Below are 115,343 nucleotides of genomic sequence, written 5' to 3'. Positions count from 1 at the left end.
GGTGCGCCTCTTTTCACGGCGGCTTCGTAAGATTCAAGGATAACGGTAGCCGCACCGCCACTCGGGATCAGCCCGTCGCGGTCGCGGTCGAATGGGCGGGAAGCCTTTGTCGGCTCGGATTCCCGCACTGAAAAAGTACCAAGACCATCGAAACTCGCCATCGCGGACGCGTTAATCTCTTGTGCGCCCCCGCATATCACGCGCTCCTGCAAGCCCTGGCTAATCATCAGGTAACCCATCCCAATGGAATGCGAACCCGACGCGCAAGCCGCGCTCAATGTGAAATTGATGCCTTTCAACTTGAAAATCGTCGAAAGGTTCATGTTCACGGTGCTGTTCATGTTCTGGAAAATGGCGCCGGAACCGATCAGCGTCGTATCGTGCTTTTCGCGGACTTTATCAATAGCCTCCATCACCGACGCCGCAGTGCTGTCGTTGCCGTAGATAATGCCGGTCTCGGTCTGTTCGAGGAAGTCGACGTCCAGGCCTGATAACGCCAAGGCCTCGTGCGTGGCCATGTAGGCGTACATAGCGGGCTGGTGCATACCCATGCGTTGGCGGCGCGAGAGATAGTTTTTCAGGTCGGGTTCCTGCACCATCCCCGTAAGGGCCGAGCGGAAACCGAAATCTTTCCTAACCTGATCGAACACGATCCCGCTTTTACCGGCATACAACGATTTCGTGACCTCGTCCAGGTTCTGTCCCAGACAGGAATAAATGCCGATACCGGTAATGACAACCCTGTGGCTCATCGACTATGAGTAAATTCCTCCGTTAATATTGATTACCTCTCCTGTAATATACGCAGCCTTGTCGGAAGCCAGGAAGCTTACCAGGTGCGCCACTTCGTCGGCCTTGCCGAAACGGTTCATCGGGATCATTTGCTTCAACTCGTTCTCGTTGAGATCTTTGGTCATATCGCTCGTGATAAAACCCGGCGCCACGGCATTCACCGTTATTTTCCGTTTGGCAACCTCCTGCGCCAGCGACTTGGTGGCAGCAATAATCGCCCCTTTCGCGGCCGAATAGTTGGTTTGGCCCGCCACACCCTTCATCCCTGACACCGACGCTACGTTTACGATCCGGCCGGAGCGCTTGCGCAGCATTTGCTGGATTGCATTCTGGGTTACATTATAAAGGCCTTTCACCGAAATGTTCAACACATCATCCCAATCCTTTTCAGGCATCCACATAAAGAGCCCGTCGCGGGTAATGCCTGCATTATTCACCAAAACACCGATGAACTTGTCTTCGTTCTTCTCGCGCCAGCCGTTCAATGCTTCGTCCACCTCGGCCTTGTTCTGTACATTGAATTGCAGCAGCTCGCCGCTGCCGCCGTTGGCCTGGATTTCTGCCAGCGTTTCTTCCGCTGCTGCCTGGTTGGACGCGTAATTGACTAATATATGTAAACCATGGTCCTTGGCAAGCTGAACCGCAATGGCCCTGCCGAGTCCCCTGGATGCACCGGTTACCAATGCGCAATTCATAAGTGAAATGGGGTTTCTTTGATATATTCAAAAACAGCTGCAATGCTTTCGAACTGCGGCACGTCGTCTGTAACAAATTTCGCGCGCTCCCGGATTTGCACATAAACCGATTTCGCATTCGGCGAAAGCTTCTCCTTCTCTTCCGGATGCAGCAGGTCAATCGCCTGGCAAATCGCCATAATATGGATCGACATCACCTGGAATGCATTTTCAAGTACCTGCTTCGCGATTACAGCCGAGTTGGTACCCATGCTTACAATATCCTGGTTGTCGTTATTGTTTGGAATACTATGAATGTAAACCGAAGTCGATAGCGCCTGGCTTTCAGCTGTGGTGGACGTGGCTGTAAACTGCACCCCCTGGAAACCGAAGTTCAGGCCCCAGGTTCCTGCATTGAGGAATGGCGGGAATTTACCGTTCAGCTTGCTGTTCATCAGGAAGTTGAGCTGGCGTTCCATGAGCATGGTGAGCTTGGTGAGCACCAATTTCACTTTGTCCATTTCCAGCGAAATGTAATCGCCGTGGAAATTACCGCCGTGGAAAACGTTATCATCTTCCGGCCGCACGATCGGGTTGTCGTTGGTGGAATTCAACTCATTTTCAACCACTTCCTGCGCATATTGGATCGTATCCAGCACCGGGCCGAGGATCTGCGGCACGCAGCGGATCGAGTAGTATTCCTGTATTTTTCGTTCAAATTCAGTCTTCTGCATCGCCGTATCGTCGCGGAAAAGCTCCTCACGACTCCGGATCAACCCGCTACCGGCTACGAAATCGCGCATGTGCTGTGCTACTACCTGCTGACCTTTATGGTGCTTCACCGCATTGAGCTGTTTCGAGAACGAGTCATCGAACGATTCGATCGCCTCGTTGATCATCGACGACGCGGTAATGGCCCATTGCACCAGCCTTTTGGCATAAATAATGTTGATAGCCGCCATACCCGTCATGCAGGAAGTGCCGTTGATCAGCCCGAGGCCGTCGCGGAGCTCCATTTTAAGGGGTTTAATGCCTTTTTCCGCCAGTACTTCCGCAGTTTTGCGGCGCAGGCCATTTTCATACACATACCCCTCGCCGATCAGGTTCAGGCCCAGATGCGAGAGCTGCACGAGGTCACCGCTTGCACCTACGCTGCCGTGCTCGAAGATTTCGGGCACCACGCCATTGTTCAGAAACGCTACCAACTGCTTGATCACCGCGGTGCTCACACCGGAGTTGGCCTGCAAAAAGGAATTCAGGCGTGCGAGCATGACGGCCCGTGCATATATTTCGTTCAGCGGCTTTCCCACCCCGCTCGAATGGCTGCGGATGAGATTGTATTGCAGATTATTAAGCTGGTCGGTTTCAATACGGTATTGCGCCATCGGGCCAAAACCGGTATTGATACCATATATGATTTTGTCTTTGGAGAAATTCGTTAAAAAGGCAAATGATTGGGATACTTGATGGAGGGCGTCTTCGGCTAAGATAAATTCCTTCTTTTCAAAAGCATATTGCTCGATCTGAGCTAATGAAATACGATTCATTTAATGATGGCGTAATTGAATATGGTGTAAAATAAATCTTTTTTTGCGGCTTTGGCAAACACGACCCGGTAAGCGGCAACAGGCACAGAAGTTGCCTGAGTGATACAATTCATTAATTTTGTCGGACATTCACGTTCCCCTGTCAATGCTAGGAGATTTACTATTAAGGCTAAACAAATTCCTTTCCAGTCACAAAGCCGCGTTTTTCCTTAGCCTGCTCGTCATTGTCAGTATCCTTGTGGCCGGTATTGCGCGGCTAAAAGTAACCGAAAGTATTTTCGCAACGCTACCGAAGGGTAAAAGCTTCGAAGAGTTCAACCGTTTGGTCGAAAGTAAAAACATCATCAACCAGATCGTGTTTTCACTCGAAATCCCTGCTGACACGGACACCGACGCCGCGCGGGAAATCGCCGAGAACTTCACCGATTCGCTCGGCCGCTATACCAACGGCTACGTGCGGAATATCCAGGCAGAGCGGCCGAATGTACAGGAGGATGTATATCAATATGTATACAGCCACTTTCCGCTGCTGATCGAGCCGTCCTATTACACGCATATCCAGGCCCGGATTGTCCCCGACTCGATCCGCGCCTCCGTTGCCTCGGCCTACAACCAGTTACTTACTCCCGGCGGCTCGTTTCTGAAACAATTTGTGCTCAGCGACCCGCTCGGCATTACCGGTAAGTATTTCAAAGAACTCAATGCCGCCAACAACTCCAATGCAATGGTCATGGACGACGGCATTATGTTCACCGCCGACCGCAAGAGCATCCTCATTTTCGCTTCCACCAGCTTCGATTCCGGCAGCTCCGACAAGAATGTGGCGCTTTTCGAATTGATGGAGGCATTCAAAACCAAGTGGAACCGGCAGCACCGCTATAACAAGTTTTCCTGTTTCGGCACATTCGAAATCGCCGCACGTAACGCGATTCAGGTCAAGCAGGACTCCTACTTCACGTCGTTTCTGGCACTGGCAGGCATTCTGGCGCTGCTGATCGCCTATTACCGCAAGCTGCTGATACCTATCTATATTACGATGCCCGGAATTTTCGGGGCGTTGTTCGCTTTGGGGATCGTCGGATACGTCCGCCCGGAGATTTCGGGCATATCCCTGGCAACCGGTGCGGTAATCTTCGGCATTCTGCTCGATTACGCATTCCACTTTTTCACACACCTCAGGCACACGCATTCCATTCCTGTCGCGATTAAAGAAGTAAGCGGGCCGCTGCTGACCGGCAGCTTCACCACCGTCATGGCGTTCAGTGCATTGCATTTCGCCAATTCGACGGTCTTGCAGGACTTCGGTCTGTTTTCGTCACTCGCCCTCTTCGGTGCGGCTGTTTTCACACTCACTGCATTGCCGGTCGTGCTTTCTTCGACGGCTTTCGACATTCAGAAAATTCCTGGCGAGAACCGATCTTTCCGCATTCCCACTATCCCGGATAAATGGCGCGGTATCACACTCGCGGGCATTGGCGCGCTGACGATCGTGTTCCTCTTTTTTGCCGGCGGTACCGAATTCGATGCGGGTTTTGAAAACCTCAGCATTCAGGACCCCGAACTGAGCGGTCGGGAGGAAGCGCTCACGGGCATCAATCCCCGGAAGCAGAAACGGATTTACGTCTTTGCGTCGAACCCGCGCCGCGATGTGGCCGAAAAGGTCAATCATAATGCCTGGCAAAAACTTGCGGCATTACGCAGCGAGGGCCGCATTGTCAGTTTCGTCTCCTCTGGTTCGCTGCTCATCCCGCAGGACGTTAAACGTGAGCGGATGCGCCGCTGGCAGGATTTCTGGACGCCCGCCCGTACCGATTCCACGTTTCGTGTATTCAACCGGGCTGCGGCCGAAAACGGGTTCAATGCCTATGCATTCAATGATTTCAAAGGCTGGATTGCCGGGCGGAGCACTTCCAATATCTCGCTCGACACGCTTTTCACCGAGCTGGGCGTCGATAACCTGATCGACATCAAAGCTTCGGGCACCACATTCATTTCCACCGTGGTCGTAGATCAGGTCAAACTGACCGACGTCAAAAAAGAGTTGAGGGCCATTCCGGGCGTCGAGCTTTTCGACCGCGGCGAGCTGGCGGGTGAACTGCTTACGATGGTTAAGGACGATTTCAATTACCTGCTTCTGATTTCCGCTTCCATCGTATTCTTTACATTATTAATCGTGTACGGCCGTATCGAGCTCACATTGCTTTCGTTCCTCCCGATGGCGGTCAGCTGGATCTGGATTCTGGGCATTGCAGCCATTCTCGGCATCAAGTTCAACTTCGTGAACGTGATCGTGACCACATTCATATTCGGGTTGGGCGACGATTTCAGTATTTTCGTGACAGACGGGCTTCTGAGCAAGTACAAATCCGGCAAGGACACGCTGCGCTCCTACCAGGCCGCGATCGCGCTGTCTGCAACAACCACATTAATAGGTACCGGTGTATTGATTTTTGCCAAACACCCCGCTATCCATTCGATTTCGCTGATCAGCGTCCTGGGAATTGTGTGCATTCTGTTCATATCCTTCGTTTTCCAGCCGGTTTTCTTCGATTTATTTGTTCAAAAACGCATTGCCAAAAAGAAAGCACCGGTCACAATGCTGCCGTTTTTGATCAGTGTTTCGAGCTTCACCTATTTCCTTTCGGGCTGCCTGTTTTTGCATTCCAAATTGGTGACGATTCTTTTCCTGCCCATGTCGAAAAAGAAAAAGAAGGCAGCGATCAACAATTCGCTTTCTTTTTATGCCAAAACGGTGATCTACTCCGGCCCGCACGTGAAGAAGAATATCTCCGGCCGCGAAAACCTGGATATGAACAAGCCGGTGATCTTTATCGCCAACCATACCTCGTTCCTGGACATCCTGCTGGCCATTATGCTGCACCCTAAAATCGTGCTGATGGTGAAAGGCTGGGTATACAAATCGCCGTTTTTCGGGCCTATTATCCGGTATGCGGGTTATGTGTACAGCGAGGATGGTCCGGAGGAGAACATTGAAAAAGTGCGCGCATTGGTCGCAGACGGCTATTCCATCCTCATTTTCCCCGAAGGCACACGTTCTGAGGACGGTAACATCGCCCGCTTCCACAAGGGTGCATTCTATCTCGCCGAGCAATTGAACCTCGACATTCAACCCCTATTACTCCACGGCGCACACGATGTACTGCCCAAAAACGACTTCCTCATACGCCCGGGCGCGCTCAATGTACGCGTGCTTCCCCGCATCACGTACGCGGACGCACGCTGGGGCGCGACGCTGCGCGACAAAACGAAGGCTATCGCTGCATTCTACAAGCGGGAATTCGCCGCATTTAAATATGAAATGGAGGATACCAGCTATTTGAAACACAAAATTTTCACCAATTATGTTTTCAAAGGGCCGGTACTCGAATGGTATTTCAAAGTAAAATGGCGACTGGAAAGCGCGAATTTTACCTACTATAATGAGCTGATCGGCGACCGGAAGCGCATTCTGGACGTGGGTTGCGGGTATGGGTACCTGTCGTTTTTCCTGCATTATAAAAATGAAGAGCGGGTGATCACAGGCATTGACTACGACGAGGATAAAATCGAAATCGCGGAAAACAGCTACAACAAAACCGGCAATCTGCAGTTTGTGTACCAGGATATCATGGCCGCCGACCTCGGTACGCAGGATGTCATATTCCTGAATGACGTACTGCATTATTTATTGGAAGAAAAACAGCGTATTTTGCTCGATCGATGTGCCGCGGCCCTGGCGCCCGGCGGATTGCTCTTTATCCGCGACGGCATCACCGACCTCGCCGCGAAACACCAGAATACGCAAAAAACAGAAGCATTGTCGACAGGCCTGTTCGCTTTCAACCGAAAAACCGATGATTTCCATTTCTTTTCGTCCCGGGACATTCGAGACTTCGCCGCGCGGTATGGTTTTAGTTATCAGATGCAGGAGCATTCGGCGAACACTTCCAATGTGCTTTTCGTGCTGCGCAAACTTTCAGCCCCTGTAACTACGCCGATTACTAACTAGGATTTTCCCAATAGCTATTTAAATGCAAACTTCCGCCGTGCAAAAAGAATACGATTTTGTGATTGTTGGAAGCGGACTCGGCGGTCTGGCTTGTGCTACTATTCTCGCAATGGAGGGTTATAGCGTGGTGGTATTGGAAAAAAACCATCAGATCGGCGGGCATTTGCAAGTTTACAGCCGTGATAAAAGCATTTTTGATACAGGCGTGCATTATGTGGGCGGGCTCGACGAAGGCGAAAACCTGCACCAGTTTTTCAAATACTTCGGCATTCTGGACAAACTGAAACTGAAACGGCTCGACGACGACCAGTTCGATCTCATCCGCTTTGAAGACGGCTGCGAATATGGATATGCGCAGGGAATGGCGCATTTTGAACAAAAACTGATCTCCTACTTCCCCGAAGAAGAGACGGCCATTCGCACCTATTGTCAGAAACTGACCGAAATCTGTGAGAAATTCCCGCTTTACAACCTTGAAACAGCCGGCGATAGCTACCTCACCGACGAAGGCGTGCTCTCCCTGAACGCATACGACTTCATCGCTTCGCTCACCGACAACATCCGGCTGCGGAATGTACTCGCGGGCAGCAACCTGCTGTATGCCGGAGTGAAGCACAAAACGCCGTTTTACGTGCACGCGCTCATCATGAAAAGCTACCTGACGGGTGCCTACAAGTTCGTGGACGGCGGCTCGCAAATTGCTATTCAGCTTAGCCGCGCAGTACGGAAGCATGGCGGGGAGATTTACAAGCATAAAAAAGTAGTGTCGGCACATTATGATGAAAGAGGCCACATTACAGGGGTCGTTTGTGACAACGGAGAGAATTTCCGGGGAAAAGAATTTATTTCCAATGTGCACCCGGCCGTTACCATTGACATTTTCGGTCAGGAGCGGTTCCTGAGTGTTTATAAAAACCGGGTTCAGACGCTCGAAAACACTATTTCCACGTTCCTGGTACACATTTCGTTCCGGGAAAACAGTTTTAAATACCTGAATTACAACATTTATCAGCATCATATCGACGACGTTTGGAACGGGGTTGAATATGACCAGGCTACCTGGCCGCAGACGTATTTCATTTGCACACCCTGCATTTCGAAAAAGGGGGAATATGCCGATTCTATGTCGGTGATGTGCTACATGGACGCTTCTGAAACCGCGCAATGGGCCGGGACTTTCAGTACCGTGGCTGAACCGGGCAAGCGGGATGCGGACTATGCGCAATTCAAAAGGAAGAAGGAGGCACAGGTGATTGCGCGGCTGGAAACCGTTTTCCCGGGTATTTCGGCGAATATCAAAGCCATTCACAGCGCGTCGCCGCTTACCTTCCGGGATTACATCGGTAATGGCAATGGTACGATGTACGGCATTCTCAAAGATTCTACTTCTCCGATGAAGACGCGGATTAATACCCGCACCAAAATTCCGAACTTGCACCTGACGGGACAGAATGTTTCCTTGCACGGGATTTTAGGGGTGACCGTCAGCGCATTTGTAACGTGCTTCTCATTTGTAGATAAAGAAAAACTCATCCAAAAAGTAAAAAACGCCTGAATATGCAAACTGTCGATGTGCTGGTTATTGGGGCCGGCCCTGCCGGAACTGTCGCGGCTTCTTACCTGAAAAAGCAAGGATACGACGTCACGATCCTGGAAAAAGAGAAATTCCCCCGTTTCCAGATCGGGGAAAGCCTGCTCCCGTGCTGTATGGAGCATTTAACGGAAGCCGGGCTGCGGGAAGCCATCGAGCCATTGAATTTCCAGAAAAAGACGGGCGCCGCATTCATGCGCGGGGAAAAACGCTGCGAGTTCCTGTTTGAAGACCAGTTCACTAAGGGCTGGACGTGGACCTGGCAGGTCAAACGGGCCGATTTCGACAGCAAACTGGCGGAAGCTACCCGTGAAAAAGGCGTGGATGTGAACTTCGAATGCGAGGTTACCGCCGTACAATGCGGTCCCGAAAAGCAGGTCGTTGATTACAAAGACGCCGAAGGCAAAGCGCACCGGATCGAAGCCCGGTTTATCATCGATTCGAGCGGTTATGGCCGGGTTTTACCAAGACTTTTCAATTTGAGCAAGCCTTCTGCATTCACGCCGCGGGGCGCTGTTTTCTCGCATTTAGAAGATAAAAACCGCTCAGAGGAAGCCAGTAACAACATTTTCGTGCATTCTTTCGACAATAATAGGTCGTGGATCTGGGCCATCCCGTTCTCCGACGGTTCGACATCCGTTGGTATTGTGGGCGACCGCGAAAGGATCGAGGCACTGGCCGAAAACAATGGGGAGAAATACAAGGAGTTCATCCGCAATTTCGAAGATCTTAACGGCCGCTTCAGGGAGTCGGATTTCAAATTTGAACCTCGGGCGATTTTGGGCTATTCGATCGGCGTAACGAAAATGTCCGGTGAAGGTTTTGTGCTTTCAGGCAACAGTACCGAATTCCTCGACCCTATTTTCTCATCGGGCGTGACATTCGCAACCGCTTCCGGTTTGCTTTCCGCCAAAATGACTCACAAGCATTTACAAGGCGAGGTTGTCGATTGGAAAAAAGACTACGAAGAAGTGATTCAGAAAGGTATCGACGTGTTCCGCAGTTACGTGAGCGGCTGGTATACCGGTGATTTCCAAACCATTGTATTTGCAAAGCATATCGACGAGGATATTAAGCGGCAGATCTGCTCCGTGCTCGCCGGCTATGTTTGGGACAATACCAACCCGTTCGTGAAAAAGCACGATACCATCCTGCCTACGCTCGCGAAAGTGATTAAAATGAAGGAAAAAGCGGAAGAGGCGGGTCAGAGCTGATTTACGCCCCCAATAATATAAACCCGTGCTGCGAAGCTTTGTAATGATTGTAAATCAGGATATGCTTCGGAGTGCGGGTATTTTTTTGTGCCCACACGCACGCGTCAGGTACGCGCTTCCCCGTAAGCACATGCGCGCCCATCCAGGTCGCGAACGCGGAACCCGTGGGATAATCGCCCACCATATTTTTGTAGGTATGGATGTTGGTTCCTTCAAACAATTCCTTTTGCAGATTGAAATACCAGTGATCGGTGCGGTTGTCACCACTGATGCCCATGATCACGGTATCGACGTCGCCCGCTTGTAGGCCATTTCTGCGCAAAAAGGCATTGACAACCGGAGCCAGCTCATTTTCGGCCAGGTTATTGCTTTGAAAAACATCCCTGATCTGCGCAAGGGCATTGTCCGAAGGTTCTGCATTCACGATAAACATGGCGGCCCCTTCTCCATTTGCCGAACCCGGGGAGTCGAGCGTAAACAGGCTTTCCGACGTAAAATACCCGGTTTTAAAAGAGCCCGCGAGCAGGTCGATGTTATGGTTATAGTCTGAGATTTCCTCGATACTGCCCACCAGAAACGCTTTACCACGTTTTTCTTCCAGCAACAGCATCGTGTCCAGCAGTGCGGCCTCAAATGCCAGTCCCCTGTGCACATGGGTAGTGTTATAGCCGGTCGTTTTACTCATCAATGCAAGGTTGCCCGCCACGGCGTTGGGCGTACTTTGCACAAAATTGGTTGGGGTTAACGTCCCCTCGTTGTAATCGACGATCTGGTTCAGAAATTTAAGACAATCTTCGAGACCGCCGTTTGCGGTACCAAGCACAATGCCTTCGATCTGGGCACGCTGGATGAGCGGAAGCCCCGCTCCTACCCCCATTCGTACTGCCTTGCCCATTCTCCGGAGCAGACCGGCAGGAATAAGCTGACCGTAGGCAGGTTCAATCGCAATATACCTGTCGCCTTCATGCACCTTGATTTCGCCTTCAAAAAAAGCATCGTCAAAAGTGCGCTGGGGCGATATACAGGCAGAATCGGTAATATACATTCTTGAAAATTAACTCTGGTGGTTGCGGCAAACGATTTGCGGCAAGCGATTTGCGGCTAAGGCCGTGCGTTTATCTCGCGTCGGCGATGAACTTCCCGATTTCACTGGCATATGCGTCAGCATACCGCGTCTTTTCCGCTTCGGTCCAACCCAGTTCGCTCGCCATCAGATCAACAACAACCGGCAGGGAGTTTAAGGTTTCATCCCAATCGGTAATTTCGAGGCGGATACGGCGCGCCAGGAAATCGCGGGGTGTTACCACCATCTCGTTCCGAACAGCGTGTACCACTTCGGCGCGGATATACGGATAGGATTGACTAAGCCTTTCTCTCAGCTGTGCATCCTCGCGTGCAAGCGATGCTACCAGGTGTGCGCGCGAGCCGTATTTGCGAACCAGATGCTTTGCAACATCTTCGGGCAGTGCATATTGCGCCCCAATGTCCTGCCAGCTTTTGGCATTGTAGTTTTCACCCCCTGCCAAAACGTAATCGGCTGTTTTACATGGCCGTGAGTCACCCAGCACCCGGTCGACCTCATCGATCGTGTCTTTGGCCATGAGGCGGTAGGTCGTCCATTTACCGCCTAACAGGCTGATCAGTCCGGAGGTTTCATCGAGTTCCACTTCATGATCCCGTACCAGACTCTTGGTTGATTTGGACGGGTCGGCAGCCAGCAATGGCCTTAATCCTCCGAAACCGGCCCGTAGTTCGCTCGGGTCGATGGGCTTTGCCAGATAGGGATTCAATGTAGCAGCGAGGTATTCCCTTTCCGTGCGGTTCAGCGTCGGTTCCACGTCAATCTCGTCGCATTCCGTATCGGTCGTGCCGATCATCGTCGAGCCTTCAAACGGAATGGCAAATACCACCCGTCCGTCGGAGGTCTTCGGGATCAGCATCGCATACTCGCTGTTCAGCGTATTGTGGGGCAATGCCAGGTGTACGCCTTTGCTCGGGCGGATGCGTTCGTTGAGCGTCGCATTCGCCATGAGCCGGACATGGTCTGAAAACGGGCCGGTACAATTGATAACCAGCTTCGCACGGATCGTCAACTTCCCGCCGCTCAAAGAGTCAGTAGCTTGCACGGCGTTCAATTTGCCGTTAGTATCTTTTTCAAATCCATTTACTTCCACATAATTGGCCACCGCCGCACCATTTTCCGAGGCCGATTGCGCCAATGCGAGGCAGTAGCGCGCATCATCGAGCTGGCCATCATAATAGAGTACGCCGCTATGCAGCTTTTTCCTGTCGAGCGTCGGGATCTTGTCCAGTACCTCCTGCTTGTTAAGCCATTTGCTTTTCGGCAGCGTGTCATTCGTAGCGAACGTGTCGTACAGCGATAAGCCGATTTTGAAATACAACCCTTCGAACCAGGAATTGACCGGCGTCATCAATGCTAGCGGCCGGGCAAGATGCGGTGCATTTTTCAACACAATGTGTCGTTCTTCCAGGCCGTGCCTGACCTGTTTGAGCTGAGCGAAATCGAGCTTTTTAAATGCCTGTTCCAGATAGCGGACACCGCCATGGATCAGCTTGGTGGAACGCGAAGATGTTTCGGAAGCGAAGTCCTTTTTATCGACCAGGGCGACCTTATATCCCCTTAAAACCGCATCCAGGGCACACCCTGCCCCGCTGGCACCTGCGCCTATGATACAGATATCGAACAATTCATTTTGTAACCTGGCAAGCGATGTGGTGCGGTTCATTGAGACGTAATGCAGATTCAGCGTAGTTGTGACCAGTTGCAAAAGTACAAAGTTGCGCCCGGAAAAACCCATATTATCAAATCAATATGCATTGGCAATTTTGGTATAATAATTGCATCTTACCGGCAAGAAAGTTAACATTACCGCTACCTTTCATTCACAAACTCAAATCTATTATCTAACCAAAACCAACAAAACATGGGCTTAATCTCTTTTATCAAAGGCGTTGGAGAAAAAGTATTCGGTGGTAAAGATGCTCCCGCAGCAGCTCCCACCCCCGAAGCCGAACCGTTGCGTGCCAGCGCATTGCTCGCGCATGTGAAGTCGCTAGGACTTGCCTACAACAGCCTGACAGTGAAAACATCGGGTGACACCGTCACCCTCGAAGGCGAGGTTGCGAAGCAGCAGGACGCCGAAAAAATTGCTTTGGCGGTAGGAAATGTGGAAGGTGTAGGCGTAGTCGACAACCGCCTCACAGTCGCCACTCCTGAACCGGAGGCGACCTATCACACCGTCGAAAAAGGAGACACGCTCTCCAAAATCGCCCAGACCGTATACGGCGACATGATGAAATACCCGATCATCTTCGAAGCCAACAAGCCTATGTTGAAGGATCCCGATCTGATTTATCCGGGACAGGTATTGCGGATTCCGGCGTTGAAATAGCAGTAGGTTTTAGGCTATAAGCAGTAGGCTTTAAGCTGTGAACAGTACATACAGCAGCATATAGCTTAAAGCTTATAGCCCATAGCGTTTCGAGACTTCATAAAAAAAGGCAACCTTTCGGGTTGCCTTTTTTTATGAAGTCTCGAAACGACTAGTCTTCCGCTGCAACAACGTTCAACGTCACTTTGTGTTTCACTTCTTTGTGAAGGTCGATCAAAGCGGCGTATGTACCGATTGATTTCACGTCATCCACAGTGATTTTCTTACGGTCGATATCGAAGCCTTTTGCTTTCAGGCTGTCAGCAACTTGTGTATTGGTAACACGTCCGAAGATACGGCCGCTTTCACCTACCACAGTTTTGATATCGATAGTCAGATCGCCGATCGCTGCTGCGATATCTTCCGCGTCCTTTTTCAGCTTTTCAGCTTTGTGCGCTGCCTGACGCACGTTTTCAGCAACGATTTTGCGGTTCGACTCATTCGCGAGCAACGCAAAACCTTGCGGGATGAGGTAGTTACGACCGTAACCTGCTTTCACAGTCACGATATCGTTCTTGTAACCTACCCCAGCAATATCCGTTAAAAGTATGATTTCCATTATGATAGCTCTTTACTGTATTATTTCAATTGGTCAGCAACAAACGGCAACAGGGCCAGGTGACGTGCTCTTTTGATTGCCTGTGATACTTTGCGCTGATATTTCAGGCTGGTACCGGTAAGGCGGCGCGGAAGGATTTTACCTTGCTCGTTTACAAGTTTCAGGAGGAAATCCGGGTTCTTGTAATCGATGTATTTGATGCCTGCTTTTTTGAAACGGCAGTATTTTTTGCGGTTAATGTTTTTTTCAACCGGCTCGTTTACGAGTGACATAGCTTATGCGTTTTCGGTTTTTGACTCAGTTGCTTCTTCTTTCTTCTTACCTACCAGACCCTTACGTTTCTTTTCGTTGTAAGCAATGGAATGCTTATCCAGGGCGATGGTCATAAAACGCAAAACGCGCTCGTCACGACGGAATTCGGTTTCCAAAACATCCACCACGTTTCCTTCGTTCGCAGTATATTCTACTACGTGATAGAAACCAGAGTTTTTCTTTTGGATGGGGTAGGCCAGCTTACGCAATCCCCAGTTTTCTTCATGTACAATCTTAGCACCGTTTGAAGTGATGATTGTCGTGAATTTTTCAACGGCGTCCTTTGCCTGGGCCTCAGACAAAATGGGAGTTAGAATGAACACCGTTTCATATTGCTTAGACATACGGTAATTGGTTATTGTATGATAAATTAAAAACCTCATTCTGACGGAATCATCAAAATGAGGGTGCAAAAATAGGGCTTGAAATTTAAATTTCCAAGCCCTGCAATGACTTAACGAAAACTACGGTCCTATTATCTCACCGTAAAATCGCCCTGGCCGATTTTGAAACCTTCGCTATACAGTTCGATCACATATTTCCCGTCTTTCATGGGAATGCCGCCGCGGCCATAGAAAATGTCCACCGACTGGCCTGTATTAGTGAAGCTTACAGTCTGTTTAGAACTATAAATCAACTCCTTACCATTGTACATGAACGAACCTGAACCCGTAGCCATGTCTGAAAGCACTGCCCCGTCCGGATCAAGTATGCGCAGATAAATGTCTTTCTCGTTCTGCTTCGCAACCGCATTTTCCGCCAGCTTGAAGTTGACTCTCAGCTTGTCGATGCGTTTCGCCTTGTATTTGCCGCCTTCGCGCTCCTTTCCTTTGGAAGAAACCGCATTGACAGTCACGTTTTCAGCGTGCAGCGCGGAAGCCAGCGTTACTTTCTCGGCAAGCTCCTTATTTTGAGCCGAATACGTCGATACCGAATCCGCAAGCAACTGCTTCTCCGATTCCAGGCCGGTCACCTTTTGATTCAGCTCTTCGTTTTTCGTGGTAGCGATCCCCAGTTCCTGTTTCAAACGGGCAATCTCGCCATCTTTTTCGGACAATACCGACTCGTAGTTCTTGATCTTCTGGTTATAGCTGGCAGCCGAATACGTGTTGGCATTTTTGAGCTCCTTTTTATCCTTCTCAAGTTGAGCCTTCAATGCTACCAGCGAATCCACACTTCCACCCAGTTTCTGAATTTCCGCGATTTTAATGTCAAGCTCTGTGGAAATGGAATCCAGTTTGGTTTTAATGGAAAGTACCTCTTCGGTTTTGGCGGTGATAATCTCGTCCTTCGCGAGGTTTTCCTGTTTCTCGTGGTATATAAAGTACACAAGCACCAAATTAAGCAACAGCAAAACGGCCAACGCGGCCCATAGGAGAGTTTTTCTGTCTTGCTTTTGTTCCTGGTTGTAGTCCATACAGAAGGTTAAATTTTGAATTTAGTTGGTAAAAGAAGTATGTTTTTTTCAATTTTGAAACACGCCGACCGCGATTTGTAGTGTCCGGTCAATAAATTCCTGATTTAACCGGTTAATTATCAATTTTTTAGTATCTCCACATGCCTTCCATAGCCGACAATCTGGCCCAGATACAACAAGGATTACGCCCGGAAACGCGCCTGGTAGCGGTTACAAAAACCAAACCAACCAGCTTATTAACCGAAGCTTATGTGGCCGGCGCAAGGCTTTTCGGGGAAAACAAGGTACAGGAAATGGTCGCCAAATACGAGGAACTCCCCAAAGACATCGAATGGCACATGATCGGGCATTTACAGACCAACAAGGTGAAATACATGGCGCCGTTTGTAAGCCTGGTGCATTCGGTCGACAGTTTCAAATTGTTGAAAGAAATCAATAAGGAAGCTAAAAAGAACGACCGGGTAATTGATTGCCTCTTGCAGATCTATATTGCAAAGGAAGAAACCAAATTCGGCCTCTCGGAAGAAGAGGCATTGGCCATCATCACCTCCAGTGAACTCTCCTCATTAACCCATGTAAGGATTGTCGGATTAATGGGCATGGCCTCCAATACCGACGACCTCGATGTGGTAAGAGCAGAATTCCGCGGATTGAAAAACACCTTTGAATCCTTCAAAAGCCACGAAAATGGCCAGGTTACGATGCGCGAACTGTCCATGGGCATGAGCGGCGACTACCTCATCGCCCAGGAAGAGGGCAGCACGCTCGTGCGCGTAGGAAGCGCGATTTTCGGCTCACGATAATACCTTAGGCGCACTATCCGCGCTCTTTTCGAGCACCGATCGTACCCGCTCCCGCACAAACTCAAACGGAAGCTGTGCACAAGGCAAGCCTGCCTGCCTTACCAGCAACGCATTCTCCTCCCGGCCGTATCGACCCGAATATGGATTGTAATTCAGGAAGTTATTAAGCGCGCCCATCAGGATAATGCCGAAAGTACCCGTTGCATTGCCCAAGTGCGAAGGCCCGCTGTCGAGTCCGATGAAGAACGACGCCCGACGGATCACTTCCGCGGTTTCCAGAATGCTCAGCTGCCCGCAGAGGTTCCGATATGCAGGTGTTTTCACATTCAAATTACTTTCCAAACCGATTTCCACCAGCTGGTAGTCATATCGTTCCGCCAGCCAATGCACCAACTGGTTCCAACGTTCGGCCGGCCAGTCTTTGGGCTCGTAGTTGGAGCGGCAATGCATGACAATATATTTTCCGGGTAACCCGAGGCTGTCCACTTTCGCTTTGTGCGACGGTTGCAGGTATAAACGCGGCTGGTCGTCGGCCGGAAATGCTGTTTTAGGAGGAATGAGATCACCCGTCTGCGCGAAAACTTCAAGCAAATTGCCGTAATCGAAGTAATTGTGCACATTAATGTCGCGCTTCAATGCCACTGGATTTTCGGTAAATACCTGACATTTAGGGCAATGATTATTATTCCGGAATTGTAGTTCAAAAACCTTATCGAATACATTTCCTTCCAGCAATACCCGCCGCTCGGTTACACAAAACTCTTTAAAAACCTCATCGATATCCGGATTATGGTTCACCAGCTCTGCAAAACCGGGCTTTACAAACCAGACGATGTGCGCATCCGGATATTGTTCGCGCACGTAACGCGAGATCGGCTCCGCCGCGACAATATCCCCGAAATGCTCTGTACGAATGATCCCGATCAATTCCCGCCCATTTTTCAGCCCTCTTTTCACGCTCCGGAAGTATGTGCGGGCCTGCCGGCCTTTCAAATGCGCCTTGGCAATGTGTGTATATTTATGATAGCGGTGTGTCCACAGCTGTATGAAGCGTTCTATGGTCATTGGTCAAATCGTTTCCCCTGTGATCGGCATATGGGAATGCCTTTCCGAAGCGCGCAAGTTAATAAAATTGGGATAAAGAGTTGGTCGCGCCTCCGCCCGGACCTAACTTTACCGGACCGATTTGCCCGGAATACAGAAAGCGGCAAATGGCTTTTGTACAATTTAACCAATACCTTGATACCAGTTTACGATATGAAATTCATGATACAGGCAGGCGGCATCCTCGGTGCACTGGCCGTTTCCCTCGGCGCGTTCGGCGCGCATGCATTAAAAGGAATGCTGGAAGCTTCCGGCCGCACCGAAACGTTTGAAACAGCCGTAAAATACCAGTTTTACCACGCCCTCGCGATGGTGCTCGTAGGCATACTCATGCAACGCGCGGGCGAAGATGCCGTGAAGTTGCTGGGCTGGTCGGGCAATGCATTCGCGGTAGGCGTGATCATTTTCTCCGGCTCATTGTATGCGATCTGCTTCACCGGCATTACCAAATTCGGCGCCACGGCACCAATCGGCGGACTCGCACTGATCGCAGGCTGGGTGCTGCTGATTGTGGCTGCTGGCAAATTATGAATGACTGAATTTCGAATGACCGAATGATTGAATGACTGAATGCGTCAGGTATTGTCATGATGGTCATTTATTGTTTCAATATTCACAATGAATGACCTCCTGACTATTAATTTCCTTCATTCAGTCATTCAATCATTCGAAATTCAGTCATTCAATCATTGAGTCATTCGGTCATTCAATCATTAACCTCTGGATAGCGTAAACGGCCGCTGCGCGTCGATTTTCAGGAAGATAAAGAGGAGTACCGAAAAGGACCACAACGACGAACCTCCGTAGCTGAAAAACGGTAACGGGATACCAATAACGGGCATCAGCCCGATGGTCATCCCAACGTTGACCAGAAAGTGGAAGAAAATAATCCCGGCCACACAATAGCCATATACCCTGGCGAAGCGACTTCGCTGTCGCTCGGCGAGCACTACCAGCCTGGAAATCAGTGCTACAAAAAGCAATACTACGACAGTCGTTCCCAGGAAACCGTGCTCCTCTCCCACTGTACAGAAAATAAAGTCTGTGCTCTGCTCAGGCACGAAGTCGAATTTGGTTTGGGTACCCTGCAAAAAGCCCTTACCCCAAAGCCCGCCGGAACCGATGGCGATTTTGGACTGGATCACGTTCCAGCCGATACCGCGCGGGTCGGAATCGGGGTCGAGCAAGACCATAATGCGGCCTCTCTGGTGTTTTTGAAGCACATTATTCATAAAGAAATCCACCCCGAACACGATCCCGATCATCACCAAAGCAACGATGATCGTAGCCCAGAGTCCGCCGCGCCGCCGCGTCATGACCGGCATCAGCCAGATCACCAATCCGGCGATCACGATAATGGCTCCGGCAATATACCATTTCACAAATAGCAAGGTAATGATCAACAAAGCCGCACCGATCATCCCGATCGCGGGAATGAAACCGGGCATTCCTTCGCGGTAAAGTACGATCGCGAACGAGGCAAAAACCAGCATGGAGCCCGTTTCATTCGATAAAAGGATCAGAAATGCAGGTAATGCGATAATCCCCATGATCGGGTAATAGTCCTTTAACTTCCGATTGAGACTGATCGCGGGATCGCTCAGGTATTTGGAAATGGCCAGGCTCACCGCCAGCTTCGAAAACTCGGCCGGCTGTAACGAAAAACTACCCAGTTTGATCCACGAGCGCGATCCATTGATGTTAGAACCCGCGAATAGCACGACCACGAGCAGGAATATCACCACCGCATATATCACGAAAGAAAACGTCTCGTAAAACTTGTAATCTATCACAAGAATGCAAATAATCAGCAACGCAGCCGTCCCGATCCACATCAGCTGTTTTCCGGCATTGTTCGACAAATCGAACATATTCGTGTGCGCTTCCGGATTGTAAACGGCGGCATAGATATTCAACCAGCCAATCATCAGGCAAGCGATGTAAATCAGCACCACCATCCAGTCTACGTTCTTGGTAATCGGCTTGCTTTCAGCCATTTCAGTATCGGTTTGTAAGTTCTTAAAGTGCTTTTTGCTGGCTCTGCTTTGGCAGGGTTACCGGTCCCCTCATCGCAGCCGGGTTGGCCGGATGCGGTGCGCCCGGCAGGCGGTTGGCCGGATCGTTCGGGTCGCCGGTCGGCTTTTTCACCTCCTCCTTCTTCTTCGTCTCCGTTTCACCCGGCTTTTTCGTCGTCGGCAGCACCACTTTGCTCATCAGGTCGAGCTTCATCATACGCTCTTCCAGCGCCTTGTTGGTCACTTTCCGCGACAGGTATTTTTCGATGATCAGGTTGGCAATAGGCGCCGCCGCCAAACCACCCGCTCCCGCATTCTCCACGAACACGGCTATGGCGATTTTGGGGTCATCTACGGGCGCAAATGCAATAAAAATCGAATGGTCGTCCCCCCGCTTATTCTGTGAAGTACCTGTTTTACCTGCGATCGTAATACCTTCGACCTTGGAGCGACGTGCCGTACCTGCCTCCACCGCTCCGATCATCCCTTCGATCACCGGCTCGAAATTATGCGCATCTACGCCGGTTTCGTGCCTTTCGAGAAACTCCGGCTTCACGGTTTTCTTGTCGCCAATACCATGGATAACGTGCGGCGTGTAGTAATAACCGCGGTTGGCGATAATAGCCGCCACATTCGCCATTTTCAAGGGCGTGATCAGCAACTCGCCCTCGCCGATACTCAGCGAGTAGATGTTCGAGAACTTCCACCGATACTCGCCGTAAAAGCGGTCGTAGTATTTCTTGTCAGGCAAATTACCCTTGTACTCACTCGGCAAATCGATCCCGAGCCGCTGCCCGATCCCGAACTTTGCAATGTCGTCGTGCCAGGCATCCAGCCCCACGGCCGAGGCCTTGAAGGTGTTTTTGATATTATTTTTATAAATCAGCCTCCTGAATACATTGTAGAAATAAGGGTTGCAGGAATGCGTCACCCCGAGCGCCACTGTACTCGTAGCGGGGTGGTTGTGGCATCCTACCGGGCAGTTGGCGTGCGTAAAACCGCTGCTGGGCGTGATCACGCCTTCCTGCAAACCGATCAGCGCCTGGATCAGCTTGAATGTGGAGCCCGGCCGGTAGCTGGCCATGACCGGCCTGTTGAACAACGGCTTGTACGGGTTGCGGGCCAGTGCAGCGAAGTTCTTGGAAAAGTAGCGGCTCGCAAGAATGTTCGGATCGTAAGTCGGAGCCGAAACCATGGAAATGATTTGCCCGGTTTTCGGCTCTATCGCCACCACACTCCCTACCTTGTTCACCATCAGGCTATCGGCATACTGCTGCACTTCGAGGTCCAGGCCGGTATAAAGGTTTTCACCGGCCACCGCCATCGTATCGAGCTCCCCGTTTTTCCAGGAGCCCTTGTATACCCCGGCTACGTTTTGCATTACAAACTTCGTTCCCCTTTTCCCCCTCAGCTCGTTTTCATAAATGCGCTCGATGCCGCTCTGACCAATGTAATCGCCTTGCCGGTAGTAGGGTTCCTCCTGTTTTTCGAGCTGACCTTTGGTGATCTCGCTCACATACCCGAGCGTATTCGCGAGCGTGGGCGCGGTGTAGGTACGCAGGGAGCTTTTGGCAAACTCAAAACCTGAGTAATCGACCATAATGTCCTGGATCGATGCAAAATCCTCTTTTGAAAGCTGTCGTAAGAACAACGACGGCTTCACGCGGCTGTAAGCGCTTGCTGCGGCCATGAGGCTATCGAAATCGTGCCTTTCAATACCCAAAACCTGGCAAAAACGCAACGTATCGTCCATTTTTACCTTGTAGGGCGTCACGAGCAGGTCATAAACGGGTGTATTATATACGATTAACTTCCCATAACGGTCGTAGATCTGACCGCGGAACGGGATTTCGGTAACACGTTTGATGGAGTTGCTGGAAGACTCTATAGAATAGCTCTCATCCAGCACCTGGAGGTAGAAAAGTCGTAATAAGTATATAACACCTACTAAAGCAAAGAATCCTATGATAACAAATCGACGACTTTCGAGCATTCTGCACTAAAAATTCCGGTTCTCAATTTTCACACGAAGTTCGCAATAGCAAAAGATTATTCAAAGGGAGATTTCGGTTAATAAATAATAAAAACTTCATTTTTAGGACATTTGCTCCCTTCTATTCTCCCTTAGCCACTACCATCACGATATCCTCCTTGTCTATCAGCACGAGACCATCGGGAAGGCCTTTCGGTTTGCGGATAAATTTCTTCGGTGTGACGATCACAGGACATAACGAATCGTTCTTACGTTTCGAATAAAATGCCGCCAACTCCGCAGCCCGCTCGATTACCGGCGCGGGAAATTTGCGTCCGGGCTGGTTTTTCACTACTACATGCGAACCTGTTACATCCTTCGCGTGGAGCCACAAATCCTCCTTATGCGCCTGCTTCGTCAGCAAATCGCTGTTCTTGGCATTCCGCCCGATCAGAATGGTGTAGCCCATAAAATCGACGCGTTTGAAAAGGTCATCCATGGCCGGGGCTGCGTTCCCTTGTTCCAACTTGTTGGCCTTGATATAAGCCCGCAGATCGCGCAGTAGTTCAATACCTTCAATATGCTCCAAGTGCCCCTGCAATCTCCTCCGGTCTGCCTCGCGCGCGGCGATACTATCATTCAGCCTGTCTATTTCGATCTTTTCGTTCTTGGCCTTCCGGTAATAACCTTCCGCATTCTTCTGCGCGGACAGATCTTTTTTCAATTTAATGGTAATGGGCTGATCCCGATAAAAGTCGTAGAGTTCCACTTTTTCGGCCCGCTCGGGAATAATGTGCAGGTTGGCCATGATAATATTAGCGAGCTCATCGTTTTTCGTCGCATTTTCCAGGTCTACGAGTTTCTGAAAAGTATTTTCAAGATAATTATCCGTCTGCTGAATGCGCTTTTTCAACAATCTTACGATGTCGGCCTTCTCCTTGTCCAGCCCGCTTAGCCGGATATAAGCCAGGTAAAACGCATTCAATGCCTCAATAGGATCATGCAGCACCTGCACAACCTCACCCGTTTCGAAAAGTGTGAGCGCGGGGATATTTTCAATTTTGGTAACGTAAAAAACCGACGATTCCAGCTCCTTCAACACTCCCTGCACAATGGCCCAGCGTTCAGTCAGATCCTCCTTCCCGGCGAGCTTATCGGAAAGGTATTTGTTAGCAACCTTTCCAAATGTCGGAAACAATGGCTCGAAGCGCCCACCATTCGCCACAAACGCCTCCCACGACTGATCGATCTCCCTATTCAGCGACGCTACGGTGAGGCCGCGGTCTGTTGACAGTTTGTTATTAAAAAGCTGCGTAACCTCGCCTTCCGCATTCAACGAAATGAAATTGGATCGGTTCCCGAAGAGTTTGAATATCAAATCCCTGCCGCTTTCAAAATGCACCTGAATCGCTCGCTCATTGCTGCAGACCTTCACAAACTCGACCGTATCTCCTCCGAAATCATTAAACAGATTGACACTATTCCGCCGCGCACGATCAAACCGCTCGGGAAAACTGAGGCAGGAAAAACTGTTTGTTAGCGTCGCTTTGATGAAGAATGGCTTTACAAGCTCCTCCCCGCTCTCCTGCTCCGCGAATACAATAATGAGTTCATCCCTTTGCTGGCTGAATGCTTCCACGAAATGTTTTCCGGCCAATTCAGAATGCAGGCGCGGCGCGAGTTGTTTGAGGAAATGGTAGTTCTGATGCACTTATTAATCGGGATTGTATTCGGGCAAATGTAGGGAGGAATGGAGGAAGGAGAAAGGGAGGAGTGAATAATTGAAAAAACGGCACATCTGTAGCGGTATCAAAGCAACAGAGGGCGGGGCTTCGTGCATACCCGACCGGCCGGAGGCCTGCGAATAGTTTTCGAAGCGGGAGCTTCGAATGATCCATCCCCCTCCCTTTTCTCCTTTTAAACAAGAGAAGCCTCCCAGTGTTGGAAGGCTTCTTCTGCAATACTACTACACTTAAAAAACACTAGTGCACGGACGAAGGATCGACTTTTGTTTTGCCGCTCCGCGTCCATAACACAAAGGGAACACAAATCAAAAACATCACGCCCAGGTACAGGAACACATCCATGTACGACATTACCTGTGCTTGCTTGGACACCGTATAGTCCAACATTTTATATCCGCTGTTCAGCGCGACGTCGGGCGTCATCCCTTTGGCCATGAAGCTATGTTGCAAGCCTTCGACACGCTGCTGTACAACAGGGTTGTTCACATCCAGCTTACTCACCAGGTCGTTGCGGTGGGCCATGTTCTGTCGTGCAATAAACGTGGTGATTACCGCCACACCGAACGAGCCGCCCAGTTGCCGCATCATACCGGTGAATGCAGCCCCCTCCCCGATTTCGCGGCCTTTCAGCGTCGATAATGCCAGGGTAGTAATGGGTACAAAAAGGAGTCCCAAGCCAATACCGCGAACGATGAGCATGCTGAAAAACGCATCTTTACCGGTGTCGGGCGTCAATATGAGGTAGCCCCAGTAGCTATACACAAAAAAGAATATCATTCCGATGGCGACGAGATACTGTTGTTTCACGCCGCGTTGCAGCAACTGGCCTACAACAGGCATCATCATCGCTGTCACGATTGCCGCGGGTACCATGAGCATACCCGATTGCGTGGCCGTCCAGCCCAGCGTCGCCTGGGTGTAAAGCGGGATAATGAATGTCGAGCCATACAAGCCGAAGCCCAGGATGAAGGATAGAACCGTTCCCACCCTCAGGTTACCGTTGGCGAGCACGCGCAGGTTCACAATGGGGTTTTTGTAGGTCCATTCTCTCCAAATGAAGAAGAAGAATGCAAAAACGGATACGACGGTGAGAATCAGAATAATCTCGTCATTAAACCAGTCTTCTTCCTGCCCTTTTTCGAGGACATATTGCAACGAACCTACGGCGACGGCCAGGAGGATAATACCCCACCAGTCGATTTCATTAGCCGCTTTTTTAGCAGCGAATTTCGGGCTCCTTACAAATTCCATAGTCAGCATCGCTGCGATGATACCCAGTGGAATGTTGATATAGAAAATGTACGGCCAGCTGTAATTATCTACTATATAGCCACCCAGCGGCGGGCCCAAAGTAGGGCCTACAATCACACCCAGACCATAAATGGCCTGCGCAATCCCACGTTTTTCGGGCGGGTAACTTTCGGTGATCAGCGTTTGCGCGGTTACGAGCAATGCACCGCCACCGAACCCCTGTATCAATCTGAAAAATACCAGCTCCCATATATTATCGGCATTACCGCACAGAAAAGAGGCCACTGTAAATATGATGATCGAAGCGGCAAAGTAGTTGCGACGGCCAAACTGCTGCGAGAGCCAACTGGTCATTGGCACGATGATCACATTACCGATTGCGTAAGCGGTAATCACCCAGCTCACCTCCGACAATGTACCGCCGAGGTTTCCGCGCATGTCGTTGAGCGCCACGTTCACGATCGTGGTATCCACGATTTCCAACAGCGCACACAATACAGCCGTGATGGTAATGATTACCCTGCGGTAGCCGTATTCGACGAGTGATTCCTGTAATTCCATTCGTTATTGGTTTTTAGAATCAAAAATTCGGTTCGGACACCTTAGTTCAGTTCCACGTCCACGAACACGTTCATGCCCGGGCGCAGCTGCGCGATTTTTTCGTCGTCGGCTTTGGTAAACTCGATGCGTACCGGCAGGCGTTGTACCACTTTCACGAAGTTACCACTCGCGTTGTCAGGAGGCAGCAGCGCGAAACGGGCGCCGGTTGCAGGCGAGAAAGATGCCACCCGGGCGTCGAACTCGTGTTCAGGATAAGCGTCCACATGGATTTTCACATGCTGGCCGATCTTCATTTTGGTCAATTGCGTCTCCTTGAAGTTCGCAGTTACCCATGGCTTATGGGTTGAAATAATGCTGAACAGCGATTGTCCTGCCTGCAGGTATTGGCCAAGCTGCGCATTCACTTTGGACACGCGGCCATCAGTAGGCGCCGTAATGACGGTATACGACAGGTTCAGTTCCGCATTCGCAATCTCCGCCTGACGAGCCTTGATGTTCGCATTCGCTACGGCCGATTGTACCGACGTAGCTTTGGTTTGACGACCGGCAGCCTTTGCCTGACGTTCGGCGGCTGCTTTCTGAGCCTCCAACACTGCCAGTGCACGTTCTGCTTTTTGTTTGGTCGCCTGTGCCTGCTCAAATTCCTGTTGGGTGATCGAGTGGTCCTTGATCAGGTTTTCGTAACGTGCGTAATCCTGATTAGCTCTCCAGAGATTTACCTTCGCTTCCTCGATCTGCGCGGCCACTACGGCGATATTCGCTTCGTAAGTAATGCCGCTGGCAGCCGACGCGTTGGTCGTTTCATGCGCCACGGTCAGGCTGCCTTCGGAACCCAGGAGGCCGGCTTTGGCTTGTTCAAGTTTGATGATCTGGTCGCGGTTATCGAGCACGATCAGTGTATCGCCTTTTTTTACAGTCTGGTTATCCTTCACGCGGATTTCGGTCACATATCCTGATATTCTGGGAATTACCGGGCTGATATCCGAGTCGATCTGTGCGTCGTCGGTTTCTTCATGGTGCAGGCCGTGGTTGTATTTGGTAAAACCCCAGGTACCGCCGCCGATAATCAGCGCAGCCAGGATAATGAGGAAGCGGGTATTTTTCTTTTTAGGTGCTTCTTCGGTGATGTTTTTGGTTTCCATATCAATTTTGAATGATTGAATGACTGAATGAGTGAATGTTTGAATGCGGGAGGAAAGGGAGGATGGGGTTTGCTTATTTTTTCAAAATTTTAACACTTCCTCCCTCCTCCCTTTCCTCCTTAATTAATGACTCCCGCTGTCTGTTCGAGTTTTTTGTATGCGACAACGGCATCGGCCTTCGCTGCTTCGTAATCGATGCGCGATTGTACCTGCGCCACATCTGCATCCAGCAGTTCGGTCGTAGTCACGAGGCTGTTGTCGTATTTGTTTTTGGTGATGCGATAGTTCTCATTGGCTTGTTCCACCGCTTTGGCATAAACATCGATCTTCTTTTTACTCAGCACGTAGTTGTAATAGGCCGTGTTCACTTCCAGGTGAATTTTGTCAAGAATGATCTGTTCATTGGTTTTCAATTGATAAGCCTTCGTACGGGCCTGCGCGATCTTGGCACCTGATTTCCAGAGCGATGCGACATCATATTTAAAACCAATGCCCGCATTTACCGCGTTGGGAACGGTCACAACACCCGGGATACTCAATGCCACATAACCGGCCGAGAGGGCTACGCTTGGATACAAATCCGCTTTCGCTACCTTGATATCGCTATCTGCCGCTTTCTGACGGATACCGTTCGCTGCGAAATCTTTACGGTGTTCGAGCGCCGTCTGCTCCCATGCTGCTGCATTGCCTTCTTCTTTTAGGACGGCAAAACTGTTGGAATCAGCTTCAAGCACCGTTTCTTCGGGCAAACCCAGCAACAGGTTCATATTAATGGTAGTGATTTTTAAATCGTTTTGCGCATTCAGCAATGCCAGCTCAACATTAGATTCCTGTAATTTGGCTTTCATCAGGTCGTTGCGGGCCAGCATTCCGTTCTTTTCCCGGTTGGTAAACTCCTGCACCCGCTCACGCTCGCTTGCGAGGTTTTCGGTTACGAGGTCTACCGCTTTCTGGGCTTTGTAAAGGTTACCATAGGCAGCGACGGTGTTCTGGATTACAGCCTCGCGATCATTGTCCGCATCCAGTTTTGCGGCTTGCTCTACATACCGGGCCGATTCGAGGCCATATTTGAAACGAAAACCCGAAAACAGTGGCATCGACGCGCTCGCCATTCCGTACATCGCCTGGTGCACATTCGGCATACCTCCTGAGTTACCGGTGCTGTCGTTGCCTTCCTGCTTGATTTTCAGGTTCACATTCGGCGAGTTCACCCGCAAATAGGAACCCGATACACTGAAACTCGGCAACTGATTTTCTTTCACCTGACGGATTCCCAGCCCGGCGAGATCGATGTTGCTTTGGCTCAGTTTCAACTGCTTGCTGTTTTGCAGGCTCATGGTTATCGCCTCTTCCAGCTTGATCGTGCGTGCGCTTTGTCCGTACGAATGGCCGACCGCGACAATCCAGATGATCCCGATTGCCAGATAAACCATTCTTTTAATTCTGGATGTGGTGTTCATTGGTTATTGTTGATTTAAATAGGTTCTTAAGATGCTGGCTCAGTTCATTCCGCAAATGCTTCTTGAATTCTTCATCTGACAGATGTTCGAGACCATTGAGAATTTTATAAAAATCCTGCGTGGCAATGGCATAATTGATTGTGCCGTAAAGTGTAGTAGTTACCAGGCTCACATTGATATCCTTCCGGAAATCGCCGGTCTCCTGCCCCTCGCGGATCATGCGTTTGATCAGCGCTACGTTACGCATTTTCAGCCCGCGGATATATTCGGAAATCACGGGCGTCCGCTCCGAGGATAGTTGCTCACGCAGCATGATGTTATGAAAGCATTGGTTGCCGATCAACCGATCGATCACGCTGTCGATGAAAACATTGAACTTTTGGAGTGCCGAAAGCTCGCTGAGCATCATCAGGGTTTCCAACCGGGAGCTCGACTCTGTCATACGTAGCTGGAAAAGTGCCTCGATCAACTTTTCCTTCGAACCGAAATAGTAGGATATCATCGAGACGTTCACATCCGCTTCCTGGGCAATATCCCTGACCGAAGTCCCGGCAAAACCTTTCTGTGAAAACAGCCGCTCCGCCACTTCTATTATCTGCAATTGTTTCGCGTTGTATTCCATTTAAGTAGCTCATTAGCAGGGATTTTTTTTTGCTTTTTGCTAAGGGCGCTACAAAGGTAACCGGCTGTTAAACAAAAATCAAACGATCGTTTGATTTAATTAAACAAACGTTTGATTAGTAAAAGCAAATGTTGGATTAGTACCATTAAAATTTTTTAATCTGAGAATTAAAAACACATTAATAGCTGATTATCAGAAAGATAATTACATAGCAATACCACCCGCCTCATAATGCGACCGGTATTATTATATTAAAAGCTCGCGATTTTACTTTACACGTCCGGGATTTTCGCTCACAAAGGCGTCCCAACCGCCCTTTTTGGCCTTCCTCGAACCGCCGGAAGCCGCCGAGGCGGGCGAATTGGCATGGTACTGATGGCAAATCGCGATGGCAATACCGTCGGTAGCATCCATAAATTCACGGCTAAGCTCCATTTTCAGAATCTTTTCGAGCATGTAGGCTACCTGCTCTTTAGATGCATTTCCGCTGCCGGTCACGGATTGCTTCACTTTTTTGGGGGAATACTCGACGATCGGGATATTGCGGGCGAGCGCCGCAGCCATAGCCACGCCCTGCGCGCGGCCAAGTTTGAGCATGGATTGTGCATTTTTACCGTAAAACGGGTCTTCAATTGCCATTTCATCGGGCAGGTAATCTTCGATTAGCTGGGTTAGGCGTTCAAAGATTTTCTTCAACTTCAACTCGTGCGTACTATATTTGCTCAAATGAATCACACCATATTGAACCAGCGAAATCTGCTGTCCTTTGACCGAGATCACCCCGTAACCCATCACCTGCGTGCCGGGATCAACCCCAATAATGACCTTTTCCGAAACCTCCGTTTTTAACATGGTGCAAGATAAGGAACTCTCCCCTCCAAAGCCAAAAAGCAACCAGGCAAACCTGCTCTGGATGATCAAGCTCGTGGTGACGGCGTTGATACTGAGTTACATTTACCGCACTTTCCGAAATGAGCAAAATGGCATCGGCGATATTGGAAACGTGTTCGGGGAGATATGGACCGTGCCGAACGCCCCGGTATTCGTGCTGATGGCGCTACTTGTGCCCGTGAACTGGGCACTGGAAAGCCTCAAATGGCGGAAACTCACTTCCCGCATCATACCGCTTTCGTTCCGTGAAGCCATGCGGGGAACGCTCACGGGCCTGGCTGTGGGTGTGGCCGTGCCTGCGCAGCTGGGCGATACGCTCGGGCGCGTGGCAGCCCTGAAATCCGACCGGCGACTCGAAGCGATCGGCGCTGCCCTGGTTTCCAACGGGATCCAGTTTTATGTGTCGGTATTCGCCGGTGCCTGTGGCTGGGTTTACCTGAACAACCAGCTTCCTATTCCCCAAACGGTGCGACTAATTGTGAATGGCGTTTTATTCCTGATCATTTGCCTGGGGCCAGCGCTGGTACCATTCAGAAAACAGATCGGTGCCTGGGCACCTTCGAGAAAGATTTTTGTCAAAATAAAGACGTATTTAAATGTAATAGGCCGTTACACACCTGCCGAACTGGCAACCGGTACCGGCTATGGCCTGCTGCGTTACCTAGTGTTCCTCACCCAGTTCGTACTTGCATTGTCGCTGTTTCATTTTCAAGTAAGTGCCGGACAGCTGGCAGCGTGCGTTACGTTGATTTTTTTAGCTAAAACACTGATCCCGGCAATTAATGTGCTGGGCGACCTGGGCTTACGCGAATTTACAGCCCTGGTAGTGTTCGCACCATTCAAGCTGCCTGCCGAGCAGGTCGTCGCCGCCACGTTCCTGATCTGGATATTGAACGTCCTCGGCCCGATACTCGTAGGCATATTCCTGATCTGGAAATACAAATGGAAGAAATCCCGATGAACAGCATCGCATTCATTTCCTGGACAGCAACGGCCATCTGGATATTACTGGGCAGCTATGCGGTCTTCACTCTGGCATTAACTTTTCTATGGTCCGGGATCCCCAAGCCTGCGGCGCCCGCCAGCATTCCCGCTGACCTTTTTATTACGGTCATCATACCGGTACGGAATGAGGCCGGCAACATTCTCTTCCTGCTCGAAGACCTGGAACGACAAACCCTGTCGGTTAATCATTTCGAGGTCTTAATCATGGACGACAGCTCCACGGACAACACAGCTGCAATAGTCCATGCATTCGCCCAAAATTCAAAGGCACAGATAAAACTGATCCCCCTACCCGATGTGCGCACTTCGGCACCTAAAAAACGGGCAATTGAAACGGCAATCGGGCACGCGCGAGGCAAACTGGTCGTAACCACCGACGGTGACTGCCGCGCTCAGGCGGGCTGGCTGCACGCGATCGCATCGTGCTACCTGCGCACTGGCGCAAAGCTGATTAGCTCGCCCGTCACTTTTACGGACGAAACCAGCCTCACCGACCATTTGCAGACCGTTGAATTTGCCAGCCTGATCGGCAGTGGTGCGGCTTCGATGGCGGCCGGCTATCCGTCGATGTGTAATGGGGCGAACCTTTCCTATGAGAAAGCTACCTTCCTGGAAGTAAGCGGTTATGACGGCGTCCGGCACATTGCCTCGGGCGACGACGAATTCCTGATGCACAAAATCGCCGCACGGTTCCCCGGTTCGGTACATTTCCTCCGCCACCGCGACGCCATCATCCGCACCGCACCGCACCGCAACTGGGCCAGCTTTTACAGGCAGCGAAAACGCTGGGCCAGCAAATGGAAGCATTACCAAAGCAAAACCCCACTGGTACTTGCCGTTTACATCTTCGCGAGTAATTTTTCGATCCTGCTCGCAGGAGGACTTGCGTGCTTCGGAGGCATTACCACGGCTACCTTTGGGGGAATGCTCGCGTTAAAATGCATTCCCGAATGGTTCTTCCTGGGCTCCGTACTCAGTTTTCTACAAAAAAGAAGGTCTCTTGCATTCATCCCTGTAACTCAACTCTTCTATCCTCTATACGTTTGCTTTTTCGGATTGGCCGCTCAGAAAGGCGAGTACGAGTGGAAAGGAAGGAAACTTTCTTAGATCAGACAGGCACGGCCGGTCAGGCATATAAAAAAGCTGCCAGCAAAATGCCGGCAGCTTTAAGTTTCACATAACGCTATATAAGATCAATTCATTCTACTTTTTGAGCACTTTCGAGGAATACTTCCCTTCCGCATTTACAACGTCCACAATATACATTCCCTGTGCAAAAGCCTGAACATTAACTTTGATTTCTGTTTGACCGGTCACCGGCATTGCCTGATAAACCTGTTTTCCTGCTAGTGTGTAGATTTCGATTTTTTTCACCGGTGAGAAACTTCTGACATTCATTTCGTCCTGGGTAGGGTTCGGGAAGAAATCCACCGCCAACCGGGCGTCGCAGGTTCCGGCTTGTACGCTGCGAACTGCGCTGTATTCGAATGTCTCGTCGTTATCTACCTGCTTCAGACGATAATAGTAGCTCTTTACAGGTACAGACTCTGATGAAAATGGTGTGTCGTTGAAACTATATGTGGCCTTGGTGGCGTCGTAACCGATCCGCGCAACAGCACTGTAAGTCTTTGCATCTGACGAGCGCTCGACTTCAAAATGTGAGAAATTTTTGGCCTCGGTTACCTTCCATTTCAGTTCCGCATTGCAATTTACATTTTGTACATTAAAAAATGCTAATGTTACCGGTAAAGCTGTTGAAGGCGGCGGTGAAGTATAACATGCTGTGGTCGACCTCGGGAAGGTAATGTTCAGCACTGTCGATGGATCGACGGTCACCCGGATGCTCGCTCCATCCGCACGCAGCGAGCCGTAGCGGTCTTCCGGGGCCTCCACCCACTTGCTGTTTTCCTGCTTGTATCCTGGCCATGCAATGCCATTTCCATTGATATCCACAGCAGCACCCGGAAACAGAAGACTACCTGTCAGGGGCAAATCATTATCTTCCTGAATCACTTTTCCGTCAGAATTGATCCACTCAATTTTCGCTGTCTTTCCGGTCGCGTCGTAATTCGGTATTACGCTATAATCCAGCCAGGGAGCATTTTTTATGCATTTCGAAGAAGCCGTAACGTCGATTTTCTTTTCAACCGGCTCGGGGATCGTGGGCAGGAATGGCCAGAAATGCACTTCGTCGTTCTTGTGTACAAAACTTTTGGCGATGATCTGTCCGTTGATATTTCCATTGTTCTCTTTCACCAAATCAGCCTGCGGGGCGAAAATGGTGCCGCTGATCTGTGCATTACCGCCCAGCGTAATGCCTTTGGTCGCATCCGGGAAATTGTAGATCACATAGCCGCCTTGTGAGTCGGACATACCACCGAAGCTGGGAAAATTAATGCGGTTGCTACCGGTCACCCCGCAGAATGTAGGGAAATCTACGATGTTGATGATCAGCCCAAAGTTATTGCTGGGGGATGTTTGTCCCAGCTGAGGGCCTTGCGGGATACCTTCGATGTTTGAATTTCCAATCTTGTTCCAAACAGCCGCAGAGACTGTCAATACGTTAATTTTGTTCGGATCAACGACAATTTTAGGGTTGTCGCCAATCGCGTTGGGATCAAGGTATGGCCCGATGGGGGCCGATGCCATGATGTTACCGTTCTGATCGCGGATAGGCAGGTTGTCCGCCATATCTCTCAGCTGGTTTGACCGCTTAATAAATGTGATGAATGCGCCATCGATATCGATCTGATTCGCGCCGGTTCCGAAGACATTTTCGCAAACCGGGTTCTCCGATTCGCTCACGCTTGGGGACCAGGTATTGATATTCGCATTGATCGTGATATTCGGTGTATCCCAGTATTGTTTGTTATTTTCGGTGATGCGGATCGCGGACGCTGCATTGTTGTTGTCTTTGTACCAGACTTTCAGATTGGTACCTGAAGCATCGGAAGGAGTACAGTTCCCTATTTTTACGTAGTTGTCGCCGTTGACGATGAGCGAGCCGTTATTCAATTTCACCGCCCCCCGTACCGCCAGGCCGACCGATGCATTATTAACAAAAAGTACACCGTGCTGCTTGTTGAAACTGATCTGATATTGATCGGTGGTCACGTTTCCACCTACGGCGATAGGGCCTTCCGTTTCGCTGGATTGCAAAGTAGCGTTGCCCTTAATGAATATATTAAACCGCTGCGCGGCAGATGTAGGGCTTTGCGCTAAGGCTTGGTTTACATCTAACGAGAAGAGCGCTAATAGACTTATGAGGAGAGGTTTGGCAGACATTCAGTTGAGTCGTTTTATTTTCTTGCTCAACGAAAGTAGACCGCCCGTTTCGAACCATTATTCTTTTTGTGACCAGTCAGGAGTAGCTTGGGGTGACACCAACTTTTTAAGGGGTGACAAGTTTTCAAAAAATTGCACTAATCGAATATAATATACATCATTACATCAAAAAATGTTAGCTTAACACAGACGTTCTAATACTTAAACAATCATATTTATTCTACACAAACACTTAAAAATCACGCAATATTTCTAGAATTTCGTATTTTATTAAATATAAAACGTTCGATCCACACATTCTAACTCCATTTCTTACATTATAACATTTCCAATACGCTTTAACATACAAAAACAATAAAAGCCGGGTATTACCCCGGCTTGTCTAATTATTTGTAAAGTATTCGACTTACTTATTTAAAACTCGACCGCTTCTTCAATTCCCGCAGTTCATTTTGCATTTCCTGTAACATCCGCATGAGCTGCTGCATGTCGGTTTGCGGCTCAGGCAATGCCTTGCTATGGAAACTATAATATTCCCAAAGCTCAATCACTTCGCCAATCGGCACCGTATAAGCAAAATACTGTTTGTTGAACGATTGCAGCAGCATGGTACCAGCCTCCTGGTTAATCGTCACTTGCTTGAAGACAAAGTCCTGGTCACCCTTCAAAATAACAATACAAGGAGTTTCGGGTTTCACGGTCGTCCAGTCCTGAACATACCTCGTGATAATATCCGCCCCTTCGGGCACCGGCAACATGGAGTCTCCGACGGTCGGGAACATCCTGAATGTCCCGTTTTTGGGCACCGTAGGCAAGTTAAAACGAGGTAATGAAGCCAGGAACTCCGGATCGGCGTAACCGGAACGGTAACCCGCCCGCGCCTGTACCGGCACATATTCGATATTCTCCTTGTCTTCTTTATCAACCGTAATAGCCAACACGCGGATCTGGCTACCTTTCATAAACAGCTCGCTCCCCTCTTCCAGGTCTTTCAGTTTCTGATCGGAAAGCTTACCCAGGTCCATTTTCAGGAGGCTATCAATGCTCATCCGGAAATACTCAGAGAAATTGATCAGGTCATCGACAGTCGGGTTGGCCGTCCTGCCACTTTCGATTGCATTGAGCTTCACCCTGCTGATCCCGAGCTTTTCCGCCAGCGCTTCCTGGCTCAATTTCTGACGCAAACGTAGGAATTTGATATTGACCGACCAGAATGTATCCTGCGCACCCATGAGTTGATATTTTTAAAATCAGACATAAGATATTATCAATATCAAAAGTAGCAGCAATTTTTATTTTTCCTACAAAAAAGTAAACAATTTATTTTGTTTAACTATTTTTGAAAAACATTAAACAATATATGTCTACCTATTCGATACGGGATCTCGAACGCATTACCAGCACCAGGGCACACACAATCCGCATCTGGGAGCAGCGCTACGGCCTGCTCGAACCGGAACGAACAGACACCAACATCCGATTCTACCACGATGAACACGTGAAGAAACTACTCAATGTCTGCACGTTGTTGAACCGGGGCATGAAAATTTCTCGCATCAGCCAGCTGAGTAATGCCGAAATATGCGAGGAGATCGACCGCATTATCGCGGAGTCGTTGCAAACGGATCAGCAAATCGAGGCGTGGATCAACCAGGCAGTGATCGCTATTGCGGCCTATGATGCGCCCTCATTCCATCGATTGTTCACCGACGCCTTGCAACGGCTTGGGATGGTCGCTACCTATGAAAAGGTCCTCTATCCGCTGCTTGTACGAACCGGGCTGATGTGGACCAAAGATGCGTTACTACCGGCCCAGGAGCATTTTTTATCAAACCTGATCCGGCAAAAACTATTTGCCGCCATCGACGCGCTGCCGGAGCCCGAATCGGGCCACCAGAAATGGCTGCTTTTCCTGCACGAGGGAGAAGAGCATGAAATCGGGTTGCTTTTTGCCTACTACCTGCTCTTGCGTGCGGGCCAGCACGCGGTGTACCTGGGCGCACGCGTGCCGTATCCCGACCTTCAAGCCGTAGCGAACGACATTGCTCCTACTCATATCTATACTTTTTTCGTAGGCAACCAGACCGAAAATCTGACGCCGCAGCTACTCGGCCAACTTGTTCACGACTTTCCGGATTGCCGGATCTGCTTTTCAGGCGACGTCGAAGGCCTTCAAAACGAACCAGCCGTGCGTCATATCAAATCCATTGAAGAACTACATGAAACAATCGGAAAGGATGCAAAACCTGCCAAGCCATAATGGAGCCCGCAAAAGCATCGGCGTGATCGGCGCCGGGTTTGCCGGGATGGCCGCCAGTGCCATTCTCGCAAACGCCGGCCATGAAGTGACGGTTTTTGAGAAAAACGATGCCATCGGCGGCCGGGCTCGGACGTTCTCCGAAATGGGTTTCACCTTCGATATGGGGCCAAGCTGGTACTGGATGCCGGACGTGTACGAACGCTTTTTCGGGCGATTCGACCGGAACGTCGCCGATTTATACCAACTCCGACAGCTCGACCCGGGCTTTGCAGTTGCCTTTCCCGACAATACCATAATTGACATTCCGGCCGATTTCGACGAGCTGTGCCGGTTATTCGAGCAAATAGAAACTGGCGCAGGCGACAAACTGCGTCGTTTCATCGCCGATGGGGAGTATAAATACCGCGTAGGAATGGATGAGATGGTATACAAGCCGAGCCATTCCATTACCGAATTCATCAGCTTACGCCTTTTCGGCCAGACGGTGCGTTTGCAGCTTTTCAGCTCATTCAGCAAACATGCGCGCCGGTTTTTCAAAGATCCGAGACTGCTCGCACTGATCGAGTTCCCGGTACTCTTCCTGGGCGCGATGCCCAAAGACACGCCCGCCTTGTACAGCCTGATGAACTACTCCGGCCTCAAACAGGGCACCTTTTACCCGATGGGCGGATTTGGAAAGGTGGCCGACGTGTTTCACGACATTGCCCGGCAAGCTGGCGTGCAGTTCCGCACCTCCGAGGCCGTTGAAAAACTGGAAACCTCCAATGGGTGCGTCCGGCATATTCATACCATCAGCCGGTCGATAGCAGCAGACGCGGTGATTGGCAGCGCCGATTACCGGCATATCGAGCACGCTTTACTATCCGCACCGGACCGACATTACAAGGAAAGGTATTGGGCTGATCGCACCTTTGCGCCTTCCTGCCTGCTGTTTTACCTCGGTGTCAGCAAGCGCATTACCCGGCTGCGACACCATAATCTGTTCTTCGACCAGGATTTCGGGCTGCATGCCGAGGAAATTTACCAACGCAAAATGTGGCCTACCGCACCGCTATTCTATGTGTGCTGCCCGTCGGTCACTGATCCGTCGGTAGCGCCCGAAGGCCATGAAAACCTGTTCATACTCATGCCTATTGCCAACGGTCTGCCTGACCCCGAACCGATCCGCGAGCATTATTACCAGTTGTTAATGGACCGGCTCGAAAAGTTCGCCGGCGAGACGATCCGCGACCACGTGGTATTAAAGAAAAGCTATTGCGTTTCCGATTTCAAAAACGATTACAACGCATATCAGGGCAATGCGTACGGACTCGCCAATACGCTACGGCAGACTGCGGTTTTCAAACCCAAACTGAAAAGCCCGAAAGTGCAAAATCTGTTTTTCGCCGGCCAGCTTACCGTCCCGGGGCCCGGCGTACCTCCCGCGATCATTTCCGGCACCATTGCCGCTCACGAAGTTCTCAAATACCTAAACAGCTAGCTTATGAAAAGCATTTTTGACGAATTGTCGGCGTCGTGCAGCAAGAAAACCACACAGCTCTACAGCACCTCGTTTTCACTGGGCATTTATTTCCTGAAACCTGCATTGCACAGAGCCATTTACGGGATTTACGGATTTGTGCGGCTCGCCGACGAGATCGTGGACAGCTTTCTGGGCTACGACCAGACCGTGATGATGGCGCGAATCCGCAAGGAGACCCAGGAGGCTATCCGCGAACGGATCAGCATTAACCCGATATTGAACAGTTTCCAGCACGTAGTGCACAGCTACCAGATCGAATGGGAACTTATCGACACGTTTTTGAAAAGCATGGAAACGGATTTGCTTCAAAAGGAACATACGCAGGACACCTACCAGGAATATGTACTGGGCTCTGCGGAGGTGGTGGGGCTGATGTGCCTGCGTGTTTTTTCAGAAAATGATACCACATTGTATGATGCTTTGAAGCCGTATGCGATGAAACTCGGCGCAGCCTTTCAGAAAGTCAACTTTCTGCGCGACCTGAAAGCCGATTACCAGACGTTAGGCCGCACCTATTTTCCCGGCGTAAATTTCAACCTGTTCTCCGATGCCGACAAGGCACGAATCCAGCAGGAGATCGAGGCAGATTTCGAAGAGGCCCTCACGGGTATTCGTCGCCTGCCAGCCAGTTCGCGCAGAGGGGTTTACCTGGCCTATTATTATTACAAAAAACTGTTTCTTAGGATCAAGGAAACGCCGCCGGAAAAAGTAATGAATGCGCGGATCCGGATTCCCGATATTGATAAGTTCGGATTGATGTTTCGGTCACTACTGAGGCACCAGTTTGATCTTTTATGACGTTTTTGTGTTGTACAGGGAGAATATGCCCACGACACAAAACCTGAAACCCACCATCCTATGAACGACCAAGTTGTGCTTGTAACGGAAGACGATGAAGCCATTGGCCTGATGCCCAAGCTGGAAGCGCACGAAAAAGGCGTACTGCACCGCGCATTTTCGGTGTTTATTTTTAATACAAAAAATGAAATGCTGCTGCAACGACGGGCATTCGGGAAGTACCATTCCGAGGGTCTGTGGTCCAATACCTGTTGCAGCCACCCGCTCCCGGGCGAGGCTGTGCACGATGGGGCCATGCGGCGCCTGCGCGAGGAAATGGGTATCGAAGCGGATCTGGAATTCCTTTACACTTTTCAATACCGGGCCGATCTGGAAAACGGCCTTACCGAGAATGAACTGGACCACGTATTTTATGGAGTAACCGATGCCATTCCGGCTATCGACCCAGCGGAAGCCAGCGATTATAAGTACCTGACCGTACCTGAAATACAAGCCGATATTGCACAAAACCCGCATGCTTACACCGAATGGTTCAAAATATGCATGCCGGTAATAGCGCGCAGGATCGGCCATTGATCCACCCAAGAATCCCGAAACCAGCCTGATGCCACACTGGATACTAAACGCGTTGATTACCCTGGCCGCATTCGTGGCGATGGAATGTGTGGCCTGGCTGGCTCATAAATATCTAATGCACGGACTATTGTGGTCATTGCATCACGATCACCACCAGCGCGATGACGGCGATTTTTTCGAAAAGAATGATTACTTCTTCGTCATTTTCGCGACGCCCGGCATTGTCTGCCTCTGGCTGGGGCTCGATGCAGGTTTCAACTCTTTCTTCTGGATCGGACTAGGCATCACCATTTACGGGTTCACCTATTTCCTGGTGCACGACGTATTTATCCATCAGCGGTTCCGGGCTTTCAGGAGCACCGATTCCGTTTACCTGAAAGCCATCCGGCGCGCCCATAAAATGCACCATAAACACCTTGGCAAGCATGGCGGCGAATGCTTCGGAATGCTGTGGGTACCGCTGAAATATTTCCGTGAGGCCCAAAAAGCTGCCGCGAAATGAAACTGCTTTATCTGCTGGTCGACCTGGGTGCGATCTCCGTGCCGCTGCTAGCCTCGTTTCACCCGAAAATACGGCTCCACAAGCATTGGAAGGCTTTGTGGCCGGCGATATTGATTGCCGCGGTGCCGTTTATTATCTGGGACAGCTACTTTACCAAAATCGGCGTTTGGGGTTTTACGCCGGAATATCTCACTGGTTTCGGGCTATTCGGCTTGCCTATCGAGGAGATTCTGTTTTTTCTCTGCATCCCGTATGCCTGCATGTTTACCTATTTCTGTTTTCGGCAATGGAAAGGACAGCTGAGTTTAAAGTCGGAGCAAAGGGTTACCTGGGTATGTATCGGCCTTTGTCTGGTACTCGGGCTGACAGGCGCGGGTCGGTATTACACTTCCTCTGCGATGAGCTCGCTGGCTATTTTTCTTATCTATCTAAAATGGCAGGCGAAACCGCAATGGCTCGGCTTGTTCTATTACTCACACCAGTTCCTGCTTATTCCTTTCTTCATTGTCAACGGCATTCTCACGGGCTCCGGCCTGAAAAAACCGGTTGTATGGTATAACAATGCTGAAAACCTGGGCGTACGCATTTTCACAATCCCGATCGAGGATATTTTTTACGGGATGTTACTGCTGTCGCTCAACGCGTTTTTGTTTGAATATTTTCTTCAAAAAGCCGAAAAAAGAGCCACCTCTAAAACACGTCCCCATGCGTAAGGGCCACCAGCTTTGAAGTAAGCCAAGGAAATTTGTCCAGCGTTCTCAATGCAAAATCAGTCGTGCGGCTTTTCCCGAAAAGCTTTTGCAAATGATACCCCGCCCTGATTCGCGTCCCGAATGCGGCATCCCATTCCCGACGATAATTCTGCGACGCCTGGCCATACGTTTGTTTTCCGCTAAAAAGAAACAGTAGTTGTTCCGCGAGCAGCTTGGAAGCCCTGATCCCCATGCTCATGCCATTGCCGCAAAGCGGTGTAATGGAACCGGCCGCGTCGCCGAGCAGAAAGATACCATTCGAATCAGTTTGTTTCTTATTGAACTGAACGTTGCTGATGATCAACGGCTGGGGATTTATAAACTTTGAATTTTGAAAATAGTTTTTCAAGAAAGGATTTTGAAACAGAACTGCTTCTTCCATCTGCTTTACATCCTTTCCATTTTCGATGAGATTCCGCGCGGTAGTGAGGTAGCAGAGGCAATACCAGTCGCGGTCCACTTTGGAAACACCGCAATAGCCGTCGCTGAAATTGTGTAGTTCAATTCGGTTAGCCGGAAAATCAGTTTGAATATGGTACTTGATGCCGATATAATTCTGGTTATCGGTATTTGAGATATTGTTTTCGTGCAGGTGAACAAATTGCGGCGTGTATTTGCCATAGCTTCCGCAAACCACTTTGGAAGTGAAATCCCCGGCAGAAGTACGAACTTGAAAACCATCCGCAGGGTTCCCCTGCACATCCATAACGCGGCACTCCTGTATCACGTGGGCGCCCTTGCGCGAGGCGATTTCGAAAAGGTAATGATCCAGGCTGTACCGGCTGATACCGAAGCCACCCATTCCAAGACTGTGGTTTAATATAAATCCGCGATCAGAAGTAATGCCCAGCCTATCGATTTTAGGCAACGAGAGTTCAGCAAGTGGTAATCCCAGGCTTTCCAGAAACGGCCAGCTTTCCATGGAAATGTATTCCCCGCAAACCTTATGAAAAGGATAGTTACCCTTCTCGAACACGACCACCGAAACGTCCCGATCAGCCAGCTGAATGGCCAGACAAAGTCCGGCCAGACCGCCGCCAACGATCGCGCATTCGAAATGTTCAATCCGCGTTCCCATAGACAATCACTTCATGCCGGAACGCCCATTGGTTGTGCACAGAAAAACGGGTGGCGCCCGACTGTTTCAATATTTCCAGCCATTCTTTCCTTTTGAAACCCCTTAAAACCGACAATGGCGCATCATTCTTTACAAGATATGATTTCGAAAAAAGACGCGTCAGAAGCTTAATCGAATAATGGGCCACGGGGTTTCGTTCGAGGTCATTGATAACGAGTATGGCCCCGTTGCTCAATGCAAACTGCACGAGTTCGATAAGGTCAATTTCCGTCAGATGGTGACAGAACAGGCACGCGTGGATAATATCGACCTTTTGCAAATGCCGGTAAGTGTTCCTATAATCATCGCAAATAAGCCTTACACCACTGCCTTGAAGGTTTTCTTCGGCATAGGCAATGCAATCGGGTTTGAGATCAATGCCGTAGAGGTCGAGCGCGAAACCTGCTATCTGGTTCCAATGGGCAATGCGTTTGAGCGTATCACCGCCCCCGCAGCCTATATCCACGAGCGTGTAGTGCCTGCCTTTTTGCAAAACACGTTTCAATGCAGCAAATGAGATGTCATAGCCACCAAGCCAGTGGTTAATAAAATCCAGCTCACGGAGGTTCTGAAAAAGATCGGCCGGGGGAATATCGTCCCCGTCGAGCAGCTCTTTCTGCGAACTCCTATGCCTGAACATAGCGCAATTGCATGGTTTCAATGCTCAGCCCCGGGCCGAATGCAGCGGCGAAAATGCGGTTACCCAAATCTTCGGGCCTGGCTTTTTGGAGCACCTCTTTCAGGACAAAAAGCACCGTCGGCGACGACATATTTCCATATTTTCTAAGCACATCGTAGGTAGGTTCGAGCAGGCATTTATCCAGATCCAATGCCGTCGCGAAATCATCCACAATGCGTTTTCCACCTGGATGCACCGCCCAATGCCGGTAATCTTCCGGTTTGAGCTTCACAGATTTGAGCATAGGGCCGATATTTTGGCGGATCAGATCGGGGACGTACGATGAAAGGTTCATGATAAAACCGGTTTCCGAAAGTTGCCAGGCCATATCCGAATAACCATTGTGCAATACCATCGAATTGAAAGCGTCGATTTTCACCGGATGCATATAACGATCGTCCGGCTGCGATGATACCAGCAATGCGGCTGCACCGTCACCGAAAATCATATTCGAAAGCAGGTAATCGTCATTATACCGCTTCTGAAAATGGATCGTGCAAAGTTCGGTGCATACCACCAGCACCTTTGCATTTGCATTGCTTTTGCAAATGGCATCCGCATTCTTCAATGCCAGAATGGCCGCATTGCAACCCATAAAATTGATACTGCTGCGTTCAATAGATGGACTTAACTTCAATTCACGCATCAACTCCACATCCAGCCCGGGCGCAAACAGCCCCGTGCAGGTAACGGTAATCAAATGGGTAATGCCCTTTTTAATATTTTGAAAATCCGGAATCTGTTCGATCGCCCTTTTGGATAGCGTCGTCGCATGTCGCTGGTAAAGCTGCATACGCTCGGAAAGCGTCGGCTCGGGCATTAATGCGGTATTGCGGTTGAAAAACGTGAATTCCTCAGGCGTTTTGTCGAAATCGGGGATTACTGAATACCGCTTTTCAATGCCGGTTTTGCTTGCCACGATCTTGATTTTCCGGCGCGTATTCAAGTCGTCGGTCGACCGCAGGTAGAAATCGGTGAGCGTTTCCTGTGCATAACCATAATCGGGAACGGCTGTTTCAATAGAGGATAGATAACTCAATGGAATTCTGTTGATAATAATTAAAACGATGAAACAACTATTCATGCAAATCGCTGCCACCCAGTTCATCCGCATCGTATTCCGGAAATTGGCCTGCCTGCGGTCTCTCCAAACCAGCGAGAACCAGATCCCGAACCAGATTACAATAGGGATGAAAAACACCTGGACAATGTAAAAAATCATTCCAAGTTCCCTGGTCGTAAAGTACAAATAATAAAACACATTGCAGAGCACAAACATAGCTGCTGTGAAGGCAAAAGTGCCGATATAGCCCAGTTTATAGCTCAATGTTACCACGCCGTCGCGCAGGTCCTGCTCGTGCTGGTACACCTGCGTGAGCGGATACGCGCCCGCGATCTGGAAAGAGCAGCCCAGTAATACAAAGATATTCGCCGTATCCAGCCGCAGTGCGCCGCCCGAAATGCCGGCCATCGACATATAATAGGTAAATGCCCCCTGAAAAATCACAACGGTCAGGAAACCGGCGAACGGGTACCTTTTCAGCCTGACCTGCCGGGAACTATACGCCCGCGACGCTCCGATGTAAAGCACCAGACAAAACGCGAACAACGTATTTACGAAAGCAAGCGCCAGTACGGTTGCGGCGACATCCAAAAAAATAGTGAGGTAGAAGAGGTCTCTGGTAGGAGGCGGCGGCTTTTCGAGCCCGCCAATGCTGCCCTCGTCGCGGTCAACGTAGCTGTTATACCCATTACTGGCCGGGTAAACGAGGAAATGAATAATCAAAAAGCTCCACAACGCCTGCCTGTGCACCACCTGCTCCGCCTGGCTGTATGCAAACAGGAACAGCGGTGCGAGGAAAAAGGAGAACGGTATCCTCAGTAGTTTAATAGTGTTGCGGGTGATCGGCATGAGGCCAATTTATGCAAAAAAGCGATATCTCGGCGTAAGGCGGCCATCTGCGGTCAGGTATAGTCAGGTGTTGTCATTTATAGTCAGAAATGGTCAAGTATTGTTAGGGTGGTCAGGAATAGGCAACAATCCTAAAACAACAACACTTGACTACTCTTGATGATATGCGATATTGGAAAATCTATGCTCTGCGCCCTCTGCCGCTTGCTGCGAGCCGGTGCAGTGTTGCCACTAGCACGTCTATCTCCTCACAGGTATTATAAAATGCCAAAGAAGGGCGTACGGTGGTTTCGAGACCGAATTTTCTCAGAATGGGTTGCGCGCAGTGGTGGCCCGAGCGCACGGCAATGCCTTCTTTATTGAGCGCCGCGCCTACTTCCTCGGTTTTATAACCGTCCAGAACAAACGATAGCACCGATGCTTTTTCTTTCGCCGTTCCGATCAGGCGCAGACCCGGCACATTTTTCATAAAACCTGTCGCATATTCGAGCAGAAGATGTTCGTATTGATGAATATTTTCGATGCCGAGCTGATTCACATAATCCAATGCCGCACCGAGGCCCACCGCATCGGCGATGTTACCGGTGCCCGCTTCGAAACGCGAGGGCGCACTATGGTATCGAATATGCTCGAATGTCACGTCCACAATCATATTGCCTCCACCCTGCCAGGGCTGCGTCGCATTCAGGATTTCCTCTTTTCCGTACAGAGCACCAATGCCTGTCGGACCGAAAACCTTGTGCCCGGAGAATACAAACCAGTCGCAGTTGAGCGCGGTGACATCCGTACGCAGGTGCGAAACGGATTGTGCGCCGTCGAGCAGCACTTTTGCTCCGACCGAATGCGCCATCTCGATAATCTGTTTGGCGGGTGTTACAGTCCCCAACGCATTTGAAACCTGAGTAAAGGACACGAGTTTCGTTTTCGGATTCAATAGTCCGGCATAGGCATCCAATAAAATCTGTCCGTCGTCGTCGACCGGGATTACGCGCAGTACCAATCCCTTCTTATCAGCCAACTGCTTCCAGGGAACAATGTTCGCATGGTGTTCGAGATGGCTTACGATGATTTCGTCGCCTGCATTCAGGTTCTGATCGCCCCAGGTTTTGGCTACGAGGTTAATCGCCTCCGTGGTACCACGCACAAACACGATCTCATTCACCGACCTCGCATTCACAAACGCCCTTACCTTCTCGCGCGCGGATTCGTAAGCGTCCGTCGCACGGGCGGCGAGCTCGTGCGCAGCGCGGTGAATATTGGAATTTTCATGTTCATAAAAATAACTGATCCGGTCGATCACCTGTTTCGGCTTCTGGGTAGTTGCCGCATTGTCGAACCAAATGAGCGGCTTGCCATTTACACGCTCCTTAAAAACCGGGAAATCATTACGAATGCGGTTTACATCGAAAGGGATCTTGCCAATCGGACTCTGCACGGCACGCCCCAGTTGATCGCGGTCATTACCTACATGGATATTGCCGAACGAAAAAGGCGAAAAACTATGCGGTAAAAAGTTGGCGGCGCCCGGGATATGCGCCTTTTCGGTAAAATTCTCGTTCAAAAAATAATAGGACGGCAGCGACGGCGATGTACCGGAATAGGGCAAATGAGCCGAACTGCCGAAATTCGGAATGCGGCTAAAAACGTCCGTCAGGTCATGTTGCGTATCGAACTGATGCGGTAATGCCGGATTCGTCTTGCCGACAGGCGTCTGGCCGACGGGCGTCTGGCCGACGGGCGTCTGGCCGGCCGGTGAAATGCCTACTCCGGCGGCCGACGGCGGAACATGGCCGTCGGTAAAATGGGGATCGGGCAGGCTCGTTTGCGGCTCGCTCAGATCAAAATCCTGATGCGATTGCGAATATGAGTTCGAGGGCGATTGTGCTCCTCCAAATTCCTGCTGAATGATCCCCAGCATCTTTTGCGCTTTGGGATGGTCTTCGAGATGCGGCGAGAATACAGGGGACGGCATTTCGCCCGGCAATGCCTTGAAAAGCTCATTAGCGAGCCGTTCCAGTACTCCGGCGTCGGGCAAGTTGCCCGAAGAACCGCCCGGAAACCCCGTTGGAATGCCATCAGGCAGGCCGTCAATATTTGTATTCATGGTAGTTTCCGATTTCTACATCCTCCAAAACCGCAATCGCGTCGTCAACCAGCACGGCCAGCGAGCAGTAAAGCGACACCAGGTACGAGGCAATGGCCTTATCGTTGATGCCCATAAAGCGGACAGAAAGCCCCGGCGACTGCTCACCCGGCAACCCCGGTTGATACAACCCTACTACTCCCTGGCGGCTCTCTCCGGTGCGGAGCAAAAGGATCTTAGTTTTGCCGTTTTCGATGGGCACTTTATCGGACGGAATCAGTGGAATACCCCGCCAGGTAATGAATTGGGAGCCAAAAAGCGAGATCGTCGGAGGCGGAACGCCCTTACGTGTACACTCGCGCCCAAATGCAGCGATGGCTTTAGGGTGCAGTAGGAAAAAGCCGGGCTCTTTCCATACTTTGGTCAGCAACTCGTCCAGATCATCCGGCGTTGGCGGGCCGAGGCGCGTAGAAATCTTCTGTTTATCGGCAATGCTCGAAAGCAGCCCGTACTCGCCATTATTGATCAGCTCGCTTTCCTGGCGTTCCTTAATGCTCTCGATGGTCAGGCGCAGCTGCTCGCTGATCTGATTGTAAGGTTTGCTGTACAAATCCGACACGCGGGTATGCACGTCGAGCACCGTGTTCACGGCTGTGAGGTTATACTCGCGCGGATTCTCAACGTAATCGATAAAAGTATGCGGCAACTCGCGCTCGTCGCGGCGGGAACAATCCACTTCCGCGGTGCTGCCTTCTTTTACCTTGTTCAGGCGGTACACGCCGGACTCTACGGGGATCCAGTTTAGCAAATGCGTCAGCCAACGCGGCGTGATCGCCTCGAATTGAGGCACCGTACGGGTTGCGATCGCCAACTGCCGTGCTGCCACGTCACCTAGCGCGGTTTGATTTGGGTTTAACTTGGCCATTCTGTATTTGATTATTAATGAGAAACGAACTGCATTGCGCCACCAGGTATCGCCAGAGCGCGGCCGGATTAACGATCACAAACATACGTGAACTATAAATCAGGCTTTTAATGAACCCCATAACCTGCCACCAGCCGTTTGCCACCTCATTTCTCAAATCGGCCAGCTTCCATAGATTATACCAAGATACTGTTTTCATTGATCAAACACTAGAAATAATATGCTCAAAAACCAGCTGACTACCGACTAAAATTTGGCTCATTCTCCTATCGTTTTTATAGAATTCATGGATTGATCGATTCGAAAGCTTACCACTAAAAATATTCTATATTAATTCCATAGACTATATATTATATTTACTTTTTTGTAGCTTTGGACTTCTCATTCTATCATTTTATTATGCAAGCGGGTAATCTGATCGATATTTATAAGAACGAAACCGTCGCGACCGAGGCATTTAAGGATTTCAGGTTGCGGCGTGGCATCGTGTGCAAGAAATGTGGCGGCACCCATCATTACTGGCTCGCGCCGAAGCAGCAGTTTCAATGCAAGCAATGCCGGTTCCGTACGACGTTACAGAGCGGCACCGTGCTCGAAGGCAGCAAGCTGCCGATCTCCTACTTTTTTATTGCAGTATATATGATCCTGAAAAAAGGCAACACCTTTACGATCCAGGATTTCCAGGAAGAAACCGGTCATAAATACTACGAACCACTTTACGACTTCGTCCGGAAAGTGCGGACGTATCTAAACGCCAACGATCCAAACACCGTGCTGATCGATTTGGTGGAGCTGTTCAATTACCATTTGGTCAACCGGAAATTTCAGGAGCGGGCGATGCATGATTAGTAGGTTTTAGTAAAGTCATTGTCGGCATACCGTACTTCGCCGCCTTTCACTTTTACATAGGCGCGATACGACAACGCATGCATATTGGTAGGGAAACCGATTTTAAAAGTCTCCGTATTGAGTCCTAATTTCGCTGTTCCTTTGAACTTTGCAACGGGATACGGACCATCCACTACGAGCTCTACCGACGTTATTTCGGGCAAAAACGCGTACACGACCCCATACTCCTCCACGGGAATATTCCCGAACTTTTCAAAATTCACGGTGAAAGTCTCGATCACGCCGCCCAGCACATGGAAGGTAGCCGGGCCGGTATGTATTTCCGGGTAAGTCTGCTCCTGCGGTTTGGGATCATTCTTATGCGTGTGATTCGTGCACGCGAGCATGACGATCGCAACTAGCATAGCAGTCAGCCATGAAAGTGGTGTTGTAGCACTGATGTGTTTTCGAGTGATAACCATAACTGTGTCTTTTTTCACAATTATAGCGTCCCCGGCCACCGTTTTCTTAGCTCATCCACCAAGCGGCAACCGTTCGATTAGCAAACGGCTTATTGATAAATTCAGTAAGTCGTATTCATCCGATTGGTCGCATAGCGCACTTCGCCGCCGACCACTTTTGCGTAAGCGCGGTAGGATAATGCGTGCATGCCGGAAGGAAGGGCGATGTTGAAAGTTTCTGTATTGGCACCTATTCTCGGGGCGTTTTTGAACTTTGCCGTGGGATAGGCTCCGCCGATGACAAGGTTCACAGCAGTAGTATCGGGCAAAAATGTGTATACAACGCCGTATTCCTCGATCGGTACATTGCCAAGGCTAACAAAATTGAGGTAAAAATTTTCCACCACCCCGCGCGAGGCATTAAAAGTGGCCGTACCAGTCTGTATTTCCGGGAGTAACCTGTCCGGCATGGGAGGAGGGCTGTACTTCGGAGCACAGGCCGCAACGAATATCGTAAGCAAGCCAGTCAGGAAAAAAAGGTTTTTACGGTCGGTAAGTTTGTGAATGAAGGTCATCATCTTTTTTTCAGCAATTTTATACAAATTCTCATTCCTAAGACACTTTTATTTATACACTTCCTTCAAATCCTTTTCAAACAATGTGTAAGGATCATGGTAAAACTTCACAAAATCAGCTTCGCTGACCTGGCCGTGGAAAGGGGCGTAAAAATGGGTAGGGCTTTTGGTGTCGTTGCGCCAAACGAGCACGTACGCGAGCTGCAACCGCTCCGCTTTCAAGGTTTTGAGTAGCGTTTCGGTCCACCAGGTCGGGTTTGGAATGCTTTCCAGGCCCGTTTCCGTGAACGCCGCTAGCTTACCGGCTTTCTGTGCGTAGTCGGACACGATTTCAAGCTTCTTTAAACCGGCTTCGAGGTTGTATTTTCCGTCGCGGCCGAAATCGCCGTAGTTGTCCATTCCTACCATATCCACCCATTCGTTACCGGGGTAGCGTTCGAGGAATTCATATACGGAGCTGAATTTATTGTCCGGGGAGAATGCGTAAAGAAAGTTGTGTACACCGAGCTGATCGCGCAGATAAGAAACGGTAAACCGCCAGACGGCGATAAAATCTTCTTTCGAGGTATGCCGCTTACCCCACCAGAACCAGTCGCCGTCGAACTCGTGGAATGGCCTGAAAATCATCGGCGCCAGTGTACCGTCTTTACCTTTGACGGAGTGTGCGAAGTCGGCGATTGTTTTGAGAATCAATTTGTATTGCTCATGATGCGAGCCGCCCGGCTTGATGAGCGCCATGGCCGGTTTGGAAACGCCATCTTTCCAGTAAAAACCGTCCTCCGAAGCCGGATTGGAGAAATGCCAGGCCACGGTGGTAATGCCGCCGCGGTTATAAGTTGCTACCACATTCTTCCGCAATGCCTCGGCCGTTTTGGCGATCTCCTCAGCAGGCCGACCCGAAAGTCCCATGAAATCCACGCCGATGACCGCCGGATGCGAGCCCGTCACCGATTTGACGTCGGAGCGCTCCTCGTCACCCGACCAGCCGTGGCCATATTCCGTTGCGTGCTGGTGCCCGAAGAGAATGTACTGTTCAGAGAGTTTTTTGAGGTTGCGGTAAAGCGCGGCAGTCTCCGGCGTCGCTTTAGTATCGATTTGTGCATTTGCGGCTGCAATACCGAGCGATGCACTTAACAGGCTCATTACAAGTCTTTTCATGCGTGTATGGTTCAGGATTTGAGATCGTGTAAAGATGGCGAATAATCGCTTTCCACATGATCGTCATTTATTTTACGATTATTTCGAATAAAATTCGAAAATTTATCAACTCTGACGAACTTTTACAATTCACTCTTTGTAATAGGTGAACTATATTCAAAATACAACGCATTTTTTTGAATATTATTCTATCCGAATCCCACCCGACAGACTCATGAACGGAACTGACATTGTTCTCGATAAAACCGACCTCAGCATTCTGCGTCTTATGCAGGAGAATGCGCGCATGACCAATGCCGACCTGGCGCGCGAGCTGGAAATGGCGCCGTCGGCGGTGCTCGAAAGAGTTAAGAAGCTGGAACAGAAGCAGGTGATCGTCAAATACACGACACGGATCAGTCCGGTGGCGTTGGGACAGACGCTGCTCGCATTCATCACCATGAAATCGTCGGAAGGTATGGGCAGCAACCATACCGCCAGGGAGCTCGCCAAAATACCGGAAGTACAGGAAGTTCACCACATTGCAGGCGAAGATTGTTACATGGTGAAAGTCCGCACAGCCGATTCGGCATCGCTCATGGACCTGATGCGCAACAAATTCAGCAAAATACAGAGTATCACATCCACACGCACTACGATCGTGCTCGAAACGGTCAAGGAAGAGCAACAATTAGTTATACCAGAAAAATGAAATCGCCATGCAAACATCAACAAAAACTCCGTCAACATTAATGGTGGTACTGGCATTCGCCACCGTTTACATCGTTTGGGGATCTACCTATTTTTTCATCCAGCGGGCGCTGGAAGGTTTTCCACCGTTTTTCCTTGGATCATTTCGTTTCCTTATCGCCGGCTTGCTGATGCTCGGCTGGAGCCTGATGCAAGGAGAAAAGGTTTTTTCCTGGAAAGTAATGAAACCCGCCATTGTGACTGGTTTATTGTTGCTGTTTGTGGGCAATGGGGTAGTGATTTGGGTGGAACAATTCCTGCCCAGCGCAATGGTGGCTATTATGGTATCATCGTCGCCGCTGTGGTTCGTGTTGCTCGATAAACCAAAATGGTCGGAGAATTTGAGCAACAAGTCAACTATTCTGGGCCTCGTGGTAGGTTTCGCTGGTGTGATATTGCTGTTTTATGAAAAAATCATGGCAACTATGTCTTCACTGAACAGCGGCCGTGACCTTTTTGCGATGGTGCTCGTCGTCCTAGGCTCCATGGCCTGGGCGGGTGGTTCTTTATATTCCAAATACAACTCGGTATCGAACTCGGCAACAGTCAATTCCACCTGGCAAATGCTCGCCGCCGGCATCGCATTCATTCCCGGCGCATTCTTTTCCGGTGAATTCGCATCCGTTGGACTGTCAACGATCCCCGTCAATGCCTGGCTTGCTACCGGTTACCTGATCATATTCGGCTCGATTGCGGCTTTCAGTGCTTATGTATGGCTTTTGAAGGTGCAGCCCGCCACCAAGGTAAGTACTTATGCATATGTTAATCCCGTCGTAGCAGTACTGTTAGGTGTTTTCTTCGCCCACGAATCCATCACGCCCTTGCAGATTTCCGGTTTGATCGTGATTTTGGGAAGTGTTCTTTTAATTAATTTGCACAAATACAGAAAACCTAAACAGGTAGCCGCAACTTACTAATATGAAATGGATCACCCGTGAGCGCCCGAAAATTGACCGATTGGCCTGTCCGTGGCTCATACGACGCTTCATCGATCCGCAAGCGGAAATTATATATGTACCCGAAAATGAGGTGTTGGGCCGGGCAAAAGTGCTGGGCGCAACACCTTTCGATATTCCCGGCGTGGAGTTTACGCATTACGATGACCAGTGCACATTCGACTATTTCATCAAAAAATACGAATTGAAAGACCCTGCGCTGAGCGTCATGGCACCCATCGTGCGCGGGGCCGACACCGATGATCATACGCTGGCATTGCAGTCGTCCGGTCTCTGGGCGATTTCGGCCGGATTGGCTTACAATACAAAGGACGACCAGGCGCTGCTCGAAAAAGGCATGGTCATTTACGATGCATTGTACAGTTGGGCCTGTCATTTACAGAACGAAAAACACACACAAAGCCCTACGGAGCATTTGCTTTTGCAGATTTATAAAACCTACCTTGACCGAAAGAGCGAGAAGAAACAAAAGGTGCCCGCCTGGACCAAGGATCTGAAAAATATGATCCAGGACCATATCGATACCAACCTCAACCTGAATCTTAAAATTGCTTCGGAAGAGCTGGACGTCAACCCCGCGTACCTTTCGCGGGAGTTTTCACGGTACTTCGATAACCTTTCCTTCGGCGAGTACATCCGCAAACAGCGGATCGAAAAGGCGATCCAATTGCTTGAAGCTACGGACGACACGCTTGCCGAGATCGCCTACCTCACCGGTTTCTCCGACCAGAGCCATTTCAACCGCGTTTTCAAGGCGCACACCGGGCAAACGCCTTCGGGATACAGAAAATTTGTCCGAAAAAGTAAAGGAAATACAAAACGTTAAAACCGTTCTATCCTGCCGGCGCATTGGTTTTTAGAATTGCATGGCGGTTTGCCCGCTTTCATCTAAAATCTCATATTATGCTCCGTCGTTTTACCGGAAAACTCCTTATTACGTTTTGTATCCTCATTACGCTTGCCAACGTCTCGCACGCGCAGCAGCAGACACAGCCCGCGTCGGCATCCGCAAGCACAGTTGCGCCCCTATCCCCCACATACCCGCGCGTAGCCGGTTATGTAGGCATTCTGCACCCCATCGTGACATTCAGCGACGAGGGAACTACCACCAATTTCGATAGTTATTATGTAGTTGGATTACCTACCGGCATTAATATCTGGAAGAGCCCAAAAATCGGCTTCTCTGCGGAGTTTGTACCGCTGGTAAGGGCTGAGAAAGGTACAAGCAAGATGGCCAATTTTCTATTCCACCCAGGCATCCTCGTGACATTAGCACCCGGGCTTACCTTCGCCGGCCGCGCCGCTTTTGAAACGGCCGGAAGGTACGGCTTTACGCCGGTTTTGAATAAGATCGTGAAGAAAAACAAGAACAGCGGCTATTTTGTGGCGGTACCGGTGCCATTCCGCTTCGGGAACGGGCACCCGGCATCGGTCACGATAGGATTTCAGTTCGGGATCACATTCTGATCACAATCAACAACAAAGTGAGCTGTCCATAATCCGTTCAACTTCTGAAATGTCGCGGTTACGGCGGATCAGCGTCATGATTTTTTCGAAGTCGATCAGTTGGGAAGCTTCGAAAGCGATCACGCCCACGAAATTCTTGCCCCTGCTGATAAAATTCAAATGCTTGATCTTCGCCCCGTTTACAGATTCCACACTGGAAGTGATTTTGTGCAGATTCCCGGCATTCCGGTAAATGATCCGGAGAAAAAAGGTTTTGCTCATTGGTCTTGATGTTTATGTGGTTTGTTGAGAATATCGGGACGGCCGCAATCGACCGTCCCTATTACCTTTACGCCTCCGGCCTCCATTTGGTGCCAAAAGGGCACATTAAATTTTGTTAAAATTAGAATGCATCGAACCAAAGCCTGGTCGTCAGACGGTCCTCGCCCTGGGCCGCCACGGCTGCTTTGTAGTTGGCCGCGTTGAGTGCCTGCTCGCCGGTCGGGTATGTGAGGCGAAGCGGTAATTTTCCATTCAAAACGCCGGCATAGGCCGGTTTTAACTGCGGGTAATCCAGCCGGCGCCATTCTGCGAATGCTTCCAGTCCCTGGCTGAACAAGGCCAGCCATTTCTGTTCTCCGATCGACTTTTTATAGTTCGCGGCATCGTATGCAACCGAAGGTTGGGCCAGGTAGGCGGCAATATCCGCATTACCCACCTTGAATTGCTGCAACGAAGCCGTCACTGCCTGCTTGTAAAGATCGGCTGCGCTTTCAGTAATAAATCCGCGTTGCGCCGCTTCCGCAAGGTTGAACAAAACTTCGGCATAGCTCACAAAAACCGCCGGTGAAGCCGGTGCGGTGAAGTAATCGCCCAGTTTGGAAGTTTTGGTAAAACCCAACTTCGCTGCTGAATCCGCAGGAAGGCCATTGGTTACGCCGATGTAGCCGGTAGGCGTCGCGTCGACGGTTTTATTGGCGAAAACGGCCAGGCGCGGATCTTTCAGCTCCTGCAACTTATCGATGATCGATTTGCTGACGCGGTAGTCGTCACGCGTTTCGCGGTCGCGCGAAACGGGGTTCTGGTTCGGGGATGCGAGGTAAACCAGCTGGGCGATTTCGTCGTTGGAAGCGATGAGAGCACTTTTGTCCCTGGCGAGCTCCGTCACCACAGCTTTGGCGGCCTCAGGTTCCTTGTCGGCAATGCGCAATGCAATGCGGAGGCGCAGGGAATTCGCGAACTTCTTCCATTTGGTGAGGTTACCATTGTAAACAAGGTCCCCGCTGATCGGTGAACCGCTGGTATTGATCAGTTCGGCCGCCTTTTTGAGATCGTTCAAAAGGCCCAGATAAACGTCCTTTTGCGCATCGTATTTCGGCGTGAGTGTCTCTTCCAGTTTCAGCGCGTCGCTGTACGGAATGTTACCGTACAAATCGGTCAACAGCTGAAAAGACCACGATTTCAGGATCAGCCCTACCGCCTGGTAATTGGTATTGCCACTCTCCTCCCCGAGTTTGATAATAGTAGCAAAATCGGTGAGTCCCTGCGAGTAAAGGTTCGTCCAGACGTTCTGCACGTTGGCAATGCTTACGGTATACTTGTCCGGGTCTGTATATTGAATTTTAGCCCAATGCTGAATGAACAATGTGGTCGTTTCCATCGAAGCATCCGAGCCTAGCGTTACGTCTGCATTCGACTTGATGGCATTGGCCAGCAAATATTCCGGCTGGGCTTTGATCGCCTCGTTCGGGTTGATATTCGTTTCTTCGAGCTGATCCTGGCAAGCCGTCAAGAGCAGGCCGGCGGCAGCGATCACAAATCCTTTGGTAATGTTATCGGTACGCATGAATATGGGTCAATTTAAAAGCCTAATGAAATGTTAAAACCGTAAGAAGCTGTCGTCGGCAGCTGCAACGATTCGAGCCCCTGGCCGGTATTGCCGGTGTTGAAAGCCGTTTCAGGATCGATGTTGTCCGCTTTCTTTTGCAGAAATGCCAGGTTGCGTCCATACAGAGAGAGGATCAGGCTTTGCAGTTTGAATTTGGAAATAAATGCCTGCGGAACGGTGTAGCCGAGTTTTACCTCACGCAGCTTGATGAACGACGCATCGAACACGCTCGCCTCGTTGATACCCGCGCTGTTGCTGTAAACACCTTTGTAATAGCGCTCCGCCGGAACGATCACGGTATTCGGCTTGCCATCGGTGGTTACGCCTTTCGCAATGATACCATCGTCGTACACGATCGCGCCCGAAGGTGCCGCTGCCGCATTAGCCACTTGCACAGCCACACCGGCTTTGTTGTTGCCAGGATAATAGTAGGTCAGCCCGCCATGTTCCGCGTCGCGGCCGGGCAAAGTCGATTTCAGCACGCCGGTATAGCGGCCGGTCGCATTCGTAGCCGAGTAAATGGAGCCGCCTTGTTTGGTATCAATGAGCACGCTCAGGTTAAAACCTTTGAAAGAGAACGAATTGCTGATCCCGCCCATCCATTTCGGGGTGTAATGCCCCAACACTTGCAGACTCGGATTCTTGGTAGGCAAGCCGTTGGCACCGATGATCTGCTCGCCGTTTCCATCCCGTGCAAATGCCGAGCCGAATATCGCGCCGTAGCCCAGTCCTTTGCTGGCATAAACCGTTACTCCATTGGTACCCAGTTTATAATCGTTCAGAAAACCCTCGTCGTCGAGTTCCACTACCTTGCTGCGGTTTCTTGAAAAGTTGATGCCGATGTCCCATTTAAAACCGGATTCGGTTTCGATCGGCTTCACATTCAGCATCGCCTCAATACCACGGTTATTAATACGCCCTGCATTCAGGAGTTTCTGTTTGTAGCCTGTCGAAGGGCTCACGTCCGCACGTAAAATCTGGTTATAACTATCGGTATTATAATAACTCACATCCAATCGCACACGGTTGCGGAACAATGCGATATCGGCACCGATTTCAGTCGACTGTGTGATTTCCGGCTTCAGGTCCTCGCTCAAAAACACATCCGAAACCGTCAGCAAAGGGGCTGCTCCGAATGGCTGATTGAATGGATAGGTATTTACCAATTGATATGGATCGGTGTCTTTACCGACTTCGGCCCAGCCGCCGCGGAGTTTGGCATAGGTAAGTACATTGGATTTGATATCGAATGCGTCGGTCAGTACCAGACTCGCATTCACCGAAGGGTAAAAGTACGAATTGTTACCGGCAGGCAAGGTCGACGACCAGTCGTTACGCGCCGTGAGGTTCAAAAACGCGTAGTTGCGGAAGCCCACCTGCGCGGAGCTGAATGCGCTGTAAACCTTCTGTTTGCGCAACACATTATAGGATACCAGCGGGTCGCGCGAGTTATTCAGCGTGTACAGGTCAGCTACGGCCAGGCGGGGTGCCTGCTGGTAGTTCTGCTCGTTGAAATTGCTTCGAATGTTTCCACCCACCAGCCAGTCAAGTTCAAAATCAGCACTTACATTCTTGTGAAAATTGAAATTGAAGTCTGTATTGTTCTCATTCACGACATAACTGTCCTCGGTATAAGAGCCATAAGGCGTACCATTGGTGCCGTAAGCGACTTTGAACTTGCGCTTGTCGTTATAATAGTCGTTACCCGTGCGCACATTGGCTGTGAGCCAGTCGGTAATTTTATAGTTCAAATTCACATTACCGAAAAAGCGGTCGCGGCGTTGCTGGGCGGTATTTTCGTATTGCAGCAGGTAAGGATTGCTGTAATAGCTGTGGTTCCAGTTGTAATCGAAACCGCCTTTATTGTAGTCTTTCAGCAACTCGGTATCCACCTGACGCCCAAACCACAGGAATTGAAGCATTACGCTGCTGCCGCGCCCAGACGTACCGGGCAGGTTATCGGAGCTGTTTCTGGCAAAATTCGCGCTCGTCGACAAAGTCAGCTTGTCGTTCAAACGGTAAGTCGTATTTACCCCGAATGAATTTTTGGAAATATCCGTATTCGGGATCACACCGGTTTGCTTGCTGTTGTTGAAGGAGAAGCGGTAATCCACCTTGTCGTTCGAGCCTGCCACCGACACGCCCGTGGTTCGCGTATGCCCTGTTACGAAGAAGTTCTTTACGTTATCCGGGTGCGCCACAAACGGTACTGCCTCTCCATTCGAAAAGAACTGGGGTATCAGCCGTCCGTCCATTCTTGGGCCCCAGCTTTCGTCGGTAGCGTCATTGACACCGCCACCCTTACCATTCACATAAGAGAATGCGCCACCCGTTCCCTGACCGAAAACATTCTGATATTCAGGCAGCACCAATAGCTTCTCCGAAGAATAGCCAAAATTCACATTCACGCCCAGGCCGCGCTGCGTGCCTTTGCCGCTTTTGGTTTTAATTAAAATCACCCCGTTGGAAGCGCGGGAGCCGTACAATGCAGCCGCATTCGGCCCTTTCAGCACGCTGATCGACTCGATGTCGTTCGGGTTAATGTCCGCAATCGCATTCGCAAAATCGCGCGAACCATTGGCGCCGGCACCTAGCTGCGAGTTGTCGACAGGGATACCATCCACCACGAAAAGCGGCTGGTTATTGCCCGCGATCGACGTTTCGCCCCGTATCACGATCCGCGATGAGCCCATCCCGCCCTGGCTGTTGGTAATGTTCACACCAGCAATTTTACCCGATAATGCATTCACCAGGTTGCCTTCGCGCGCCTCTGCAACGTCCTTCGTTTGCAACTCCTGCACCGCATATCCGAGCGACTTCTTCTCTTTCGCAATGCCGAGCGCCGTCACCACCACTTCCTGCAAGATTGTCTCATCGCTTTCAAGCCGAACGTCGAGCTTGCCGTCCCGTGGAACGGGTAATTCAATGGATTTTAAACCGATAAACGAAAATTTCAATATCGAACCGGCGTCGGCCTCGATGGCGTAGCTGCCGTCGCCGTTGGTGGAGGTGCCTTTGGAAGTACCTTTGATAAGAACGGTTACGCCGGGCAGCGTTTCGCCGCTGGTGGAAGTGACCTTACCGGTCACCGGGATCGTTTGCGCCTTTGCCGGTTGCAGCCAGGCGACACTGAACAGGAGGAAAATCAGTACTAAATTTCTTCTCATGATGTGGATTGGAAGTTAGGGACAGCTTAAATGTTTGGGATTCAGTTTATACTCTATTTATTTTATAGATTTAATATACAAAAGTAATACAGCGGCATTATTTCCAATACTCAGGCTCCTATTTTTCGGTTAAATTAGCTACTACGCCCAGCTGGCGATCTTTTTCCAACCCGCTTGTGTCGAAACCACCGGGTCGGATTCGTAGATCCGCGTAATGGCGTCCACTACGAGATCCAGCTCTTCGAATGTGTTGAACTTGCTGAACGAGAACCTTACATTCTCCTTGTCGGCCTCGCACGCCAGCGCCTGTATCACATGCGACGCGCCGCCGCCCTGGCACGCGCTACCGCCCGAAACCTGAATGCCGACCTGGTCCAGCTTGGCCACCAGGCTCCCCGTGCTTAAACAGGGAAACGAAACGCTCAGCACATTGGCGACGCTATTTTCCGTCGATTTGCTCTCGCCGTTATAACAAATTCCTTCTATTCCGCTGATCGCCAGCTTCGATACCAGGTATTGTTTCAGCTTGGAAACCTTATTCCGGTTCGCTTCCAGGTTGCGATAAGCTACATCCAGCGCTTTCGCCAGCCCCACGATGCCCACGACATTCTCCGTCCCGCCGCGCTGGCCACGCTCCTGCCCTCCACCGTAAATCAGCGGCTTCAAGTGGTGCTTTTGATTAATGTAAACAAAACCCGCTCCCTTCGGACCGTGAAACTTGTGTGCCGAGCCCACAAGGAAATCGATATCGGCCTCTTGCAAATCGAAATGTGCCTTACCCATCGTTTGGGTCGTATCAGTAAAAAACACCGCATTGTACCGCCGTGCCAACACGCCGATCGCGTGGATGTCGGTCAGATTCCCGATCTCATTGTTCCCATGCATGAGCGCGATGAGTGTGCGCGGGTTCGCCCGCAGTAGGTTTTCGAGGTGGTAGAGATCTACATTACCGCGTTCGTCGAGCTTCACGAAGCTTGTTTCAATGTCGCCCTCTTTCTCGTGGCGCTTCAATGTCTGCAACACCGCCTTATGCTCGATGCGGCTGGTGATAACGTGGCTAAGGTCATAGGCCTGAATTGCCCCCGACAATGCAAGGTTGATTCCCTCCGTCGCCCCGGCCGTAAAGTATATCTCCTCCGGCGCAGCGCCCAGTAAATGCGCTACCGTACGCCGTGCCCGATCAACGGCCTCTTTTACCCTTCTGCCCGCGCCGTGCGCCGACGAGGGATTCGCATAATGGTTGGTCAAAAACGGCAGGATTGCCTCAATCACTTCAGGGTCCAGCGCGGTAGTAGCCGCATTATCCAGATAAATTTCCATGTGTTTCTGGTTTGTCGTTGATCAAAGTTTGTTAGCGGCAAGGCACAGGTTTTTCAAGGCCTAACCAGCCTGATTTACTGCACGGTACCAGTTTATTACTGTGGTTGGATTTTCAGATTTATCAATAGAATTAGGTTGGGGCACCTTGACGTGTCACAGGTTGCCAGAAGATCACAGAGCCTAACCTCTCCCTTCGTTCTTAATAAATCTATAAATTCGATAGACAAAGATTGATAAAAGATTTTAAGAATGCAAAAAAACGAGGGCGTTTTTTACCATCGAAATTTGAACGAGGGCGTTTTTTTGATATTTTTACCCTCGTTCTAAAAACGCAGGTAATTTTCACCGTCGTTCTTTTTATGAAATACAGCCCGTTAATACCTTATAATAATCTACCTGATTTGCCTCCAAAGGGCAAAATAGAAAATATAACCGTTCTCAAAAAGGTGATTTCGGCCAGTAGGGCACTCTCGGAACTAAAAGGTGCCATTACGAATCTCCCTAATCCGCTGCTGTTTATCGACACGATCAACTTACAGGAAGCGCAGGCCAGTTCCGCCATTGAGAATATCATCACTACGCAGGATGCTCTTTTTCAGGCATCCATTGTCGAAAAGAATATCGATGACGCTCCCACGAAGGAAGTAATCCACTATAAAGATGCATTATGGTATGGGTTAGAGGAAATAAGGAAAAAGCCAGTCCTGACGACCAACCTTTTTATCGCGATCATGCAGATCATTAAGGAAAATCAATCAGGCATCAGAAACATTCCGGGGACTCAACTAAAAAACCCGGCGACAGGACAAGTTATTTACACGCCGCCTGACAGCGAAGAAATTATCCGGAAAAAGCTGGCTGCACTTGAAAACTTTATCAATATCGACGACGATCTGGATCCGCTGATCAAACTTGCACTGATACACTATCAGTTCGAAGCCATTCACCCGTTTTTTGATGGTAACGGCCGTACAGGACGGATTATACTGCTTCTTTATCTGAAACAATGCGGCCTGCTCGATTTACCCGCGCTCTATCTGAGTAGCTATATTCTGAAAAACAAGAATGCATACTACCTCAATCTTCGCCATGTGACAGAACAAGGCAAATGGGAAAACTGGATCCTGTACATGTTGGATATGATCGAAGTTACTTCGCGTGAGAGCCAAATCCGGATCGAGCGTATTGCAGCTTTGATGAAAGAAATGGGCGAAGAAATCCAAAGGACGCTTCCGAAAATTTATTCCAAAGATCTGCTGGAAGTCATTTTCAAGCTGCCTTACACTAAAAGAAGTTCATTGGAACACGCCGGACTGGGAAATATCAAAACGGTTGGCAACTATCTGAAAACCCTTGAAGAGAACAATTTCCTTCAAAGCGTGACGGTGGGAAAGGAAAAGCTCTATCTGAACTTCCGGCTTATGAATGTGTTGAAAAGTTAACCCAGGTTCCTCAATACAGCCGGTTGCACACCCATCAAGTGACTTTGCACATCTGATTGACTTTCGAACCGTAACAGGGGTTAGTTTGCCAAAATCATTCATCTGCAAACTAAAATCAATCAAACCTTGGCAAATGCTGCAACATTGAAATCACTAGCGCTCGAACGGCTGCGCGACGCGGAATGCCTCATTGCAAACGGTCATGCTGGCGCGGCGTATTACATCGGTGGGTATGCGATTGAATTAGCCCTCAAAGCCGTGGTTTGCAAAAGACTGAACATCGAAATATTTGAAAAAGAGGTGGTGCCGCGGCATATTGCCAAGTCATTTATGATTCATGACCTCCTCGACCTTTTAATTCTATCTGGCCTGACGAACGATTTGGAAAACGCCTGTATAGATGACTATGTCTTTCAGGTAAGCTGGACCCGGATAGCGATATGGTCGGAACAACGCAGATATGAAGCAGGCTGTTCGGCTACAAAAGCCGAAATATTTGTTATTTCTCTAAAAATTGTCATGCAATGGTTGCAACAGCATTGGTAGAAACACTGCAAAAAGTGTTTCGGGAAGCAAAAAAAGATGGTCTGATCATAGATGCAATCGGCCTGGCACCCGCCTTTCACGGAATGGTAAAAGACAGCTACGTGCTCGGCGTCAGTGCGCCATCACTCTCGGAAGTACATGAGTATGAAAGTATGGAGATCATCCTAAAATTACTGTGGCAACGTGTAACACCAGAACAACGAAGGATGATTAACCGGGTCAGAGTATTTAATAATAAAGAAGACCTCGATGACCATAAATACAACGACTTTGCAGATTACCCATACGAAGGTTACGCCGGCATTCAACGAAAATTGCCCCTATTATATCCAGTCGATTAAATGCCCTCCAAACGAGGCGTTTTTTGACGTTTTTCACCCTCGTCCGAGTACCGAGGTAACTTTTCCCTTTGTCATTTCACCTCCTTCTTCAACTCTTTATACCGCTTCCGTAGCTTTTCCAGCGTGGATTTTTCCGAAGAACGCTTCGCCAGGTTCACCGTCTCGTGCGGATCTTTAACAGTATCATAGAGCTCCTCATACCCGTGCTCGGTGTAAAGCATATATTTCCAATCACCGCTCACAACGCCCTCCACTTTTGGCAAACGCGGGCTTCCCAGATAGGTGTGTTCATAGAAGAAGTCCTTGCGGGCAGTTCGCTTCTTTTGCTCGACTGCGAGAAGATCGTAACCCTGGACTGCAGATGGCACAAGTATTCCCGCGAAAGAAAGAATGGTAGGCGCAATGTCGATATTCAATGCGAGCTGGGATGATGACTTGCCTTGGAGACTCTTGGGCAGTGCTCCGCCGGAAATAATCAGCGGAACGCGGATGGATTCTTCAAAACCAAACCATTTCCCTTCCAAACCATGCTCGCCGAGTGAAAAACCGTTGTCACCCATAAAAATAATGAGCGTATTCTGATCGATTTTCAGGTTTTTAAGCTGCGCCACCATATTACCCACCACTTCGTCGACGCCGGTAATGAGGCGGTAATAGTCGCGGGTGGTTTGCTGGCGAAGCTCCGGGGTTGAAAGGAGCGGCTTCCACCTGTCACGGCCGATATTCTGATCGGTGCGGAAGAATGCGGGAAGGCTCTCCCAGTATCGCGGGGCAGCAGTCACCGGGTCGGGGATTTTCACATTTTCGTATAAAGGCTTAAAACGCTCCTGAACAGGGTATTTTGGTGGATTACCATCGAGTTCGTGCGGTGCTTTGAAGCTTACCGAGAGGCAAAAAGGTGCCTCGTTACCTGCAAAACGGTCGAGAAATTGCGCAATATCCTTACCCACACTGTCGGTGTGGTGAATGGTGTGACCGCTCTCATTGGCTAACTCATATTGAGGCTGGCCTTCCTTTTTGGCTGCCCAGTAGTCAAACAGCGTATCGGGCTGGTTCTTCACCCCGATGCCGAATTTCCCTATGAATCCGATCTTGTACCCCGCCTTTTTCAGCAATGCGGGGTAGGTTTGAGCAAGGGCTTCCGGTTTGAAATCAGTACCAAAATCATTGATCCCGTGTCTGGACATATATTGCCCGCTTAGCAAGCTTGCCCGACTCACCATGCATATCGCCGTGGTGACATGCGCATTCCGGAACAGAATGCCCCGTTTCGTCAGCGCATCAAGGCGCGGGGTTTGGATGATCCTGTTACCCATTGCGCCGAGCGCATCCCAGCGATGGTCGTCGGTGAGGAGGAAGATGATATTCGGTCTTCTTACCTGCTGCGCGAGCGCGGCACCGGTACACACCAGCGCCAGCATGATAATGATCAATGTCTTTTGCATATTACAAACCACTCGCGCGGAGACTATCCTTGCCGTCATACCGGTAATGCCATTGCCGCATATGTTCGTCGGCGGTCAGGAACTGATCCTTTGCATCAGCCAGTTTCGCCCTAAGTGTTCTTTCAAGTTTTGCCTGCACATCAGCGTACGCCGGTGAGCCGATGAGGTTTTTCAGTTGAAAAGGATCCTTTGCATTATCATACAAAAGCCACGGACCTTTCAAATCTCTTACATAGGTGTATCTTTTCGTGCGGATACCCCGATACTCCCTACCGCCATTCAGGAAATTGTTTTCATGGAACGGCACAGGTACCTGGATCAACGCAGCTTCATTACCTGTCGGTTTTTGCCTGCCAGTCAGAATAGCGGCATAGTTGTTCCCCTCTACGGTTTCCGGAATTTTCATATTACTGATTCCCAACAAAGTAGGCAATATATCAACATTAGAAAAAGGCAATGCGAGCTCCCGCTTCGCAACTCCTAACCCCGCCGGATAATGCACCAGCAACGGCACCAATACCGATTCGTCCCAGGGTTTCTGCTTCCTGACTTTGCCTTGCGAGTAAAGCATATCACCGTGGTCAGAAGTAAAAAGCAGGATCGTATTCTCTTCAATACCTTCTCTTTTCAATGCATTTAAAAGATCGCCTGCCGATTTATCCAGTGCCGTGCAATGGGCATAGTAGCCAGCCAGGTCCTTCCGGGCTTTGGCTTGCAGCGAATCGGGCACGTTCGGGCGGAGTTTCAGCCTTGCGGGATCGTACATTTTACGGTACGCCTCGGGTGCGGTCTGGTAAGGATCGTGCGGCGGTCCCCAGGATAATACCAGCAGGAACGGGTTGTTCTTATTTTTGTCAATGAAGCTGATCGCACTGTCGGTCTGGGGAAATACATCATAGCCCGGCCATTCGTGGCGCACATCGTTTTCGTCGAAATAGAAGGAGCTATTGTAATCGTGCGTCACTTCGCGGGCTTTCCAGTAATCGAACCCCTGACGACGGTCGCGCGGAACGGCGCGGTTACGGGCGGCGAACTGCTTTTCATAGTTGGCTTGTCCGTTGATGTGCCATTTCCCAATGTACCCGGTCGCATAACCTGCCTCCTTGTAAATTTCTGCCAATGTGAGCGCCTCGTTCCGCAGGGGACGGTCGTTGTAAAAAACCCCGTGCGTGAGCGGGTACTGGCCCGTGAGCAGGCTCGCCCGTGCCGGGCTGCACACCGGCATGACCGACACGGCGGTTGTAAAAATCACGCTCCGCTGCGCCAGCTTGTCCAGATTTGGCGTTTTCACATCCACATTACCTGCATACCCGAGCGACTGCGCATTCCATTGATCGGCGAGCACGATCACGATATTAGGCTTGCGCGACGTCTGCGGCCTGTTGGCTTTCCACGCAAAACCGGTTGCCACCGCCAGCACAATGCCGACGACCGACAACCGGATCACATACTGATGTTTTGAACTCATCTTCCTGCTTCCTGCGCTCGTTCCGGGTAACCTTTTTTCAGCAAAACAGCCAGTTCATTCACCGTAATCACGAAATTCTTATCCTTCACCAGATTTGTAAATTCTCCCGGATCTTTCTGGTGGTCATATAATTCCGCCCCTGCTTTCCCGCCGTCCCATTCGGTGTAACGGAACCGCTCTGTGCGTACGCTGCGGCCGAAAATCTGACCTCGCCGCACCTGGGTGTAAGCCGGCTTGTTCCAGGGAGCAGCCGGATTTTTCAGCAATGGCGTCAGGCTTTTACCCTGCAAATTCTGCTTCGGATCGAGTCCGCACAGCTCGGCCAGCGTCGGATAAATGTCGACCAGCTCCACGGTGCGGCCGGATGCCTTCCCTTTGGTACCACCCGGAACCGAGATAATGAGCGGCACGCGTGCCGAGTTTTCAAAAAGGCTCTGCTTCATCCACTGCCCGTGCTGACCCACGTTGTAACCGTGATCGCTCCAAAGCACGATGATGGTCTTATCGGTCAATTTAAGTTTGTCGACGGCGTCGATCAGCTTGCCCACCTGCGCGTCCATGAATGTGATCGTAGCATAATAGGCCCGTAATGCCTCCCGGCGCTTAGCCTCATCCAGGCCCCAGTGCGGCGGTTTGGTAAATAATGCGGCTTCGGGTACGTCGTCGAGGTCGTTCGGGATCTCTTTGGGAAGCGGCACCTGGTCTACCGGGTACATATCAAAGTACTTTTGAGGTGCCACATAAGGCGTATGCGGCCTGAAAAAGCCCACGGCAAGGAAAAACGGCTCGTTCTTTTTCTCAGTCATGATCTTGATTGCCTCGCTGGCGATCATCCCGTCGGTCTGCTCCTCGTCAGTGCCCTCGGTAGCGCGCCACGCTAATGCGCTCCCCAGCCCGCGGTCTGGTGTGAGGTTTTTGATCAATGGCTCCTCGGTTTTGTCACGCCCTTTGGGATTTACGCGGTAATGCCACGAATCCGGGTCGTCCAGGCCGTCGGTACCAATCTGGCCCGGTACGCCGTAATGGTATATTTTGCCAACCCGAGCACTATAATAGTCATTGTTCTTAAAAAGCTGCGGCAGCGTAACGACATCCGGCAGGTTTTTGCGAAAATGCGTCTGCAACTCATAGATCTTCGTCACGTCCGGCCGCTGGCCGGTGAGCAGTGACGAACGGCTCGGACTGCAAAGCGGGAACTGCGTATAAGCCTTATCGAACCGAACACCCCGCTTCGCCAGGCGGTCGATGTTCGGTGATTTCACAAATGTATTTCCGTACGTGCCCAGGTCATTATTCAGGTCGTCGACGGCAATGAACAGGACGTTGTATTTCGGTTTAGCCTTATCGTCGCCATCCGCGGCTGCCGACGCAGCAAAAGGAACAAGTGAAAGCGCCGCCAGCGCCAGCAATGCGTATTTTCTCATCATAGATTTTGGTTTGAATTATTCCTTGCCCTCTTTCACGGTCGGGGCATCCTTTGCATCGGTTTTGGGCAAAGACTTTGCCAACGCTGCCTTCACCGACGCATATTTCGCATCAGCAGCCAGGTTTTTCCATTCCTGTGGGTCGGTATCATGATCGTAAAGTTCCTCCGAACCGTCGTTGTAACGGATATAGCGGTATTTTTCAGACCGCACCGCGTGATTACCCAATCCGTGCGTGGTAACGGAAGGGTGGTTCCATACCGCCGCGGGATTTTTCAGCAGCGGCACGATACTGTTGCCTTCCACCCCTTTCTTAGCAGGTAATTTACACAACTCGGTGAGCGTCGGATAAATATCCATCAGGTTCACCGTGCGTTCCGAAATGCCATTAGCTTTCGACAAACCCGGCGCATAAACAATGAACGGCACGCGCGAAGCCTCTTCCCACAATGCAAACTTCCGCCAATGTTCCTTTTCGCCCAGGTGCCAGCCGTGGTCACCAAAGAAAACAATGACCGTATTTTGGGCATATGCGCTTTTCGCCAACGCGTCCAGCAAGCGGCCAATCTGCCCGTCGGCAAACGTAATGCTCGCCAGATAACCCTGTACCGCCTTCTCCCACTGCCTATGCTCGACGATAAACTTGTGATCACCCTTCGGCTTGGCGATTTTCACGCCGGCATCCGGCACATCCTGCAAATCGTTGGCAATGGTTTTCGGTAACCGAATGGAAGACAATGGATATTGGTCGAAATACTTTTGCGGAACATACCACGGCAAATGCGGCCGCGTAAAACCAACGGCCAGGAAAAACGGCTTGTCATGCCGGTCATTCAGGAAGCCGATGCCCTCATTCACCACCTTGTAATCACCCATATCCTCATCCTGCACATTCACAGGGCTCCAATCGAAATGCGCGAAGCCATTAACCGGGGCCTTGGGCGGCCCGGGCGATTTGGGAACATCAAAATAGGAAGGCCACGAAGCCTTATCGTTGAATGCATTATGAAAAATCTTACCGGCCCCCTTCACTTCGTACCCGTTGGCAGTGAAGTATTGCGGAATGGTCACGGCATCCTTCAAGACCGGTCGCCAGGGCTGGTTGTTATGGTACACCCCCGAACTCGACGGCCTCACACCCGTAAGCAGGCTCGCACGCGACGGGTTACACGCGGCGCGGAGCAATAGGCCCTCTTGAAAACAACGCCTTTCTTCGCCAGCCTTTCGATATTCGGCGTTTTGATACCCGGGTACCCGCCAAATGGCCCGACCCAGTCGTTCATATCGTCGACGGCGATGAAGAGAACGTTGTATTTCGCGTTTTGGGCGATTGCGTCCAGGCCTGGTAACACCACCACGGCCAGTAACCAAATAATTCTTTTCAAATTCCCGATCATATTAGTCGTCATAAATATATTATTCCCCTTTGTCTGCAAATGCCGGATCGGGTTCCAGGCCGGGTAATATCACTTTCGCTACGCCCGGATCGCCGAATTTCCAGGCCGGCAGCTTATCCATTTCAGCCTGAAACACCTTTCTGATTTTTTCTCCTTTCGTTCCCGCCTTACCCAACGCAATCGGATTTTTCTCCTCAATATCCTTCTGCAAATCGTAAAAACGACCGTCGGAATAGAGCTTGTAATGGCGGTCCCTGAAAAAACGGGCCGATTGCCTGTTAGCCGCTTCCGAATGGATGGGCTGGTAATGCGAGAAAATCCACTTCCGCGGAACACCTTTTTCGCCTTTGATCTGCGGAAGAATGCTGACACCATCGGTATTCCAGGCGGCAGGCACTTTTACATTTGCGGCCTGTGCGATGGTCGGAAGGATATCGGTAAAATCGACGAGATCATTCGTTTCGTGGGTTTTGTAGCGACCGGTTCCCCAATTGACAATCAGCGGCACGTGATGGCCGCGATCGATCGTCAGCCCTTTGCCGCCTTGCAGCCTACTGCCGTCTTTCAATTGTGTCACGATAGGCCGGCCGGTGCCGTTATCGCCGGTAAAAATGATGATGGTATTCTCATACAGTCCGAGGTCTTTCAGTTTCTGCACAATCTTCCCGACATTTTTATCCAGATAAGAAACCATATCCCTGAAATTGGCCGTGTCCTTTTTAAAACGCCCTTCCACGTCCGGTTTCCAGCTTTTACTATCGGGAGTAGGCAGAAAAGGATCGTGCACAAGCGCCATCGGGAAATACGCCAGGAACTTGCGGTCCTTGTTCTTTTCGATGAAGTCGAGCATGTAGTCCGTGAAAATATCCGGGCCGTAATCGTCGGCGTCCGTTTTCAATAGCTCCCCGTCGCGGTCGATGAGCGGTTTGGCGTAACGCTCGCCCTCACGGCGCGGCTTGCTGAGCTGCCACAAACAATACTGGTCAAAACCAAAGTGTTTCGGCAACTTCTGGTTCGCGCCGAGCTGCCATTTGCCGGCAATGGCCGTGGTATAACCGGCTTCCTTCGCCAGATGCGCGAAAGTCTTCTGGTCCTGGTTCAGAAAGCCGAACTCGGAGTAATTCTTGTAGTTGTACTTCCCGGTCATGATTTGCACACGCGACGGCGTACAAAGCGGCTGCGAAAAGCCATAGTTGAATTTCAAACCCTCTTTGGCGAGCCGGTCGATATTCGGGGTCTGATAGGTACTTCCGTAGGTCCCAATGCATTCTTTGCCCATGTCATCCGCCAGGATCAGGACGATGTTGGGCGTTTGCTTCTGCGCCAGCGCCGGTATGAAAGCGAGGAGCGTCAGCAGCACGGTCAGGTGTTTTTTTGTGGTCATTTGTGGTCAGGTGTTGTCGTGAAATAGTCAGGTGTGGTCATTTGTGGTCAGATATTGTCATGAATAGTGAAATACTACTTCCCGCCTCCTGCGCCGGTTTCTTGTTTGGCTTTGTCGTAGTCATAAAACCATTTGAAGGTCTTGTCATAATCTTCCGCGCCGACGCGTTTGTACCATTCTTCATATTTGGCCACCAGTTTTTGGGAAATTTCAGGCTGTTTGTCGAACTGGTCGTGCAATTCCGTGCGGTCTTTTTCCACGTCGTACAATTGCCATTTCTCGGTTTTTTCTGCTACCAGTTTCCATTTACCGTCACGGATAGCGCGGTTGCCTTCGTGTTCCCAGAAAATCGGGTTCCTGCGATTGACAGGCTTGCCGGTGAAAGCAGGTTTCAGACTGGCGCCTTCCAGCGGTTGGATCGTATTGCCTGCATAAGTAGAAGGGTATTTCGCATTACCAAGATCCACCAGGGTCGCCATAATGTCGATGATGTGCGCCGGCTGACGTTCCAACTTGCCATTGCGTGCGGCAGGGATACCCGCGGGCCACGAGATAATACCCGGCGAAGAAATACCACCCTCGTGCGTGTGGTGCTTGTAGGCCCAGAACGGTGTGCAAGCGGCTTCCGCCCAGCCCTGGCCCAGGAATACCGTGGATTTAGCGGTACCCGGCTGATCGCCCTCGTAACGGCCTTCGATCCCCGGCTCGGCATTACCGCCATTGTCGGACACGAAAAGAATGACGATATCGTCAAAAACACCGCGCTTTTTGAGCCCTGCCACGAGGTCGCCGATGCTTTTGTCGAGCCGGTAAATCACCGCGGCGTAGATCGCCATCATGTCGTCGTAACGTTTCTTCTCCGCATCGCTCAGGCTATCCCATTTCTTCACATTCGGGTTAATAGGCGGCAGCTTCCACGATGGGTCCACCAGCCCCAGCTTGATCTGCTTTTCATACCGTTCCTGGCGCAGCTTTTCCCAGCCTTTCAGGTATTTGCCGCGAAATCGGGCGATGTCCGCTTCGGGTGCCTGCAAGGGAAAATGCGGCGCATTGTGGGCGAGGTAGAGCATAAACGGCTTTTTATCAGCCACAGCCTCGTCGATGAAGCGCAGGCCATAATCCGTCCAAAGGTCGGTCGAGTACCAGTCTTTCGGCAGCTTGTCCGAGTCGTTGGGAATTTCCTGTCCGTTCAGAAAAAGCTTGGCATTATTGCCATTTCCATAATAAAATCCTCCCGCAGGCGCGTGCAGCGAGCGGTCGAAGCCGCGGTTCGACGGATACACACCATGTTGGTGCCCGACGTGCCATTTACCGGTCATGGCTGTAAAATAGCCGGCGCTTTTCATGACCTCGGCGATGGTCACGCTGTTATGGTTGAGTTGCCCGCGGTAGGCGGGATGGTCTGCCCCCTTGTCGTCCATCATGTGGCCGATACCCGCCTGATGGCTGTACACCCCCGTCAGCAGGGCTGCCCGCGTGGGGCAGCAGCGGGCGGTGTTGTAAAAATTGGTGAGCCTTACGCCATTCCGGGCTAACTCGTCGAGGTTAGGCGTCGGGATTTCGCTGCCGTAACATCCCAGATCCGCATAGCCCAGGTCGTCGGCCAGGATTACGATCACATTGGGTTTCTTTTGGGCAAAAACAGTTTGCGCGGCAGCGGTCGTCGCAGTGAGCGCAGCCGCCAGCAAGAGCCGGCCGATTCGTTTTTTAAACATGTTATAAATGATTATTTCAAAAATCTATTGATACCGGATTGTGACCTTCTTCAACTTTCCTGTAAATGCAAATGGCGATTGGTACTGGTCCGAAACCGGAAACTTCTGGTCGCGCCCAACGTCCGTGCCATCGATCTGGCGTGGTCCCTGCACCTGTGCCTGCGTAGCCGCGAAGCTGCGCTCGCCTATCTTTTCGTCGTTGATATAAACCGTCTCTTTACCCACCGACTTGCTGCCTTCCGAGGGACCGGTAAATTCATAAATCAGTTTGAAATGCACGCGGCCTGTCGGGATGGCACCGATTGAAGCCAAACGGTACGAATCCCGGGCAGTTTTGTGCGCATAATGCAACTTCCCGTCCTTCACGAACAAGCTGATACCGCTCTTCTCCCCTCCTACCGCAAAAAGTACGCCCTCCTCTTTACCCGTAGCAATATCCGCTTCTGCATCCACCGTGAACGACCGTCCGTCATACAGCGGGCTGCTTACGCCTACAAGGTTATCGACCCCGGGGAAAAGGGTGATTTCAGGCATTTTCCCATAGACTGTCCGCCCCGCAGGCATATCATGCGCGGTGAAATCTTTCAGCGGGTACACGTTGTACTTCTTCGCCTCCTGATCGAAAACAGCTTGCAATTCTTTCAGCTTCTCCGGGTTTTCAGCGGCCAGATTGACGCGCTCATTGAAATCCTCATTCAGGTTATACAATTCCCACACATCTTTACTGAAATCCACCGACTTGCCCGACGGATCTGCCTTGCTGCCCGCGTCGAAACCTTCCCAAACCGAATGCCCTTTCGAAGCCTTCCAGCCGTCTTTGTAAATGGACAATGCGCCGGCGATCTCATAATACTGTACCGTATGCTGCGAAGGAGCGTTCTTCTGATCCACGGCATAGGCAAGGCTCGTACCCTCGAAAGGCTCCTGCTTATAGCCGTTGATCACCTTCGGCGCCTCGGCTTTTGCCAGTTCGAGTGTCGTAGGCAAAATATCGTTCACATGCCCGTACTGATTACGGATGCCTCCTTTCTCCTTAATGCCTTTGGGATAATACAGCACCATAGGGTTACGCGTGCCCCCCTCGGTGTTGGCATCGCCTTTCCAGTAACGGAATGGCGTGTTGGCTGCCGCCGCCCATCCGATAGGGTAATCCGTGCTCGACTCGTCGGTACCGATAAGATCGCGGGCATTCAGAATGGCATCGATCCGGGCCTCGCCTTGCAAACGGTTAATCTGCGGACTGATCGTACCGTGCTGGGTACCGCCCTTGCTCGCCCCGTTGTCACCCAAAATCACCGCAATGACCGTGTTATCGAGCTGGTCGATCTGTTCCAGGTAGTTCACAATACGGCCGATCTCGTAGTCGGTGTATGTGTAAAATGCCGCATACACTTCCATGAAATGCGCATAGGCTTTCTTTTCCTTCTCCGTCAATGCAGCCCATTCCTTGACGCCCGGGTTACGTTCGGGCAGCACCGCATTTTGCGGGATAATACCGAGTTTCTTCTGTTTTTCAATCACGATCTCGCGGTACTTGTCCCAGCCCATATCGAACTTGCCTTTGTACTGGTCAATCCACTCTTTCGCTACCTGGTGCGGTGAATGCGTGGCGCCCGTCGCGAGGTACAGGAAAAACGGCCGGTCCGCATCTACGGATTTCTGGTTGGCAATGTATTTGATCGCCTTATCGGCCAGGAGTTCGTTCAGATGTTTGGTGTTCGGCTCGATATCGAGCTTCGTCACATCCTCCCAAAGCTCGGGGTGCCATTGATCGGTGGCACCGGGCAGGAACCCATAGTAATGGTCGAAACCGCGACCGGTGGGCCAGCGGTTAAACGGCCCGGCCTGTGAGTTTTCGGTTACTGGAACAAGGTGCCATTTACCCAACGCGAATGTGGCATAACCATTCTCCCGCAACACCTCCGCGGCAGTACCTTTCTCGAAAGGAATGTAGGTATCATACCCAGGAAAATCAACCGCAGCCGGCGTCAGCAAGCCGACGTGTACCGAATGATGGTTCCTGCCAGTGAGCAGGGCCGCGCGTGTAGGCGAGCAAATGGCCGTGGTATGGAAGTTGGTAAACCGCAGCCCATTATTCGCCAACTTTTCGATGTTCGGGGTTTCTACCAGCCCGCCGAATGCCGTCGTGGCGCCGAAACCCGCGTCGTCAATGAGAATCCACACCACATTGGGCGCACCTTTCGCGGCCTTTTTATTGTATTGAATATGAAATGGCGTCGATTCCTGCAATGTCTTGCCGACCTTTCCATGCCAGGGTTGCTGAGGGCTATGCTGCGCCGTCACCGAGTGAACGGTCAGGCCCACCGCCAGTATTACTGTACTGATTTTAAACAGGTTCTTCATCTTATTGCGATATTAAAAACTGATTACTCCTCGCCTCGGACGCCGGGTGTATCCACGTTACTTGAAGCGTTTCCAGGCTTTCCGGGTGCGTATTCCGGATTCAATTGAGTGGGGATCGGCGCGTTGGTCTTTTGCTTCCAGGCTTCGAGCTTGTCTTTCAACTCTTTGGTTTTGGCCGGATTGGTTTTGGCCAAATCTTTCGTTTCACCGATGTCCGCGCGGATATTATACAGTTCCACATGCCCGTCTTCATAAAACTGGTGCAGCTTAAAATCGCCGGAACGAATGGTACTTGCCGGCCTCGTGCGGAATGCGTCCTTATTGCGCTTGTCGCCCTTATAAGCTTCGAGATAGGCCGGGAAATGCCAGAAAATGTCACGCTGTGCGGCCGTTTTGCCTGCCAAAAGCGGGGCGAAACTTTGTCCGTCCACATCCGCATTCAACGGTTTTTGAATATGAGCCACTTCCAGCAACGTCGGGTAAAAATCAATGCCGATCACGGGCGAGTCAGTCTGTGAGCCTGCCTTGGTTTTGCCCGGCCATTTCACGATCAGCGGCACGCGTACGCCCCCCTCATAAAGCATTCCTTTGGAGCCGCGCAACGGATGCTGGGCGGTCACGGCACCCATCCCGCCATTGTCCGAGAAAAACACGACGAGTGTATTCTTTGCCAGGTTTAAAGCGTCGAGCTGTTTCAAAACACGGCCTATTCCCTCATCGGCACTCTGGATCATCGCCGCATAGACGGGGTTATGATGGTACGCGTTTCCTTTTTTGGATTTGTATTTGGAAATGATATCCGCCTTGGCCTCAATGGGCGTATGCACGGCGAAGTACGACAGGTATAGAAAAAACGGCTTCTGCTTGTTGGCATCCAGGAATTTCACCGCCTCATCGGTCAGCCGGTCGGTGAGGTATTCGCCTTCCTGGCCGCTGGTAATGCCTTCGTGCGGCGACGCTTTACCATCTCTATTATAAGGATAAAAATAGGCACTCGTACCGCCGGTTCCGCCTATCACGTGCTCAAATCCCTGTGCATGTGCATCGGCGCCTTTGGCTTTCCCACCCAGCTGCCATTTGCCGATCAGCCCGGTACTGTACCCGGCATTTTTAAGCTCCTCGGCGATGGTCACGAATGCGGGGTTTAACACAGTATTGTTTTCGACAGGGATCAGCTTGCGGTCCGCCGAATTGCCGCGATCGGCATTACCCACGGTGTAAATACCGTGGCGCGGCGTGTACTTGCCCGTCATCAGCGACGCACGGCTCGGCGCACAGTTCGGACCGACGGAATAGGCCTGTGAAAACCACATTCCCTCTTTCCGGAGCCGGTCGATGTTCGGGGTTTCGTAGTATTTGCTCCCTGCCGAGCTCAGGTCGGTCCAGCCCCAGTCGTCGACCAGGATGAAGAGGATGTTGGGCTGGTCTTTCGCCTGCGCGAAGGCACAGGCGGGTAACAGGCTCAGCAAAACCACGATTTTCAGAATGATCTTTTGCATATTTCAAATGTTTAAGACCGTTATTCCCAGCCCGGGTTCTGCACGAGTTTCGGGTTCAAATCCATTTCACGCTGCGGGATCGGGTGCAGGTAATGCTTCTCGGCGGCATTGGTTTTGCCGGCCGCGTGCAATGCGGTGATCATCCGTTTCGTGCGGATCAGGTCGAACCACCGCTGGAATTCGAACATCAGTTCCAGGCGGCGCTCCAGATAGATCGCTTCGCGAAACGCGTCTTTGCTCAAACCGGACAATGCATCGAGTCCCGCGCGCTTGCGGACGCGGTTCACGGCGGCATAGGCATCGGAAGTGGGGCCGTTACCCTCGTTCAATGCTTCTGCGTAAATCAGCAGTATCTCGGCAAATCGGATTACCGGTATGTTCCTGGCCGATTCCGTCGGATTAGCGATCTGCGCCGGGTCGAAATACTTGAAAAAGCGCGGCGGGAATGTGATCTCCTTTCCGGTGGTAGGGCTTACAAGCGAGGTAAAAAACGTCACATCCCGGCGCTTGTCCTTCTCGCTGAACAGCTTGTATACATCGGCATGAGGCTCGTCCGTCCCCGCCGAAGCCACCCCGGGTATCCCTACCGGCGTGGCCGACGAAGCGAGACGGTTACCCTGCCCGTTGACATTGGATTTACATTGTACCGAGAAGATATGCTCTTTCCCGTTCTTGGTGGCCACATTGAAAACATCCGCAAAGTTCTCGAACAAATCGTAGCCATAAGGCCCATCGATCACTTCGAGGCTTTTTGCAGCAGCCTTGTCCCATTCCTGGCGCGTCAGGTAAACCTTCGCCAGGATCGATTTGGCAGCGCCACAGGTAGCCCGTCCGGCATTGGCACCAGTGAAGGAGTTAGGCAATGCCTCCGCATCGGTCAGATCCTGGATAATCTGCTTGTACACATCCTCTTTCGGTGTGCGCGCCACCTGAATCGCCTCATTACCCAATGAGCCATTTTCTTCAAGGATGAGCGGGACGTCGCCCCAAAGCCGTACCATATTGAAATACAGTAGCCCGCGCAAAAATTTCGCTTCGTTCACGAGCCTGGTGCGCAATGCGGCGTCCATTTCAATGTGTGGAATGCGCGCTATGGCGATATTGGCCCTATTAATAGCCACATAACTTTCTCTCCACAATTCATCCACGCGGTCGTTGGTCGTGGAATGCGCCAGTACAGAAATCGTGCGCACGTCGGCATTCGTCACACGCAGGCCCGCGATGGCATCGTCGGACATAATTTCGAATGCGAGGTGAAACAGCCGGTTGTACATCGTAAGCCCGCCGTTATTTAGCGCCGCATTGTACACGGCAGTCACGGCGGCGAGCGCGTCGCTTTCGGTCTTGTAAAATTGTTCGGTGGTAATGAGGGAGGCTGGATCCTCGTTCAGGTCCGTGCAGGCCGTGAAGCTGGAAATGCCCATTATCAGTAATAGTATCTTTTTCATATATGGTCAGATGTGGTCATGGAATGTCAGATGTGGTCAGGGATAGTCAGATGTAGTCAGGGATGGTCAGATGTGGTCAGGGATGGTCAGGACTGTCATTTGTTGTCAAGTATTGTACTTCAATGACAATACATGACTATGAATGACTACAAATGACAGGGTCCGACACTTCACAAAAATGTTTAGAACGAAATACTGAGACCGCCGAGAAACGACTTGCTGCCGGGATACACGCTGTAATCGATTCCCTGCGTGAGCGTACTCTGCTCGTTGCGGCTCACTTCGGGGTCGAAACCGGTGTATTTAGTCCAGGTAAGCAGGTTGGCCGCCGATACGTACACCTTGATCTGGCTCGCATGGATTTTGGAGGCAATAGCCTTGGGCAAATTGTAACCCAGCGTCACGTTTTTCAGGCGCAGGAACGACGCGTCCTCCACGTACCGGCTGGTATTCACAGCCGCAGGGTCTTCGAATGCCCGCTGGATTACATTGGTCGGATTGGTCGGTGTCCAGCGTTCTAATGCGGTTATAGAAGCATTCTGCTGGCCGGTCAGGAGTTCGAGCTGCTGCCTGTTCTGGTTGAAAAGTTTGTTACCATAGGTCCCTTGGAAGAAAAAGCTGAAATCGAAGTTGAGATAGGACAAGGTGTTGGTAATCCCTCCCTGAAATTTCGGCTGTGCATTACCAATGAGCGTCCGGTCGTCGGCCTGTGTGATTTTACCGTCGCCATTGATATCGACGTAGCGGCGGTCGCCCGGTTTGGTAGTCGCCGGGTTAATGGTCGGCAGGTTGGCGATATCGTCGCCAATCTGGAACAGGCCGTTGGTTTGGTACCCGTAAAATGACCCGAGTGGCTGGCCCACCTTGGCGATATTGGCACCGGAAATGATGTAATTGGCCCCGTCACCGAGGGCTAGCACTTTATTACGGTTAATGGAAAATACAAAGTTGGTATTCCAGGTAAATGCACCGGTGAAGTTCTCGGTATTAATCCCCAGTTCAATCCCCTTGTTCTCTACCGAACCGTAGTTCTGCAATGCGGTCGATTGCCCGGTCGTGTAAGGGATCGGTACATTCAGAAGCAAATTTGTCGTCTTTTTGTAATAGGCATCAAACACAAAATTGACGCGGTTTTTGAACAATGAAAGGTCAATACCGGCATCGTATTGTGCGGTGGTTTCCCATCCGAGATCGGGATTGGCAATGCGGTTCGGCGCGAAACCAGTGTAGGTCTGCCCACCGAAGAAATAGGTATTGGAATTCAAAGTCGCCAGCGAAAGGTACTGCCCTATCTCCTGGTTACCCGTCACCCCGGCGCTCAGGCGGAGTTTCAGATTGCTGATGGTTTTATAGTTTGAAAGGAAATCCTCTCTCGAAATATTCCACGCAAATGCCGCGGAAGGGAAATAGCCCCATTTCTTGTCCTTCCCAAAGCGGGAAGATCCATCGGCGCGACCGCTCACAGTGAAAATGTATTTCTGGTCGATGGAATAGTTGATACGCCCGAGCCAGGAGTTCAATGCCCACGCCGACGAGCCTGATGACGGCTGGCTATACACGGAGCCACTTCCGAGGTCGTTGTATTCCAACTGGTCGGTCACAAACGCCTCGGACGCAGCTATGGCGCTTTCGGTTTCAAATGCCTGCTGTGTGTACCCGACTACAATGTTCAGTGAATGCTTCCGGTTAAAAGTTTTGGAATAACTTAATGTATTCTCGTTCAGCCAGGTCGACGAAAACTTGGTTCCCACCGAAGCCTTGCCCGTCGGGTTGGAGTTTGCTCCCTGGTAAATATCCGACGGGACATAGCGGTTCTGCTTGTTGTTGATCACATCGGCGCCAAACGACACCTTTCCCACCAGACCTTCCAGAAAGGTATACTCCCCATACACATTGCCAAGCACACGATAGGTTTTGGTCCGGTTCACTTCTCTTTCCAAAGTGGCGACCGGGTTACCCAGCGGCGTCTCGAACTCGCTTTGATAGGTGTATTTGCCGTTGGCATCATACACATTCACCGTCGGCGGCATGGCGAGTAAGGCATTTACCACACCGTTGTTGGCCACCTGCGCGGTGATTTTACTCACCGTGAGGTTTACACCTACTTTCAATTTGGAAGAAAAATCACGGTCGAGGTTAATCCTGCCCGAATACCGCTCAAAATCGGTATTGCGCAGCACGCCGTTCTGTTTGAAGTAATTCCCCGAAATCGAGTAGCGCGTGCGATCATCGCCGCCGGTTAACGACAGCTGGTGGTTCTGGATCGGTGCCGGGCGGAATGCTTCGCTTTGCCAGTCGGTCCCCTCGCCTAATGCATCGATCTGGGCCTGGGTATAATACGGTGCCTTTCCCGAATTGGCACGCGCATCGTTTTTGAGCAATGCCCAGTCCCTGGCGCTGGTAAGCACATCCACTTTTTTCAATACCTTTTGGGTACCATAGTACGCATCGTACGTCAGGGTATTTTGCCCTGCTTTTCCCTTTTTGGTGGTAATAATCACCACGCCATTAGCACCGCGCGAACCATAAATCGCTGTGGCGGACGCGTCTTTCAGCACTTCAATAGATTCAATATCGCTGGGGTTCAGGCTGGAAAGCGCATTGATACTCGGCCCGGCGGTCACACCTGCGCTGGCATCGGCATTGCTATTGTACACCGGGAAGCCGTCGATCACGTACAATGGTTCGTTCCCACCGGTAATGGAGTTGCCTCCACGTATGCGTATGCTCACGGCCGCGCCCGGCTGTCCCGATGTTTGCGTTACCTGCACGCCCGCCGCGGCGCCCTGCAATGCACGATCGAAAGAGCTGATCGGCTGTTTCAAAGCCAGCTGCGGCACCGACGCTACCGAACCGGTAATATCGCCCTTTTTCTGTGTCCCGTAGCCAATCACGACTACTTCGTCGAGTACATTGGCTGTTTTCAGAACAACTTCCGCGGGCTCGCCGGTCAATTCATAAATGTCGATTTCCTGCTGCTGGTAACCGGTCAGGTTTACTTGCAGCGTGAAGGGAAAATCGTCGGGTGCAGGAATGGAAAACTTGCCGTCGAGATCGGTAGCGGTATAGCGGGCTGTGCCCTTGAGGACGACCGTTGCCCCGGGTATCGTCTGCCCGGAGGCGTCCTTCACCACACCGGTAACCGTTTCCTGGGCGTAGGAATAATGCAAAAAGCCTGTCAGGAACAGAACCACGTAAAGGTACTTTCTCATTGATTAGTGTTAAGCGGGTTTAGTAAATACTCAAAGGCATGGCACGGAGCTACCCCAATTGCGGGTGCCGGCGCAGAAACATAACGCTAATTCATATACGCAATTCAACGTACATGCGAAACCCTGCCCCTGTGTTTAAAGCATTACAGGCATTTGTAGATGTACCGTCTGGAAATGGTGGTTATTTCCGGTCGACTGGATTTCAAAAAAATAGTTACTCTATAAATTTGATCGGCAAAGTAAACTTACATATCTCAATAATGCAAGCATAATCCCGCATTATTGAGATATTTTGAACGGTTACTTTCAATAGGAACCAATTAATCCAGTTTGGTTACTTTCAAATCGGTAAAGTGCCCGAGTGTACCCGGCCCGATCCATAAACCCACGCCTCCGCGCAAGTCTTTGCCCTGTTTGAGGTCGTTGACGATCAATGCCGGTTGAGGGGCACCATTGATGTAGAATTTAGCAGTCTCGTCCTTCACCTCAATTTTCACCCTGGTCCACTCAGCGGGTACCATGTCGGCATAGGCTTCGTATTTTTCCGGGGTTTCCTTGCGCAGCTTCTCCCAGGGGAACCCGGGCATGGAAACGTATTGCGTGGAATGGTTGCGGCGCACCTGGTCGTTGGCACGGCCGTTGGTAGGGCGGATGTAGAAAAGCTCCATTTTGGAAGTGTCCGCAGCTACCCTGAACGCGATCCCCACAAACCCGCGCGCGCCTTCGCCCGCATTCGCCTGCGGCTGGCCCGAAATTGTTGCTTCGATAGTACCGTTATGAAAATCTATGTCTTTCAACACGGCCAGCGTCTTTTCGTTCGTAGCCATTTTGGGCATTTCCAATGCGACGGCGGATTTCCCTTTGTAATCGGTGACAGTGACGGTCACCTGAAAGGGTGTAAGCAATGAAGGTTTGAGCGCAATGTCCTGCGCCTGGGCAGAGGTGAGCAGAGAAAACAGGGCAAATGAAAGCCCCAGGGCGGTGGTTGTGATTTTTTTCATGGCTGTTTAAATTAAAATTGGAATGGCTATCAAAATGCATAACCATTCCAAAACTACTTATTTGCCAGTATTTTTTCCAGCGGCCCGCTCAGCTCTTTTTTTGATGTGGCTATCGTCCGATGGCATCCGCTGCACGAGCGGCGGCGGGGTATCGCCTATCTTCTTTTTGTAGGCTTCCAGCGAGGCCAGCAGTTCCTTTGCTTTCGCCGGATTGGATTTCAAAAGATTATGCTGCTCCCCGATGTCGTTTTTGAGGTTAAACAGCAATGTATCCGCAGCGGCAACGATCACCGTATTGCCGGCTTTCACATCCTTCTGCGGCAGCCGGATCTTCCAGTCGCCCTTGCGATATGCTTCGATAATGCCGTTGGAATAGTAGGCAAATTCATCGCCCTTCCGCTTCCCTATATCAAACAGCACCGGGCTGATGTCCTCTCCGTCAAGCGGCTTTTTGGTTTGCGTTTTCTGACTGCCTGTGAGGCTGATAATCGTCGGATAAAGATCGAGTTGCGATGCCAGATCGTCATAAACCGTTCCCGGCTTGATTTTACCCGGCCAGTAAGCTACGGCCGGTACCCGTTGCCCGCCTTCGAAAGTGGTTCCTTTCCCCTGCCGCAACGGCCCGGCCGAGCCGCCTTCCACATCGAATATCAGCCAGGGACCGTTGTCACTTGTGAATACAACCAGCGTATTTTCTTCCAGCCCGTTCTTTTTCAATGCGTTCACCACCTCTCCCACGCTCCAATCCAGCTCCTCGATCACGTCACCATACAAGCCTCTTTTCGATTTTCCCTCAAATTTAGGCGAAGCGTAAATCGGCACGTGGGGCATGTTATGGGTAATATAGAGAAAGAACGGCTTATCCTTATTCTGGTCGATGAAGCGTACCGCCTCTTTGGTGTAGGTCTGGGTGATGTATTTCTGATTAACCTTAATGCTGTCCACATCGTTTCCACGCAGGTACACTACGCCCATCATGTCGTTGCTGTACGGAATACCGTAATATTCATCGAACCCATTCTGTAAAGGCAGAAACTGCCTGTGATGGCCCAGGTGCCATTTCCCGAAGATCGCCGTGCGGTAGCCGTTGCCTTTCAATGCCTCGGCAATGGTGACCTCGTCGGAAGGAATGCCGGTAAAGCTTTCGGGGAAAAACACATGATCGATCCCCATCCTGCGCGGGTACCGGCCCGTGATGAGCGCAGCACGCGTAGGGCTGCACACGGGCGAAGTGGAGTAAAACGATGTCAATTTGATACCGTTCGCGGCCAGCCCGTCGATATTCGGCGTGCGGATATCCGTCGCACCGAATGTGCCGATATCACTATACCCGAGGTCATCGGCGAGGATTACGACGATGTTGGGCTTACGCTGCGCCTGGGTCGTCAGGGCGGCCACCAGCAGCGCGGCAGCTATCAGTAATTTTCTCATGGAAGGATCATCAAAATGTTACTTTTCCTTTTGTAATAAACCCACTTTCTCCTGATTCTCCTTGTGTTGTTCGATGACCAGCTCCTTCACCCGACCATTGAAGGCAAAAGTTCCGGGATAATCTTTGGTAACCGGGGAATTGAGGTCCTTCCCAACGCTAAACCCGTCGGAGGAAGCCGAAGCGAGGTATTTGATACCGATACCCGCCTGCTCTGCCGCCTTTTCGCCGTTTACAAGCAAGGTCAGTTTTTGATCGGCCGCAAATTCAATGCGAACAGTGTTCGGGCCTTCTTTCAAGGGTTTGGTGGATGTCAGTACTATCTCTTTCAGACCGTTGTTGAGCAGGTAATGTAGTTTGTTCTCTTTTATATAAAGGCTGCTTCCGCCCAGTAAGCCGCCATTAGCGAAAATCACACCCTCCGCATTACTGCCCGTCTCTATTTCCGCGGTGATATCCACCGGCCCTTTTCCAATATAAACCCGTGTCTTAATGGTCGTACCTTCATAGATCACGGCTTTGGGCCGAACGGGAGGCGACGTAAGCCCTGCGCGGAAATTTTTAAGCGGGTACACATTATATTTTTCTGCCTCCTCGTCGAACAACTTTTTCAATGCTTCCAGTTTTTCGGGATATCGGGCGGCGAGGTCGTTGATCTCGTTCCAGTCTTCATTGATATTATAAAGCTCCCATTTGTCACGCTTGAAATCCGCGATGAAATTGATATCCGTCGTTTCCTCCCCAAATGTATTCCGCGGGTGATAAACGCTTGCTTTCCAGCCATCCTTGTAGATAGCCCGACCGCCGTGCAGCTCGTAATACTGCTGTGTATGCCGCGCCGCGGCCTTTGCGTCATTCAGCGAATAGGCCAGCGACGTGCCGTGGAATGGCCATTGTTTGTATCCGTTGATTTCGGTCGGAACCTTCACACCGGTGAGTTCGATGGTCGTGGGCAAAATGTCGGTTACATGCGTGTATTGCGCACGAAGCCCCCCTTTATCGGTAATACCCTTCGGATAATGCACAATGAGAGTAGTATGCGACGCGCCTTCGGCATTCACATCACTTTTCCAGTACCGGAATGGCGTGTTGGTAGCCTGCGACCAGCCCAGGGGATAATTGGGATAGCTGTATTCGGTGCCCAGTTTGTCGTATTGAGCTAACAGAAACTTGATATCGTCTCCGGCCGACTTCTCGGCCGTGCCCGTGGTACCTGTGTAGGTTCCTTCCTTGCTACCGCCATTATCTCCCACGACGAGGAAAATCAGCGTGTTATCCAACTGGCCAATTTGTTGCAGGTAATTCACTACCCGGCCCACTTCGTAGTCGGTATAGGAAAGAAAGCCTGCGTACACTTCCATAAAACGGGCGTAAATCTTCTTCTCATCGGCAGAAAGTGAGTCCCATGGTTTGATACCCGTCTGCCGCGGAGGTAATTGCGTACCTTTGGGCGCCAAGCCGCCGGCAAGTTGCCGCTGGAAGACTTTTTCGCGATACTCATCCCAGCCTCCGTCGAACTTGCCTTTGTACTTGTCGCTCCACTCACGTGCAACGTGATGCGGTGCATGGGCGGCGCCGGTAGCCAGGTATAGAAAGAAAGGTTTTTCCGGGTCGGCCGACTTCTGGTTCGCGATATAGGAAATGGCCTTGTCAGAAAGAAGCTGGTTCAAATGCTTCGTATTAGGCTCGATATCGATCGGTGAAGTTTCTTCCACCAACTGCGGGTGCCATTGATCGGTAGCGCCGCCGAGGAACCCGTAGAAATGCTCAAAGCCCCGACCGGTCGGATAGCGATTGTACGGTCCGGCGATCGTGAGGTCGCGCGGCTGGTTACCATGCCATTTACCTAATGCAAAGGTGTTGTAGCCATTTTCCTTGAAAATCTCGGCCACAGTCCCCGCTTCGAACGGAATATTGCCATTATACCCGGGTGCGCCAATTCCCAATTCGGCGTGATGCCCCATCGCTACCGCGTGCGGATTCCTGCCCGTGAGCAAGGATGCGCGCGTAGGGCTGCAAATGCCGGTGGTGTGGAAGTTGGTGTAACGCAAGCCTCCCCGGGCCAGCTTTTCAAAATTAGGGGTATCGATCAACCCGCCGAATGCGGAGGTGGCACCGAAACCGACGTCATCGAGCAGTATCCATACTACATTTGGGGCACCTTTGGGCGCCTTAGGCTGCTCCTGCCACCATTGTTCGGTCTCTTCGATCGTCTTTCCGATTTTCCCCCTGAATGGTTGAACGGGGTCGTGTTGGGCCGATGCATGGCCAAAAACGGCAGTGCCGAGCACAAAGAGGCTCAGCCGCTGCCTGGTCAGGGCGGATAATAGTCGTTTTGTCATAAAGGTTTTGGAATGAATGGGGTAGAAGAAGCGGGCACGACGTACGTCGTGCCCGCGGGCTTGCAAACCTTATTTTACAGCCTGAAATCTTTCCAGTTTTTCTTTTTCGTCGGCCAGGCGTCTGGCATCGGCTTTCAGATAACCGAATTGGTGGAGGTCCTTGTCGGCATTCGCCGCTACCCAAAGCAGGAATTTCTTGGCCTCCGGATTGGAGTTATTTTTTGCGATCGAAAAATGGATATTTTCAACCGGTACATTCTTCACTTTTTCTGCTTCCAGCGTCGCAATCACCTGGTCCAGGTTTTCCAATGCTTTTTCCTCTTTGGAGACCCGGCCGTTGCCATCCAGGTCGACAGGGATGATCGTCAGCCCGTCTAGCGGCTTGCGGCTTTGCAGATCATAAGCGAGGCCCGGCGTAGTGTACGTAATGCCCGTCTCATCTTTCAGGAGCGCCTTGATCAAATGCTCATCGGCGCCGGCAATGGCTTTGCCTTTGATATTCTGCTGCTCGTAACCGAAATATTTCGCGAAAGTGAGCGGTGCCCCGGCCTTCTGCAAGCGTGTGTAAATAGTGTATTGCGTCGTCAGCGACTTGTCTTTTTCTGCGTAAATATCGTGGAAGAAGATTTGCTTGTATGTTTTCTCATTCAGTCCTTTATCTGCATATTCTTTCGCGAAAGCGGATTTCGCATTCGCTACCGGCAACAATGCATAGCGACCGATCGAAATATATTCGCGGGTGTCCTTCACTTCCTTGTCCTGATCATAAGCCTCGATCAGCAAGTCATATTTCGCCGGATCCGTGATCGTGCGCGTTTCGATCACGATCTGTGCCTTGGGATTGGCAGCGGTATATTCTTTGATCCATTTGTCGACCAGCGGGTAAGCAAACCGCACGCCGGTGATGATCACCTTGTTATCGTTCGCTTCCTGTGCAATTGCATTTGGGAAAGCAGCCAGCGCCAGGCCTGCCGCCAGAAAGATTGTTTTAAAATTCTTCATACTATAAAAAGTGGTTGGGAGTATGGACCAGCCGGCCCACAGCTTAATGGATGATGCATAACAGAGTAAAAATCAACTACGGCACAAACAATCGTCAGAAGCAGCTCAACAACAGCAACAGGTTGCGAGAGCGAAGGAATAACCGAAAGAGCCCACCATAGGCATACCAATACTGCGCGAAGAATAACGATCCATCGATTTCATGTTTGAAAAAGATTGTGGTATTGATCTCGTCTGCTGGTGGTTAACAGATAAAATCTACTAATTTGATAGACAAAGTAAATTTAAAGAATTTGAAAACGCAAGGGATTGGGTTGAAATTCGTGAAAAAATGGGTTTGCGGGGAGATTACCAGACGACTTGTAGGCCTTCGCTTTGGTCTTTAGTGTTTTCCCCAATTTACGACACTTACAACACACTTGCCAGCGAGATCACCGCTTAATGTCCAACCGGCAAAGCCGTATTATCAAGCGTCGGCGATTTTGATTTTCGCTTATTCCACTTCTTGAAATCCTGCCAGATCGCCTCAGGATAAAGGTTAATTCCGTAACTGTAATAAAACCCGCTGAAACGTTCGCGGAATTCGCCGGAAGAGAGGGCGTTGCGGTAGCCGATCTGGGAATTGATGCCCGCCCAGCGCAATGCGCGGTATTCGGCGTATACGCCTACTTGCAAGGGAATAAAATAGTCTTTTCGCGAGCCGGATATAACGCTGTCGAACAGGTCGCGGAAACGGGTGCTTTCGTTACCGATGCCAATTTCCAGCGGAGTAGATAACACCCAGCGTTTGTTGCGGATCGCGGTGTGCCAGTAGGCAAAGTTGGCAAAGCGAACATCGGTAGCCGTGTAGTAAGAGAGGTTCAAAGGGTTGGGAAACATTTTCCGCCAGTTAACCAGCCGCCGCGCTGCATTATAGCCCAGCCAATAGTAGCCCGCCGTCAGGCGGTTGCGTTTCTCGCCGAAAGTAATCCCTGCATTGACTCCGAAAACGTTGATATGCTTATGCTGGATAAATGTCCCCCGCGCATCAAAATTGAAAAAGAGCTTGACCTTGTTTTGTGCGGAAACCCGGCTTAAAGTGCCCGTTGTGTCCGGTATAGCCTCAATTTTTGGTAAAGTAATTGTGGATTGCGCAGGAATACGAGACGGTACCGCGACTGTGGAATCGGTTTGGGCGTAAACAGGCCACTGTCCTGCAAACAGCAGGGTAAGCAGTAAAAAAGTGATCTTGTTAGGGCGCTTACGCGGTTCTTGGAAACCGTATTTCATCTTGACTTCAACACAAACAGCAATGGGCCTGCTTCGTTTCCGTCGCGTGAGGACCACCGGGTTATTACAGCAAGTAACGCAAAACCCGTGAAAGAAATTTACGGATTAAAAAAATTTAATCCTGACTGCTCAATTCACTCGCTTCGTGAGCGCATTCAACTCATTATCAGTGGGAGTTGCAGAAGGGATGCCATCAGCCGGAACGTCGATTTTTGCCGCCCATGCGATGGCATTCAGTACGAGTTTTCGGAAGTTGTCGTTTTGCCAGTTCTTATGCATATGCCCGCCGGTAAAACCAAATCCCCGGCCGCCATCGGGCCGCTCGAAGGCCCAGGCGAGGGTTTGTGGTTCTTTTCTGGTGATGACCGCCTCGCGTACTGCGGGGTTGTTGGAATGGGTGCCATCGGGCTTGTCCAGTGTGGATTCCGGCGGTAATGCCTGCAAAATGGGCGTCACACCTTTCATACCGGGCGCGAAACGCATATGGTAGTACCATTCGTCGAGAATGCTGAAAGGTTTTACGCCACGCGCGACGGGATGGTCGGGAAAGCGCGCGAAACTGGCTTCCCAGACTGGGTTTACCGACCAGTTGATTTCAAAATACCCTCCTATCCATTTCAAAAAACGGTCGCCGCCAGCCTGGGCGTCCACTTCGAGGGAAAAATGCAGGTTAACAATACCCGTCCCCCTCGCAACGAGTTTTTCCATTGTAGCTGCATGCACCAACTCCAGATGGTCAGCCCCCCCGCCATCAAGGTAGAAAACAATGGCAGCCGCGTTGTCCAATACCGATTCGTCCTGCGGCCAGCCATTGCGTACAATCACGGCTTCCACGCCCGGCAGACTGTCGTTAAGGGCTTTTGCGAGTAATGTGCAACCGCCATTGTGTTCGTGCTCTCCTTTGCCGTGGCTATCGGGACCAGCGATAAAGACGATCCTCTTCTTGGGTACCGTTTTATTGACGGCTGATTTAACCTGTGCATTTGCAATTGCAAAGAGCAATATAAAACTCAAAATGAAGGTGCATATCCTGTCCATTGTATCCCAGTTTGATTGACGGTTCGCTTCCGAAACCGGTAACTGGGCTTGAACAGCATAAAAATCAGGCCATGAGTTACTTCATTGCAAGGCTGATCAGCTCGGCCGTGTTCTTCACGTTGGCCTTTTTCATGATACTCGCGCGCTGATTGGCGACGGTATTGGAGCTGATGTCGAACTTTTCGGCAATATCCTTACTACTCATTCCTTCGGTAAGGCATTTGAGGATTTGTTGTTCTCGTGGGGTTATAATTTTCCAGATCGATTTTTCCTGGACTTCTTCCTGCACGGGCCGTGCGTCGCTTACGCGGGCGAGCTGCTTGAGTAGGTTTTTGATAATCACCGACGACGCGAACGGTGGAAAATAGAGTTCGCCTCTGGCAATAGCGCGGATCGCCCTAAGCATTTCATCACGCCCGGTATCCTTTTCCAGATATCCCGAAGCGCCGTTTAACGCCGACGAAAGCATATAATCGGTATTATTATGCATACTGAATACGAGGATCTTCGCAGACGGGAATACCGGTACGATCTGCTTGATCACTTCCAGGCCCGGCATACGGGGCATCGTCAGATCGAGCAAGATCACGTCGGGCTTCACTTTTTCGACCATATCCCACACTTCGTCGCCGTCCGAGGCTTCGCCGGCAATGATCAGGTCTTCTTCATCTTCGAGCAGGGTGATAATGCCCTGCCTCACTACCGAATGATCGTCTACAACTAAAATCCGAATAGACATATATGGTCAGCTAGTCAGCAATAAGTCATTATAAATCAACCCGAACGACCAATATCGTGCCGCTATCCACTTTGGAACTAATCTCTATTTCTCCATTCAGAAGTCGGGTGCGCGTACGGATATTCTCCATCCCGTTGCGGGTCAGGAACTGTCCTTCTGACTTTAAATTACTAATTAAAAATCCTTTTCCGTCATCCGCAATTTCCAAAACGATGCGATTCTTATTTTGTTCCAATTTTATCTTGATCAGATCCGCATTCGCATGTTTCACTGCGTTGTTTAATGCCTCCTGAGCAATTCGGTACAAGCCGATTTCCATAGGCCGGCTCATGGGAATACGTTCGCCGGTCTCACCTTCGAACAAAATTTGGATCCCCGACACATCGGCCGTCTGCCGACAGAGCAGTTTCAATGCCGACGCCAGCCCGAAATCGCTGAGCACCGAAGGCATCAGATTAAATGATACCTGCCTGGTTGTCTGAATGATGTCCTGGATCAACGTCACCAGTTGGTCGAAACGCTTCTGGTGTTTCTCATCGTGAAACTGCACAGCTTTCAATTTTTCCGCGTGAAGTTTCAGCCCGGTCAGCATCTGGCCTATTCCGTCGTGCAGCTCCAACGCAAAGCGCTTCCGCTCCTCCTCCTGCCCTTCTATTAACGCGCCTGCCCTGACGCGGTCTTCGGCTAATTGCAATTCGTATTTTTCCTCTTCAAGACGCAGCAGCTCTTTCTGCGTTTCGACAAGCTGGCTATTGGCCTCTTTCAATCGCTGGTTGGATAGCTGTAACGCATCTTCCGATTCCGTCAGCATCCGCACAACACGGCGTGTGGTGTTCACTACTGGCCTGAAAATCAGCAACCCCTCCGCTACAAGTACGAGGATCGTCATCAAATCCAATATCCATTCAATGCGTTCCAGGTTTTGAAGCCGTTCAAAACTTTCCTTATCGAACTGGAACACAATACGGTTCATCTGCGACAGAAACCGCGGCTCGTTGTCAAGGACCTGCGCTAAGGCCCGCTGCCTTGTGGCCACGTCGGCGTCATCACGGTTGATGATCAGTAAACTTTCGTAAATGGTGTCAAAAACGGGAGCCAGTTCGTGGAACATAGTGTCCAGAGGCTGGCTTTTCCAGGTGACAAAACCTTTCTCGACAGGCAATTTTCTGGATACGAGGTTCTCGTGGCTATCCTTCCACAATTTGAGCAACGAGCCGAAATTCACGGAGTCGCGATGCTCGAACTCATTGACTTTCAACACGGCCAACTTGGTTAGGCGCTGGCTGAGCATCCGTTGGCGCCCTGCCACGTTTACCAGCCGGCTATCGTGGTTGAGGCTACGGATCGTACGCCTGATTAGAAACAGGCCACTCACGGTGAGCAAAGCTACCACACACAATGCCACCACATAAAACCGCGTCAGGCTGCCCGCTACGCGCTTGTCGAGTCTCTCCATTTGTTAACTACCAGGGGTCATAGACCAGGGGGCGACCTCCTGGATGATTTAGGTCTGCGACCGGACGGCGCTTCCGTCTTGCGAGGGCTCCTTTGGCCGCCTGTTGTAAGCTAGCCTGGCTACCTAAGGCTTACAGGCCGATGTATACGCGGTTCTCCTTCACCATCACCGGAAAGGTGTTGATCCGGTATTCATCGTCGTTTAGGCACTGTCCGGTTTGCAATGAAAAGGTTTTTTTATGAAAAGGACAAGCCACCTTCGGCTCTTCTGCGTGGCTGCCGATCATTCCGCGCGAAAGAGCCATCTGCTGGCGATGCGGGCATTGGTTGTCGGTGGCATACCACTCTCCCCTTCTCGCAAAATTGTAAATGGCAATTTGCTTGCCGCTGATAAACGCACAGCCTCCGCCGTCCTCCGGGATATCGTCGACGTAGCATGCCATGTGCCAGGTTACTGCATTAATTGTGTCGGTGATTGTTTCCATTTTGCTGTAAGGTTGATCGTCAAGGCCAGGGGTTGAAACCCCTGGTTAAAAAATCTTTTTGCTATTGATTTGCTATTCTTTTGCTATTGATCCCCCGGGTTAAAACCCGGGGCAATGGATTTTTCATTTTAATCCATTTCCGTTGGCGTTAGCCGACGGGTGGCGTATGCAATGGTTTTATCTTCAATCCATTTCCGTTGGCTTCAGCCGACGGGCAGCGCATGCAATGGATTTTCGATTTTATTCCATTTCCGATGGCTTCAGCCGACGGCAGCGCCCCGGGGAGCCGGCAATGCGCCATGGATCCCGGTCCCTACGCCCATTCGGTAGCGCGCTTCTGGTCGCGCATATCCGCGAATGTGACGCTCGGGTCTTTCATCGGCGTGTTCACGAAATGCGTGAAACGTTTGCGGAGCTCCGGATTTTCTACCACTTCGCGCCACTCGCATTTGTAGACGTCGACCAGGTTCTGCATATCGCGTTCAAGTTCTTCGGCAATGCCCAGTACATCGTCCACGACCACGGCCTTGAGATAATTCATACCACCCTCCATTTTGTTGAGCCAGGTAGCGGTACGCGTCAAAGGGTCAGCCGTCTTGATATAAAACATTAAAAAGCGGTCGATAAGACGGAGACAAGTTTCCTTATCCACATCGCTGGCGAGCAATTGCGCGTGCTGCGGTTTGGCGCCGCCATTGCCGCAGACAAACAGGTTCCAGCCCTTGTCGGTAGCGATAATGCCGAAGTCTTTGCTTTGCGCTTCCGCACATTCACGCACGCAACCCGATACCGCCGATTTCAGCTTATGCGGCGAGCGCAGGCCTTTGTAGCGCTCCTCCACTTCGATTGCGAAGGATACGGAATCCTGCACTCCGAAACGGCACCAGGTCGAGCCCACACAGCTTTTTACGGTCCGCAGCGATTTCCCGTAAGCGTGGCCGCTTTCAAAGCCGGCGCCGATCAGTTCTTCCCAAATATCCGGCAAATCGCCCAAGTGCGCGCCGAAGAGGTCAATGCGCTGGCCGCCGGTGATTTTAGTATACAAACCGTATTTCTGCGCCACCTGGCCGATCACGATCAGTTTCTCGGGCGTGATTTCACCACCGGGAATCCGCGGAACCACCGAATACGTACCGCCTTTCTGGATATTGGCCAGATAACGATCGTTCGAATCTTGCGCCACAGCACGGTCTTTTTCGAGGATATTCTCATTCCAAAGGCTGGCCAGCACCGAGGCTACGAGCGGCTTGCATACTTCGCAGCCATCGCCTTTGCCGTGATGGTCAAGTACCGCGCCATAAGTTTTCAAACCATTCATTTTCACCAGGTCGAGGAGTTCCTGCCGTGAGTAATCGAAGTGCTCGCAGATCACATTGCGAACATAAACGCCCTTTTCCTTCATCACACCGGCGATCAGATCTTTCACCATCGGGATGCAGCCGCCGCAGCCTGTACCCGCTTTGCAGCATTTCTTCAACGCATCCAGGGTGTGGTGGCCATTTTCGCCTACTTCATGGCAAATCATGCCTTTGGTAACAGCCTCGCACGAGCATATGAGCGCATCGTCGGGCAGGCTCATTACGCCTGCGCCCGCTTCCTCGCCCCCGCGGGAGCCCAGGATCAGGTCTTCGGAGTCGGGCGGGAGAATGGTTTTGTTCTTGCAGGTTTGCAATAGCATATTATATTGCTCTGCCTCCCCAACCAGGATCCCACCCAGCAAAGTTTTGCCGTCGGTGCTTACATTAATACGTTTATAAATGCCTTTGGCCTTGTTTTCGTAACGGATTGTGCGGCAAGCAGGCTCTTCCACGAACGGATCGCCGAAGCTCGCCACGTCGGTACCGATGAGTTTCAGCTTGGTCGACATGTCATAAGGCAAAAACTCCTTCTCGCCGCCGGTCAGCATCGTCGCTACCACATCGGCCATTTCATAGCCTGGCGCGATGAGACCGTAGATCATATGGTGTGCCAATGCGCATTCTCCGATTGCGAAAATGGACGGATCGGAAGTTTGCAGTTGGTTGTTCACGACGATACCGCCACGTGGGTGGGTTTCGAGTCCCGCAATTTTGGCAACCTCATCACGCGGACGGATACCTGCGGAAATCACGAGCATATCCACATCCAGGAAGCTATTATCAGCGAATTGCATTCCTTCAATGCGGTCGTCGCCTTTAATTTCCTGTGTACTCTTCGATAAATGTATTTGTAAACCGAGCGATTCGAGCTGGCTTTGCAGCATGCGTGAGCCGGCGTCGTCGATCTGCCGCGGCATGAGGCGCGGGGCGAATTCTACTACGTGCGCTTCTTCCAATCCCAGGTCCAGCAATGCTTTCGCCGCTTCGAGACCGAGCAGGCCGCCACCAAGCACAGCACCTTTTCTGGCTTTTTTAGCATACGACTGGATCAGTTCCAGGTCCTCGATGGTGCGGTATACAAACACCCCATCCTTTTCGACGCCCGGGATCGAGGGAACGAATGCTCCGGAACCCGTGGCCATTATGAGGTAGTCATAATATACTATATGTCCATGGTGCGAACGTACCAGTTTCTCCTCCCGGTCGATATCTACTATCGGGTCGGACAAAAACAGCCGTATCCCGTTTTCGGCATACCAGTCGACACCGGCCATTGAAAGGTCGTCTGCCGTCTTGCCTGCAAAAAACTCGCTTAAATGTACTCTGTCATAGGCGGCACGCGGTTCTTCACCAAATACAGTGATGGTAAAGTCCTGTCCGTCTTTTTTTCTCGAGAGGAGCTTTTCACAGAATTTGTAGCCCACCATACCATTGCCAACTACGACGATCCGGGTGTTTGAAACAGCTTTCATAGTAATTAATAACTATTTATTTGTGAAAACACGATTATTTTATTGAACTATTCTAATATTGCAGGCGCATCATTACTTTTTCGATAAGTCAAAAGTAAATCGCGTTTTCTTAAATTCCTAACTTTTAATTCGTATTTATGGTTAAAAATAAACATAAATTTTGGCAAAATGATTGTTTTATAAAATTTGACTAGTAAATTTGAACCAATAATTGATATAGTTACAAAATACTATATATAGTACATTTCTAATATTCACCCTATTATATATAAGAGATGGAAGCGAAACTGACACTGGTAGGAGCCGGCCCTGGCGACAGCGAACTGATCACACTCAAAGGCATGCGTGCATTGCAAACGGCAGATGTGGTACTGTATGACGAGCTCGCCAACGCGGCTTTCCTGGAATTTGCGCCAGCCCACGCATTGAAGATGTATGTAGGCAAGAAAGTGGGAAACCCTTCCTTCTCGCAGGACGAGATCAACGGCTTGATCGTACGCCTCGCCCGCAAGCGCGGCCATGTGGTACGGCTCAAAGGCGGCGACCCGTTCGTGTTCGGCCGCGGGCATGAGGAGATCGAATATGCGCAGGACCACGACATCGTTTGCGAAATGGTGCCGGGCATTTCCAGCAGCATCGCTGTTCCGGCTTCGCTGGGCGTACCGGTAACACGCCGCGGTGTAAGCGAGAGCTTCTGGGTGATCACCGGCACGACGCAGAACGGCGAACTTTCGGACGACCTCCGGCTGGCGGCGCAGTCGAAAGCGACGGTCATTGTCTTAATGGGTTTGAATAAACTGGAAGAGATTTGCGCGCTATACAAACACTTCGGACGCGGACATTTGCCTATGGCCGTGATTCAGAACGGCACCCGGCCGGACGAGAAGAGTGTGGTGGGACAGGTCTGGGAGATGCCCCGCCTCGTACGCGAGAGCGGCATCGGCACGCCGGCGATCATGGTAATGGGCGAAGTTGTGGCCCTAAGTCCCGCTTACGCATTCGAATACCTGCAAAATATGCAGATGGCATTTTGACCTGCTTAGCTTTCACTCCAACCTAAACATAATCACAATGAGAAAAGCTGTTTACCTCCTTTTGCTGGGCATTACCGCGGCCGGCCTATTGGCCCCGACGCGGACAATGGCGCAGTTCAGCCTTTCGGGTCAACTACGGACTCGGACGGAGTTGCTTGACGGACAAGGCACAATGCTTTCCAAAAGCGAAAAGCCTGCCTTTTTCACTTCCCAGCGTACCCGGCTGAATGCGGGCTACAAGGGTTACCGAACGCAGTTTTTCGTTGCCGTGCAGGATGTGCGCGTTTGGGGGCAGGATGCTTCTACAAACAACCGCATTACCAATTCGTCGCTGAATGGGCTGATGCTGCACGAAGCGTGGGGGGAGATCAGCTTGCTGGATACCAACCAGACCAAGCTCGGTAAAGAGTTTGTATTGAAGATCGGGCGGCAGGAATTGCTCTACGACGACAGCCGCGTGCTGGGCAACCTCGACTGGCTGCAACAGGCACGGCGGCACGATGCGGCTTTGATCAAGTACGGTTTCAATGGCTTTACCGCCCATCTGGGAGTTGCGTATAACCAAAACCGTGAGCTCAAAACCGGTACATTGTACGACGGCGTGCCCGTGGGCTACCCTGCCGGGACGAACGGCATCGGAACGATGTACAAATCACTGCAATTCCTGTATTTGGGTAAAAAATTGAAGCAGGGAAATGCCTCTTTCCTCGTTGTGAAGGACGATTTTCAGAAATATACACTGGATACGGCGGGCGTGAAGAAGCTGACGAACGGCGTGCGGAGCAGGGTTACGTTAGGGCCTTATCTGCAAACCAAAATCGGTAAAAACTGGACGCTGACTGCCAATGCTTTTTATCAAACCGGCAAAGACAAAGATGGCGCAACATTGAGCGCATATATGTATTCTGTCCGGGGGATGTATGCGATGAGCCGTGCATTTTCCATTGGTCCCGGCTTTGACTACACCTCCGGCACAGCTACCGGCTCAGCCAGGAACCACACTTTCGACCCGCTTTACGGCACGCCGCACAAGTTTTGGGGACAAATGGATTACTTCTACGCGGCCAACGGCTTCGGCAAGGGTGGGCTTTCGGACCTTTACATCAATACCACCATCAAAGCTTCCGAAAAGTTTTCGATCAACACCGACCTGCATCATTTCGCCAGCGCCGCCGCAGTGCGTGTAGCTGACAATCCGAAACTTTCATCCAGCTTCGGCGAAGAGCTCGATATTATCGCCAACTACAATCTCACGAAGACCATCAGCTTCCAGGGCGGCTACTGCACCTTTTTCTCGACCAACAGCCTCGCGCAGGTAAAAGGTGTGAAAAATCCGCAAAAGATGTCCAACTGGGCTTACCTGATGATCAACATCAAACCTGAATTTTTGAAATAAGTCTGTCATAACCATCACTTTCAACCTCTTATTACTATGGAAACGACCAATAAGCCGCTTGAAAAACTCAATATATTCAGTTTCAAAGGCGTGCAAATGCGCACCTTCCACCTGACCTGGATGGCGTTCTTCCTTTGTTTCTTCGGATGGTTCGGACTGGCTCCATTGATGACCGTCATCAAAACCGACCTCGGATTGACCAAGCCTCAGATCGGTAACATTATCATCGCTTCCGTAGCCGCAACGGTCATCGCCCGCATCGCGATCGGGAAACTTTGCGATTCGTGGGGCCCGCGCAAAACCTATGCTGCATTGCTAGGCCTTGGCTCGATTCCGGTCATGACGGTCGGTTTGGTAAACTCATACGAAGGTTTTCTGCTTTTCCGCCTGGCAATCGGCGTGATCGGTGCTTCTTTTGTGGTGACCCAGTACCACACCTCGGTGATGTTCGACAAGAAGATCGTCGGAACGGCCAACGCGGTAGCCGGTGGCTGGGGGAACCTCGGCGGCGGTATCACCAACATGGTTATGCCGCTCATTTTCGCTGCATTCGTGGGCGCAGGTTACGTGCCGGAATCGGCATGGAGAATCGCGATGGTGATCCCTGGTGCTGCATTGCTCATCTTTGCATTCGTGTATTACTTCTTCACCAAAGATACGCCGGCAGGCAACTTTGAAGACCTTGCCATCGCTAACCCGAAAGCAGCCAAAGCGAAGGGTACCCTCGGCATCGCGATGCGCGATCCGCGTACTTGGGCACTGTTCCTGGCATATGGAGCGTGTTTTGGAATTGAAATTACTTTCGATAATGTAGCAGCATTGTATTTCTCGGAAAACTTCAATACCTCCCTGGCCACGGCAGGTATCCTGGCCGGCACGTTCGGTTTTATGAACATTTTCGCTCGGGCAGTGGGGGGGATCGTCGCGGATAAAGTCGGTAACAAATGGGGTATGCTGGGCAAAGGTCGTTTGCTGGCGCTCCTGCTCGTCCTCGAAGGAATCGGCATTGCATTGTTCGCACAGAGCGGCAGCATTGTGGGCGCAGTAATCTCGATGCTTTGCTTCGCGATGTTTTTGAAAATGGCGAATGGCGCTACTTATGCGATTGTTCCATTCATTAACCAAAAAGCAATCGGTTCGGTAAGTGGTATCGTAGGCGCTGGCGGTAACGTAGGCGCGGTGCTCGCGGGCTTCCTGTTCAAATCCAGTTCTATCACCTACTCGCAGGCATTCATGTATATCGGTGTCGCTATTGCTTGTGTAGCCGCCATCGTTGCACTGATCAATTTTGAGAAAGCACAAACAATCACAGCAGAAACTGGAAAATTGGAACCAGCAGAGGCTTGATGGATCTGCAAGATGAAATTCAATTTCAATTCAATCTCAATTCAATTTCAATTCAATCTCAGTTGACTAAAGTCAACTGCAATAGATGGCTGCTGTCAGCAAATAAAGAATCCCCTTGCCCCGGGTTTTAACCCGGGGATCCAAAGCAAAAGAAAAAAAGAAAGATTGATATTAATACCAGTTCTAGTCATTCAATCATTCAATCATTCGATCATTCAATCATTCATTTAAAATGAAACCAGCCCCCAATTCCTACAAATCGACCTGCTGTTACTGCGGCGTAGGCTGCGGGGTCGTGGTGACGAAAGAAAGTAACGGCCAACTAAGCCTTGAAGGAGATAAAGAGCACCCTTCGAACAAGGGAATGCTGTGTTCCAAAGGTATGAACCTGCATTACACGGTCATGGACCAGTCCGACCGCCTGCTCTACCCGCAGATGCGCCTGAACCGCTCGATGCCCTTGCAGCGCGCAACCTGGGATGAGGCCATGGAACGCTCAGCGACGGTTTTTAAAACATTAATCAAAAAATTTGGCCCCGATTCGGTAGCATTTTACGTCTCCGGTCAATGCCTTACGGAGGAGTACTACCTGGTAAACAAGCTGATCAAAGGTTTCATCGGGTCCAACAATATCGACACCAACTCCCGCCTGTGCATGAGTTCGGCGGTGGTGGGTTACAAATTGTCACTGGGCGAGGATAGCGTTCCTGTTTGCTACGACGACATTGAGGCGGCCGATGTCATGTACGTAACCGGCGCTAACCCGGCCTGGTGCCATCCCATTATCTGGCGGCGCGTGGAAGCCCACAAAACGGCGAGACCGGATACCAAAATTATCTGCGTGGACCCGCGCGTGACCGACACCGCCCGCTCGGCCGACCTGCATTTGCAGATCCGCCCTGGCACCGACATTGTTCTTAACAATGCGATCGGCCGTTTGCTGATCGAAAACGATTATCTCGATGAGCGGTTTATTGCAGACCACACCGATGGTTTCGAATTATTCCGGCTACAAGTAATGCAGCGCACTTTGGCGGAAGCGGCCGACATTTGTGGTGTCCCTTCCGCCGACATTGCCTTAGCCGCCGAATGGATCGGCCGTTCGAAAGGCTTTCTTTCCTTTTGGACAATGGGTCTGAACCAGTCGGTAATCGGTGTAAACAAAAACCTTTCGCTCATCAACCTGCATTTAATTACCGGTAAAATTGGGAAACCCGGTAATGGGCCATTCTCCTTAACCGGCCAGCCGAATGCCATGGGCGGCCGGGAAACAGGTGGCCTTGCCAACATTCTCCCGGGCCATCGCGAGGTACTGAATGCCGAACACCGCGAAGAAATAGAGAAATTCTGGAACACGCCCGTCCGCATTGCCGACAAGCCCGGCCTCACCGCCACCGAAATGTTCGAGGCACTTGCTAACGACAAACTGAAAGCGATCTGGATCATCAATACCAACCCATTGGTAAGTATGCCGGACATGAATACCGTGGAAACCGCATTGAAAAAATCGCGTTTCGTGGTAGTTCAGGACGTTTCCAACCGCGCGGATACCGTGCATTTCGCCGATGTGGTGCTCCCCGCAGCCGCGTGGCTCGAAAAAGACGGCAGCATGACCAACGCCGAACGCCGCATTACCTATCTCCCCAAAGTGCTCGATGCACCGGGAGAAGCGCTGCCCGACTCCGAAATCCTCTGGCGTTTTGCGCAGAAAATGGGTTTTGAAAAAGCATTTAATTACAAAACTACCTCCGAGGTTTACGACGAATACGTGAAGGTTACCAAAGGAACAACCATCGACGTGACCGGGGTAAGCCACCAATTGCTGAAAGAGAAACGCAGCGTTCAATGGCCGTTGTCGTCGCTTGATGGTGAGCGTTCGGCAGACGTGCGGCAGCCAGGCACCAAACGTCTTTTCACAGATCATCAATTCTACACCAAAAATAAAAGAGCCCAAATACACGCCGTCCCCGACGAAAACCATTCCGAGCCGACAGACAGTCAATTCCCGCTGGTTTTAACCAACGGAAGGGTTCGTGACCAGTGGCACACGATGACAAAAACGGGTCGCGTTGCGAAATTAAACAAACACATCCCCCAACCTTTCTTGCAAATACACCCGGAAGACGCGTATGAACGCGGCATTTTGGAAGGCAGTTTAGTGACGGTCAGCAGCCGCCGGGGCGAAGTGCGCGTAAAGGCGCAGATTACCACGGACGTGCGCAAGGGCCTTTGCTTCCTCCCGATGCATTGGGGCAAAATATTGGGAAGCAACCTGGTACGCGCCAATAACCTGACCAGCCCGCTGGTAGACCCAAAATCCAAAGAGCCTGATTTCAAGTTTTCGGCAATTCAGGTGAGTCTATATCAAAAACCTTTTGAAAAAATCATCATCATCGGCGCCGGGTCGGCCGGGCTGGGCTTTATCAATTCCTACCGCCAACTGAATACCGACGATGAGATCCATGTTTTTTCCAAAGAAATATATCCGTTCTATAACCGGGTCATGCTGCCCGACTATATCAGCGGCTCGCAAACCTGGGAACAGCTCGTGAAGCTTCGTGAAGACCAGTTTGCCGAAAACCGCATTACCGTACACAAAGGTGTGAGTATCATGCACATCGACCGGAAACACAAGACCGTGATCGATAGTAACGGGCTGGAACACCGTTACGACAAGCTCATCCTCGGCATGGGCAGCAAGGCATTCATGCCGAAGGGTGTGCCTAATCTGCCCGGGATTTTCAACATGCGCTTGCGCCTCGACGCGGACTCGCTTCTACCGTTTCTGAAACAGCCCGATCCTCATGCGGTAATCGTCGGCGGGGGAATTCTGGGCCTGGAACTGGCGGCATCGTTCCGGGAAATGGATGTAAAAGTGACTGTGATCCAGCGAAGCGGCCGTTTTATGGAGCGCCAGCTCGACCCGCTAGGGAGCGAGTTGCTCTACCAGGAGCTGCTCGACCGTGGGATAGAATGTTATTTCAATGATGAGGTGGCTACCTTCTCGGGTTCGGATACCGTAGAAGGAATCAGGCTGAAATCGGGGCGGAAGATCGACTGCCAGGTGGTTGTACTGGCAATAGGCACCGTCCCGACCATCGACCTCGCGCAGCAAGCCTCCCTCGAATGCAAGCGCGGCGTGGTGGTAAACGATTACATGCAAACCTCCGATCCGGACATTTATTCCGCCGGGGAAATTGCCGAATGGAATGGCCAGATGTGGGGCATTACCCTCGCCGCCGAGCAGCAGGCCGAGGTGATCGCCAACCATCTCGCAGGCGACATTTCGCAGCCTTACAAAGGCAGCACGTCGATGAACATCCTGAAAATGGAAGGGTTGCAGCTTTGCAGCATCGGCATGACCGACGCCCCGGCCAACGATCCAGCCTACGAGCAGATTGTATTTATCGATAAATCAAAGCGTTACTATAAAAAGTGCATCGTGCACCGCGACAAGCTCGTAGGCGCTATCCTGATCGGCGACAAGAACGAATTCCTCGAATTCCGCGACCTGATCGCAGGCGGTGTGGAGCTCTCTGAAAAGCGCCTTCAGCTCCTGCGCGCCAGCCAGAAAGCCGAACCGATGATGGGCAAACTGGTATGTTCCTGCAACAATGTAGGACAAGGAAACCTCGAAAAAGCCATTGCAAGTGGCTGCGGCGATTTCCAGAAGCTCTGCCAGACGACTGGCGCCGGAACCGGTTGCGGCTCGTGTCGGCCGGAGGTGAGGTCGATACTTGAAAAAGCGCTGGACGCGAATTTGGTGGCCAATTGAACTTATGCTAGGTGTTGTCAGGAATGGTCATCAATAGTCAAATGATCGTTCTCTCCTGATTTAAAAACCATACTTGACAACACGTGACAAATCCTGACAACACCTGACAACACTTGACAACACTTGACAACACTTGACAACATCTGACCACTTCTGACCACAAAACCGTAACACACGATGCGCGACTATTACCACATAAAAATCAACCTGCCGGGCGGCATTGCTTCACCGGGGTACCTGAAAGACATTCTTTCGGCGGCGTGGAATGCGAACGTCCGCAAGGTGCGGTTCGGATCGAGGCAGCAGCTGCTCATGACCGTGCATTACGAGGATATGCGGTTTCTGGAAAGTGATTTCAAAAAACTGGGCATTTTCTATGAGATCAATACCGACCGCCGGCCCAATATGGTTAGCTCGTATTGCGGCGAGGAGGTTTTCCGGACCGGGCAGTGGCTCAATGCCAGCGAATACCATTCCGTGCTCGATAGTTTTGACTTTGTGCCTGGGCTAAAAATCAATATCTCGGATTCCAATCAGAGTTTTACGCCTTTTTTTACAGGCAATCTCAATTTCATCTCTTCGCCAGAGCCCCATTTCTGGTATTTATATGTGCGTTTGAAGCAAACCAACACGGTTTTCAAATGGGATGGGCTGATTTATACCAACGAAATCGGCCGGCTTTCGAAAGTGGTGGAAGAATGCATGCTGGACGAAGGCTTGAATGAAGAAAATGCCTTGAAAGCAGCTGTGGCCGACCGTATCAGCTATGTTTTCCTGCCGTCGCAGCAGGAACTCGAATTGCCGTCGTTTTCCCTGCCCTATTACGAGGGCTTCAACCGCTACGAGTCGCGTACCTGGCTGGGGCTTTACCGCCGCGACGAAGAGTTTTCGATTGAATTCCTGCTCGATGTGTGCGCATTATGCCTCAAAACGCGCGTCGGGGAAATCTGCTCCACACCGTGGAAATCACTGGTTATCAAGGGAATTGAAGACCATTACCGCGAAGCCTGGAGTAACATTCTGGGAAAACACAACATCAATGTCCGCCATGCAGCTAACGAGCTGGCCTGGCAAACGGAAGATCATAATGCAGACGGTGCAGAACTTAAAAACGAACTGATCCGGTATTTTTCCAAAAACGATACCCGCACTTTCGGACTTTGTTTTGGGATTCAAACGCGCCCGAAATCCGAAGTTTTCGGATCGGTGCTCATCCGAAAACGTCCCTTGCTGCGGATCGGGCAACTGCCACTGTTCAGCGTCTACGACCTTTACTATACCGAGAATTTCAACCCCAACAGCCGCGCGCAAGTGGTGTTTGAGAGGGGTTTGTTTAAAATACATTTGCCTGCCCAGCTGGAACGTCTTTGCAGGCGGTTTAACAATCAGCGATCGAGGGATACTCTGAAAACTATGCTGTCCGAGCCCGACGAAGCCAAAACGGCCGTCAAAATGGCAAAGACAGTACACCAATGCCCCGATTGTCTGACCATTTATGATCCCGAGTATGGCGACATGCTCGGCGATATCCCACCCGGGACCGCCTTCGAAGACCTTCCGGCCGGCTACTGCTGCCCAACTTGCGACAGCGGCAAGGCCGTTTTCCTGGCCGTCGAACTGACCCGATCATCCAACCTCGAACCAGCCTGACCATGACATGCATACCTGCCATCGAAACCCGTTTCTTTGCATTTGAAAGCGATTTTGTCGACAGCCTCCGCTGCATTCCGATGATCGTCCGTTACAAGCTCGACGCCTGCCGCGTGAAATTGCAACTTGCCGACTGGGCTAAATTCAATTACGACGAAAAAGACCTGCTGGCCGAAATGCGGTGTCATACGGAGCCGGAAATCGAAATCTATGCGGATTACGTGAATGAACTGGTTTGGAAATACACTAAAACGGTTCCAGGCTTGCTCAAAAACCTCGACCCTGCGTGGATATACGAACATGTACCAGAGGAGGTGCATGAGCGTACGCGGGGATGGAACTGTCCGCTCATTTCTACCAGCCAATGGATGCAGCTCGACGTCCTTGAGCGGTTTGCATTGGTGAAACTCAGCCGTTCGGGGCACGAGGGGCGGAATTTCCCAAGGGCGCTGGCGGAATTTGGATTGGCCGCGGCTTGCTAGGCTTAGGTACTTATGTTTATTTCTGCGCGACGCGATTAACAGTCAGAAGCCTGCGCAATTCAGCCTGAACATCTTCTGACGAAGGCCGCGGCGCGTGTGTTGCTACCATCCGGCCCTGCGCGTCGATCAACAGATAGCGTGGGATACCCCACTGGTGGTCCGCAGCCTTCACACGAAAAAAGTCTTCTATTAACCTGGGATATTTACCGGATTTAATCTTTTCTTCCACCAACGTCGGGAAAATAGGTTCCAGTGAGTCCCAATCCGCCGATTCATGTTCATCGTAAACAGCATTGTAGATTTTATGCTGATAAAAATTAGAAGCAATTAAAGCATAGTCAAACATACCTGTTTTGAGCGCAATAGTACAATTGGTATTCTTTTGATTGCTTCTGCGACAGTTGCGGGAATTTCGGTGGAGTCTTTCCCAATAGAGAAATTCTGCTGATAAAACACAACGCTCATTTCAGTGTAACTTTTCATTAAGCTGAGCATTTCCGCCGACACCTGTTTGTTTGATTTCAGTTTTGCAAATAGCTGTCCATATCCTCTCTGCAACGAATCTTTCGCTTTTAAAAATTCCTCTTTGTTCAAATGAATGGCATGAGTTCCGTCCCATTTCTCCAAGCCATTCCATATCTGGCATGATTCCATGATAAACTGATTGACCGCCGCTCCGTCCCCTTCAAAACTAATCGAAACTTTCGCTCCTGCTTTTGCCGGCACTATCGCCAGCTCGTCACCCGTTGAGACGAAAAATGCTGCCGCAAGGTGTGCAGCAGCTACATGAGCAAAGACTGGCGCATCGAGTTCAAATTCAGCAGTTCCTTTTCCCGCGCTATCCAATATCACTTTACCTAGCTCCACATCATCAAAATTAATCATGTTCGTCCTGGCGACCAATACCGTATCCCCAGCCGCTTTCAAGTGATTAATGGATATTTTGACTAAATTCTTCTTCTTTTGATCGCAACCTGACATTAGGGAAAGAGCAAAACAAAGGCATAAAAAAGAATAGAGTGGATAGCGCATTGGATTTGAATTTAGTTTACTAGATAGTTTCAAACCATTTTACGCTAATGAAATTGATTTTGTGGAATTATATGACTGAATACTTGAATTTATTCAACAATTACTTTCCGCGAAATACTTTCGCTGTTAATAACCAAAGTAACAACGTATGTCCCCGCATTTCTCATCCCAAAAGAAATATTAAGAGGATTTTTGCCTGAAAACACATTCCGTCTTTCCAAAAAATGTCCGCTAATATCTGATATAGTCAATTCACAATTACCTAGCAATTCAGTAATTTGAATAACTATTTCCTTTCCTTTTGATGGATTGGGCTGCACACGAAGCCAATTGTCATTTGCATTGATTATTGATATCGCAATGATTCTTGAAGTCTGCTGCCGGCCATCCAAATCCACCTCTACCAGCCGGTAATATGCTTTTTCCAGGCTTGCCGAGATTCCGGCATCCCGGTATGAGTAGCTCTTCATTTCACGCGAGTCGCCTGCCGCGGCTACCTCGCCAATGGGTTCGAAATGGTGCCCGTCCATCGACCGCTCGATGACAAAATGGCCTGCGTTGGCTTCCTCGCTCGTTTGCCAACGCAGGGTTACAATGGCACGCTCGGATGAGCCTGAGAAACTGATCAATCGTACTGGCAGTGGGTTGGTAACTTCTACTGTGATGCTATCGGCAAGGCAGGCGTACGCATCATGAACGTAGTAATCGGTTGTAGCTGCCGGACTTACAGTAATTTCACGGGTGGTTTCGCCAGTACTCCACAAGTAATCACCCAGATAGGAAGCCGACAAATTGATGCTTTGACCTTTCTCGATCTCAATCGACGTTTTGGCATTAGCATCTTTCACAATCGTAAACTGGTCACGAACGAGCCCGTCGGAGGCAATCCATTTCGCATCCAGCCGCTTCCCCTCCACTTCCAGCAGCAGGGCGCCGCCGTGCTGATTATCTGCCGTCGGCAATGCGTCATGCGGGTAACCCGCCTGCGTAGCACCCAACTGACCCGCCGAACCAGTGACTATATATACGGTCCCTTCATTGTCAGACGATTTTTTCAGATAGGGACATGAGCCGATCGAACCGTCGTACCTTCCTGACGATTGACTGATATTGTGAATCGCAGCATCAAACGAACTTTCCATGCCATAGTGCCCCTTCATCAGCTTCGAACGCTCGTAGTCGTGGCTGTGACCGCATAGCACCAGGTCAACACCATTTCTTTCCAGAATCCGGATAAAATTCTCGCGGATTTTCACCAATTCTGCTTCGGTGTCTGAGTTATGGGAGCCTTTTGTGAACGGTGGATGGTGCCAGTAAGCCACTATCCATTCTTTATTCGTATTAGCTGCCAAATCCGCCTTGATCCATTGAACCTGAGTACCCAGCGTGTCGTACAACCGGGTCGTGCCGTCCTCTTTGCCATAAGAGTCGAGGGAGAGAAAATGGATATTACCATAGTCAAATGAATAAAAAGCCTCCGTTTCTGACGCAACCCCTCCCGCTTCCCCGGCCGCCGGGACAGTAAAAATCCCGTAGTACGGCACTGCATGATCTACCTGACGCTGGACATTATTGGCATAGTCATGATTTCCCGGACACGGATACAGCGGCGATTGCTTTAAAAATTTCTGTTTATAAACATTAAAAAAACCACTTTGATACTCAGCATCCGTACCTGCCTGATAGGCATTGTCGCCGAGTAAAAGCCAGGCGTTCATATACTCATTTCCCAGAAAACCAGTCAGGTTGTCACGTACGTTGATTTGGTTTACAGAATTGTTGCCGCAGTCACCAAACACCCCGATACGGTATTTCCCCGACTGGCCCGGCGGCGGAGCAGTTTCAAAATAATTATCGGAATCGCCCTGTAATACTTGCTGGGAGGTACCTATCGAATAGTAATATCGCGTCAACGGTTGAAGTCCGGTTAATTTCACTTCATGCTCCGTAACCAATGTCAGGCTATCGACATGCATTATAAGTGAACCGGTCGCAGGGCCGAACGCTACACGACTGTCCGTGGGCACATCGGTACGCCAGCGGATTACAATGCTGGTCGATGTGGCTGATTGAAGATAAGGACCTCTTAAAAGTCCGGGGATGAAATACACCGCAAAGAATGCAGACAGTAATAAAACTTGCATTGTTCATTTGTTTATAGTGTGCGTCAATTCAGATTCGCCAATCTAGTTCTTTAATAACTTCTGGATGACTTGCCCTTTACCGGTTGCGACGTAATACAATCCGGGCGGTAAATGTTGCGCATCGAATGTGCGCGTCTTACCATTTTCAATTTTGGTTTCAAGCAAAAATCGGTCTCCTTTTACATTGTACATCCATAGCATTTGCGGAGACGCTTTGTCAGAGAATACGCCGTTTCCCAAATCTTCAAGTGTAAAAAAATCAGTAACCGGATTCGGATAAATTTTCCAGGCCCTTTCATCCGCGCAATCGGCCACAACAATCCGCGTTTCCTGTGTGCTACCATCCGCATCGTATTCCCTAATGCGGAAATAACCATGGTTTAATACTTGTCCCACATCAAAGATGTACGAATTCACTTGCTTTGAATTTCCCACTGCCAGTACATGCCCGATCGCCTCCCAACTCCGTGCATCGTTGCTTGCGAGGATTTCAAAATAATCTGCATTCACTTCTTCGGTCGTTTGCCAGCTTAGCCGTGCATTGCTACCGCGGCATTCTGCATTGAATTTGCCGAATGTCACGGGCAAGGGCCCCAGGCTCTTGGTAAGCGTGTTGTTCCGCGTGATTAGCCATACGTCCGGGTCGAAAACTACTTCAGTGGCTTCAAAACCAAGATTATCGGTAAAAAACTGCCCGTTGGTGATGTTATTCAGCACCACCAGTTTTTGCTGGTTGGTATTCGCATTACGAAAAAGCAGCGGGACCGGCAACTGAAAAAAGCTGACGGACGCATGTGATTGCGTCTGGTTCAGCTTCACCTGAACCGTGTTGCCCACCGGGTACCATTCAACCTGGTAGGAAGGATACCCCTGGCCGGTAAACCACTGATCGAAAAAATAGGTCAGATCCTTCCCGCTGGCCGCTTCCAGATGGCTTTTCAGGTTGGCCGTGGTGACGTAACCATAAGCCAGCGCAGGGTCGTTGATGTAATTATTGACTGCCGTAAAAAACGTGGCGTCGCCCAGTATCCAGCGCAGCATGTACAGCAAATGCGAACCTTTTAGGTAACTCAGGCGGTTGCTGAAAATCCGGTTCACGTCGTTTACATTATCCACCCATACAGAACCGCCGGGCTGCGAGGTAATCGTATTGATTTCGTTGGTACGGGCCGTTTTGGTATTGGCCGGGTATTTTGCCTCCGTATAAATGCTGGCGAGGTGCGTTGCGAAACCCTCATTCAGCCAGATATCCTGCCAGCTTCCGCAGGTCACCTTGTCGCCGAACCATTGGTGCCCCAATTCGTGTGCGATGAGCGTCTCGCCCATATTGACCATGAACGAGCAGGTCTGATGTTCCATTCCGCCGCCCCAGCCGAATTGCACATGTCCATACTTCTCATTGTTAAAAGGGTAATCGCCAAACAGGTTACTGAACTGCACCATGGCGTCGAGCGCATTCTGCACACCTCCTTGAAAAGTAGCCTGGCTTTCCGGATAGCAATAAGTTTTGAATGGCACATCCGTGCTTCCTATCAACACACTATTATCGAGCACATTATAGTTTGTGACCGCCATAGCCACCAGGTAACTCGCGATTGCGTAGCGGTGTTTCCAGTGCGTCCGGGTTTTGGAACCCGCAACTGCCGTCTCGCTTTTCAGTAAGCCGTTCGAGGCCGCTTTATACGTTGCAGGGTGCGTAATGTAAATATCCAGTGAATCAGCCTTGTCGTCCAGGCCATTTTTGCAGGGCCACCAGTCGCGGCTTCCGTAAGGCTCACTTAATGTCCAAACTACCGGCGTTGCCGACGGCCCATGCGTAGCTACCACAAAAGCGGCATTCGCTGGCGGTGGGGTACCTTCGTAGCTGATCGTGACCGAATCTTTCGTCCCACTCCCCAGTGGATTCTGCAGCGTGATCGTCAGCGCGTCCGCGGCATGGGTAAAGGCGACGTTACTTCCATGCTGCTGCACGGATGACACAGTCAAAGCACTCGACAGGTCGAGGGTAATGCTGCTTCCCGCGGCGGTCATTACAAAATGTGGCGTCACGACGCCTGTAATGTAGTTCACCGCAGGATCAACTTCCCATTCGCAACGGTAATACTTCACATCGAAATTGTTGGATGCCATGACACGCAGCCCGGGCGCATTCAGTCGCAACCCTGCGCTACGGCTTTCGAGCACAGCAATATCGGAAGTGGAGAAATCCGCGGGAGATTCCTGCCCCATTGCCCGCACAGCGAACAGCCAAAAGAATAACAGAAAAAGTGTTTTCATAGCGCGCAGTTACACGTAAGCACATCACTATCAATACGCTAACTTAACCAATTGAAAACAATTCCCGCCTGTTTTCGTACCAAATGTTCAAACGGAAGGTTTCTGTCAAAGAGCGGTGAGGCTGTCGCAAAATCCGAGCAGCTTCCGCAAATCGTCCGCTCCACCGAAATCGACACGGTTCCCGCGCAGGTAGTGTGTAAGCTGGCGCTTGTTACGCCCGTACACATGCAGGAACGCACGCCTGGACGCCGGGTGTACGATCCGGTTCCGATCGATCAGAAAATAGGTGGTTTTGATCCGGCGCCGGTGGCTCGACGCATTGTTTTCCCATTGGATATGCCCACCCTGGTTGCTTACCATTTGCACGTGCGCAGCGTTTCCTTCCGAAGCAGAATAATGCTGTCCCGAATAACTAAGGCCGTTCCCCACCGTTTCGGGTTGTGTCCGGGAAGCCAGAAGGGCTTTTCCTGCCACGCCAATCACCTCCATATCCGAATGGGCCTCGGTAAGGACAAAGCGGCGCTCCCCTATTTCGATATAGTCTATCAGATATTTGCCGGTAAACAGCAAGGTATCCGCCCTCGGGTTCAGAAACTGCATCTGGCCGTCCTGGCAATGGTAGTTCAGTAGTGCTTCCTGTTTTGTGCCATTCCGGAAATGAACCACCCCCTTGATGAATGCGGGATACAAATAATCAGCGAACTTTTTTTCCCGCGCATTTTCATTCGGCGGGGCGCTCATCTGGCAGCCGGCGTTTAACGGCGCGTTCATAGACAGACTTTGAATTAAAAGGGAAACAAGCAGTACAGTTTTCATCGCAATTCCAGGTTAGCCACTCGTGATACAACCTGCATATAAGACGTTATCCGCTCATTTCCATACCCTTAAAAGCTTATAATTTTTTCTCAGTAAGTTCACCGCAGTGACTTATACAGTCTTGTCCAGTGACATTTTGAAGAATTTTTCTACAACATATTGTTAGAAATCCAGTAAAATTCCAAATTTTTAGTAATATTAGTACTACAAATCATTTACCAAACGTATATATTGCCGTTCAAATAGCCTGATACTGCTAGCCAACGTTATTTAACTATTAAAACGGGGTCAACGGCATGGTTTTGGTGCCCGTTTTGGCCTACATCAAAGGAAACGCATGATGGAAATCGGAACAATCAAGGCGGTACATATATTTACCCACCGACGATTATATGTTACCGCCGAACTGGAGTTGAACCTGAAAGGAGTAAGACATACGTTTGGTGGGCACGAAGTCTTCTTATCAGGCATGCATGGTGGTGAATCCTCGGATCCACCTTATTTGGGAAGGTTTTTATTCAGGTGTATGCAAGTATGCAGGGTCGACAACTGGGATCAGCTGAAAAGCTCGAAAGTACTCGTAGAAATTCAACACGGTAAGGTCGTGGCCATCGCCGACATTTCCGGCGACAACTGGTTCAACCCTACCAAGGAATTCGGGGCAATGGATATGGAAAAAGAGCAGATGGAATCCGCTTTCAGGGACAATTCCAAATAATAGCTCACTATTCCAGCCTGATTTCATAATTCCCATTCGCACATTTCTCAGGCACAGCCAGTTCAAGGTGCTCCTTTTGGTTCACCCGCAGGTAATTTTCAATGGCAAGTACTGCGTCATTCTCCGACTCCGCCCCCGACACTTCCAGAACCACTCCCGGTTCCAGCCGCCCTGTCTCATCACGATTTATTACGCTTGGCATGGTTAATGTTTTTTTGTTTGAAAGAGGTTTTAAAACTGTGCCAGTCAACTAATAAAGCCGGACACCAAAATGCCCGGCTTTATTAATTGCTTCCATTTAAACGAGAATGCTTGCACGCCTACTTCACGGGATTTTACCTGGTGTTGTGGAACTGCCAGGTACAGTCGACGACGGGATGGTTGTGCTTTGAGGAACCTGCGCCGGATCGGCGGTTGTGCTCGGAATGGTACTTCTTGGCACGTTGCTGTTGTTTGGATTCGGGGTTTGTGGCAAGTTTCCCGGCACGTTCGTGCGCGGCACGGCATTCGGATCGGTCGGCGTTACGGGGACTGTCGAAGGCTGCGTACTAGTTGACGGCGTAGTCACGCTGCTGGGTACGGTGCTCGACGGTACAGTCGATGGCTGCGTGGTGGAGCTCGGTACCGTGGTTGGTGACGGCTGTGTCACCGTGCTGCCGGGCTTCACCGCCCCGGGCAAGTCGGACGGCTGCACGATGGCGCCGGGTACCGTTTTAGGCTGCGTAGTATTGGACGGATAAGTCGATGGCTGCGTTGTACTTGGCACCGTGGACGGCGGTGTACTGGACGGTGTGGCAGCACCCGGTGTGGTAGCACCCGGTGTGGTAGCACCCGGTGTGGTAATCTGTGCAAAGGCAGCGGCGTTACCGAAGGCAGCTCCGCCGGCAATAGCCAATGCAATGATATTCAACTTCAAAGCTTTCATGACGATATATATTTAGTTGATGAATCTTTTTCTATAATGTGACCCTGAAGAAAAAGAATCGTACCAGAAGTAATCCTGGCGGGCATTAAATTTCGCACAGTGCCCAGCGCGGTGCGGGTGGTTCAGTTTGTCTCAAACACCCCCCGAAATAGACGTTTTTACACTCGTTCTTTCCACGATTTATTCGTGAATTTTGTATAAAACTAAATCCAGAAACCAGTGGAAAAACAATTGGACACTATGGCCGGCCGCTTGGAGGAAAGTCTTGCAACGCACCGGATCGTATCCCAGGAAGAATGGACCAAAGCGCGGAAGGATCTGCTCAAAAAAGAAAAGGAACTTACCCGGCTCAACGATGAGCTTAGTCGCCAGCGCAGGGCGTTGCCCTGGGTCAAGGTCGACAAATCCTACATTTTCGACAGCACGGAGGGAAAACTCTGGTTATCAGATCTTTTTTACGGTAAGAGCCAGCTGATCGTTTACCATTTCATGTTCGCCCCGGAATGGGAAGAAGGCTGTCCGGGCTGCTCGTTCCTGTCCGATCATATCGACGGTGCCAATCTCCATTTGCAACACCACGACGTCTCAGTGGTGGTCGTTTCCCGCGCTCCATTGGAAAAGCTCCTCGCATTCAAGAAGCGGATGGGGTGGAAATTCAACTGGGTATCGTCTTACGGCAGCGACTTCAATTACGACTACCATGTATCGTTCACCAACGAGCAACTCAAAAATGGCACGATTTATTACAATTTCGAATATGCCAAACATGACGAAGGCACAGAATCGCCCGGAACCAGCGTGTTTTACAAGGACCGGACAGGCAACATTTTCCACACCTATTCCAGCTATTCCCGCGGCGGAGACATTCTCATCGGCGCACATAACTATCTTGATCTCACACCCAAAGGAAGAAATGAGGATGGTATCATGGACTGGATGCGCCACCACGACAAATATGAAGATTTCAAAGGCGATCAGGGCAGCTGCTGCCATTAATAGCAGTCTCCCGCGCCTGTTTCGGTACGTAATGATCAAAACACTCGAGGCGCTCCTGAAACTAACGGGAGCGCCACAGTTTCCTATGCTCTCCTTTCTCCTTCCCTCCTCATAGTAAAACACAACGTGAAACGCCTTTACAGCATGAGTATCAATGATATCTCATACATCCTAAACCACACGAAGAAGCGTTGCTTCACCTTTTATGTCTGGAATTAAGCAAATTCAAAAACACAGAAAAAATCTGCTCGTTCTTCCTGCTATCGCTGCATTTGTAGGACTAGTCGCTTACCAGAACCGGCAGCAAACCGACCGCTCCTGGGGTATCTACAAAGCCGACGCCGCGAGTACCAGCTATTCGGCCCTAAACCAGATCAACACCTCGAATGTAGACCGGCTGCAACTAGCCTGGACGCATTCCTACGCAGATATGAAAGATGGCAGCCGTGCGGGGAGCAGCGAATGCAACCCGATTATCGTCGACGGCATCATGTACACTACATCCGCAAAGCATTGGGCCTACGCCATTAACGCCCAAACCGGCGAGCAACTCTGGGCCTTCGACCCGTTTGACGGGGCGGAGGGCGGCGGGGTAAGCCGTGGGGTTACCTATTGGGAGGATGGGAAGCGGTCCGGCGCACCGGACAAACGTATCTTCTTTACCGGTGGCGATAACCTTTTTGCACTCGACGCGCATACGGGCAAACCCATTATGACTTTCGGCGACAATGGCCGCGTAAGCATGAATGTCGGCCTTCGCGATGACCCTGCCACGATTTCGGTAATACCGACCTCACCCGGTATCATCTACAAGGATTTGCTGATTATGGGGGCCGAAGTTTCCGAACTGTACGGCGCACAGCCAGGCTATATTCGTGCCTACAATTGCAAAACGGGGAAACTGGAATGGACATTCCACACAATCCCGCTTCCCGGTGAGCCCGGCTACGAAACCTGGCCAAAAGATGCTTATAAATATGCAGGGGGTGTCAACGATTGGGCCGGGATGAGTCTGGATACCCGCCGCGGGATTGTATTTCTGGCATTGGGCTCTCCTTCATACGACTTTTATGGGGCCGACCGCAAAGGTGATAACCTCTACGGTAACAGTGTGGTGGCCCTCGATGCCGCGACAGGCAAATATATCTGGCACTACCAACTTGTCCACCACGATTTGTGGGACTACGATCTCCCTGCCCCGCCGAACCTGGTCACCATCCGCCGCGACGGGAAACAGATCGATGCCGTGGCACAGGTCACCAAGCATGGGTTTGTATTCGTTTTTAACCGCGAAACCGGCGAGCCGCTGTTCCCGATCGAGGAACGGAAAGTGCCGGCATCCCGCATTCCGGGAGAAGTTGCCTCCCCTACCCAGCCATTTCCTTTAAAACCCAGGCCATTTGCCCGACAATGGATGACCGAAGCCGACCTGACACACTACACCGATGCGGGACACGATTCGATTGTTAAAAAATTCCGCTCGATGCGCTACGAAGGGCTGTTCACCCCACCTGATCTCAAAGGTACATTGATGTTACCCGGCTCCCGCGGCGGGGCTGAGTGGGGCGGAGCCGCTTACGATCCGGCTTCGACAGTACTTTTTGTCAAATCCAATGACTCCCCTGAAATCCAGTCGATGAAAAAGGTGGACCTGGAACAGGAAGCCAAAGACCAAACAATTTACGACCAGGGCAAGACATTGTACATGACCTATTGTGTGGCCTGCCATGGCAAAGACAAAAACGGCGACGAACCGAATTACCCGTCGCTGATCGGTCTGCGCAACCGCATGACACGTGAGGCGGCGCTCGACAAGATCAAAAAAGGAGGAGGCAAGATGCCAGCATTCGCCTCGGCGATCAAAGGTAAAGAAAAGGGCATCATCGCATTCCTTTACGACCGCCCCCAGAATTCGGCCAAAGTAACCAAGCAAGAAACCGGCCAGACTCAAAAAGGCGCCGACAAATATCTCAATCTGACCGCCTATGGCCATTTCCGTGATCCGCAGGGGAACCCGGCGCTGCGCCCGCCATGGGGGACGCTCAATGCGATTAACCTCAGCACAGGCGACTACGAATGGCAAATACCGCTCGGTAACGACGAAAAACGCTGGGAAAACGGAGGCCCTGAAACCGGTCAGGAAGGTTCGGCCGGGCCGATCGTCACGGCCGGCGGCCTGATCTTCATCAGCGGCACCCAGGACCGCAAGCTGCGTGCACTCGATAAGAAAACCGGAAAGCTCGTCTGGCAAACCACCCTCCCGGGCGTCGCCAATGCAACCGCCTGCACCTATATGAGCGGCGGCAAGCAATTCGTGGCGCTATCCGTCGGCGGCACGAAAGAAAATCCTTCGGGATCTGTAATGGCGTTTGCGTTGCCTTGAAGTCACGCGTTTGCCTGAACGCCCGTCTTCCCAGGAAGAAAAATCGACGGGTCGCGCAGGAAGGCGGCGATCCAGATCAGAGCCAGCGGGAGGGCTGCATTGAATGCGGTGCCGTGTGAAAGTTCGGTAGCGAGAGCGCCGGCGAAATAACAGGTCAGGAGGATGAAACCGATTTTCATGGTTTTCGGGTAAATGAAAAGTGCCGTGAATCCGATTTCCATCAGGCCAAGGGGAACGAGATACTTCCCTACCCCAACTTTCGAGAGCGTTTCAACTATCTCGGGGCTTTGGCTTAGCTTCATTATTCCGCTCAACACCGGCATTGCCGATGCCAGGACTGTCAGGGTGATGGTAGCGATTTTCTTTGCTTTCATGTCTCTTTTGATTTTTTGCCAAAACTAGCTACCTTTACTATACAAATGATAGTAATATACAAAAGGTTAGTAATAACCTTTTAGTTAGCAAGAAATCAACATGGCATTCACTCATCACAACGGCGAAAGACCCAGTCCGGCACAATGCTACAACAAACTCAATGCGGCAGGAGATGCATTGTATGTTATCGGGGGCAAATGGAGGTTACGGATCATCATCGCCCTTTCCGAAGGGCATAAACGGTTCAATGAAATTCAGCGTGCTATTAGCGGCATATCGGCAAGGGTCCTCTCCAACGAACTAAAAGAACTGGAAATCAATGGATTCGTCACCCGAAAAGTGTATACCGACTTCCCGGTTTCGATCGAGTACGAGCTGACACCTTACAGCGATACATTATCCCCGGTAATCGAGTCGCTGATCAATTGGGGGGAAATGCACCGCCAGCGCATCATGCATTCGGGAAAAACGGAAGAAAAAGACGCTACTGTTCTGGCAGAGATACTGTGATGTGCCACATATCGCCCGAATTGCTTACCTTTTCGGTCCCCCACGCGCCCGGGCCGCCATCAGGCCGCAGGTAGACGTTGAACACCAGCGTGCTGATCTGCGAACCTTTAATGAGCACACTTCCACAAGCAGCGCCATTGTCACAATTGCCGGTTATCGGTGTTTTGGAGTGCAATATTTTCGTTTTCGTCATGTCGATCTGCATTTCCTCATTGCCGGAAAGCTTCGTCAATGTCAGTGATGGCGTTTGCAATTCAAGCTCCGTGGCGAAACCGAGGCGTTTATCACTGAAATTAGTGGTTGCCCCTAGGCCAATGAACGAAATCACGGGATCAGTCACCGGCTTGCTAAACTGTAACCGCAGCTTTCCGTAATAGTAGCGGCTGGTATCGGTTTTAGGTGCATTGGCAGCGAGCAGCGGCTTAGCTGAGAGAAATACCTGCAATCCCGCATTCATAAACAGATTGATCCCCTTTCCCACCGGTCCTTGTGGATGCGCCGTGAAGATCTTCCGGGCCGTATCGGCATAATAATAGTTGGTATTGATCACCGGCACCGAGCGTACGTGCGTGCTGCTTGCGCCGGAGGCCGCGCCAAAGGTCATGCCTGTTACATGCTGAGGCACATTGATGTAGGGCTGATCGTCAAAACTGAATGTCACCGACAATTCCGATTTCAGTTTCTGAAAATAAATCCCCTCGTCGGTGCTTCCGTTTTTATTGTAAAAGAAAGACATGGTCTGAGGGATCGAAGTGGGCCCTTTGGGGACGGGTAGCTTATAACTGTTATTGACACCGTCCTGAACCAGTTCATAAGTACTCAGAACGTTCGGCCCCTGAGCGAAAGAAGTGCTGGCCAAACCGGCGATGATCATGTATATAAGCACCGACCTTATTGATGATAATGAGCATGTTAGCATGTGTAGGAAATTAAAATCGTTGAGACAAGTGCTGGCAATATATCATTTATGGATGAAGGCTCCCACTGGTCCGGGCACGTCGTTCTCATTTTAGCAGGATAGTTCAAATTTATCTTTATATCCTACCACACAGCCTATCAAAAGCCTCCAATCGCAAACTAAGTAATTGATTATTAATTAAATGTAATGCCAGTATTATTTTCCCTATGCCG

The 115,343-nt window shown here is 50.7% G+C and carries 92 protein-coding genes, 1 pseudogene and 1 riboswitch (1 of these 94 cut by a window edge); of the genes and pseudogenes, 32 read left to right on the top strand and 61 right to left on the bottom strand.

Translation table 11 applies throughout. The features are described 5' to 3' along the window. The 3 genes in view from ACQ4MZ_RS06120 to ACQ4MZ_RS06110 are tightly spaced (at most 3 nt apart) and all read right to left on the bottom strand, a layout consistent with a single transcriptional unit that may run on beyond the window. Positions 1–752: the 5' portion of a beta-ketoacyl-[acyl-carrier-protein] synthase family protein gene (locus ACQ4MZ_RS06120; protein WP_430843695.1), read on the bottom strand. 466 nt of this gene lie to the left of the window's left edge; the window shows 752 of its 1,218 coding nt (coding positions 1–752); it begins with the start codon at positions 750–752; its stop codon lies beyond the left edge, outside the window. Between the two features lie 3 nt (positions 753–755). After that, positions 756–1,487, bottom strand: a complete 732-nt coding sequence (gene fabG, locus ACQ4MZ_RS06115) for a 3-oxoacyl-ACP reductase FabG (RefSeq protein ID WP_430843694.1) — start codon at positions 1,485–1,487, stop codon at positions 756–758. Beyond that, entirely contained in the window at positions 1,484–3,013 is a 1,530-nt protein-coding gene (locus ACQ4MZ_RS06110) for an HAL/PAL/TAL family ammonia-lyase (RefSeq protein ID WP_430843693.1), read from the bottom strand. The genes fabG and ACQ4MZ_RS06110 overlap by 4 nt, the downstream gene beginning before the upstream one ends. Positions 3,014–3,158: 145 nt before the next feature. Between ACQ4MZ_RS06110 and ACQ4MZ_RS06105 the strand changes: the two genes are divergently transcribed. The 3 genes from ACQ4MZ_RS06105 to ACQ4MZ_RS06095 are packed head-to-tail and all read left to right on the top strand — an operon-like array spanning position 3,159 to position 9,827. Next, a complete protein-coding gene (locus ACQ4MZ_RS06105; RefSeq protein WP_430843692.1) occupies positions 3,159–7,022 on the top strand; it encodes a 1-acyl-sn-glycerol-3-phosphate acyltransferase in 3,864 nt (1,287 codons plus the stop codon). A 22-nt stretch (positions 7,023–7,044) separates the two neighbouring features. After that, on the top strand, positions 7,045–8,577 hold the full coding sequence (locus ACQ4MZ_RS06100) for a phytoene desaturase family protein (protein WP_430843691.1): 1,533 nt from the start codon (positions 7,045–7,047) through the stop codon (positions 8,575–8,577). Between the two features lie 2 nt (positions 8,578–8,579). Beyond that, the gene (locus ACQ4MZ_RS06095; RefSeq protein WP_430843690.1) at positions 8,580–9,827 is read left to right on the top strand and encodes an NAD(P)/FAD-dependent oxidoreductase; all 1,248 of its coding nucleotides are present in this window, start codon (positions 8,580–8,582) and stop codon (positions 9,825–9,827) included. A gap of 1 nt (position 9,828) precedes the next feature. Here the strand turns inward: ACQ4MZ_RS06095 and ACQ4MZ_RS06090 are convergent, their stop codons facing one another. Both ACQ4MZ_RS06090 and ACQ4MZ_RS06085 read right to left on the bottom strand, forming a co-directional pair. After that, positions 9,829–10,872 (bottom strand): beta-ketoacyl synthase chain length factor, encoded by a 1,044-nt coding sequence (locus ACQ4MZ_RS06090; protein ID WP_430843689.1) that lies wholly within the window; start codon positions 10,870–10,872, stop codon positions 9,829–9,831. Positions 10,873–10,942: 70 nt separating this feature from the next. Then, positions 10,943–12,574, bottom strand: coding sequence for a glycerol-3-phosphate dehydrogenase/oxidase (locus tag ACQ4MZ_RS06085; RefSeq protein ID WP_430843688.1), 1,632 nt, complete (start codon positions 12,572–12,574; stop codon positions 10,943–10,945). A 198-nt stretch (positions 12,575–12,772) separates the two neighbouring features. Between ACQ4MZ_RS06085 and lysM the strand changes: the two genes are divergently transcribed. Then, the gene (gene lysM / locus ACQ4MZ_RS06080) at positions 12,773–13,240 is read left to right on the top strand and encodes a peptidoglycan-binding protein LysM (RefSeq protein ID WP_430843687.1); all 468 of its coding nucleotides are present in this window, start codon (positions 12,773–12,775) and stop codon (positions 13,238–13,240) included. A 151-nt stretch (positions 13,241–13,391) separates the two neighbouring features. Here lysM and rplI read toward each other — a convergent pair whose 3' ends face one another. The 4 genes from rplI to ACQ4MZ_RS06060 form a co-directional block, all read right to left on the bottom strand. Continuing rightward, entirely contained in the window at positions 13,392–13,838 is a 447-nt protein-coding gene (rplI, locus tag ACQ4MZ_RS06075) for a 50S ribosomal protein L9 (RefSeq protein WP_430843686.1), read from the bottom strand. A gap of 20 nt (positions 13,839–13,858) precedes the next feature. Continuing rightward, positions 13,859–14,110, bottom strand: a complete 252-nt coding sequence (gene rpsR, locus ACQ4MZ_RS06070) for a 30S ribosomal protein S18 (protein WP_015811483.1) — start codon at positions 14,108–14,110, stop codon at positions 13,859–13,861. Between the two features lie 3 nt (positions 14,111–14,113). Next, the gene (rpsF, locus tag ACQ4MZ_RS06065; protein ID WP_090156305.1) at positions 14,114–14,494 is read right to left on the bottom strand and encodes a 30S ribosomal protein S6; all 381 of its coding nucleotides are present in this window, start codon (positions 14,492–14,494) and stop codon (positions 14,114–14,116) included. A 131-nt stretch (positions 14,495–14,625) separates the two neighbouring features. Then, positions 14,626–15,567: a hypothetical protein gene (locus tag ACQ4MZ_RS06060; protein WP_430843685.1), complete on the bottom strand. Its 942-nt coding sequence runs from the start codon at positions 15,565–15,567 to the stop codon at positions 14,626–14,628. Positions 15,568–15,707: 140 nt separating this feature from the next. Here ACQ4MZ_RS06060 and ACQ4MZ_RS06055 point away from each other — a divergent pair, with 140 nt between their 5' ends. Beyond that, positions 15,708–16,370 (top strand): YggS family pyridoxal phosphate-dependent enzyme, encoded by a 663-nt coding sequence (locus ACQ4MZ_RS06055; protein WP_430843684.1) that lies wholly within the window; start codon positions 15,708–15,710, stop codon positions 16,368–16,370. On the opposite strand, the gene ACQ4MZ_RS06050 is transcribed toward ACQ4MZ_RS06055, so the two are convergent. Next, positions 16,362–17,435 (bottom strand): glycosyltransferase family 9 protein, encoded by a 1,074-nt coding sequence (locus tag ACQ4MZ_RS06050; RefSeq protein ID WP_430843683.1) that lies wholly within the window; start codon positions 17,433–17,435, stop codon positions 16,362–16,364. The genes ACQ4MZ_RS06055 and ACQ4MZ_RS06050 overlap by 9 nt on opposite strands. Before the next feature lie 192 nt (positions 17,436–17,627). Between ACQ4MZ_RS06050 and ACQ4MZ_RS06045 the strand changes: the two genes are divergently transcribed. Continuing rightward, positions 17,628–18,005 (top strand): DUF423 domain-containing protein, encoded by a 378-nt coding sequence (locus ACQ4MZ_RS06045; RefSeq protein ID WP_430843682.1) that lies wholly within the window; start codon positions 17,628–17,630, stop codon positions 18,003–18,005. A 182-nt stretch (positions 18,006–18,187) separates the two neighbouring features. On the opposite strand, the gene rodA is transcribed toward ACQ4MZ_RS06045, so the two are convergent. The 8 genes from rodA to ruvC form a co-directional block, all read right to left on the bottom strand. Then, entirely contained in the window at positions 18,188–19,471 is a 1,284-nt protein-coding gene (rodA, locus tag ACQ4MZ_RS06040; protein ID WP_430843681.1) for a rod shape-determining protein RodA, read from the bottom strand. Positions 19,472–19,493: 22 nt separating this feature from the next. After that, positions 19,494–21,482 carry a penicillin-binding protein 2 gene (mrdA, locus tag ACQ4MZ_RS06035; RefSeq protein ID WP_430843680.1) on the bottom strand — a complete coding sequence of 663 codons (1,989 nt, stop codon included), beginning with the start codon at positions 21,480–21,482 and terminating at the stop codon, positions 19,494–19,496. Positions 21,483–21,603: 121 nt separating this feature from the next. Further along, positions 21,604–23,172 carry an NFACT RNA binding domain-containing protein gene (locus ACQ4MZ_RS06030; RefSeq protein WP_430843679.1) on the bottom strand — a complete coding sequence of 523 codons (1,569 nt, stop codon included), beginning with the start codon at positions 23,170–23,172 and terminating at the stop codon, positions 21,604–21,606. A gap of 271 nt (positions 23,173–23,443) precedes the next feature. Then, entirely contained in the window at positions 23,444–25,018 is a 1,575-nt protein-coding gene (locus tag ACQ4MZ_RS06025; RefSeq protein ID WP_430843678.1) for a DHA2 family efflux MFS transporter permease subunit, read from the bottom strand. A gap of 41 nt (positions 25,019–25,059) precedes the next feature. Next, entirely contained in the window at positions 25,060–26,160 is a 1,101-nt protein-coding gene (locus ACQ4MZ_RS06020) for an HlyD family secretion protein (RefSeq protein ID WP_430843677.1), read from the bottom strand. A gap of 119 nt (positions 26,161–26,279) precedes the next feature. After that, on the bottom strand, positions 26,280–27,620 hold the full coding sequence (locus ACQ4MZ_RS06015) for a TolC family protein (protein ID WP_430843676.1): 1,341 nt from the start codon (positions 27,618–27,620) through the stop codon (positions 26,280–26,282). Then, positions 27,598–28,242, bottom strand: coding sequence for a TetR/AcrR family transcriptional regulator (locus tag ACQ4MZ_RS06010; RefSeq protein WP_430843675.1), 645 nt, complete (start codon positions 28,240–28,242; stop codon positions 27,598–27,600). Before ACQ4MZ_RS06010 ends, ACQ4MZ_RS06015 begins: the two co-directional genes overlap by 23 nt. 267 nt (positions 28,243–28,509) lie before the next feature. Further along, positions 28,510–29,094 (bottom strand): crossover junction endodeoxyribonuclease RuvC, encoded by a 585-nt coding sequence (gene ruvC, locus ACQ4MZ_RS06005; RefSeq protein ID WP_430843674.1) that lies wholly within the window; start codon positions 29,092–29,094, stop codon positions 28,510–28,512. Between ruvC and ACQ4MZ_RS06000 the strand changes: the two genes are divergently transcribed. Both ACQ4MZ_RS06000 and ACQ4MZ_RS05995 read left to right on the top strand, forming a co-directional pair. Continuing rightward, positions 29,093–30,094, top strand: a complete 1,002-nt coding sequence (locus ACQ4MZ_RS06000) for a lysylphosphatidylglycerol synthase transmembrane domain-containing protein (protein WP_430843673.1) — start codon at positions 29,093–29,095, stop codon at positions 30,092–30,094. The genes ruvC and ACQ4MZ_RS06000 overlap by 2 nt on opposite strands. After that, the gene (locus tag ACQ4MZ_RS05995) at positions 30,076–31,245 is read left to right on the top strand and encodes a glycosyltransferase (protein ID WP_430843672.1); all 1,170 of its coding nucleotides are present in this window, start codon (positions 30,076–30,078) and stop codon (positions 31,243–31,245) included. The genes ACQ4MZ_RS06000 and ACQ4MZ_RS05995 overlap by 19 nt, the downstream gene beginning before the upstream one ends. 96 nt (positions 31,246–31,341) lie before the next feature. Here the strand turns inward: ACQ4MZ_RS05995 and ACQ4MZ_RS05990 are convergent, their stop codons facing one another. Together ACQ4MZ_RS05990 and ACQ4MZ_RS05985 are read right to left on the bottom strand one after the other, a co-directional pair. Beyond that, positions 31,342–33,423 (bottom strand): choice-of-anchor A family protein, encoded by a 2,082-nt coding sequence (locus ACQ4MZ_RS05990; RefSeq protein WP_430843671.1) that lies wholly within the window; start codon positions 33,421–33,423, stop codon positions 31,342–31,344. Positions 33,424–33,833: 410 nt separating this feature from the next. Continuing rightward, positions 33,834–34,655, bottom strand: coding sequence for an XRE family transcriptional regulator (locus ACQ4MZ_RS05985; RefSeq protein WP_430843670.1), 822 nt, complete (start codon positions 34,653–34,655; stop codon positions 33,834–33,836). 128 nt (positions 34,656–34,783) lie between these two features. On the opposite strand from ACQ4MZ_RS05985, the gene ACQ4MZ_RS05980 reads away from it, so the two are divergent. Genes ACQ4MZ_RS05980 through ACQ4MZ_RS05955 form a run of 6 tightly spaced genes read left to right on the top strand, consistent with a single transcriptional unit; the run spans position 34,784 to position 39,794 of the window. Then, positions 34,784–35,683 carry a MerR family transcriptional regulator gene (locus ACQ4MZ_RS05980; protein ID WP_430843669.1) on the top strand — a complete coding sequence of 300 codons (900 nt, stop codon included), beginning with the start codon at positions 34,784–34,786 and terminating at the stop codon, positions 35,681–35,683. Beyond that, on the top strand, positions 35,643–37,163 hold the full coding sequence (locus tag ACQ4MZ_RS05975) for a phytoene desaturase family protein (RefSeq protein WP_430843668.1): 1,521 nt from the start codon (positions 35,643–35,645) through the stop codon (positions 37,161–37,163). Before ACQ4MZ_RS05980 ends, ACQ4MZ_RS05975 begins: the two co-directional genes overlap by 41 nt. Before the next feature lie 3 nt (positions 37,164–37,166). Further along, complete coding sequence (locus ACQ4MZ_RS05970) at positions 37,167–38,003, top strand: phytoene/squalene synthase family protein (RefSeq protein WP_430843667.1); 837 nt, start codon at positions 37,167–37,169, stop codon at positions 38,001–38,003. 60 nt (positions 38,004–38,063) lie between these two features. After that, a complete protein-coding gene (gene idi, locus ACQ4MZ_RS05965) occupies positions 38,064–38,579 on the top strand; it encodes an isopentenyl-diphosphate Delta-isomerase (protein ID WP_430843666.1) in 516 nt (171 codons plus the stop codon). 28 nt (positions 38,580–38,607) lie between these two features. Then, entirely contained in the window at positions 38,608–39,081 is a 474-nt protein-coding gene (locus ACQ4MZ_RS05960; RefSeq protein ID WP_430843665.1) for a beta-carotene hydroxylase, read from the top strand. Then, positions 39,078–39,794, top strand: a complete 717-nt coding sequence (locus ACQ4MZ_RS05955) for a lycopene cyclase domain-containing protein (RefSeq protein ID WP_430843664.1) — start codon at positions 39,078–39,080, stop codon at positions 39,792–39,794. Before ACQ4MZ_RS05960 ends, ACQ4MZ_RS05955 begins: the two co-directional genes overlap by 4 nt. Here ACQ4MZ_RS05955 and ACQ4MZ_RS05950 read toward each other — a convergent pair. The 5 genes from ACQ4MZ_RS05950 to ACQ4MZ_RS05930 form a co-directional block, all read right to left on the bottom strand. Next, the gene (locus ACQ4MZ_RS05950; RefSeq protein WP_430843663.1) at positions 39,772–40,911 is read right to left on the bottom strand and encodes an NAD(P)/FAD-dependent oxidoreductase; all 1,140 of its coding nucleotides are present in this window, start codon (positions 40,909–40,911) and stop codon (positions 39,772–39,774) included. The genes ACQ4MZ_RS05955 and ACQ4MZ_RS05950 overlap by 23 nt on opposite strands. Beyond that, positions 40,895–41,590, bottom strand: coding sequence for a methyltransferase domain-containing protein (locus tag ACQ4MZ_RS05945; protein WP_430843662.1), 696 nt, complete (start codon positions 41,588–41,590; stop codon positions 40,895–40,897). The genes ACQ4MZ_RS05950 and ACQ4MZ_RS05945 overlap by 17 nt, the downstream gene beginning before the upstream one ends. Beyond that, the gene (locus ACQ4MZ_RS05940; protein ID WP_430843661.1) at positions 41,577–43,541 is read right to left on the bottom strand and encodes a UbiA family prenyltransferase; all 1,965 of its coding nucleotides are present in this window, start codon (positions 43,539–43,541) and stop codon (positions 41,577–41,579) included. Before ACQ4MZ_RS05940 ends, ACQ4MZ_RS05945 begins: the two co-directional genes overlap by 14 nt. A 181-nt stretch (positions 43,542–43,722) precedes the next feature. Further along, entirely contained in the window at positions 43,723–45,645 is a 1,923-nt protein-coding gene (locus tag ACQ4MZ_RS05935; RefSeq protein WP_430843660.1) for a family 2A encapsulin nanocompartment cargo protein cysteine desulfurase, read from the bottom strand. Continuing rightward, positions 45,629–46,549: a family 2A encapsulin nanocompartment shell protein gene (locus tag ACQ4MZ_RS05930; RefSeq protein ID WP_430843659.1), complete on the bottom strand. Its 921-nt coding sequence runs from the start codon at positions 46,547–46,549 to the stop codon at positions 45,629–45,631. The genes ACQ4MZ_RS05935 and ACQ4MZ_RS05930 overlap by 17 nt, the downstream gene beginning before the upstream one ends. 399 nt (positions 46,550–46,948) lie before the next feature. Here ACQ4MZ_RS05930 and ACQ4MZ_RS05925 point away from each other — a divergent pair, with 399 nt between their 5' ends. After that, positions 46,949–47,398, top strand: a complete 450-nt coding sequence (locus tag ACQ4MZ_RS05925) for a transposase (protein ID WP_430843658.1) — start codon at positions 46,949–46,951, stop codon at positions 47,396–47,398. On the opposite strand, the gene ACQ4MZ_RS05920 is transcribed toward ACQ4MZ_RS05925, so the two are convergent. The 3 genes from ACQ4MZ_RS05920 to ACQ4MZ_RS05910 all read right to left on the bottom strand — a co-directional run bounded on the left by ACQ4MZ_RS05920 (position 47,395) and on the right by ACQ4MZ_RS05910 (position 49,571). Then, on the bottom strand, positions 47,395–47,859 hold the full coding sequence (locus ACQ4MZ_RS05920) for a hypothetical protein (protein WP_430843657.1): 465 nt from the start codon (positions 47,857–47,859) through the stop codon (positions 47,395–47,397). The genes ACQ4MZ_RS05925 and ACQ4MZ_RS05920 overlap by 4 nt on opposite strands. A 101-nt stretch (positions 47,860–47,960) precedes the next feature. Further along, positions 47,961–48,416, bottom strand: a complete 456-nt coding sequence (locus tag ACQ4MZ_RS05915) for a hypothetical protein (protein WP_430843656.1) — start codon at positions 48,414–48,416, stop codon at positions 47,961–47,963. Between the two features lie 45 nt (positions 48,417–48,461). Next, positions 48,462–49,571: a glycoside hydrolase family 26 protein gene (locus tag ACQ4MZ_RS05910; protein ID WP_430843655.1), complete on the bottom strand. Its 1,110-nt coding sequence runs from the start codon at positions 49,569–49,571 to the stop codon at positions 48,462–48,464. Between the two features lie 214 nt (positions 49,572–49,785). Here ACQ4MZ_RS05910 and ACQ4MZ_RS05905 point away from each other — a divergent pair, with 214 nt between their 5' ends. From ACQ4MZ_RS05905 to ACQ4MZ_RS05890, 4 genes are all read left to right on the top strand, one after another. Then, on the top strand, positions 49,786–50,262 hold the full coding sequence (locus tag ACQ4MZ_RS05905; RefSeq protein ID WP_430843654.1) for an Lrp/AsnC family transcriptional regulator: 477 nt from the start codon (positions 49,786–49,788) through the stop codon (positions 50,260–50,262). A 7-nt stretch (positions 50,263–50,269) separates the two neighbouring features. Then, on the top strand, positions 50,270–51,217 hold the full coding sequence (locus tag ACQ4MZ_RS05900) for an EamA family transporter (RefSeq protein ID WP_430843653.1): 948 nt from the start codon (positions 50,270–50,272) through the stop codon (positions 51,215–51,217). Between the two features lies 1 nt (position 51,218). Then, positions 51,219–52,082 (top strand): chromate resistance protein ChrB domain-containing protein, encoded by an 864-nt coding sequence (locus ACQ4MZ_RS05895; protein WP_430843652.1) that lies wholly within the window; start codon positions 51,219–51,221, stop codon positions 52,080–52,082. A gap of 77 nt (positions 52,083–52,159) precedes the next feature. Beyond that, positions 52,160–52,723: a hypothetical protein gene (locus ACQ4MZ_RS05890; RefSeq protein ID WP_430843651.1), complete on the top strand. Its 564-nt coding sequence runs from the start codon at positions 52,160–52,162 to the stop codon at positions 52,721–52,723. A 6-nt stretch (positions 52,724–52,729) separates the two neighbouring features. Here the strand turns inward: ACQ4MZ_RS05890 and ACQ4MZ_RS05885 are convergent, their stop codons facing one another. The 4 genes from ACQ4MZ_RS05885 to ACQ4MZ_RS05870 form a co-directional block, all read right to left on the bottom strand. Next, positions 52,730–52,984 carry a hypothetical protein gene (locus ACQ4MZ_RS05885; protein WP_430843650.1) on the bottom strand — a complete coding sequence of 85 codons (255 nt, stop codon included), beginning with the start codon at positions 52,982–52,984 and terminating at the stop codon, positions 52,730–52,732. Between the two features lie 121 nt (positions 52,985–53,105). Continuing rightward, complete coding sequence (locus tag ACQ4MZ_RS05880; protein ID WP_430843649.1) at positions 53,106–54,548, bottom strand: SusD/RagB family nutrient-binding outer membrane lipoprotein; 1,443 nt, start codon at positions 54,546–54,548, stop codon at positions 53,106–53,108. Between the two features lie 14 nt (positions 54,549–54,562). After that, the gene (locus ACQ4MZ_RS05875) at positions 54,563–57,757 is read right to left on the bottom strand and encodes a SusC/RagA family TonB-linked outer membrane protein (protein ID WP_430843648.1); all 3,195 of its coding nucleotides are present in this window, start codon (positions 57,755–57,757) and stop codon (positions 54,563–54,565) included. 141 nt (positions 57,758–57,898) lie between these two features. Beyond that, entirely contained in the window at positions 57,899–59,077 is a 1,179-nt protein-coding gene (locus ACQ4MZ_RS05870) for a cysteine desulfurase family protein (RefSeq protein WP_430843647.1), read from the bottom strand. A gap of 115 nt (positions 59,078–59,192) precedes the next feature. After that, positions 59,193–59,286, bottom strand: a riboswitch (SAM riboswitch). 150 nt (positions 59,287–59,436) lie between these two features. Here ACQ4MZ_RS05870 and ACQ4MZ_RS05865 point away from each other — a divergent pair. The 3 genes from ACQ4MZ_RS05865 (at position 59,437) to ACQ4MZ_RS05855 (ending at position 61,406) form a co-directional block, all read left to right on the top strand. Next, a complete protein-coding gene (locus ACQ4MZ_RS05865; protein ID WP_430843646.1) occupies positions 59,437–60,519 on the top strand; it encodes a Fic family protein in 1,083 nt (360 codons plus the stop codon). 126 nt (positions 60,520–60,645) lie between these two features. After that, the gene (locus ACQ4MZ_RS05860; protein WP_430843645.1) at positions 60,646–61,065 is read left to right on the top strand and encodes a hypothetical protein; all 420 of its coding nucleotides are present in this window, start codon (positions 60,646–60,648) and stop codon (positions 61,063–61,065) included. Next, positions 61,044–61,406 carry a hypothetical protein gene (locus ACQ4MZ_RS05855; RefSeq protein ID WP_430843644.1) on the top strand — a complete coding sequence of 121 codons (363 nt, stop codon included), beginning with the start codon at positions 61,044–61,046 and terminating at the stop codon, positions 61,404–61,406. Before ACQ4MZ_RS05860 ends, ACQ4MZ_RS05855 begins: the two co-directional genes overlap by 22 nt. Positions 61,407–61,477: 71 nt before the next feature. Here the strand turns inward: ACQ4MZ_RS05855 and ACQ4MZ_RS05850 are convergent, their stop codons facing one another. The 20 genes and pseudogenes from ACQ4MZ_RS05850 to nirB form a co-directional block, all read right to left on the bottom strand. Then, complete coding sequence (locus tag ACQ4MZ_RS05850; RefSeq protein WP_430843643.1) at positions 61,478–62,851, bottom strand: sulfatase family protein; 1,374 nt, start codon at positions 62,849–62,851, stop codon at positions 61,478–61,480. Between the two features lies 1 nt (position 62,852). After that, entirely contained in the window at positions 62,853–64,319 is a 1,467-nt protein-coding gene (locus ACQ4MZ_RS05845; protein ID WP_430843642.1) for a sulfatase family protein, read from the bottom strand. Further along, positions 64,316–65,746: a sulfatase gene (locus ACQ4MZ_RS05840; protein WP_430843641.1), complete on the bottom strand. Its 1,431-nt coding sequence runs from the start codon at positions 65,744–65,746 to the stop codon at positions 64,316–64,318. The genes ACQ4MZ_RS05845 and ACQ4MZ_RS05840 overlap by 4 nt, the downstream gene beginning before the upstream one ends. A gap of 15 nt (positions 65,747–65,761) precedes the next feature. Further along, positions 65,762–67,026 (bottom strand): annotated as a pseudogene (locus ACQ4MZ_RS05835) (sulfatase). A gap of 133 nt (positions 67,027–67,159) precedes the next feature. Continuing rightward, positions 67,160–68,524, bottom strand: coding sequence for a sulfatase-like hydrolase/transferase (locus ACQ4MZ_RS05830; RefSeq protein ID WP_430843640.1), 1,365 nt, complete (start codon positions 68,522–68,524; stop codon positions 67,160–67,162). Positions 68,525–68,598: 74 nt separating this feature from the next. Then, entirely contained in the window at positions 68,599–70,239 is a 1,641-nt protein-coding gene (locus tag ACQ4MZ_RS05825; protein WP_430843639.1) for an arylsulfatase, read from the bottom strand. 24 nt (positions 70,240–70,263) lie between these two features. Beyond that, entirely contained in the window at positions 70,264–72,603 is a 2,340-nt protein-coding gene (locus ACQ4MZ_RS05820) for an arylsulfatase (protein WP_430843638.1), read from the bottom strand. A gap of 23 nt (positions 72,604–72,626) precedes the next feature. Beyond that, complete coding sequence (locus ACQ4MZ_RS05815; RefSeq protein WP_430843637.1) at positions 72,627–74,102, bottom strand: sulfatase; 1,476 nt, start codon at positions 74,100–74,102, stop codon at positions 72,627–72,629. A 20-nt stretch (positions 74,103–74,122) separates the two neighbouring features. Then, positions 74,123–75,550, bottom strand: a complete 1,428-nt coding sequence (locus ACQ4MZ_RS05810) for a RagB/SusD family nutrient uptake outer membrane protein (protein ID WP_430843636.1) — start codon at positions 75,548–75,550, stop codon at positions 74,123–74,125. 182 nt (positions 75,551–75,732) lie between these two features. Further along, positions 75,733–78,762, bottom strand: a complete 3,030-nt coding sequence (locus ACQ4MZ_RS05805; RefSeq protein WP_430843635.1) for a SusC/RagA family TonB-linked outer membrane protein — start codon at positions 78,760–78,762, stop codon at positions 75,733–75,735. 320 nt (positions 78,763–79,082) lie between these two features. Further along, positions 79,083–79,763, bottom strand: coding sequence for a hypothetical protein (locus ACQ4MZ_RS05800; RefSeq protein ID WP_430843634.1), 681 nt, complete (start codon positions 79,761–79,763; stop codon positions 79,083–79,085). 57 nt (positions 79,764–79,820) lie between these two features. Beyond that, positions 79,821–81,194, bottom strand: coding sequence for a sulfatase family protein (locus ACQ4MZ_RS05795; protein ID WP_430843633.1), 1,374 nt, complete (start codon positions 81,192–81,194; stop codon positions 79,821–79,823). A gap of 18 nt (positions 81,195–81,212) precedes the next feature. Beyond that, a complete protein-coding gene (locus tag ACQ4MZ_RS05790; RefSeq protein ID WP_430843632.1) occupies positions 81,213–83,534 on the bottom strand; it encodes an arylsulfatase in 2,322 nt (773 codons plus the stop codon). A 69-nt stretch (positions 83,535–83,603) separates the two neighbouring features. Continuing rightward, the gene (locus tag ACQ4MZ_RS05785) at positions 83,604–84,536 is read right to left on the bottom strand and encodes a hypothetical protein (protein WP_430843631.1); all 933 of its coding nucleotides are present in this window, start codon (positions 84,534–84,536) and stop codon (positions 83,604–83,606) included. A 438-nt stretch (positions 84,537–84,974) separates the two neighbouring features. Continuing rightward, positions 84,975–85,805 (bottom strand): hypothetical protein, encoded by an 831-nt coding sequence (locus ACQ4MZ_RS05780; RefSeq protein ID WP_430843630.1) that lies wholly within the window; start codon positions 85,803–85,805, stop codon positions 84,975–84,977. Between the two features lie 129 nt (positions 85,806–85,934). After that, positions 85,935–86,843 carry a ThuA domain-containing protein gene (locus ACQ4MZ_RS05775; RefSeq protein ID WP_430843629.1) on the bottom strand — a complete coding sequence of 303 codons (909 nt, stop codon included), beginning with the start codon at positions 86,841–86,843 and terminating at the stop codon, positions 85,935–85,937. A 76-nt stretch (positions 86,844–86,919) separates the two neighbouring features. Further along, complete coding sequence (locus ACQ4MZ_RS05770; protein WP_430843628.1) at positions 86,920–87,582, bottom strand: response regulator transcription factor; 663 nt, start codon at positions 87,580–87,582, stop codon at positions 86,920–86,922. 28 nt (positions 87,583–87,610) lie between these two features. After that, a complete protein-coding gene (locus tag ACQ4MZ_RS05765) occupies positions 87,611–89,038 on the bottom strand; it encodes an ATP-binding protein (protein WP_430843627.1) in 1,428 nt (475 codons plus the stop codon). 130 nt (positions 89,039–89,168) lie between these two features. After that, positions 89,169–89,522 carry a nitrite reductase small subunit NirD gene (nirD, locus tag ACQ4MZ_RS05760; RefSeq protein ID WP_430843626.1) on the bottom strand — a complete coding sequence of 118 codons (354 nt, stop codon included), beginning with the start codon at positions 89,520–89,522 and terminating at the stop codon, positions 89,169–89,171. A 313-nt stretch (positions 89,523–89,835) separates the two neighbouring features. After that, the gene (gene nirB, locus ACQ4MZ_RS05755) at positions 89,836–92,352 is read right to left on the bottom strand and encodes a nitrite reductase large subunit NirB (protein WP_430843625.1); all 2,517 of its coding nucleotides are present in this window, start codon (positions 92,350–92,352) and stop codon (positions 89,836–89,838) included. A 275-nt stretch (positions 92,353–92,627) separates the two neighbouring features. Here nirB and cobA point away from each other — a divergent pair, with 275 nt between their 5' ends. From cobA to ACQ4MZ_RS05725, 6 genes are all read left to right on the top strand, one after another. Next, positions 92,628–93,386 (top strand): uroporphyrinogen-III C-methyltransferase, encoded by a 759-nt coding sequence (gene cobA / locus ACQ4MZ_RS05750; RefSeq protein ID WP_430843624.1) that lies wholly within the window; start codon positions 92,628–92,630, stop codon positions 93,384–93,386. 37 nt (positions 93,387–93,423) lie between these two features. Further along, positions 93,424–94,782: an alginate export family protein gene (locus tag ACQ4MZ_RS05745; protein ID WP_430843623.1), complete on the top strand. Its 1,359-nt coding sequence runs from the start codon at positions 93,424–93,426 to the stop codon at positions 94,780–94,782. Positions 94,783–94,818: 36 nt separating this feature from the next. Then, complete coding sequence (locus tag ACQ4MZ_RS05740; protein WP_430843622.1) at positions 94,819–96,129, top strand: NarK family nitrate/nitrite MFS transporter; 1,311 nt, start codon at positions 94,819–94,821, stop codon at positions 96,127–96,129. Between the two features lie 232 nt (positions 96,130–96,361). Then, positions 96,362–99,904, top strand: coding sequence for a molybdopterin-dependent oxidoreductase (locus ACQ4MZ_RS05735; RefSeq protein WP_430843621.1), 3,543 nt, complete (start codon positions 96,362–96,364; stop codon positions 99,902–99,904). 177 nt (positions 99,905–100,081) lie between these two features. Continuing rightward, entirely contained in the window at positions 100,082–101,554 is a 1,473-nt protein-coding gene (locus tag ACQ4MZ_RS05730; protein ID WP_430843620.1) for a rubredoxin, read from the top strand. Positions 101,555–101,556: 2 nt separating this feature from the next. Continuing rightward, positions 101,557–102,036 (top strand): nitrate reductase associated protein, encoded by a 480-nt coding sequence (locus ACQ4MZ_RS05725; protein ID WP_430843619.1) that lies wholly within the window; start codon positions 101,557–101,559, stop codon positions 102,034–102,036. 16 nt (positions 102,037–102,052) lie between these two features. Here the strand turns inward: ACQ4MZ_RS05725 and ACQ4MZ_RS05720 are convergent, their stop codons facing one another. The 5 genes from ACQ4MZ_RS05720 to ACQ4MZ_RS05700 all read right to left on the bottom strand — a co-directional run bounded on the left by ACQ4MZ_RS05720 (position 102,053) and on the right by ACQ4MZ_RS05700 (position 108,260). Further along, on the bottom strand, positions 102,053–102,382 hold the full coding sequence (locus ACQ4MZ_RS05720; RefSeq protein ID WP_430843618.1) for a TlpA family protein disulfide reductase: 330 nt from the start codon (positions 102,380–102,382) through the stop codon (positions 102,053–102,055). Continuing rightward, a complete protein-coding gene (locus ACQ4MZ_RS05715; protein ID WP_430843617.1) occupies positions 102,364–103,068 on the bottom strand; it encodes a hypothetical protein in 705 nt (234 codons plus the stop codon). Before ACQ4MZ_RS05715 ends, ACQ4MZ_RS05720 begins: the two co-directional genes overlap by 19 nt. An 89-nt stretch (positions 103,069–103,157) precedes the next feature. Next, the gene (locus tag ACQ4MZ_RS05710) at positions 103,158–105,212 is read right to left on the bottom strand and encodes a metallophosphoesterase (RefSeq protein WP_430843616.1); all 2,055 of its coding nucleotides are present in this window, start codon (positions 105,210–105,212) and stop codon (positions 103,158–103,160) included. A gap of 42 nt (positions 105,213–105,254) precedes the next feature. After that, positions 105,255–107,489, bottom strand: coding sequence for a M1 family aminopeptidase (locus tag ACQ4MZ_RS05705; protein ID WP_430843615.1), 2,235 nt, complete (start codon positions 107,487–107,489; stop codon positions 105,255–105,257). A 105-nt stretch (positions 107,490–107,594) separates the two neighbouring features. Next, positions 107,595–108,260: a hypothetical protein gene (locus ACQ4MZ_RS05700; RefSeq protein ID WP_430843614.1), complete on the bottom strand. Its 666-nt coding sequence runs from the start codon at positions 108,258–108,260 to the stop codon at positions 107,595–107,597. A 571-nt stretch (positions 108,261–108,831) separates the two neighbouring features. Here ACQ4MZ_RS05700 and ACQ4MZ_RS05695 point away from each other — a divergent pair. Continuing rightward, positions 108,832–109,023, top strand: coding sequence for a hypothetical protein (locus tag ACQ4MZ_RS05695; RefSeq protein ID WP_430843613.1), 192 nt, complete (start codon positions 108,832–108,834; stop codon positions 109,021–109,023). 7 nt (positions 109,024–109,030) lie between these two features. Here ACQ4MZ_RS05695 and ACQ4MZ_RS05690 read toward each other — a convergent pair whose 3' ends face one another. Together ACQ4MZ_RS05690 and ACQ4MZ_RS05685 are read right to left on the bottom strand one after the other, a co-directional pair. Further along, positions 109,031–109,225, bottom strand: a complete 195-nt coding sequence (locus ACQ4MZ_RS05690) for a hypothetical protein (RefSeq protein ID WP_430843612.1) — start codon at positions 109,223–109,225, stop codon at positions 109,031–109,033. Between the two features lie 123 nt (positions 109,226–109,348). After that, positions 109,349–109,948 (bottom strand): hypothetical protein, encoded by a 600-nt coding sequence (locus ACQ4MZ_RS05685; RefSeq protein ID WP_430843611.1) that lies wholly within the window; start codon positions 109,946–109,948, stop codon positions 109,349–109,351. A gap of 219 nt (positions 109,949–110,167) precedes the next feature. On the opposite strand from ACQ4MZ_RS05685, the gene ACQ4MZ_RS05680 reads away from it, so the two are divergent. Both ACQ4MZ_RS05680 and ACQ4MZ_RS05675 read left to right on the top strand, forming a co-directional pair. Further along, positions 110,168–110,944, top strand: coding sequence for a DUF899 domain-containing protein (locus ACQ4MZ_RS05680; protein WP_430843610.1), 777 nt, complete (start codon positions 110,168–110,170; stop codon positions 110,942–110,944). A 205-nt stretch (positions 110,945–111,149) separates the two neighbouring features. Continuing rightward, complete coding sequence (locus ACQ4MZ_RS05675) at positions 111,150–113,327, top strand: PQQ-binding-like beta-propeller repeat protein (RefSeq protein ID WP_430843609.1); 2,178 nt, start codon at positions 111,150–111,152, stop codon at positions 113,325–113,327. Positions 113,328–113,329: 2 nt separating this feature from the next. Here the strand turns inward: ACQ4MZ_RS05675 and ACQ4MZ_RS05670 are convergent, their stop codons facing one another. After that, entirely contained in the window at positions 113,330–113,701 is a 372-nt protein-coding gene (locus tag ACQ4MZ_RS05670; RefSeq protein ID WP_430843608.1) for a DoxX family protein, read from the bottom strand. A 100-nt stretch (positions 113,702–113,801) separates the two neighbouring features. On the opposite strand from ACQ4MZ_RS05670, the gene ACQ4MZ_RS05665 reads away from it, so the two are divergent. Then, positions 113,802–114,212: a winged helix-turn-helix transcriptional regulator gene (locus tag ACQ4MZ_RS05665; RefSeq protein ID WP_430843607.1), complete on the top strand. Its 411-nt coding sequence runs from the start codon at positions 113,802–113,804 to the stop codon at positions 114,210–114,212. Here the strand turns inward: ACQ4MZ_RS05665 and ACQ4MZ_RS05660 are convergent. Continuing rightward, positions 114,187–115,086, bottom strand: a complete 900-nt coding sequence (locus ACQ4MZ_RS05660; protein ID WP_430843606.1) for a hypothetical protein — start codon at positions 115,084–115,086, stop codon at positions 114,187–114,189. The genes ACQ4MZ_RS05665 and ACQ4MZ_RS05660 overlap by 26 nt on opposite strands. Between the last annotated feature and the right edge of the window lie 257 nt (positions 115,087–115,343).

It is taken from the genome of Dyadobacter sp. BHUBP1, from assembly GCF_050587785.1.
GTDB lineage: Bacteria > Bacteroidota > Bacteroidia > Cytophagales > Spirosomataceae > Dyadobacter.
The sequence above is the reverse complement of the archived record's forward strand: the minus strand, read 5'-3'. Positions and strand labels throughout refer to the sequence as shown.

Excerpts from the sequence above, each read along its gene's own strand:
- ACQ4MZ_RS06060 (WP_430843685.1), bottom strand. The coding sequence starts at position 15,567 with ATGGACTACAACCAGGAACAAAAGCAAGACAGAAAAACTCTCCTATGG.
- ACQ4MZ_RS05985 (WP_430843670.1), bottom strand. The coding sequence starts at position 34,655 with ATGGGTGCGCAGGATACATTCTGGTCGGTCAATATCAAATTCCTACGT.
- ACQ4MZ_RS06015 (WP_430843676.1), bottom strand. The coding sequence starts at position 27,620 with ATGAACACCACATCCAGAATTAAAAGAATGGTTTATCTGGCAATCGGG.
- rpsR (WP_015811483.1), bottom strand. The coding sequence starts at position 14,110 with ATGTCACTCGTAAACGAGCCGGTTGAAAAAAACATTAACCGCAAAAAA.
- ACQ4MZ_RS05735 (WP_430843621.1), top strand. The coding sequence starts at position 96,362 with ATGAAACCAGCCCCCAATTCCTACAAATCGACCTGCTGTTACTGCGGC.
- ACQ4MZ_RS06050 (WP_430843683.1), bottom strand. The coding sequence starts at position 17,435 with ATGACCATAGAACGCTTCATACAGCTGTGGACACACCGCTATCATAAA.
- ACQ4MZ_RS05720 (WP_430843618.1), bottom strand. The coding sequence starts at position 102,382 with ATGTTTGACTATGCTTTAATTGCTTCTAATTTTTATCAGCATAAAATC.
- ACQ4MZ_RS05910 (WP_430843655.1), bottom strand. The coding sequence starts at position 49,571 with ATGAAAAGACTTGTAATGAGCCTGTTAAGTGCATCGCTCGGTATTGCA.
- ACQ4MZ_RS05815 (WP_430843637.1), bottom strand. The coding sequence starts at position 74,102 with ATGCAAAAGATCATTCTGAAAATCGTGGTTTTGCTGAGCCTGTTACCC.
- ACQ4MZ_RS05790 (WP_430843632.1), bottom strand. The coding sequence starts at position 83,534 with ATGACAAAACGACTATTATCCGCCCTGACCAGGCAGCGGCTGAGCCTC.
- ACQ4MZ_RS05855 (WP_430843644.1), top strand. The coding sequence starts at position 61,044 with ATGGTTGCAACAGCATTGGTAGAAACACTGCAAAAAGTGTTTCGGGAA.
- ACQ4MZ_RS05900 (WP_430843653.1), top strand. The coding sequence starts at position 50,270 with ATGCAAACATCAACAAAAACTCCGTCAACATTAATGGTGGTACTGGCA.
- mrdA (WP_430843680.1), bottom strand. The coding sequence starts at position 21,482 with ATGCTCGAAAGTCGTCGATTTGTTATCATAGGATTCTTTGCTTTAGTA.
- ACQ4MZ_RS05975 (WP_430843668.1), top strand. The coding sequence starts at position 35,643 with ATGAAACAATCGGAAAGGATGCAAAACCTGCCAAGCCATAATGGAGCC.
- ACQ4MZ_RS05780 (WP_430843630.1), bottom strand. The coding sequence starts at position 85,805 with ATGAAATACGGTTTCCAAGAACCGCGTAAGCGCCCTAACAAGATCACT.
- ACQ4MZ_RS05895 (WP_430843652.1), top strand. The coding sequence starts at position 51,219 with ATGAAATGGATCACCCGTGAGCGCCCGAAAATTGACCGATTGGCCTGT.
- rpsF (WP_090156305.1), bottom strand. The coding sequence starts at position 14,494 with ATGTCTAAGCAATATGAAACGGTGTTCATTCTAACTCCCATTTTGTCT.
- ACQ4MZ_RS05930 (WP_430843659.1), bottom strand. The coding sequence starts at position 46,549 with ATGGCCAAGTTAAACCCAAATCAAACCGCGCTAGGTGACGTGGCAGCA.
- ACQ4MZ_RS06095 (WP_430843690.1), top strand. The coding sequence starts at position 8,580 with ATGCAAACTGTCGATGTGCTGGTTATTGGGGCCGGCCCTGCCGGAACT.
- ACQ4MZ_RS05845 (WP_430843642.1), bottom strand. The coding sequence starts at position 64,319 with ATGAGTTCAAAACATCAGTATGTGATCCGGTTGTCGGTCGTCGGCATT.
- ACQ4MZ_RS05935 (WP_430843660.1), bottom strand. The coding sequence starts at position 45,645 with ATGAATACAAATATTGACGGCCTGCCTGATGGCATTCCAACGGGGTTT.
- ACQ4MZ_RS06045 (WP_430843682.1), top strand. The coding sequence starts at position 17,628 with ATGAAATTCATGATACAGGCAGGCGGCATCCTCGGTGCACTGGCCGTT.
- ACQ4MZ_RS05820 (WP_430843638.1), bottom strand. The coding sequence starts at position 72,603 with ATGAAGAACCTGTTTAAAATCAGTACAGTAATACTGGCGGTGGGCCTG.
- ACQ4MZ_RS05850 (WP_430843643.1), bottom strand. The coding sequence starts at position 62,851 with ATGCAAAAGACATTGATCATTATCATGCTGGCGCTGGTGTGTACCGGT.
- ACQ4MZ_RS05825 (WP_430843639.1), bottom strand. The coding sequence starts at position 70,239 with ATGTTTAAAAAACGAATCGGCCGGCTCTTGCTGGCGGCTGCGCTCACT.
- ACQ4MZ_RS05875 (WP_430843648.1), bottom strand. The coding sequence starts at position 57,757 with ATGAGAAGAAATTTAGTACTGATTTTCCTCCTGTTCAGTGTCGCCTGG.
- ACQ4MZ_RS05905 (WP_430843654.1), top strand. The coding sequence starts at position 49,786 with ATGAACGGAACTGACATTGTTCTCGATAAAACCGACCTCAGCATTCTG.
- ACQ4MZ_RS05690 (WP_430843612.1), bottom strand. The coding sequence starts at position 109,225 with ATGCCAAGCGTAATAAATCGTGATGAGACAGGGCGGCTGGAACCGGGA.
- ACQ4MZ_RS05865 (WP_430843646.1), top strand. The coding sequence starts at position 59,437 with ATGAAATACAGCCCGTTAATACCTTATAATAATCTACCTGATTTGCCT.
- ACQ4MZ_RS05775 (WP_430843629.1), bottom strand. The coding sequence starts at position 86,843 with ATGGACAGGATATGCACCTTCATTTTGAGTTTTATATTGCTCTTTGCA.
- ACQ4MZ_RS05810 (WP_430843636.1), bottom strand. The coding sequence starts at position 75,550 with ATGAAAAAGATACTATTACTGATAATGGGCATTTCCAGCTTCACGGCC.
- ACQ4MZ_RS06000 (WP_430843673.1), top strand. The coding sequence starts at position 29,093 with ATGGTGCAAGATAAGGAACTCTCCCCTCCAAAGCCAAAAAGCAACCAG.
- ACQ4MZ_RS05920 (WP_430843657.1), bottom strand. The coding sequence starts at position 47,859 with ATGGTTATCACTCGAAAACACATCAGTGCTACAACACCACTTTCATGG.
- ACQ4MZ_RS05885 (WP_430843650.1), bottom strand. The coding sequence starts at position 52,984 with ATGAGCAAAACCTTTTTTCTCCGGATCATTTACCGGAATGCCGGGAAT.
- ACQ4MZ_RS05840 (WP_430843641.1), bottom strand. The coding sequence starts at position 65,746 with ATGATGAGAAAATACGCATTGCTGGCGCTGGCGGCGCTTTCACTTGTT.
- ACQ4MZ_RS05665 (WP_430843607.1), top strand. The coding sequence starts at position 113,802 with ATGGCATTCACTCATCACAACGGCGAAAGACCCAGTCCGGCACAATGC.
- ACQ4MZ_RS05980 (WP_430843669.1), top strand. The coding sequence starts at position 34,784 with ATGTCTACCTATTCGATACGGGATCTCGAACGCATTACCAGCACCAGG.
- ACQ4MZ_RS05800 (WP_430843634.1), bottom strand. The coding sequence starts at position 79,763 with ATGAAAAAAATCACAACCACCGCCCTGGGGCTTTCATTTGCCCTGTTT.
- fabG (WP_430843694.1), bottom strand. The coding sequence starts at position 1,487 with ATGAATTGCGCATTGGTAACCGGTGCATCCAGGGGACTCGGCAGGGCC.
- ACQ4MZ_RS05795 (WP_430843633.1), bottom strand. The coding sequence starts at position 81,194 with ATGAGAAAATTACTGATAGCTGCCGCGCTGCTGGTGGCCGCCCTGACG.
- ACQ4MZ_RS05880 (WP_430843649.1), bottom strand. The coding sequence starts at position 54,548 with ATGCGTACCGATAACATTACCAAAGGATTTGTGATCGCTGCCGCCGGC.
- ACQ4MZ_RS05940 (WP_430843661.1), bottom strand. The coding sequence starts at position 43,541 with ATGCCGATCACCCGCAACACTATTAAACTACTGAGGATACCGTTCTCC.
- ACQ4MZ_RS05730 (WP_430843620.1), top strand. The coding sequence starts at position 100,082 with ATGCGCGACTATTACCACATAAAAATCAACCTGCCGGGCGGCATTGCT.
- nirD (WP_430843626.1), bottom strand. The coding sequence starts at position 89,522 with ATGGAAACAATCACCGACACAATTAATGCAGTAACCTGGCACATGGCA.
- ACQ4MZ_RS05915 (WP_430843656.1), bottom strand. The coding sequence starts at position 48,416 with ATGATGACCTTCATTCACAAACTTACCGACCGTAAAAACCTTTTTTTC.
- ACQ4MZ_RS05950 (WP_430843663.1), bottom strand. The coding sequence starts at position 40,911 with ATGGGAACGCGGATTGAACATTTCGAATGCGCGATCGTTGGCGGCGGT.
- ACQ4MZ_RS05765 (WP_430843627.1), bottom strand. The coding sequence starts at position 89,038 with ATGGAGAGACTCGACAAGCGCGTAGCGGGCAGCCTGACGCGGTTTTAT.
- ACQ4MZ_RS05960 (WP_430843665.1), top strand. The coding sequence starts at position 38,608 with ATGCCACACTGGATACTAAACGCGTTGATTACCCTGGCCGCATTCGTG.
- ACQ4MZ_RS05785 (WP_430843631.1), bottom strand. The coding sequence starts at position 84,536 with ATGAAGAATTTTAAAACAATCTTTCTGGCGGCAGGCCTGGCGCTGGCT.
- ACQ4MZ_RS05675 (WP_430843609.1), top strand. The coding sequence starts at position 111,150 with ATGTCTGGAATTAAGCAAATTCAAAAACACAGAAAAAATCTGCTCGTT.
- ACQ4MZ_RS06010 (WP_430843675.1), bottom strand. The coding sequence starts at position 28,242 with ATGGAATACAACGCGAAACAATTGCAGATAATAGAAGTGGCGGAGCGG.
- ACQ4MZ_RS05660 (WP_430843606.1), bottom strand. The coding sequence starts at position 115,086 with ATGATCATCGCCGGTTTGGCCAGCACTTCTTTCGCTCAGGGGCCGAAC.
- idi (WP_430843666.1), top strand. The coding sequence starts at position 38,064 with ATGAACGACCAAGTTGTGCTTGTAACGGAAGACGATGAAGCCATTGGC.
- ACQ4MZ_RS06055 (WP_430843684.1), top strand. The coding sequence starts at position 15,708 with ATGCCTTCCATAGCCGACAATCTGGCCCAGATACAACAAGGATTACGC.
- ACQ4MZ_RS05970 (WP_430843667.1), top strand. The coding sequence starts at position 37,167 with ATGAAAAGCATTTTTGACGAATTGTCGGCGTCGTGCAGCAAGAAAACC.
- ACQ4MZ_RS06090 (WP_430843689.1), bottom strand. The coding sequence starts at position 10,872 with ATGTATATTACCGATTCTGCCTGTATATCGCCCCAGCGCACTTTTGAC.
- ACQ4MZ_RS05890 (WP_430843651.1), top strand. The coding sequence starts at position 52,160 with ATGCTCCGTCGTTTTACCGGAAAACTCCTTATTACGTTTTGTATCCTC.
- ACQ4MZ_RS05715 (WP_430843617.1), bottom strand. The coding sequence starts at position 103,068 with ATGCGCTATCCACTCTATTCTTTTTTATGCCTTTGTTTTGCTCTTTCC.
- ACQ4MZ_RS05685 (WP_430843611.1), bottom strand. The coding sequence starts at position 109,948 with ATGAAAGCTTTGAAGTTGAATATCATTGCATTGGCTATTGCCGGCGGA.
- ACQ4MZ_RS06105 (WP_430843692.1), top strand. The coding sequence starts at position 3,159 with ATGCTAGGAGATTTACTATTAAGGCTAAACAAATTCCTTTCCAGTCAC.
- ACQ4MZ_RS05710 (WP_430843616.1), bottom strand. The coding sequence starts at position 105,212 with ATGCAAGTTTTATTACTGTCTGCATTCTTTGCGGTGTATTTCATCCCC.
- rodA (WP_430843681.1), bottom strand. The coding sequence starts at position 19,471 with ATGGCTGAAAGCAAGCCGATTACCAAGAACGTAGACTGGATGGTGGTG.
- ACQ4MZ_RS05705 (WP_430843615.1), bottom strand. The coding sequence starts at position 107,489 with ATGAAAACACTTTTTCTGTTATTCTTTTGGCTGTTCGCTGTGCGGGCA.
- ACQ4MZ_RS05745 (WP_430843623.1), top strand. The coding sequence starts at position 93,424 with ATGAGAAAAGCTGTTTACCTCCTTTTGCTGGGCATTACCGCGGCCGGC.
- ACQ4MZ_RS05700 (WP_430843614.1), bottom strand. The coding sequence starts at position 108,260 with ATGAACGCGCCGTTAAACGCCGGCTGCCAGATGAGCGCCCCGCCGAAT.
- cobA (WP_430843624.1), top strand. The coding sequence starts at position 92,628 with ATGGAAGCGAAACTGACACTGGTAGGAGCCGGCCCTGGCGACAGCGAA.
- ACQ4MZ_RS06025 (WP_430843678.1), bottom strand. The coding sequence starts at position 25,018 with ATGGAATTACAGGAATCACTCGTCGAATACGGCTACCGCAGGGTAATC.
- ACQ4MZ_RS05740 (WP_430843622.1), top strand. The coding sequence starts at position 94,819 with ATGGAAACGACCAATAAGCCGCTTGAAAAACTCAATATATTCAGTTTC.
- ACQ4MZ_RS05945 (WP_430843662.1), bottom strand. The coding sequence starts at position 41,590 with ATGTTCAGGCATAGGAGTTCGCAGAAAGAGCTGCTCGACGGGGACGAT.
- ACQ4MZ_RS06085 (WP_430843688.1), bottom strand. The coding sequence starts at position 12,574 with ATGAACCGCACCACATCGCTTGCCAGGTTACAAAATGAATTGTTCGAT.
- ACQ4MZ_RS05830 (WP_430843640.1), bottom strand. The coding sequence starts at position 68,524 with ATGACCACAAAAAAACACCTGACCGTGCTGCTGACGCTCCTCGCTTTC.
- rplI (WP_430843686.1), bottom strand. The coding sequence starts at position 13,838 with ATGGAAATCATACTTTTAACGGATATTGCTGGGGTAGGTTACAAGAAC.
- ACQ4MZ_RS05770 (WP_430843628.1), bottom strand. The coding sequence starts at position 87,582 with ATGTCTATTCGGATTTTAGTTGTAGACGATCATTCGGTAGTGAGGCAG.
- ACQ4MZ_RS06020 (WP_430843677.1), bottom strand. The coding sequence starts at position 26,160 with ATGGAAACCAAAAACATCACCGAAGAAGCACCTAAAAAGAAAAATACC.
- ACQ4MZ_RS05925 (WP_430843658.1), top strand. The coding sequence starts at position 46,949 with ATGCAAGCGGGTAATCTGATCGATATTTATAAGAACGAAACCGTCGCG.
- ACQ4MZ_RS05805 (WP_430843635.1), bottom strand. The coding sequence starts at position 78,762 with ATGAGAAAGTACCTTTACGTGGTTCTGTTCCTGACAGGCTTTTTGCAT.
- ACQ4MZ_RS06110 (WP_430843693.1), bottom strand. The coding sequence starts at position 3,013 with ATGAATCGTATTTCATTAGCTCAGATCGAGCAATATGCTTTTGAAAAG.
- ACQ4MZ_RS05725 (WP_430843619.1), top strand. The coding sequence starts at position 101,557 with ATGACATGCATACCTGCCATCGAAACCCGTTTCTTTGCATTTGAAAGC.
- ACQ4MZ_RS05870 (WP_430843647.1), bottom strand. The coding sequence starts at position 59,077 with ATGGAAATTTATCTGGATAATGCGGCTACTACCGCGCTGGACCCTGAA.
- lysM (WP_430843687.1), top strand. The coding sequence starts at position 12,773 with ATGGGCTTAATCTCTTTTATCAAAGGCGTTGGAGAAAAAGTATTCGGT.
- ruvC (WP_430843674.1), bottom strand. The coding sequence starts at position 29,094 with ATGTTAAAAACGGAGGTTTCGGAAAAGGTCATTATTGGGGTTGATCCC.
- ACQ4MZ_RS05995 (WP_430843672.1), top strand. The coding sequence starts at position 30,076 with ATGGAAGAAATCCCGATGAACAGCATCGCATTCATTTCCTGGACAGCA.
- nirB (WP_430843625.1), bottom strand. The coding sequence starts at position 92,352 with ATGAAAGCTGTTTCAAACACCCGGATCGTCGTAGTTGGCAATGGTATG.
- ACQ4MZ_RS06100 (WP_430843691.1), top strand. The coding sequence starts at position 7,045 with ATGCAAACTTCCGCCGTGCAAAAAGAATACGATTTTGTGATTGTTGGA.
- ACQ4MZ_RS05955 (WP_430843664.1), top strand. The coding sequence starts at position 39,078 with ATGAAACTGCTTTATCTGCTGGTCGACCTGGGTGCGATCTCCGTGCCG.
- ACQ4MZ_RS05670 (WP_430843608.1), bottom strand. The coding sequence starts at position 113,701 with ATGAAAGCAAAGAAAATCGCTACCATCACCCTGACAGTCCTGGCATCG.
- ACQ4MZ_RS05695 (WP_430843613.1), top strand. The coding sequence starts at position 108,832 with ATGCAAGTATGCAGGGTCGACAACTGGGATCAGCTGAAAAGCTCGAAA.
- ACQ4MZ_RS05990 (WP_430843671.1), bottom strand. The coding sequence starts at position 33,423 with ATGTCTGCCAAACCTCTCCTCATAAGTCTATTAGCGCTCTTCTCGTTA.